Annotated in this window: 113 protein-coding genes, 2 tRNA genes and 2 other annotated features (2 of these 117 cut by a window edge); of the genes, 21 read left to right on the top strand and 94 right to left on the bottom strand. The window is 37.2% G+C overall.

What is annotated here, in order from left to right; translation table 11 throughout:
• The 17 genes from IGK81_RS03770 to map form a co-directional block, all read right to left on the bottom strand.
• Positions 1-99 carry the 5' portion of a sugar transferase gene (locus tag IGK81_RS03770; protein ID WP_010738174.1) on the bottom strand. It extends 1293 nt beyond the left edge of the window, so only the first 99 of its 1392 coding nucleotides appear in the window; it begins with the start codon at positions 97-99; the stop codon falls past the left edge of the window.
• Between the two features lie 205 nt (positions 100-304).
• Positions 305-2443 carry a glycosyltransferase family 2 protein gene (locus IGK81_RS03765; RefSeq protein ID WP_034698862.1) on the bottom strand — a complete coding sequence of 713 codons (2139 nt, stop codon included), beginning with the start codon at positions 2441-2443 and terminating at the stop codon, positions 305-307.
• Positions 2444-2480: 37 nt separating this feature from the next.
• Positions 2481-4067, bottom strand: a complete 1587-nt coding sequence (locus IGK81_RS03760; RefSeq protein ID WP_034698860.1) for a class I SAM-dependent methyltransferase — start codon at positions 4065-4067, stop codon at positions 2481-2483.
• Entirely contained in the window at positions 4057-5277 is a 1221-nt protein-coding gene (locus IGK81_RS03755; RefSeq protein WP_010719738.1) for an ABC transporter ATP-binding protein, read from the bottom strand. The genes IGK81_RS03760 and IGK81_RS03755 overlap by 11 nt, the downstream gene beginning before the upstream one ends.
• Positions 5278-5288: 11 nt before the next feature.
• Positions 5289-6095, bottom strand: a complete 807-nt coding sequence (locus IGK81_RS03750; RefSeq protein ID WP_010719739.1) for an ABC transporter permease — start codon at positions 6093-6095, stop codon at positions 5289-5291.
• Between the two features lie 213 nt (positions 6096-6308).
• Positions 6309-7562, bottom strand: coding sequence for an EpaQ family protein (locus IGK81_RS03745; protein WP_034698855.1), 1254 nt, complete (start codon positions 7560-7562; stop codon positions 6309-6311).
• A 222-nt stretch (positions 7563-7784) separates the two neighbouring features.
• Positions 7785-9836, bottom strand: coding sequence for a DUF7657 domain-containing protein (locus IGK81_RS03740; protein WP_034698853.1), 2052 nt, complete (start codon positions 9834-9836; stop codon positions 7785-7787).
• Positions 9837-9887: 51 nt separating this feature from the next.
• Entirely contained in the window at positions 9888-10736 is an 849-nt protein-coding gene (gene rfbD, locus IGK81_RS03735; protein ID WP_014834184.1) for a dTDP-4-dehydrorhamnose reductase, read from the bottom strand.
• 181 nt (positions 10737-10917) lie between these two features.
• Positions 10918-11946 carry a dTDP-glucose 4,6-dehydratase gene (gene rfbB / locus IGK81_RS03730; protein ID WP_010719743.1) on the bottom strand — a complete coding sequence of 343 codons (1029 nt, stop codon included), beginning with the start codon at positions 11944-11946 and terminating at the stop codon, positions 10918-10920.
• A 21-nt stretch (positions 11947-11967) separates the two neighbouring features.
• Positions 11968-12540 (bottom strand): dTDP-4-dehydrorhamnose 3,5-epimerase, encoded by a 573-nt coding sequence (gene rfbC, locus IGK81_RS03725; protein ID WP_010719744.1) that lies wholly within the window; start codon positions 12538-12540, stop codon positions 11968-11970.
• A 14-nt stretch (positions 12541-12554) separates the two neighbouring features.
• Positions 12555-13421 (bottom strand): glucose-1-phosphate thymidylyltransferase RfbA, encoded by an 867-nt coding sequence (gene rfbA / locus IGK81_RS03720; RefSeq protein WP_010738180.1) that lies wholly within the window; start codon positions 13419-13421, stop codon positions 12555-12557.
• Positions 13422-13509: 88 nt separating this feature from the next.
• Entirely contained in the window at positions 13510-14226 is a 717-nt protein-coding gene (locus IGK81_RS03715; protein ID WP_034698851.1) for a glycosyltransferase family 2 protein, read from the bottom strand.
• Positions 14227-14239: 13 nt separating this feature from the next.
• Positions 14240-15064 carry a glycosyltransferase gene (locus tag IGK81_RS03710; protein ID WP_034698849.1) on the bottom strand — a complete coding sequence of 275 codons (825 nt, stop codon included), beginning with the start codon at positions 15062-15064 and terminating at the stop codon, positions 14240-14242.
• Positions 15061-15861 carry a glycosyltransferase gene (locus IGK81_RS03705; protein WP_010719748.1) on the bottom strand — a complete coding sequence of 267 codons (801 nt, stop codon included), beginning with the start codon at positions 15859-15861 and terminating at the stop codon, positions 15061-15063. Before IGK81_RS03705 ends, IGK81_RS03710 begins: the two co-directional genes overlap by 4 nt.
• Complete coding sequence (locus IGK81_RS03700; RefSeq protein ID WP_010719749.1) at positions 15861-16991, bottom strand: glycosyltransferase family 4 protein; 1131 nt, start codon at positions 16989-16991, stop codon at positions 15861-15863. Before IGK81_RS03700 ends, IGK81_RS03705 begins: the two co-directional genes overlap by 1 nt.
• Positions 16992-17059: 68 nt before the next feature.
• Entirely contained in the window at positions 17060-17983 is a 924-nt protein-coding gene (locus IGK81_RS03695) for a YihY/virulence factor BrkB family protein (RefSeq protein ID WP_010719750.1), read from the bottom strand.
• 26 nt (positions 17984-18009) lie between these two features.
• Positions 18010-18774, bottom strand: coding sequence for a type I methionyl aminopeptidase (gene map, locus IGK81_RS03690; RefSeq protein WP_010719751.1), 765 nt, complete (start codon positions 18772-18774; stop codon positions 18010-18012).
• A gap of 158 nt (positions 18775-18932) precedes the next feature.
• Between map and IGK81_RS03685 the strand changes: the two genes are divergently transcribed.
• Entirely contained in the window at positions 18933-19373 is a 441-nt protein-coding gene (locus IGK81_RS03685; protein ID WP_010719752.1) for a flavodoxin, read from the top strand.
• Between the two features lie 189 nt (positions 19374-19562).
• Here IGK81_RS03685 and IGK81_RS03680 read toward each other — a convergent pair whose 3' ends face one another.
• Positions 19563-20132, bottom strand: a complete 570-nt coding sequence (locus IGK81_RS03680; protein WP_010738183.1) for a TetR/AcrR family transcriptional regulator — start codon at positions 20130-20132, stop codon at positions 19563-19565.
• A gap of 258 nt (positions 20133-20390) precedes the next feature.
• On the opposite strand from IGK81_RS03680, the gene IGK81_RS03675 reads away from it, so the two are divergent.
• Both IGK81_RS03675 and IGK81_RS03670 read left to right on the top strand, forming a co-directional pair.
• Positions 20391-21623, top strand: a complete 1233-nt coding sequence (locus IGK81_RS03675) for an aminopeptidase (RefSeq protein ID WP_010719754.1) — start codon at positions 20391-20393, stop codon at positions 21621-21623.
• 317 nt (positions 21624-21940) lie between these two features.
• Positions 21941-22336, top strand: coding sequence for a hypothetical protein (locus IGK81_RS03670; protein ID WP_081128588.1), 396 nt, complete (start codon positions 21941-21943; stop codon positions 22334-22336).
• Positions 22337-22397: 61 nt separating this feature from the next.
• Here IGK81_RS03670 and IGK81_RS03665 read toward each other — a convergent pair.
• Positions 22398-22471: transfer RNA gene (locus IGK81_RS03665), tRNA-Arg, on the bottom strand.
• A gap of 152 nt (positions 22472-22623) precedes the next feature.
• On the opposite strand from IGK81_RS03665, the gene IGK81_RS03660 reads away from it, so the two are divergent.
• Positions 22624-22788, top strand: coding sequence for a hypothetical protein (locus tag IGK81_RS03660; protein WP_010719756.1), 165 nt, complete (start codon positions 22624-22626; stop codon positions 22786-22788).
• 155 nt (positions 22789-22943) lie between these two features.
• On the opposite strand, the gene IGK81_RS03655 is transcribed toward IGK81_RS03660, so the two are convergent.
• From IGK81_RS03655 to sfsA, 11 genes are all read right to left on the bottom strand, one after another.
• The gene (locus tag IGK81_RS03655) at positions 22944-24125 is read right to left on the bottom strand and encodes a GNAT family N-acetyltransferase (protein ID WP_034698844.1); all 1182 of its coding nucleotides are present in this window, start codon (positions 24123-24125) and stop codon (positions 22944-22946) included.
• Positions 24126-24270: 145 nt separating this feature from the next.
• On the bottom strand, positions 24271-24684 hold the full coding sequence (locus IGK81_RS03650; protein ID WP_034698841.1) for a DUF3284 domain-containing protein: 414 nt from the start codon (positions 24682-24684) through the stop codon (positions 24271-24273).
• Positions 24684-24866, bottom strand: coding sequence for a DUF3188 domain-containing protein (locus IGK81_RS03645; protein WP_010719759.1), 183 nt, complete (start codon positions 24864-24866; stop codon positions 24684-24686). Before IGK81_RS03645 ends, IGK81_RS03650 begins: the two co-directional genes overlap by 1 nt.
• Before the next feature lie 27 nt (positions 24867-24893).
• On the bottom strand, positions 24894-25115 hold the full coding sequence (locus tag IGK81_RS03640; RefSeq protein WP_010719760.1) for a hypothetical protein: 222 nt from the start codon (positions 25113-25115) through the stop codon (positions 24894-24896).
• 63 nt (positions 25116-25178) lie between these two features.
• A complete protein-coding gene (locus tag IGK81_RS03635) occupies positions 25179-26636 on the bottom strand; it encodes a PTS sugar transporter subunit IIC (RefSeq protein WP_034698839.1) in 1458 nt (485 codons plus the stop codon).
• A gap of 124 nt (positions 26637-26760) precedes the next feature.
• Entirely contained in the window at positions 26761-27081 is a 321-nt protein-coding gene (locus IGK81_RS03630) for a PTS lactose/cellobiose transporter subunit IIA (protein ID WP_010719762.1), read from the bottom strand.
• Positions 27082-27106: 25 nt separating this feature from the next.
• Positions 27107-27424: a PTS sugar transporter subunit IIB gene (locus IGK81_RS03625; protein WP_010719763.1), complete on the bottom strand. Its 318-nt coding sequence runs from the start codon at positions 27422-27424 to the stop codon at positions 27107-27109.
• A 154-nt stretch (positions 27425-27578) separates the two neighbouring features.
• The gene (locus IGK81_RS03620; protein WP_063626774.1) at positions 27579-30281 is read right to left on the bottom strand and encodes a sigma 54-interacting transcriptional regulator; all 2703 of its coding nucleotides are present in this window, start codon (positions 30279-30281) and stop codon (positions 27579-27581) included.
• Positions 30282-30345: 64 nt separating this feature from the next.
• Positions 30346-31635 carry a DEAD/DEAH box helicase gene (locus IGK81_RS03615; protein WP_034698833.1) on the bottom strand — a complete coding sequence of 430 codons (1290 nt, stop codon included), beginning with the start codon at positions 31633-31635 and terminating at the stop codon, positions 30346-30348.
• Between the two features lies 1 nt (position 31636).
• Positions 31637-32650: a Gfo/Idh/MocA family protein gene (locus tag IGK81_RS03610; protein WP_034698830.1), complete on the bottom strand. Its 1014-nt coding sequence runs from the start codon at positions 32648-32650 to the stop codon at positions 31637-31639.
• Positions 32651-32666: 16 nt separating this feature from the next.
• Positions 32667-33395, bottom strand: a complete 729-nt coding sequence (gene sfsA, locus IGK81_RS03605) for a DNA/RNA nuclease SfsA (RefSeq protein WP_034698818.1) — start codon at positions 33393-33395, stop codon at positions 32667-32669.
• Positions 33396-33556: 161 nt separating this feature from the next.
• Between sfsA and IGK81_RS03600 the strand changes: the two genes are divergently transcribed.
• From IGK81_RS03600 to zwf, 3 genes are all read left to right on the top strand, one after another.
• The gene (locus IGK81_RS03600) at positions 33557-33949 is read left to right on the top strand and encodes a DUF4828 domain-containing protein (RefSeq protein ID WP_034698816.1); all 393 of its coding nucleotides are present in this window, start codon (positions 33557-33559) and stop codon (positions 33947-33949) included.
• A gap of 247 nt (positions 33950-34196) precedes the next feature.
• A complete protein-coding gene (locus IGK81_RS03595; RefSeq protein ID WP_010719768.1) occupies positions 34197-34844 on the top strand; it encodes a metal-dependent transcriptional regulator in 648 nt (215 codons plus the stop codon).
• Positions 34845-34858: 14 nt separating this feature from the next.
• Entirely contained in the window at positions 34859-36388 is a 1530-nt protein-coding gene (zwf, locus tag IGK81_RS03590) for a glucose-6-phosphate dehydrogenase (protein WP_010719769.1), read from the top strand.
• 219 nt (positions 36389-36607) lie between these two features.
• Here zwf and ileS read toward each other — a convergent pair whose 3' ends face one another.
• From ileS to IGK81_RS03505, 17 genes are all read right to left on the bottom strand, one after another.
• The gene (gene ileS, locus IGK81_RS03585; protein WP_034698813.1) at positions 36608-39400 is read right to left on the bottom strand and encodes an isoleucine--tRNA ligase; all 2793 of its coding nucleotides are present in this window, start codon (positions 39398-39400) and stop codon (positions 36608-36610) included.
• 57 nt (positions 39401-39457) lie between these two features.
• Positions 39458-39675, bottom strand: a binding site (T-box leader).
• Positions 39659-40363, bottom strand: a complete 705-nt coding sequence (locus tag IGK81_RS03580; protein ID WP_010719771.1) for a DivIVA domain-containing protein — start codon at positions 40361-40363, stop codon at positions 39659-39661. (Overlaps the previous feature by 17 nt.)
• Before the next feature lie 20 nt (positions 40364-40383).
• A complete protein-coding gene (locus IGK81_RS03575; protein ID WP_010738197.1) occupies positions 40384-41166 on the bottom strand; it encodes an RNA-binding protein in 783 nt (260 codons plus the stop codon).
• Positions 41167-41201: 35 nt separating this feature from the next.
• The gene (locus IGK81_RS03570; protein WP_034686156.1) at positions 41202-41471 is read right to left on the bottom strand and encodes a YggT family protein; all 270 of its coding nucleotides are present in this window, start codon (positions 41469-41471) and stop codon (positions 41202-41204) included.
• 29 nt (positions 41472-41500) lie between these two features.
• On the bottom strand, positions 41501-42097 hold the full coding sequence (locus IGK81_RS03565) for a cell division protein SepF (protein WP_010719773.1): 597 nt from the start codon (positions 42095-42097) through the stop codon (positions 41501-41503).
• Positions 42097-42783, bottom strand: coding sequence for a YggS family pyridoxal phosphate-dependent enzyme (locus IGK81_RS03560; RefSeq protein WP_010719774.1), 687 nt, complete (start codon positions 42781-42783; stop codon positions 42097-42099). The genes IGK81_RS03565 and IGK81_RS03560 overlap by 1 nt, the downstream gene beginning before the upstream one ends.
• Positions 42784-42797: 14 nt before the next feature.
• Complete coding sequence (ftsZ, locus tag IGK81_RS03555; protein ID WP_010719775.1) at positions 42798-44042, bottom strand: cell division protein FtsZ; 1245 nt, start codon at positions 44040-44042, stop codon at positions 42798-42800.
• A 22-nt stretch (positions 44043-44064) separates the two neighbouring features.
• The gene (gene ftsA / locus IGK81_RS03550) at positions 44065-45393 is read right to left on the bottom strand and encodes a cell division protein FtsA (RefSeq protein WP_010719776.1); all 1329 of its coding nucleotides are present in this window, start codon (positions 45391-45393) and stop codon (positions 44065-44067) included.
• Positions 45394-45546: 153 nt separating this feature from the next.
• Positions 45547-46794, bottom strand: a complete 1248-nt coding sequence (locus tag IGK81_RS03545; RefSeq protein WP_010719777.1) for a cell division protein FtsQ/DivIB — start codon at positions 46792-46794, stop codon at positions 45547-45549.
• A gap of 16 nt (positions 46795-46810) precedes the next feature.
• On the bottom strand, positions 46811-47893 hold the full coding sequence (murG, locus tag IGK81_RS03540) for an undecaprenyldiphospho-muramoylpentapeptide beta-N-acetylglucosaminyltransferase (RefSeq protein WP_010738199.1): 1083 nt from the start codon (positions 47891-47893) through the stop codon (positions 46811-46813).
• Positions 47894-47909: 16 nt separating this feature from the next.
• Positions 47910-49280 carry a UDP-N-acetylmuramoyl-L-alanine--D-glutamate ligase gene (gene murD / locus IGK81_RS03535; RefSeq protein ID WP_034698808.1) on the bottom strand — a complete coding sequence of 457 codons (1371 nt, stop codon included), beginning with the start codon at positions 49278-49280 and terminating at the stop codon, positions 47910-47912.
• A gap of 13 nt (positions 49281-49293) precedes the next feature.
• Positions 49294-50256 carry a phospho-N-acetylmuramoyl-pentapeptide-transferase gene (gene mraY, locus IGK81_RS03530; RefSeq protein WP_010719780.1) on the bottom strand — a complete coding sequence of 321 codons (963 nt, stop codon included), beginning with the start codon at positions 50254-50256 and terminating at the stop codon, positions 49294-49296.
• Between the two features lie 26 nt (positions 50257-50282).
• Positions 50283-52475, bottom strand: coding sequence for a penicillin-binding transpeptidase domain-containing protein (locus IGK81_RS03525; RefSeq protein WP_010719781.1), 2193 nt, complete (start codon positions 52473-52475; stop codon positions 50283-50285).
• Positions 52476-52871 carry a cell division protein FtsL gene (ftsL, locus tag IGK81_RS03520; protein WP_010719782.1) on the bottom strand — a complete coding sequence of 132 codons (396 nt, stop codon included), beginning with the start codon at positions 52869-52871 and terminating at the stop codon, positions 52476-52478. It lies immediately after the preceding gene.
• 4 nt (positions 52872-52875) lie between these two features.
• Entirely contained in the window at positions 52876-53835 is a 960-nt protein-coding gene (gene rsmH / locus IGK81_RS03515) for a 16S rRNA (cytosine(1402)-N(4))-methyltransferase RsmH (RefSeq protein ID WP_034698806.1), read from the bottom strand.
• A gap of 20 nt (positions 53836-53855) precedes the next feature.
• Entirely contained in the window at positions 53856-54287 is a 432-nt protein-coding gene (gene mraZ, locus IGK81_RS03510) for a division/cell wall cluster transcriptional repressor MraZ (protein ID WP_014834189.1), read from the bottom strand.
• Positions 54288-54458: 171 nt separating this feature from the next.
• Positions 54459-54827, bottom strand: a complete 369-nt coding sequence (locus IGK81_RS03505) for a DUF3397 domain-containing protein (protein WP_010719785.1) — start codon at positions 54825-54827, stop codon at positions 54459-54461.
• A 255-nt stretch (positions 54828-55082) separates the two neighbouring features.
• Between IGK81_RS03505 and IGK81_RS03500 the strand changes: the two genes are divergently transcribed.
• Together IGK81_RS03500 and IGK81_RS03495 are read left to right on the top strand one after the other, a co-directional pair.
• Complete coding sequence (locus tag IGK81_RS03500; RefSeq protein ID WP_010719786.1) at positions 55083-56039, top strand: magnesium transporter CorA family protein; 957 nt, start codon at positions 55083-55085, stop codon at positions 56037-56039.
• 69 nt (positions 56040-56108) lie between these two features.
• Entirely contained in the window at positions 56109-56225 is a 117-nt protein-coding gene (locus tag IGK81_RS03495; protein WP_010719787.1) for a DUF4044 domain-containing protein, read from the top strand.
• Between the two features lie 222 nt (positions 56226-56447).
• On the opposite strand, the gene recN is transcribed toward IGK81_RS03495, so the two are convergent.
• From recN to rplU, 21 genes are all read right to left on the bottom strand, one after another.
• Positions 56448-58127 (bottom strand): DNA repair protein RecN, encoded by a 1680-nt coding sequence (recN, locus tag IGK81_RS03490; RefSeq protein ID WP_010719788.1) that lies wholly within the window; start codon positions 58125-58127, stop codon positions 56448-56450.
• Positions 58128-58144: 17 nt separating this feature from the next.
• Complete coding sequence (argR, locus tag IGK81_RS03485; RefSeq protein WP_010719789.1) at positions 58145-58594, bottom strand: arginine repressor; 450 nt, start codon at positions 58592-58594, stop codon at positions 58145-58147.
• A gap of 99 nt (positions 58595-58693) precedes the next feature.
• Complete coding sequence (locus IGK81_RS03480; protein WP_010738204.1) at positions 58694-59512, bottom strand: TlyA family RNA methyltransferase; 819 nt, start codon at positions 59510-59512, stop codon at positions 58694-58696.
• A 14-nt stretch (positions 59513-59526) separates the two neighbouring features.
• Positions 59527-60411 (bottom strand): polyprenyl synthetase family protein, encoded by an 885-nt coding sequence (locus tag IGK81_RS03475; protein ID WP_010719791.1) that lies wholly within the window; start codon positions 60409-60411, stop codon positions 59527-59529.
• A complete protein-coding gene (locus IGK81_RS03470) occupies positions 60411-60635 on the bottom strand; it encodes an exodeoxyribonuclease VII small subunit (RefSeq protein WP_010719792.1) in 225 nt (74 codons plus the stop codon). The genes IGK81_RS03475 and IGK81_RS03470 overlap by 1 nt, the downstream gene beginning before the upstream one ends.
• Positions 60636-60640: 5 nt before the next feature.
• Positions 60641-61981 carry an exodeoxyribonuclease VII large subunit gene (gene xseA / locus IGK81_RS03465; RefSeq protein ID WP_034698802.1) on the bottom strand — a complete coding sequence of 447 codons (1341 nt, stop codon included), beginning with the start codon at positions 61979-61981 and terminating at the stop codon, positions 60641-60643.
• Positions 61982-62827, bottom strand: coding sequence for a bifunctional methylenetetrahydrofolate dehydrogenase/methenyltetrahydrofolate cyclohydrolase (locus IGK81_RS03460; protein WP_010738206.1), 846 nt, complete (start codon positions 62825-62827; stop codon positions 61982-61984).
• A gap of 94 nt (positions 62828-62921) precedes the next feature.
• Positions 62922-63371, bottom strand: coding sequence for a transcription antitermination factor NusB (gene nusB / locus IGK81_RS03455; protein WP_010719795.1), 450 nt, complete (start codon positions 63369-63371; stop codon positions 62922-62924).
• A complete protein-coding gene (locus IGK81_RS03450; RefSeq protein WP_010719796.1) occupies positions 63364-63789 on the bottom strand; it encodes an Asp23/Gls24 family envelope stress response protein in 426 nt (141 codons plus the stop codon). The genes nusB and IGK81_RS03450 overlap by 8 nt, the downstream gene beginning before the upstream one ends.
• 235 nt (positions 63790-64024) lie before the next feature.
• Entirely contained in the window at positions 64025-65089 is a 1065-nt protein-coding gene (locus IGK81_RS03445; protein ID WP_010719797.1) for a M24 family metallopeptidase, read from the bottom strand.
• 189 nt (positions 65090-65278) lie between these two features.
• Positions 65279-65524 carry a GlsB/YeaQ/YmgE family stress response membrane protein gene (locus IGK81_RS03440; RefSeq protein WP_010719798.1) on the bottom strand — a complete coding sequence of 82 codons (246 nt, stop codon included), beginning with the start codon at positions 65522-65524 and terminating at the stop codon, positions 65279-65281.
• Between the two features lie 172 nt (positions 65525-65696).
• On the bottom strand, positions 65697-66071 hold the full coding sequence (locus IGK81_RS03435; protein WP_010719799.1) for a DUF956 family protein: 375 nt from the start codon (positions 66069-66071) through the stop codon (positions 65697-65699).
• Positions 66072-66187: 116 nt separating this feature from the next.
• A complete protein-coding gene (locus tag IGK81_RS03430; RefSeq protein WP_010738207.1) occupies positions 66188-67102 on the bottom strand; it encodes a PTS system mannose/fructose/sorbose family transporter subunit IID in 915 nt (304 codons plus the stop codon).
• 21 nt (positions 67103-67123) lie between these two features.
• The gene (locus IGK81_RS03425) at positions 67124-67927 is read right to left on the bottom strand and encodes a PTS mannose/fructose/sorbose transporter subunit IIC (protein ID WP_010719801.1); all 804 of its coding nucleotides are present in this window, start codon (positions 67925-67927) and stop codon (positions 67124-67126) included.
• Between the two features lie 32 nt (positions 67928-67959).
• Positions 67960-68949, bottom strand: coding sequence for a mannose/fructose/sorbose PTS transporter subunit IIA (locus tag IGK81_RS03420; protein ID WP_010719802.1), 990 nt, complete (start codon positions 68947-68949; stop codon positions 67960-67962).
• A gap of 98 nt (positions 68950-69047) precedes the next feature.
• Complete coding sequence (locus tag IGK81_RS03415) at positions 69048-69539, bottom strand: mannose/fructose/sorbose PTS transporter subunit IIB (protein WP_010719803.1); 492 nt, start codon at positions 69537-69539, stop codon at positions 69048-69050.
• Between the two features lie 195 nt (positions 69540-69734).
• Entirely contained in the window at positions 69735-72560 is a 2826-nt protein-coding gene (locus IGK81_RS03410; RefSeq protein WP_034698796.1) for a sigma 54-interacting transcriptional regulator, read from the bottom strand.
• Positions 72561-73002: 442 nt separating this feature from the next.
• Entirely contained in the window at positions 73003-74112 is a 1110-nt protein-coding gene (locus IGK81_RS03405) for an acyltransferase family protein (protein ID WP_034698793.1), read from the bottom strand.
• Positions 74113-74418: 306 nt separating this feature from the next.
• Complete coding sequence (rpmA, locus tag IGK81_RS03400) at positions 74419-74712, bottom strand: 50S ribosomal protein L27 (protein WP_010719806.1); 294 nt, start codon at positions 74710-74712, stop codon at positions 74419-74421.
• Between the two features lie 12 nt (positions 74713-74724).
• A complete protein-coding gene (locus IGK81_RS03395) occupies positions 74725-75069 on the bottom strand; it encodes a ribosomal-processing cysteine protease Prp (RefSeq protein WP_010719807.1) in 345 nt (114 codons plus the stop codon).
• Positions 75070-75097: 28 nt separating this feature from the next.
• Positions 75098-75406 carry a 50S ribosomal protein L21 gene (rplU, locus tag IGK81_RS03390; protein ID WP_010719808.1) on the bottom strand — a complete coding sequence of 103 codons (309 nt, stop codon included), beginning with the start codon at positions 75404-75406 and terminating at the stop codon, positions 75098-75100.
• A 19-nt stretch (positions 75407-75425) separates the two neighbouring features.
• Positions 75426-75501: a sequence feature (ribosomal protein L21 leader region), on the bottom strand.
• Positions 75502-75642: 141 nt separating this feature from the next.
• Between rplU and IGK81_RS03385 the strand changes: the two genes are divergently transcribed.
• A complete protein-coding gene (locus IGK81_RS03385) occupies positions 75643-76296 on the top strand; it encodes a uracil-DNA glycosylase (RefSeq protein WP_010719809.1) in 654 nt (217 codons plus the stop codon).
• 145 nt (positions 76297-76441) lie between these two features.
• Here IGK81_RS03385 and IGK81_RS03380 read toward each other — a convergent pair whose 3' ends face one another.
• The 5 genes from IGK81_RS03380 to IGK81_RS03360 form a co-directional block, all read right to left on the bottom strand.
• Positions 76442-78061: a SulP family inorganic anion transporter gene (locus IGK81_RS03380; protein WP_034698791.1), complete on the bottom strand. Its 1620-nt coding sequence runs from the start codon at positions 78059-78061 to the stop codon at positions 76442-76444.
• A 132-nt stretch (positions 78062-78193) separates the two neighbouring features.
• The gene (locus IGK81_RS03375; RefSeq protein ID WP_034698788.1) at positions 78194-78553 is read right to left on the bottom strand and encodes a DUF1304 domain-containing protein; all 360 of its coding nucleotides are present in this window, start codon (positions 78551-78553) and stop codon (positions 78194-78196) included.
• Between the two features lie 383 nt (positions 78554-78936).
• Positions 78937-79010 (bottom strand) — tRNA-Arg (locus IGK81_RS03370).
• A 159-nt stretch (positions 79011-79169) separates the two neighbouring features.
• Positions 79170-79856, bottom strand: a complete 687-nt coding sequence (locus IGK81_RS03365) for an O-methyltransferase (protein ID WP_034698785.1) — start codon at positions 79854-79856, stop codon at positions 79170-79172.
• A gap of 70 nt (positions 79857-79926) precedes the next feature.
• Positions 79927-80466: a signal peptidase I gene (locus IGK81_RS03360; RefSeq protein ID WP_010719813.1), complete on the bottom strand. Its 540-nt coding sequence runs from the start codon at positions 80464-80466 to the stop codon at positions 79927-79929.
• A gap of 218 nt (positions 80467-80684) precedes the next feature.
• Here IGK81_RS03360 and IGK81_RS03355 point away from each other — a divergent pair, with 218 nt between their 5' ends.
• Entirely contained in the window at positions 80685-82535 is a 1851-nt protein-coding gene (locus IGK81_RS03355) for a GHKL domain-containing protein (protein WP_034698783.1), read from the top strand.
• A gap of 145 nt (positions 82536-82680) precedes the next feature.
• Here the strand turns inward: IGK81_RS03355 and IGK81_RS03350 are convergent, their stop codons facing one another.
• The 11 genes from IGK81_RS03350 to IGK81_RS03300 all read right to left on the bottom strand — a co-directional run bounded on the left by IGK81_RS03350 (position 82681) and on the right by IGK81_RS03300 (position 94186).
• On the bottom strand, positions 82681-83685 hold the full coding sequence (locus tag IGK81_RS03350; protein ID WP_010719815.1) for a lipoate--protein ligase: 1005 nt from the start codon (positions 83683-83685) through the stop codon (positions 82681-82683).
• Positions 83686-83695: 10 nt separating this feature from the next.
• Positions 83696-84436, bottom strand: a complete 741-nt coding sequence (locus IGK81_RS03345) for an MBL fold metallo-hydrolase (RefSeq protein WP_010719816.1) — start codon at positions 84434-84436, stop codon at positions 83696-83698.
• 65 nt (positions 84437-84501) lie between these two features.
• Positions 84502-85299 carry a DUF975 family protein gene (locus IGK81_RS03340; protein ID WP_010719817.1) on the bottom strand — a complete coding sequence of 266 codons (798 nt, stop codon included), beginning with the start codon at positions 85297-85299 and terminating at the stop codon, positions 84502-84504.
• Entirely contained in the window at positions 85299-86381 is a 1083-nt protein-coding gene (locus IGK81_RS03335) for a M42 family metallopeptidase (protein WP_034698780.1), read from the bottom strand. The genes IGK81_RS03340 and IGK81_RS03335 overlap by 1 nt, the downstream gene beginning before the upstream one ends.
• A gap of 238 nt (positions 86382-86619) precedes the next feature.
• Positions 86620-87891, bottom strand: a complete 1272-nt coding sequence (gene dltD / locus IGK81_RS03330) for a D-alanyl-lipoteichoic acid biosynthesis protein DltD (protein WP_010738272.1) — start codon at positions 87889-87891, stop codon at positions 86620-86622.
• A gap of 2 nt (positions 87892-87893) precedes the next feature.
• Entirely contained in the window at positions 87894-88127 is a 234-nt protein-coding gene (dltC, locus tag IGK81_RS03325) for a D-alanine--poly(phosphoribitol) ligase subunit DltC (protein ID WP_010719820.1), read from the bottom strand.
• Between the two features lie 69 nt (positions 88128-88196).
• Entirely contained in the window at positions 88197-89402 is a 1206-nt protein-coding gene (dltB, locus tag IGK81_RS03320; protein WP_010738273.1) for a D-alanyl-lipoteichoic acid biosynthesis protein DltB, read from the bottom strand.
• A complete protein-coding gene (gene dltA, locus IGK81_RS03315; RefSeq protein WP_034698777.1) occupies positions 89399-90916 on the bottom strand; it encodes a D-alanine--poly(phosphoribitol) ligase subunit DltA in 1518 nt (505 codons plus the stop codon). The genes dltB and dltA overlap by 4 nt, the downstream gene beginning before the upstream one ends.
• Positions 90917-90926: 10 nt before the next feature.
• The gene (locus IGK81_RS03310) at positions 90927-91076 is read right to left on the bottom strand and encodes a teichoic acid D-Ala incorporation-associated protein DltX (protein ID WP_014834217.1); all 150 of its coding nucleotides are present in this window, start codon (positions 91074-91076) and stop codon (positions 90927-90929) included.
• Positions 91077-91365: 289 nt separating this feature from the next.
• Positions 91366-93429, bottom strand: a complete 2064-nt coding sequence (locus IGK81_RS03305) for an ABC transporter permease (protein ID WP_034698774.1) — start codon at positions 93427-93429, stop codon at positions 91366-91368.
• Positions 93419-94186 (bottom strand): ABC transporter ATP-binding protein, encoded by a 768-nt coding sequence (locus tag IGK81_RS03300; protein WP_034698771.1) that lies wholly within the window; start codon positions 94184-94186, stop codon positions 93419-93421. Before IGK81_RS03300 ends, IGK81_RS03305 begins: the two co-directional genes overlap by 11 nt.
• A 371-nt stretch (positions 94187-94557) precedes the next feature.
• Here IGK81_RS03300 and nrdD point away from each other — a divergent pair, with 371 nt between their 5' ends.
• Both nrdD and nrdG read left to right on the top strand, forming a co-directional pair.
• On the top strand, positions 94558-96747 hold the full coding sequence (gene nrdD, locus IGK81_RS03295; protein WP_034698768.1) for an anaerobic ribonucleoside-triphosphate reductase: 2190 nt from the start codon (positions 94558-94560) through the stop codon (positions 96745-96747).
• A gap of 245 nt (positions 96748-96992) precedes the next feature.
• Positions 96993-97595, top strand: a complete 603-nt coding sequence (gene nrdG, locus IGK81_RS03290; protein ID WP_438757530.1) for an anaerobic ribonucleoside-triphosphate reductase activating protein — start codon at positions 96993-96995, stop codon at positions 97593-97595.
• A 73-nt stretch (positions 97596-97668) separates the two neighbouring features.
• Here nrdG and dinB read toward each other — a convergent pair whose 3' ends face one another.
• Both dinB and IGK81_RS03280 read right to left on the bottom strand, forming a co-directional pair.
• The gene (dinB, locus tag IGK81_RS03285) at positions 97669-98775 is read right to left on the bottom strand and encodes a DNA polymerase IV (RefSeq protein ID WP_010719827.1); all 1107 of its coding nucleotides are present in this window, start codon (positions 98773-98775) and stop codon (positions 97669-97671) included.
• A gap of 194 nt (positions 98776-98969) precedes the next feature.
• Positions 98970-99626, bottom strand: coding sequence for a redox-sensing transcriptional repressor Rex (locus IGK81_RS03280; RefSeq protein ID WP_010719828.1), 657 nt, complete (start codon positions 99624-99626; stop codon positions 98970-98972).
• A gap of 222 nt (positions 99627-99848) precedes the next feature.
• Here IGK81_RS03280 and IGK81_RS03275 point away from each other — a divergent pair, with 222 nt between their 5' ends.
• A complete protein-coding gene (locus tag IGK81_RS03275; RefSeq protein ID WP_034698765.1) occupies positions 99849-101786 on the top strand; it encodes an ABC-F family ATP-binding cassette domain-containing protein in 1938 nt (645 codons plus the stop codon).
• Between the two features lie 125 nt (positions 101787-101911).
• Here the strand turns inward: IGK81_RS03275 and IGK81_RS03270 are convergent, their stop codons facing one another.
• Positions 101912-102616 (bottom strand): hypothetical protein, encoded by a 705-nt coding sequence (locus tag IGK81_RS03270; RefSeq protein ID WP_034698762.1) that lies wholly within the window; start codon positions 102614-102616, stop codon positions 101912-101914.
• A gap of 188 nt (positions 102617-102804) precedes the next feature.
• On the opposite strand from IGK81_RS03270, the gene IGK81_RS03265 reads away from it, so the two are divergent.
• Together IGK81_RS03265 and IGK81_RS03260 are read left to right on the top strand one after the other, a co-directional pair.
• Positions 102805-103488, top strand: coding sequence for a helix-turn-helix domain-containing protein (locus IGK81_RS03265; protein WP_034700759.1), 684 nt, complete (start codon positions 102805-102807; stop codon positions 103486-103488).
• On the top strand, positions 103479-104387 hold the full coding sequence (locus IGK81_RS03260; RefSeq protein WP_197538272.1) for an IS3 family transposase: 909 nt from the start codon (positions 103479-103481) through the stop codon (positions 104385-104387). The genes IGK81_RS03265 and IGK81_RS03260 overlap by 10 nt, the downstream gene beginning before the upstream one ends.
• A 246-nt stretch (positions 104388-104633) precedes the next feature.
• On the opposite strand, the gene IGK81_RS03255 is transcribed toward IGK81_RS03260, so the two are convergent.
• Both IGK81_RS03255 and IGK81_RS03250 read right to left on the bottom strand, forming a co-directional pair.
• Positions 104634-105293 carry an ABC transporter ATP-binding protein gene (locus IGK81_RS03255; protein ID WP_034699809.1) on the bottom strand — a complete coding sequence of 220 codons (660 nt, stop codon included), beginning with the start codon at positions 105291-105293 and terminating at the stop codon, positions 104634-104636.
• Positions 105294-105311: 18 nt separating this feature from the next.
• A complete protein-coding gene (locus IGK81_RS03250) occupies positions 105312-106814 on the bottom strand; it encodes an ABC transporter permease (RefSeq protein WP_034699808.1) in 1503 nt (500 codons plus the stop codon).
• 141 nt (positions 106815-106955) lie between these two features.
• On the opposite strand from IGK81_RS03250, the gene IGK81_RS03245 reads away from it, so the two are divergent.
• Together IGK81_RS03245 and IGK81_RS03240 are read left to right on the top strand one after the other, a co-directional pair.
• Positions 106956-107630, top strand: coding sequence for a response regulator transcription factor (locus IGK81_RS03245; protein WP_034699806.1), 675 nt, complete (start codon positions 106956-106958; stop codon positions 107628-107630).
• 4 nt (positions 107631-107634) lie between these two features.
• Positions 107635-108951 carry a sensor histidine kinase gene (locus IGK81_RS03240; protein ID WP_034699804.1) on the top strand — a complete coding sequence of 439 codons (1317 nt, stop codon included), beginning with the start codon at positions 107635-107637 and terminating at the stop codon, positions 108949-108951.
• 376 nt (positions 108952-109327) lie between these two features.
• Here IGK81_RS03240 and IGK81_RS03235 read toward each other — a convergent pair whose 3' ends face one another.
• Together IGK81_RS03235 and IGK81_RS03230 are read right to left on the bottom strand one after the other, a co-directional pair.
• Positions 109328-111124, bottom strand: a complete 1797-nt coding sequence (locus IGK81_RS03235) for an ABC transporter ATP-binding protein (RefSeq protein ID WP_034699803.1) — start codon at positions 111122-111124, stop codon at positions 109328-109330.
• Positions 111124-111756 (bottom strand): MarR family winged helix-turn-helix transcriptional regulator, encoded by a 633-nt coding sequence (locus tag IGK81_RS03230; protein WP_010719836.1) that lies wholly within the window; start codon positions 111754-111756, stop codon positions 111124-111126. The genes IGK81_RS03235 and IGK81_RS03230 overlap by 1 nt, the downstream gene beginning before the upstream one ends.
• Before the next feature lie 371 nt (positions 111757-112127).
• On the opposite strand from IGK81_RS03230, the gene IGK81_RS03225 reads away from it, so the two are divergent.
• From IGK81_RS03225 to IGK81_RS03215, 3 genes are all read left to right on the top strand, one after another.
• A complete protein-coding gene (locus tag IGK81_RS03225; RefSeq protein WP_014834224.1) occupies positions 112128-112232 on the top strand; it encodes a putative holin-like toxin in 105 nt (34 codons plus the stop codon).
• Between the two features lie 306 nt (positions 112233-112538).
• Complete coding sequence (locus IGK81_RS03220) at positions 112539-112643, top strand: putative holin-like toxin (RefSeq protein ID WP_080704611.1); 105 nt, start codon at positions 112539-112541, stop codon at positions 112641-112643.
• 436 nt (positions 112644-113079) lie between these two features.
• Complete coding sequence (locus IGK81_RS03215; RefSeq protein WP_034699801.1) at positions 113080-113337, top strand: hypothetical protein; 258 nt, start codon at positions 113080-113082, stop codon at positions 113335-113337.
• 78 nt (positions 113338-113415) lie between these two features.
• Here the strand turns inward: IGK81_RS03215 and IGK81_RS03210 are convergent, their stop codons facing one another.
• The 3 genes from IGK81_RS03210 to IGK81_RS03200 form a co-directional block, all read right to left on the bottom strand.
• Complete coding sequence (locus tag IGK81_RS03210) at positions 113416-113691, bottom strand: hypothetical protein (RefSeq protein WP_034699800.1); 276 nt, start codon at positions 113689-113691, stop codon at positions 113416-113418.
• Positions 113688-114038 (bottom strand): type II toxin-antitoxin system RelE family toxin, encoded by a 351-nt coding sequence (locus IGK81_RS03205; RefSeq protein WP_034699799.1) that lies wholly within the window; start codon positions 114036-114038, stop codon positions 113688-113690. The genes IGK81_RS03210 and IGK81_RS03205 overlap by 4 nt, the downstream gene beginning before the upstream one ends.
• A gap of 412 nt (positions 114039-114450) precedes the next feature.
• Positions 114451-115343, bottom strand: the 3' portion of a protein-coding gene (locus IGK81_RS03200; RefSeq protein WP_010719840.1) for an ABC transporter substrate-binding protein. 187 nt of this gene lie beyond the right edge of the window; the window shows 893 of its 1080 coding nt (coding positions 188-1080); the start codon falls outside the window, past its right edge — the gene reads right to left on this strand; the stop codon is at positions 114451-114453.

The raw sequence follows: 115343 nt of genomic DNA, 5'->3' as shown, positions 1-115343 counted from the left end.
CAGTAAGAAACTGCTATATATGGCTACATTGTACATCAAAACATCCATTAAAATAATGAATATTCGTCTTGCAGCACTCCATTCCCCATTTTTATTCATATATACACTCCTAATCACAAAATAATGCACCTATTATCTTACCATAGCAGGGTTTAAAAGCCTAGTGAATAAACAAATTGTAACAGAATTACAAAAAACTACTGCTCTACAATTATAACGCTTGCTTTTAATATCTCATTTTACGAAAAAAAACTACCATGCTTTCTTAACTGATTGCATGATAGTTTCTATTTTCATTTCTTAATTAATCTGGTCTTAATGAAAAATCTCCAATTCCTTCTTTTGTCAGATTATCGTTATAAAAAGGATCATGGTTGATATATCCTGGCCATTTCACTTGCATTTTCTTTATCTCACCTGCAAAACGTTTTTGCTTCTCAGGCGTATCTTCATAGCCTCTTGATTTTGATTCAAAATGATAAAGTTCAACTTGATGGGCATAAACGTTATATCGACCTAGCTCATAAATTTTCAGGCATAAATCCACATCATTGAAAGCGACTGCTAATGTTTCATCAAAGCCATGGACCGCATGAAAATCACTGGCTTTGACCATCATACAGGCAGCTGTTACCGCTAAGTAATTGACATCGATGACTAACCGACCAAAGTAACCACAGTGTGTTTGGTCATAGTTGTTCAACGCATGACCAGCAACGCCACCAATACCAACTAACACACCAGCATGTTGTGTCGTATCATCTGGGTAGTAAAGTTTGGCACCGACACAGCCAATTCGATCAAATTGCGCATAGGCAACCATATTGGTCATCCACTCAGGCTCAATAACTTCCGTGTCATTGTTTAAGAACAATAAATATTTGCCACTTGCTTTTTCTGCCGCTAGATTGTTGATCCTAGAATAATTGAAAGGTATATCGATCAATTCCACTATAAAACGTTCGTTTAGTCGTTGCTGGTATTCCTTAAATAGTTCCTGCATCTTAGGATCGGTACTACCGTTATCAGCAACAATGATCTCATAGTTGGAATAGGTTGTTTTGTCAATAATTGAGTCGATACATAGTTTTAAGTCATCATATCCGTTTTTAGTGGGAATAATGACACTAACTAAGTCTTCTTGCAGCACTTCATAATTGACCTCGTAGAAACCAGAGATTCGTCCAGGACGAACTTTTCCTTTAATTCCTCTACGATCGAGTGCATCAGTCAATGCCTTGACTCCAGAATCATAAATATAGCTCTTCGCTTCACCATTGCTGGCAGTAGATCCCGGAATCGTGCGCCAGTGATACAGTACTTTATCAATGTGATAAATGTGATCAGCTGGGATCTGCTCAGTGATTCGTAGTACCAAGTCATAATCTTGAGAACCTTCATATCCTTTTCTAAATCCACCGATTTCTTTAACTAAGCTGGTACGATAAACCCCTAAATGTGAAATATAATTATTGCCCATTAAAGTATCTGGTGACCAATCCGCTTTAAAATGAGGATCAAAACGCTGACCTTCTGCATCGATCTTATCTTCATCGCTATAAATGACATCAAGTTCAGGACGCTGATTCAAGACGCTTGCGACTTCAAACAACGCATAAGGCGGTAGTTCATCATCATTATCTAACAACGCTATGAACTCTCCTGTTGCCATTTCCAAAGCAGAATTGGTCGCTAGACTGATATGCCCATTTTTTTCTCTAAAAACGACTTTGATTCGTTGATCTTTAGCTTGATACTTTTCTAAACATTTTCTGATTTTAGGATCAGTTGATGCATCATCACTGATACATAGTTCCCAGTGATCATACGTTTGTTTTAAAACAGAATCAATACATTTTTCCAGCCATTTGATTTCGACATTGTAGACTGGCATAAGTACTGAGATTAATGGACGATATTCAAATCCTTTAGCATCTTGACGTTGCTTTTGGAGATCAAACTGTTCATGACGTTTGATCCATTCAGTATAATCAACAGAAGCTGGTTTCATTTCAAACTTGACACGTCGGATCGCTTTTTTCACTCCGTGTGTCCGTGCATAATTGAATCCTTTTTGAAGCAATCTTTTTTTCTTTTCCCAGTTTGTTTCAAGGCCATCGTCATACGGATAACGACCATTCAATTTCACCGCAATCCCATTTTGATGGGATTTTGTTTGGAAATCTAAAATCGCTTTACCTTTCATTCTTCCAGATAATCGGATGTTGAAACCACTCGGTGTTTTCACATCCAGATTGTATAAATGATTGATATCCAAACGAACAACATTGGTGACTTCGGCAGATACTTTGTCCTTATCGACTTTAATGATCGGAATTTCTTTCGTCACCTCATCAACCGCCCAGCCAACAATCAATAAATCCCCAGTTGCTCTTTCACGAGTAATTCGGTCTATAAATACAGCAATCTCTTTTTTTTGCACGAGCTTTTGTTCTCCTTTATTAAAAATAAGTTCGTTCTTATATCTCGATAAACCAGGATTCGCCATTTTCAGCAACAGCTTCAATTAAAAAAGATTTTTCTCGTTCACATCTTATTTGCAATTCAAAACCAGCTTTTGTTCCCGCTGGCAATTGTTCCGCCTCATTTACTTCTGGCCGTTCAAACTGCAAGGCTTGAAAAAATGGTGCTTGGTTCACAGATAACTTATAGGATAACGGCTGACGTTGTGCGTTAGAAATTCCCCAACCATTGATTGTCAAAATTTTCGTTTCTGGATCCCAATGCTTGCTATCCACGCATAGAGAAATCGCCTTTGCTTGAATTTTCTTTGCTGTTTCTTTCGATCGAAGCTTGCGGTTTCTTGGTTTAATTGCGAATTCTTCCTCAGTTATCAGTTTACAATAACGGTCAGTCGTCATCTGTAATTCGTTATCTAATTTTTCATTTGTCAATCGCACTTGTTCATTTTCTTTTTTCAGCGAAGTGATTTGTGCCATTAGACGTTGCTCGATCTGCGCTAAAGGTTTGACTGCCTCAAGTAGTTCTTTCATGGTTTGTGTCAATTCCCCGATAAACCGATAATGACAATGGATCGTCAATTCTTGACCTGCGACATCAAATAGAGTAAATTGTGGCGTTACTTCACCATCAAATAAATAGCAATCATTTTGTGTTTTGATTACTGCATTAGATTGGATGAAAGCAATTTTGTTCCCCGCCAACTCCCCGCTAAATTCGATAAAACTTGGTTGATCAGCAAATTTAAAAATGACCGATTCGACATCCCCGGCAATTGGAAAAGTCAATGTTTGGTTTTCTCCCGTATAATTGTTGAAAGGATATTTTTGGGAGACTTCTTTGTTTGCAGTCTTTTGGATCACTTCCACCATTCGAACATAATTCGAATTTTGTGGTTGTGAGATGTGACTATTCTCAGTGTGTTTTTTCAAAGAAAAGAAGTATTGATAAACTTCTCCGAAAGGTCGCATTTTGAACTCATAGCGAACTGCTTCGGGTAATTCTTCATAAGTTGAATTTAATTCTGTGTCTCCGACAGCTAAGTAAAGGTAATCCTCAATATTAATAGATAAACCAGCTTTTTCAAACACTTTTTTAAAACCTTCGTGTGTGTAAAAAGAATTATGTGTTTCATCTAATAAGCCATAAGAAGCCCATGGTAACTCATTGTTGAATAAATGGATCAGCACAGAATTATGGACTAAATTCGGAAATGTGATTAAAATTTCTCCATCTTCATTGAGAAATTCTCTCACTTTTTTTAATGTTTCAGCTGGGTTCACTAAATGTTCTAAAACATCGGCAAAAAGGATATAATCAAAGGTTTGCCCTGCATAATAGTTTGCCCACTCAAAACTTTCAATATCTCCATAAAAACCATCTTGTGAAAATTCACTGACAAAATCGAATAATTCTTTATCTAATTCGACGATACTTACTTGACAATTTTTGGCTCCGATTAAATGTTTGGTCAATCGGCCGTTTCCCGGTCCAAATTCCAAGACTTTGCTGCCTGGTTTAATTTGGGCAGCAATTTTCCCTACACTACTTTGTTCATCTAAGTCCATTTCAAAATCATACTTCATCGGCTAGATAACCTTCTTCCCATTTATGGTCTAAGACCACGATTCCTTCCCCAATATATGAACCATTAACAAATAAGTTCATATATTTTGTTTTGTAAACTAAAGGTACGGTGGCATTTTCTTCAAAAATTGCCACATCAAAATAATATTCACCAGCTAGCAGGCCTAGTTTTTCATATTCTAAATAGAAAACATTTTTGCCTTTTTTCCAAGGGATTTTGATGCCGTCCAACAGTGTATTTAAACCACAAACGTAAAAATTATCGACGGTCCGTAAGGCAATCCCTAAAACAGGATTCTTGATCGAATCATCTTTTACTTCATAGGTTACTTTGACATACAGTGTTTCGCCTTGATCAAGCACGTCAACAGGATTTTTTTCTTTATCCAATAATTCCGCACTCAGTACATCAACGATGTCAGGCGCTGCAAAACGTTCCATTTGATTTTTATTTCGATCAACTGTTTTGACTGATTTTTTCTTTAAAAAGTTTTCATAGTTTGTTGTGACATCCATGGTATCCCCATATTCAACTACTTCACCATTTTTTAGCCAATAGGATCGATCACAAAAACGGCGGATCGAACTGATGTCATGGGAAACGAATAAGATCGTTTTACCTGAGTTCTTGATTTCAGTAAATTTCTCCATACATTTCAACTGGAACTCAAGGTCCCCTACAGCTAGAGCCTCATCGACAATCAAGATATCTGGATTGACATTGATAGCTACCGCAAAGGCTAAACGAACAAACATCCCACTGGAATATGTTTTTACTGGTTGGTAAATATGTTCGCCGATATCAGCAAATTCAATGATGTCTCCGACCATTCCATCGATTTCTTCACGAGAAAAACCTAACACCATGCCATTCAAATAAATATTGTCATAGCCAGAATATTCGGGGTTGAACCCAGAACCTAGTTCTAATAGTGCAGATATTTTCCCTTCAATCTCCATTGTTCCAGATGTGGGCGTCAAAACGCCAGTAATGATTTTGAGCATGGTGGATTTTCCTGAACCATTTTCTCCGACAAAACCGATCATTTCCCCTTTTTTAATTTCCACATTGATATTTTTCAACGCATAAAAAACGTCATGATAAGATTTTTTAAAGGGATTCAATGCTTCACGAAAACGGTCAGATGGTTTTGCGTACATATTATAAGATTTTGTAATGTTTTTTAATTTAATCGCATATTCAGTCATATTCATACTCCTTACAGCACATCTGAAAAATGTGGTTTCAATCTACGGAACACAGCAGATCCAATAACGAAGATAGCTAGCGTAAATACCCAGAAATAGAGAGTATACATTCCGTGTTCCCAGAACCAAGCTTGTCCTAAGAAAGACTCACGATATCCTTGCACGACATAATAAAGTGGGTTTAGTTTTAAGATTTGAACGATCACTGGATTGAACTGACTTGGACTCCAAAGGATTGGCAATGTCCACATAACCAACTGTAGGACAATCGTGATCAATTGCATGATGTCTGGTAGAAATGGTTGAATTGATGCTGTCAACCATGTTAAGCCGGTTAAAAAAGCACACATACAGAATAAATAATAAATCAGTTGGAGCGTCATCCAGGTTGGATAGATTCCATGTCCAATAACCACCACTAAACCAACGAAAATAAAGAAAAGATGTGCATATAGATTCGATAAAATTTTCGTAGTTGGTAAAATGCGGATATTAAATACAACTTTTTTTACTAAATAAGTGTATTCTCTGAAAACTAACGTCGTTGATGTAAACGCGTCAGAAAAAAAGAACCATGGGATCATTCCCGTAATCAAATAAACAATAAAAGGATATTTTCCATCTGTCATCGCTGCCTTTAATCCAAAACCAAAGACCAACCAATAAATCAATACGGTAAAGACAGGATTAATGAATGCCCATAAAATTCCCAAAAAAGAGCCCGCATAGCGAGACTTAAAGTCATTCACTGAAAACTGAAGCAAGAGCTTTCTATTCTGGTAGATATCCTTCATAAATAAAAACAGATCTTTAAACATTTGTGTTCCTCCAAGCAAATTCTGTTAATTACAGTCATGTGCCATTTTACCACACTTTTACTCACGGACTGTGATATTCTTAGTTTCTTAATTTTCTATTAAGCAACTTTACGCTAACATTTTTATTTTACATAAGAAATAATTTAATTGCAATGAAGCAAAAAGCTAGCTGACCCAAGAATCACTTGTTTCAACTAGCTCTTATCTAAATATTTAATGTCGGCGTGCCACTCTTGATAGAGAGCCGTCTGTCGTTTCCCTCGTTTGTTGATTCGCTATTTTCCGCTTGTTTGCAACGTTTTTTAAATCATCATACCGGTGACTTGCCATTCCCAATAACAGATAGATGATAGGTACCCACGGAAAAGAAGTTAAAGTATCTTCCATAAAGGATTGGATCATCACTGCAAAGAATGCCCATAAAAAGGTTACTTGTCCATTCGATAAATCTGCTTTTAAGGTCAATCGGCCTACATAGATTAAGACTAGTACCCCTGCGATGATGACACCCAGCAATCCATATAGATTTAAAAATGAATTATAACTATTGTGATTTCCTAAAAATTGATTTCCACGTTGAAAAATGAACGGTTTCATTCCAACCCAGACTTGTTCGCTTTTTTCTGAAATAGTCTCATAGAATTTCAACCAAATTTCTTCACGACCAGTAAAGAGATTTAGATGCTCGGAATGAGCTGCTAAGTAAGAAACTGGCAACGCAAAAATCGTGACAATCATGTAGGCTAAAAATGGCGCTCGTATTACTTTGTACAATTGTTTTGGCCAAATATCCAGTAAAACAAATACGATCATCGCAACTAAAGCACCTTTTGATTGACAGACCCAGATACCAATAATCCCAGCAATCACACTCGGAAATCCAACGAATACCCGAACATACCAGCGCTCAAATGAACTGGCAAACCCACTGATCAGTAAGGAGAGGGTCATTAAAGTACTACCAATCGTATTCGTGTTGATCCAAATATCGGAAACTTTATTATCAGGCAACCAAATACTTTCACCATCAGGAATTTTTATTTCAGTAAAAATGCGGTATAACGTAATGCCAAGAAAGACATAACATACTAAAATAAAAATCGAACGATCTAACTTATCAAACTGAATCCATTTAACCGTCAAACAAAAGACTATGATTAGCGGGATCAAAAGATCTACATTCATAGAACTTGCTCTTACTTCACGGAAATGATCAAACAGAAAATAAATAAGCATTGCCGCTGCTAAAAAAATAAAGTCAGCTCTTCGTCCTTTATATACGTTTAAAATAAATAAAATGACAATGCCAAACGTAACAAATTGCGCACTGTTGTCATATAAAAAAAGCGCTTGAGCATTGCCTAGGCCTGCTGTCCATACAAAATAAATAGCAGAAAGAAATAGAATCAGTAATCCAACACTCATTTTATTTATTAATTTTCCAATAACCGTCTGAATAATCTCCATCCTCCTTTCATACTGTTTTATTATACTGTTTTTTAAAAACAAACGGCAATGCTATTTTTAGATTAATTGATAAAAAACTCACTTTTAGTGCTTCATCCAGTCTTTTTAAAAGAAAAAACATGGAACCTAAAAATAGGTACTGAGCAATTTCAGAAGAAGCAGTAAAGAAATTTACTTCCTTACACTCCCATATCAATTACTCAATACCTAATAATTACTTGCTCAACCGCCTGTATACGACCATTCATCTACTTGGTTATCCGTATTATTCACAGCATTATTGGCTGTAGATGGATCGTTTTCAGGATAGGTTACTTCAAAAATCATATAACCATCTTTATCAGGACCGTATAGTTGAGTGAATTGTGCTTGGTACAATTGATTATAATCAGTTAACGGGCGTTTGCTGACCACGTATTTGATTCCAAGCTTTTCAGCATCTTTAAAGTTGAGGGTCACAGAAAACATATCTGGACGATCTAAAACAAATGAAGTTTTTTCTTTAGCAATAAAGGCACGTGTGTGGGCATATCGATTATAATATTTTTCATATTTTTTATCTGGATCAATTTTAGCCCATGCCTTCATGTCTGGATAAAAGCGTACCGAATTAAAAGCTTTTACGCCTAATGTTGGTGTAAAGTTATACAGCTCATCTTCTGTTAACCATACTTGTTGTGGATCTGCCTGATCAATTGTTTTTATCTCTTTTGCCAGAGTCTTTTCAAAGATCGCACCAGTTCCTTCTACAACTGGGTTCACAAAGAAACCTGAAGCTACAATCAAAGCGATAAACGAAAGATAGAACAATCGACAACGTCGGAACAGAATAAATGCCAGGATTAACGTACCAACAATCACGATCATGGTGATCTCAAATTCGGTAAAGTATTTTGTCATTTTGGAATTGACCAAAGCATACGTAAAGATTCCCGCGTTCGCCAACAATAGGAAAAATTTATACCATGTTGGGATCACATCTTCTTGCCAAATATAGGCAATAAACCATATGGTTAAGAGGCAAGCTGCAAAACTAAAGGTTAAGATTGCTCTAAAAGGTGGCACGTAAGATAATAAAGTGAGTTCAGCGAGCCATTTTGGTAATCCTAAAGTAATCCAATAAATTGAAAACAGACAAAAGAGCATTAAAATCCGTCCAAACAGTTTTTGTTCACTATTTTTTTTACCAAATAAAACAAATGGGCTTGCTAAAAAGACGGTCGGGAAGAAATGATAAAACAGAGCAACTTCAGAATTATTAGAAAAATTGATATCTTTAAACGAAATTTTCCAGTTTGTCAGAAAATAAAAGAACTCTCCTAAATGCCATTTTCCTCCTGTACTTACTCGTTTTCCTGGATATAAGGTATTTAAAGAAGCCAGTAACGCATCTTTAGAGGTTAACCAAAAGTGGATCAGTACGCCACCTATAAATAATATTGCCCCAATGATCAGTACTGCATCAAACCAATCCCAAGTGATTCGCTTCCCATAATAGAGCAATAACCCAACAAAATAAAAGACAAGTAAATAAGCAAGCATAACTTGATGGGCTGGATAAATCACCAGGATAAAACCTAGACCAAATATGACGATCAAACTCATCATCATTGCTCGTACCCATTTTTTTTGATGTTGGTAAAAATAATGATAAAAAGCAACCATTAGTCCTAATGTGAAGAAAATCAGATCTCCCACGTGTTGCATGAACCACCACTGGACTGCTGGTGAGAAAGTTAAGGCAAAGGCGCCTACGAGTGATAAAGCTTTTTTTCTTTTTGTCAAAATCATTAAAACTTCATACCCCAATAAAACCATGACCACTAATTTCATTGCCCAATAAAACGAAAGCCCACGATCTCTTCCCAAGAAAAAGAATCCCCAATTGAATGGTTTACCAATAACTGTGATATCTTTAACAGGAGAATTATAAGCAATGATCATATTTTGTCCATTTAAGGAATAATCGGGATTTACTAAAGGATAGTCATTTTCAGCTTGTGAAAGATAAAAAGGTGTTTGCACGAGCCATTCATCTGAACGAACTTCCCTATTTTGCCCGAAGATGACATCAGTTTTCTTTCCGTCATCTCGTTGCGATACATATTTATCCCATACACCCAATGAACTACCATTCAAATTAAACGTTACAATAACTACAATGACTAGCAATCCGATGAGGTAACGAAGTTTTAGAAAGACATCAAGAACAGAATGATCTGTGCGCTCAGGCTTCACGGCTGTTCGTTGCGCGCGTCTTGTTTGTTTTTCCATGCGATTCTCCAATTTCTAGTTTGTTCTTTTTTTTACGGAAAAACAAGTTTGCTATTTCAAACTTTCAGCTGCTTCCAACATTTTTGCTAATGCTTCTTGCCATGTTGGAATGACAAAGCCTAGATCTTCTGCTTTCTTTAGACTCATCACAGAATATTGTGGGCGAACTGCTTTTTGTGGATACTCTGCTGAAGTGACTGGTGCTACTTCGACATCCGTATCTTTTAAGATTTCTTTGGCAAATTCATACCATGAACAGCTATTTTCATTGGATAACTGATATACGCCGTAAGGTGCTTGTTTTTCAATCACATATACCATAAATTCAGCAAGTGTTCGAGTCCAAGTTGGGCGACCATATTGATCATTGACAATAGTTAAACGATCATGCGTTTCGGCTAAACGTTGCATTGTAAAGACAAAATTATGTCCATAAACACCAAATACCCATGAAGTACGGATAATATAATAGTCTTCTAAGATTTCTTGAACCGCTTGTTCCCCTAATAATTTTGTGCGACCATACTCATTCAATGGGTTAGTTGGATCGTCTTCGCGGTATTCTTGGTCTTTCTTTTTGCCATCAAAGACATAATCCGTACTGATATATACTAATTTAGCATTCACTGCTTTTGCAGCCAATGCCACATTTTTAGTTCCATCAACGTTAATCTTCTCATCTAATTCTTTGCCTTCTTCTTCTGCTTTATCAACGGCTGTATACGCTGCACAATGAAAAATAATTTCTGGCTTTAAGTTTGTAATATACTCCATTGTTTTTTCTGCATCAGTAATATCCAGCTCAGCAGCATCAGTTGACACATAAGCCATTCCTTTTTCATCTAATAAATGGCGTAATTCCGTTCCAAGTTGACCATTTCCTCCGGTTAATAAGAACATTCTGATCTCTCCTCTTTTTTGTTTTAAAAAGGGGTCTGCAACATCTGTCACAGCTCCCCTTACAATTGCCAATAAACAATTCCTATTTTTATACTAATTTTTTTCTGCACGTTTTACAACTTCATGCGTGTCTTTTTTACCCGAATTTTTTGAGAGTTCATTAAATCCGGCTTATCCTCATTTATTGACCATTTTTGGCATAGGCTGCTTCCACAGCTTCTTTTTCTTTCTTCCACCAATCTTGGTGTTCTTCATACCATTTGATTGTATCAGCTAAACCATCACGGAAGTTGGTAAATTCAGGTTGCCAACCTAGCTCCTCACGTAACCTTGTCGAATCAATTGCATAACGTAAATCATGTCCTGCACGATCGTTGACATGGTCGTAAGCATCTTTGGGTTGTCCCATAAGTTCCAAAATCAATTCCATGACTGTTTTGTTATCTTCTTCCCCATCGGCACCGATCAAATAAGTTTCACCGATTTTTCCTTTAGTCAAAATCAACCAAACCGCAGATGAATGATCATTCGTATGGATCCAATCGCGAACGTTTTTTCCTTCACCATATAGTTTTGGACGTATACCACTTAAGATATTAGTAACTTGACGAGGAATAAATTTTTCAATATGTTGATATGGTCCATAGTTGTTTGAACAATTTGAGATCGTTGCTTGCAACCCAAATGAACGAACCCAAGCTTTCACTAATAGATCAGAGCCCGCTTTAGTTGAAGAATATGGACTTGATGGGTTATAAGGTGTTTCAGCTGTAAATTTTTCCCCTTCGCCTTCTCCATGACCTGGTAAATCTTCACGTAAAGGTAAATCCCCATACACTTCATCGGTGGATACATGATGGTAACGAACATTGTATTTACGACAAGCTTCTAACAGGGTGTACGTACCAATAATATTGGTTTGGACAAAAGGAAATGGATCTTTTAGCGAATTATCGTTATGCGATTCTGCTGCATAGTGGACTACGGCGTCTGCTTCTTTGACTAAACGATCCACTAATTCTGCATCCGCAACATCACCAACGACTAATTCTACACGGTCACTAGGTAGCCCTGCTAAGTTCTCTTTATTCCCAGCATAAGTCAATTTATCTAACACCGTAACATGAACCTCTGGATGATGATTGACCACATAGTGGACGAAATTTGAGCCGATAAATCCGGCACCACCAGTAACAATGATATTTTTCATATAAAAATTCTCCTTGCAATCCTAAATTTCACCATAAACAAATGGATTTTCTGCTTCAAACTCTTTTAAAGTTGGATGATGCTGATCCTTTTCAGACATAATCGCTTTGGAAAGATCGATAGGCCAATCAATCGCTAAGTCTGGATCATCAAAGGCAATCCCACCATCAGCTTGTGCATTGTAGTAATTATCACATTTGTAAAGAAAATTGACATTTGGTGTCAATGTCACAAATCCATGAGCATAACCTTTAGGCACCAAAAGTTGTCGATGGTTGTGTTCAGATAAGATAAAGCCTTCCCATTTACCATAGGTTGGACTTCCTTTACGAATATCGACAATTACATCTAAAACAGCACCAGAAGTTACCCGAATCAATTTCGTTTGTGCTGCTTCTCCTTTTTGGAAATGCAGTCCGCGGATAACACCAGCTTCTGCCGATAATGAATGATTATCTTGAACAAAATCAAAATCTAAACCATGTTCAACAAATTTTGCTTTGGAATAACTTTCGGTAAAAAAGCCACGATGATCACCAAAAACATCCATTTCAATGATCTTCACATCTGTTAAATTAGTATCAGTTACTTTCATTACTTCAGACTCCCTTAATTGTTGGCCAACTGTAAAAGATATTGACCATATTGATTTTTTTTCAACGGTTGAGCTAATGTAAGTAATTGCTCTTTAGTGATATATCCCATTCGGTAGGCGATTTCTTCTAAGCAAGCTACCTTGAGATTTTGACGTTTTTCAATCGTTTCAATAAATGTGGATGCCTCTAGAAGAGATTCATGCGTGCCAGTGTCTAACCAAGCAAAACCTCTACCCATCAATTCAACAGATAGTTTTCCTTTTTCTAGATAGACTTTGTTTACATCAGTGATCTCTAATTCACCACGTTCAGAAGGTTTGATGTTTTTCGCAATCGAAATAACATCATTATCATAAAAATATAACCCTGTTACTGCATAATTTGATTTTGGTAGCGCAGGTTTTTCTTCGATTGACAGAGCCTGCATCTTTTCATCAAATTCTACAACACCAAAACGTTCTGGATCATTAACGTGGTAACCAAACACTGTTGCTCCAGTATCTTTAGAAGCAGCGCGTTGAAGCATTTTAGATAAGCCACCACCGTAATAGATGTTATCTCCTAAAACTAAGCACACACTATCATCACCGATAAATTCTTCACCGATAATAAAAGCCTGTGCTAGCCCATCTGGACTTTCTTGCACTGCATACTCAATTTGTAATCCTAACTCTGCCCCATTACCAAACAGTTCTTTAAATCTTGGTGTATCTTGAGGAGTAGAGATGATCAGGATTTCTTTGATACCCGCTAGCATTAGTGTAGACATTGGATAGTAGATCATTGGTTTATCGTAGACTGGCATCAACTGTTTTGAAGTTGCCTTAGTTAGAGGGTATAAGCGTGTACCACTTCCCCCAGCAAGAATGATTCCCTTCATGAGTATAAATTCTCCTTTTCAATTTAAAATTCACCTTGTTATTATCTCATCAAACTTGTTATTTGTCATGGAATTATTAACGATTTAACTATCTTTTATTAATTCCAAACCATTTTCTCTTCACAAGCGCCTTGATCAGATTCAACCGCCAGGTAATTTTTTGGGTTAGTTTAGTGTTTGTTTTGATTTCACTCACATTAAAATCATGTCTACGATAAAGTGTCAATGTTTCTCTAATAAACCCAACACGAGTTCCACCTAACATTCCAATCCACATATCATGCATTGGTACTTCAGAAGGAATTGGTACTATTTCTTTCTTTAATGAAGATCGAAAAGCCATGCCGGCACCGATATAATTACTCCGAATCAAATTATTGAGCCAGCCTGTTCGGGAATGCCGATAGGAAAAATACGACGCGTGTATCTCATTGAGTTGACCATCCACAATCACTAGATCACTCACTACTACTAATTGTTGCGGATTTTCTTCAAAATATGCGGTGATCTTAGCCACCTTATCAGGTAGCCAAACATCATCTTGGTCTGCTAAAAAAATGATGTCACCTTTAGATTGTTGAATGGCATGGTTGAAGTTGGCAATGACACCTTGCCTTGGTCCTTCAACAAATTTGATTCGATTGTCTAGTTGCGTGTATTCCTTTATAATTTGACAAGTTTCATCTGTCGATCCATCATCTGAAATAATCAATTCATCCTCAAGTGTCAGTTGGTTTAAAATACTATCCAATTGTTCTCTTAAATATCTGCCACCATTAAAGGTAGCCATACAAACTGATCGCACAAATTCACACCCTTCAGTTTTCAGTAAATGATTGTAATGTCAAACGCCATATTTTACGATTTCTGACTGTTAAAAATTGTTTTACTGTACGTAACAATAATTGTTTTCGATGACGCGGTAACATTTCTTTATCATAATTTTGATAAAAAGTTTTTTCAGCTTTCAGTATCGACTGATACCTTGTAACAGAAACTTTCTGATAATCAAGAACTGAAAGATCATGTTCCATTTTTTCAGGTAAGATAAAAACCGTCTTTTTGAACTGATAGATCGTCCAAAAAAGCCAATGATCCAAGAAATCAAGGGGAAAATCTAAATTAAAACCGCCAATTTCCTTTAAAAATTTGATAGAAAAAACAGCGCCCGAATTAATCGCCATGATTCGTCTTTGACTGAGCTGTGATCGCTCAACCTTTTCAACTTGACGATTGATATAGCGATCCGCAAAAACAGGCGATATTTGGTTGCTTCCAGCATAAACCAACGGAACTGCTGCAACCAATTCATCTGTCCAATCAATCGTTAATAGCGTATCAAAATACGTTGCAGTCAATTGACTATCATGATCGAGTGTAACGAAATAGCGAATATTCTGCTGTGCATGATTCAACGCATAATTATAAGCCGTAGCCAGACCAGGATTTGATGGATCATGATAGTAGCTTATATCTTCGTTTTGTTCTAATAATGGTTCCAATTGCTTAACGGGACTATTATCATAAACAACCAGTTGAATCTTCTTCTCTTTGACAGCTTTCATGAGCAGATCAAAAGAAGGCGATTGACTAAAACGCTGCTGGTATAATACGATAACGACTACTATTTTGGGTATGGTCAAAAGAAAGTCCACCCCCACTTATTGAAAAATTTCACCATTGACTGTAAAAAGATACGAAAAAGTTTAAAATTGCGATGAGCGCCTTTTCCATATAAATGAACAATCGTATATAACGGCGTATAAAGGAGTTTTTCTCCTGCTTTTTCAAAAGTTAAGCAAAGATCATTATCTTCAAAATACATAAAATAGCGATTATCAAACCCGTTGACTTTTTTAAATTTATTGACATCAACGACCATAAAACTACCAGAGATCATACGCACGTAGCTATTGGTTGTTTCTGACAAATCATGGCATTCGAATTTTGCTAAACGTTGAGCAAACAACTGCTTGACAAAACGAGCCGGAATAAACCGCAATACATAATCGAATACATCTAATTTTTGGCGAATCAAATGTTGTGTCGTACCATCTTCATTCAATATTTTAGGTGCTAACATGGCACATTCTGGATGTTCCTGCAAAAGTTTGACCAAATCAACGACTGTCTGCTGATCCACCAGAATATCTGGGTTAAAGATTACAGCATAAGAAAAGTCACTCGTTAATAAATTATGGTTATGTCCATAACCAAATCCTTTATTTTCCTGATTAAAATAGATTTTGACAAACGGATACTTTAGATATTCTTTCAATCGTTCTTGGTAGTCAATCGACGAAGCATTATCGAAAATCAAGATCTCAACCATGGCTTGGTCATTTATGCTGGCTAGAAGCGTATCTAACGTTTGAAAAATCTTTTGACTATTAGCCGTTACGATGCTAATTAAAATCGGTTGTTTTTGATTTATTTTCATTAGTGTCTAGTCCATTTCCTTTTATATTTCTGTATGACTTGTGTTCGATATTCTTTATTGCCTAAAAAACGTAAAGTTTTAAGAATGTACTGATGCTTCTCGTTGATCAATCCAATCAACTCAAACAATAAAATAGCCGCAAATAGCATCGAAACGATCAAAACAATCGAACCGAGACGCCCAGTATAGTTCATGATCATGGCAGTAAATGAAAACATCAATGCCATAGCATAAATGGTCAAAACTGCTCCTTTATGCGTAAAACCTAGACTCAATAATCGATGATGTAGGTGTTTTTTATCTGCTGTAGAAAAAGAGACACGGTTCGCTTTTCTGCGAATAATCGCAAAAAATGTATCTGTTACTGGAACGCCCATCACAATCAATAATGAGATAGAAGAAACAAATGTTACATTCTTCAGACCTTGTAGAGAAAGAACAGCCATCATAAATCCTAAGAACAATGCCCCAGTGTCTCCTAAGTAAATTTTGGCAGGATAAAAATTATAAGGAAAAAAGCCAATAATGCTTGCCACTAAACAGAATATGACGATTGGTATGTATACTGTAGAAGCATGTAGGAAAAAATATCCGATAATACCAATTGTAATCAACCCGATCAACGAGATTCCGGTTGCCAAGCCGTCTAATCCATCAATCAAATTAATTGCATTAGTGATACCGAAAATCCAAAAAATGGTCACAGGAAAACTCAGCCAACCCAATTCGATATAACCAAAAAAGGGCAATGTTACTGAATCAATGTGAATATCTGCCACAAAATAGACGATCAACGCTGCTAATAAGATCCCGACGGACTTTTGTTTAGGCGTCAACTCGTATTTATCATCCAGTACTCCCGTTAGAATGATCACTAAGGAAGCTAGTAAAATAGGAATGATATAAAATTTGGGAATGATGTCACGAAAAAACAATAAGGTGGATACGACAAATGAAATAAAAATGGGTAGTCCCCCAGCTGAAGGCATAGGTATTTCATTAATACGTCGCGCATTCGGTTTATCCACCATTCCGGTTTGGACAGAAATAATTTTAAATATGGGCGTTAGTACTAAAGATAACAAGATTGTTAAAAAAAATTTGACAACCATACTAAATGAAACAAGCATATTGGCACCTACTTTAATTAAGAGTCTAGAATTATTATAAAACACTCAAGCAATAAAAACTCGCAGTTCTATTTTTTTTTATGAGAAAATTTATTTTTGAAACGAATCCACCATTTATTTGTAGAAACTCGTCTTTTCTTGATTTCGTTACCTGTTATGTATTCTTGCACAACAGCATTGATGATTCCGCCAAATATAATGATTGTAGCAGCAAAATTGAGCCATAGCATCAAGACGATGAAACTCCCGATGATTTGGTATCCACTGACTCTTGTTGCAAAGTATTTTGCGTAGATTCCAAACACCTGAGATAGCAACATCCAGCCGACAGTAGCAAAAATCGTTCCCGGAATCACTGCTTTTAGTTTTAATTGCGCATTCGGTACTATCACATAAATCAAAAACATAATGATAAATAAGACAACTAAGGTAATCGGCCATTTCAAAGTTTGGAACTGGATGATCACATTGCCAGAAAAATTAAAAATCGGTTGGAGCGCTTCAAGTATCATTTGACCCAGTCCTAAAAAAATCGTTACTCCACTAATCGCAATCATGAAAAGCAAAATCACTACTAATGAAAAGAAACGGACGATCAAAAAATTCTTTCTATTTTCTACACCATAAGCCTTATTCATGGCAATTTGTAAAGCGTTGATACTTTGACTGGCAGACCACAAAGCAGCTAAAGCAGATAACGACAACAAGCCACCGGAACTTTGCGTTAACAAATTTCGAATTGCAGGACCGATAAACTGATAGACCGTCTCAGGGATGATTTGCCGCACATAAGTCAATACTGTCTCTTGATCGATTTTTAGAAATGGCAAAATATTACCAAACGCAATAATTAGGGGAAATAAAGACAATAATAAATAATACGCCACAACAACTGACGTGGTACCCATTTCTGAATCAGTGATCCGTTTTTTTGTTGTTGCAATAAAACGCATTAAATTTTCGTTTTGCTTTATTTTCCCTAATAATTTCATCAAATTCTCCTTATTGATCTAGCTTCTCAATACGTACCTTCTTCACCTTGAGAAGTTAAGATTCTTGGTCCATCTTTCGTAATTGCCAGTGTATGTTCATATTGGCAAGACAAGCCACCATCTCTTGTATAAGCAGTCCAGCCATTTGGATCCATTTTCATTTTCCAAGTTCCAGTATTAACCATTGGCTCAATGGTAATAACCATCCCTTCTTTTAACCGTAGACCTTTTCCTGCTTCACCATAATGAGGGACAGCAGGTTCTTCATGGATCGTTGGACCCACACCATGCCCAATAAAGTCACGGACAACCGCTAAGTTTTCACTTTCAACATAAGTTTGGATAGCATGACCAATGTCGCCAATTCGGTTCCCAACTTGCGCTTGTTCGATTCCCAGATACAAAGCTTTTTTTGTCACTTCCATCAAGCGGTCAATTTCCGGTGTTGACTCTCCCACTACATAAGCCCAACAAGAATCAGAAATGCCGCCTTTTAAATCGATACACATATCCACTTTCACTAAATCGCCATTTTTCAGCGGTTTTTTACGTGGAAATCCATGACAAATTTCGTCATTGATGCTAATACAAGTCGCATACTCATAGCCTTCAAATCCAATTTGAGCCGCAATCCCACCATGGCTTTCAATATAGTTACGAACAAAAACTTCAATATCCCAACTCGTCACGCCTGGTTTGATAAAATCTCGCAGATTTTTATGTACATCCGCTAACAACGCGCCAGACTCAGCCATTGTTTCAATTTCTCGTGCTGATTTCAATGTAATCATATTTTCGTCTCCTTTTTACAAATCTTCCTCATTTTACCATAGTGTCCGGTCGTTCGCCAAATCAGATTCTCTTCACATGACTTGTTTTCTTTTAGTAAAGGTTTTGGTATAATCTGTAAATGTTAGAGGATCATATATCAATAAGTAGGAGGCAACCCATGGCTTTAGCAAAAATCGTTTACGCAAGTATGACTGGCAATACAGAAGAAATTGCTGATATCGTAGCAGAAGCTTTTGAAAATTTAGATATTGATGTTGAAATCAATGAGTGTACTCAAGTGGATGCAGATGAATTTGAGGATGCAGATATTTGTGTCGTCGCAACTTATACATACGATGATGGTGACTTACCAGATGAGATCGTAGACTTATATGAAGATTTACAAGAACTTGACTTGTCTGGAAAAATCTATGGCGTTTGTGGTTCTGGGGACACTTTTTATGATGAATTTTGTAAGTCCGTAGATGACTTCGATGCTGCCTTTGCGAAAACAGGAGCAGTCAAAGGAACAGAAAATGTTAAAGTTGATTTAAACGCTGAAGAAGAAGACATCGAAAAACTCGAAGCATTTGCTAAGGCGCTTGTTTCAAAATTATAGGTCAAAGCAGTCAGCTCACAGCTGAGAACTTTTGGCAAAACTTCAATTATTTGATAAAAAGAACGTGTGATGCTGGAGAGAGTTAGCGTCACACGTTCTTTTTATCATGTTTTTAGAAGCTTTTTTAATTTCAAAAAATCAATGTGTATGTTTGAGAAAGACTTTCGAGAAATACTTCAAGTAGTTTGTTTAATTCACTTGGATCGTTTCTTTCGTATTTAGCGTCGCATTGATGCTATCTTGGATCATTTTTTCAATTTGTTCCTTGGTCGGATGAATGATACTTGAAGACATCAGTGCTGCTAATCCTGTAGCGATGATCCAAATTGTGTTATGCAAAGACTCAATTTGTTCCGCAGATAGATCAGCATACTCTGGATCTTTCTTGACCGTCTCGACAAAATAATTATAAGAGAAGTTTTGCATCTCCCTTCCCCCACCATATTCTTCTAAGTACAGAGAACTGTATAATTTTTTCTCTCGATTGGCAAAATCAATATAGTTTACAGCTAAATCGATAATGGTATTTCCTGTATGTACAACTGGGAACACTTCATGCTTCAAGTACTCGTAAATCTGAGCAAATAAGGCTTGCTTCAGATCATCCATGTTTTTGAACTCAAGATAAATCGGTTGAGTCGAACAATTCATTTTATTTGCAATATTCCTTGCCGTAAATTTTGAAAATCCTTCTGTGGTAGCCACTTCAAAAGCGGCTGCCAAAATCTGATCTTTTGTGATCGTCTTTTTTCTTGCCATAATTTTTTAATCTCCTTGAAATTATTTATAACGCTTCCACCATTGATTAATTTAATTGTAACATGATTATTTTGTTATGCACAACTTGTTTTTTTATTTTTAAAAAATTACTTTAAAAACAATCAATTTTATAAATTTTAGACATCATTTAGAAGAACGCCCATTTTTTTATTTTACGATTCTGGCAGATTGTCTCTAAAAGAATTAAATGTTATCATACAAATAGCTATTGGATGAAACATTAGGAGGAAATGGATTATGTTAGAAAATTTTAATGAGAACCTCGAAAAATATGCACGATTAATTGTTGAAACCGGCGTAAACGTCGAAAAAGACCATACAGTTGTTTTACAAATCAACGTCGATCAAGCCCCATTAGCTCGCTTGATCACCAAAGAAGCCTATCGTTTAGGTGCAGCTGAAGTGATCGTACAATGGACGGACGACGTGATCCAAAAAGAATTTCTTTCTTACGCTGCACAAGACCGTCTTGAAACTGTTCCACAATATAAAATTGATCAGACTGATGATTGGATCGCTAAAGGTGCTAGCCGAATCAGTGTTGTATCTGCCGATCCAGATGCTTTTGGTGGCGTAGATGGAAAACGAATCGCTACGTATCAAACTGCCGCTGGCAAAGCAATGATGAATCTAAGAAAAGCGACCCAAGCAAATAAAGTAAGCTGGACTGTAGTCGCTGCGGCTGGTAAACAATGGGCAGCTAAAGTTTTCCCAGATTTACCAGAAGAAGAACAACTGGATGCGTTATGGGATCAAATTTTTAAAACAACTCGTATTTACGAAGAAGATCCTGTACAGGCTTGGAAAGAACATGATGAAAAATTAGCAAAAAAAGCCGATGAATTAAATCAAGAACAGTTTACTGCCCTGCACTATACTGCCCCTGGCACAGATATCGTCATTGGCCTACCAAAAAATCATCTTTGGGAAGGCGCAGGAAGTTACAACTCCCGTGGAGAAAAATTCATGGCAAATATGCCTACTGAAGAAGTGTTTACTGCACCTGATTACCGACGGATCGATGGTTATATCTCTAGTACAAAACCATTGAGCTATGCAGGTACGATCATCTCAGGGATGAAGTTTACTTTTGAAGCTGGAAAAGTCATTGATTTTTCTGCTGAACAAGGTCAAGAAGTATTGGAAACCTTGCTCAACACTGATGAAGGCGCACGCTCATTAGGAGAAGTAGCACTCGTTCCCGATCCTTCGCCAATTTCTCAATCGGGTATTATCTTTTACAATACGTTATTTGACGAAAACGCGTCGAATCACTTAGCTCTAGGATCTGCGTATGCCTTTAGTGTCGAAGGTGGTACTGAAATGACCGATGAAGAACTTGCGCAAGCTGGTCTTAACCGCAGCCAAACCCATGTTGATTTTATGGTTGGTTCTGACCAAATGAATATTGACGGTATCCGTGAAGACGGTTCTACTGTTCCAGTATTTAGAAATGGTGACTGGGCTTAATCTGATAAAACGATACAAAAAAAGAGGAGAAATCTTAAACGACCTCCAAAAGTTAGATTTTTGGTCTAACTTTTTGGGGTACTACAGACTTCTTCTCTTTTTTGTGATGATTATTTCTATTACAGACAACACTTTTCCCCGCTACTCACTGAAAGATGGTCGAATAAGCGATTTTTTGATCCTGTTGTTCAAGTTTTTTATAAAAATTGTTTATACTATCTATCACGAAATTCTATTAATACATTTTCTGTTTTTTGATAAGATTGACAAAAACAACATTTATTATTAAAAATTAGAAAAAATGATGGAGAGATAGTATGCCTTTTATTGTTTATTTTTTTGTCTTACTATTAACACTTTATATCCCTCTGCCGACTGTATTATTATTTTTTCATCGTTTAGCTAACCAACATGATATGCTCACGACTATTCACAAATTCATTTTGCTATTTTTGGTTTGTTTAGATTATCGGTTCAGTTTCTACTGTATTTATCAATGTAAAATAAAGAAACAATACTACTTGTACCTTATCTTGATTAATATTATCGAATTAGGCATCCATTTTTATTTACTGGTCAAATACCAAACAGTTTGCTTAACTATCATCACTTTGAGCCAGTTATTATTGCTTATTTGTATGTTTACCTTTCCTTTATCAAAAAAATTTAGAAAAGCTGTCTTTCACTCACCAGAAAAATCGAATGTAGCGTAGAAAACTATCTTGGTCCCACATAAACAAAAAAACCTGAACCACAACGGTTACAGGTTTTTAACGTTCCTGACTGGAATTGAACCAGCGACCTATCGCTTAGGAGGCGATTGCTCTATCCTACTGAGCTACAGGAACAAGTTCTCAATAGTATTATTTTAGCTTGTTTAGGAATCACATGCAAGCTTCTCTTAGAAAAATCATTTTTCTTCCTAAGCAAAACGTTTCCACTAGCTTTTGACGAGTGATAAAATAGAGTTATCTAACAAGTGATGAGGGAGGTTTTATTTATGAAAGACAAACCAAAAGAAGAAGTATATGCTGAACGCTTTGATGCTTCTAAACAAGAACGAGAACAACTATCAAAAGAAGCCATAAAACAGCATGAAGATGAAAAACCTCAGAAAAAAGAAAGTCGCAAATTCAAGTTTACCAAAAAAGAAGATTTGCTGTAGAGAAATGAGATAAATCAATGGCAAAAAGGCTAGCAGTTTTTCAGCATGACACCGAAAAATTCAAAATAGCATTTTATACGGTAACGCCCTCCAAGAGTTCGATGAACTTTTGGAGGGCGTTATATGTGTTCAGCAACAAACATTTTACGTTCATTTTAAAAATAATCATTTAGAATAGGTTGCTGACTTGGAAAGCATGGCGCCATTTCTAATAGAGCTTCAGTTGACAATTGGATGTGATTGTAAAAAACAAGTTCTTCCATCTGACGATACCCCATTAATAATTGAGTCATGCGTTGAATGGTTCCACTGATGGTTGGTAATTTTGTTTCTGTTACTTTTTCAATTTTCACCTCTGCATTTGATACAGTGATCTCAAAGATCCCTTCATTCCACTGTGCATAAGGATCATCTGTTACTTCTAAAGCAAAAGTGAGCGCTTGTTTTTTGAAAGGATAGTCTTTCAAAAACAACTCAAGATCAACAATTCTGCCCATCATATATGGCGTGATCGTCATTTGTGCAAAAGGATTTTTAAGCAAATAATTTTGATCACTACCTGAATAACCACAAGCATAGTCAAAAGAAGCAAACGCCCCACTATGGGAACTAACAAACCTCACTAATCCTTGAAAGGCTTCATGACTCAAATAGCCCCATTCCACTACTACAAATGTTGGTGCCGTTAACTGGTAAACCACATATCCCGCTGCTTGACCAGATTCATCGTAATACAGCGCATAATGATTATCTGTCTTTTGCTTAAACTTATAAGTATACCACCAGTCTTCTCTACTTAATCCACCACGCTGATTTGCTGGCATTTGTTTATAAATCATTTCTATGACTTCTTTTGCTTGTTCAAAAGTCACTCGTTTCATTTTGCCAGTTGTTTTTTTCACGTTTGGTACATCTCGACTATCCAATTGATAATTGATTTTATCAAACAATTGCTCATAACCGTAGCGACGATAAAATGGGTAAGAAAATGGAGCAAGATAAGAAAGACTTACTTTTCTTTCACGGCAATCTTTTAAGATTTTTTCCATGATTTGATTGATCCCGCCTTGTCCCCTAGCTTCAGGATAAGATGCTACATAACCGATTCCTGCCATTAAATACTGCTGCCCATAAAATTCAACAGAAAAAGGCGTCGCCATTACTTGGCTAGTGAGTTGCTCTTCCTCGTCAAAAAAACCATAATTCCATGAATTTTCAACGATCAGTTTGAATCGTTCACGTCTTGCAGGTGTATCCTGCGCATTAAATGCATAGGTTGCTAGTTCAAACATCGCTTCTTGATAAGCAACACCAAGTTCTTTTACTTCATTTGCCATTTTTGTTACCCCTTCCATCAAAAACAATAAAAAATTGTGTCAAGTTCAGTGATCCAACCATAGTCACTTTATCAAAATAAAAATGTTATTTCAATAAATCACTATTTAGCTGAATCAACTGCTTCTTGCCACAATTAGTTTTTTACTAGTAAGTTTCTTCGATCATTACTAACATTTTTTTGAAGCGACGTTTTTTAAAATACATCAACATCGTTCCTAAAATCATATCATTTAATTTTTGTAGCATCCCATATGATTGCATTTGTTCCGTATAACGTACTTCACAGGTTTTATCGTCTAACGGTTTAATTTGATAATGGACGACATAATCATTTTTTGTGGTAGATGTTCGAAATTTATACGACTGATTTTCAATAACTTCCTCGATCTTGATGCGAGCGCGGCTATTTTGTGAGAATTGTTTGACGTATTCAAGGTTTTTAAGTTGTTTACGAGTAACCGATTTTCCAGTCGCTTTACGTACATCAAAAAGGACAGAGTCCATCACTTTATCATAGAAAAAGGATGCTGGAATATTTAAAGTTTTAACGATTTCCATTAGCTATTTTTCCCCTTTGCTTCTTCTCTTTTTTTCCCTTTTAAAAAGAAATGTATACCTAAACCTGCCAGAAATAGTCCTGTAGCCATACTATACAAATCATAGTTTTGCGAACTAGGATTTAAACAATACAATACGATCAGTGAACCAATACTACATAAAAATAAGCCGTTTTTCATCATTTTGAACCCTTCCTATCTTACAACCAGTTAAACTGCTGTTGCTTGAAAATATAAAACAGTGCCCCATGGTTGTGCTTTGATTAATGCTTTTGCTTTTTGTGCTGCTGCTTCTTTATCTTGTGCGCTCGTCTCAAAAAACAATTTGATCCCTTGTTTTTCTTTAAATGTATATGAAAAGCCATCTTCATTGTAACCTTCTAATAACTCTTTGATAGCATCTTGTTGCATGGCACTTGCGATTGAAATCATTTTAGTTCCTCCTAGATTATTGTTTAGAGAGCAGAAGCAAAAAATGCTTCTGCTCATTGATTTTTATTGTTCGCCTGCTGCTGGATCCATCTTATTCGCTGAGATAACGAACGGTGCCCAGATCAAGAAAGTCACGATCATACATACTAATGTCACGATTGGCGCACGCCAGTCTGCTCCGGTAGCTAGGAACGAGAGTAAGAATGGTGGAACAACCCACACGACTGACTGCGATACTGGGGCGACCAAACCAAAGTAAGTTGCTCCCCAACCTATAGCTGTTGCAACAACAGGTGCTAATAAGAATGGGATGAACATGATAGCGTTCAATACAATCGGTAAACCAAACATAACTGGTTCATTGATATTGAAAATACCAGGTCCGATCGACAATTTGGCAACTGTCAAATAATCGGCACGTTTAGAAAGGAGTAAAATAGCAATCAATAGAACGATCGTACCACCAGAACCCCCGAACCAAGCGAAGGCATCAAAGGATCCACGAACCCACATATAAGCCTTACCATCTTCAATTGCATCTAAGACTGCAGGTGTTCCTGTTTTGCCATTGTAACCTTTTTGGAAAATATCGATATTGATCAATTGTGCTTGACCCCAAATTCCTTCTAAAACTGGAGCTAACACGTTTGGTCCATGAATACCAAAGAACCAGAAGATCTGAACAAAGACCGTAACGATCAAAACAGCACCGATCCCTTGAGATAATCCCAAGAAAGGTTCAGCGATATATTTTTGAACTAAATCAATGATTAATTGTCCGTCAGCGATACGACCAACGATATAATTAATAATAGCAATGACATATAAAGCGATCGTTGCTGGCAGAATTGCGGCAAAAGCCTTCGATACTGCTGGTGGTACAGAATCTGGCATTTTGATCGTAATGTTGGCTAACATTAATTTACAGAAAATAATGACAGAAATAGCACCCATAATCATGACTGTGAAATAAGAGTTCCCATTTAAATGATCAAGTTTTAGCCAACCCCAAAGACCAACAGATAAATTTCCATCCGCGATCGTTGCCCCTAATTCTGTTCCATTGATGGCATCAACGATATTTTGCGGAACATTCACGTTCAAAGCGGCTGACAATGAAGGACCAAAAGAAATTCCTTGGATCAAAGTTGCCAGACCAACGATCCCTCCGGCTAGGTCATTGACCCCATAAGCTCTCGCAAGATTGTATCCCCAAGAAAAGGCAAAAATCAAGCCGGCAATTGCTAAAGTTCCATTCCATACAAATCCATTAATTCCAATAATAACATTTAATACTGCAAAAATTCCTTTGTCCGCTGCTAAACTATCTGCATACGTACTATTAAATTGCTGTGGTAAATCTCGAATAATTGCATTGATCATTACAGCGACTGATCCCGCCATTGTTGCAGGTAAAGTACCGATAAAAGCGTCACGCAAAGCAACTAAATGTTTCTGCGCGCCAATTTTTGCGGCAACCGGAAGGATGTATTTCTCCATCCAACTTGTTAATCCGTTCATTTTAATATCCTCCTATAAGTTGTTTATATAAAGAATTGCTTCCTCATACCAAATTAAAAAAATCCGTTCAAAATTTTTTCTTCTTCCGTTCAAAAAAGAAGGTTCTATTTTCGTTCATCTGTCTTTATTCGACATTGATTCTTCGGTAAAGTTCAATAAGTTCTTCTGCTAAATCAGTAAAAGCAATCGACGTCATTAAATGGTCTTGACTGTGTACGGTCAATAACGTGACCTGAACATGGTTTCCTTGTGCTTCTTGTGTCAACATTTGCGTCTGTGAATGATGGGCTTGGACTAATGATTCCTTTGCATCCATTATTTTTTGATCCGCTAACTCGAAATTACCTTTTTTAGCCGCAGAAATCGCTTCCATTGCATCGCTCTTGGCATTACCACCAAACATGATGAGTCCCATGATGGCTTCGAGATTTTGTTGATCTTCCACATTTTTTCCTCCATTTCCTATAGATTTATTGCATCAAATTTTCGGCTTGTTCTAGTACTTTTGCACCATTCATCATGCCGTAATCTTGCATATTGATTACATCTAGCGGAATCCCTTTCGGTGCTAATTTTTGCTCAAATTGAGCTTTCATAAACCGGACTTGAGGTCCTAAAAGTAAGACATCGACATTTTTTGCTTCAAGATTATTATCAGCATCTGAAGCTGAAACAGCAAAAATATCTGCCTCCATTCCCTTTTCTTCTGCAGCTTTTTGCATTTTCGTAACTAGCAAACTTGTACTCATTCCCGCAGAGCATACTAACATAATCGTTTTTTTCGCCATTTTCTCCACTCCTTTTAATTTGTTTTACACATTTTTATAATGCAAGAAGCATGCCAAACAAAAAAAGAACCAAAATAGCGTTTTCATAGCCTTTGGTCCTTCTTTTCTGTGCGCACACTGGTGATATCTGTGTAAAAAAATAGATTAGTGTGTTTTATTTTTTAATTTTATTTTCAATAAACATTTGTGTTAAGAAGGCAATCTCATTTTCTGGGATATTCACCTGATATTTCCGTTCCAATCCAATAAGATTCGTTCGAACGATGTCCATTTCTAAACGATAAATTTTTGAGAAAGTAGACAGATTCTCAAATTCTCGGGTCTTCTCATGCTTGATCAGTCCATCCAGTAAAAAGGCTAAATGAATCACGATCCCAATATCTACTCCTGGCTCTACTATAATTGAGAGATCCGTTTGGATTTGCTGGATGTTTTTTTGTAAAGAATGGATCAAAAGCTCTACCGAAGAAATCGAATTTAAAGAATCTTTTAATGAATCAACGATTTTGGCAGTTGGAACTTCATCATCAGCGATCCGCTTGAGCATATTCAATTTCTCATCGTTGAAGACATCATACGCTGAGAAAAACGGAATATTTTGGTAATCCACATCTACCGTGCCCGCAATGGCTTTGATCTCATATTCTTCTAATAATGCATCAATGTGTCGCTTAAATGATTCTCGTTCTAAAAACTGCATTTGGATCACTTCGACCTTTTTCTGGTCGATTACAGGAACAATCCGTTGGTATAATTTAGCTGCTACACCTTCCCCAGTAAAACAAGTAACGATCACCGCTTTTTTACGTTCATAGGTCTCAGTTTGTTCTTCTTTGAATTGGTCCTTGACGATCGTTTCAAAGGAAATCTGGATACTTTGATAGATATCTTCCAAGCTCCGCCCAACATTCGCCATCCGTAATGCCTCAATCACGATCATCGTACTACTCATTGTAATTGCTTTCGTTTTGATTCCAGTCTCTTCAAAAATCAAGTCACCAAAGGTATTTAAAGAACCCATATCCGTCAGTAAGATCAATCCATTCGTCAGACTTGCCTGACGATTTTGAACATAAGCCAGCACTTCTTCATACATCGTTTGGACTTCCATGGCTAACGGCATATTAAATGCTGTACCTAATTTCGTTCCTAATAATTCTTGCGCCATTTCCAACATACTTGAGGCGGTTTGTCTGCCGTGCATCAAAACTAGGACCTCAACTTTATTTTCTTTTACTGGTTCACTTTCGCCAAGATTAATGGAAAGAAACATACTGATAAAACCAATTTCGTCAAACGGAATTTCAATTTGTTGTTCTTCTTCAATGATCGTAGATAAATCAATGGCTACTTGAAATTCCTTTTTAAAATTTTTGCGTACGTTGTTGAGATCAGGATGAACAATCATGTGTCCTTCTTTGACCCGATCCAATGTACTTTGCAAATGAAGGGCAAAGGCAAATCGAGCTTTTTCATTGTAGATTCGATCCAATCTAGCTTCTGCAACATCGTATAACTCGTTGGTTAACCGCCAAATATCATCTGGCAACAGATCTTTTGGAATCGTACTCTTTGTCAACTCTTTGACATAAGTTTGGAAATAAGCATCCACATCTTTCGAGATCAAAGTTTCTAAATCAATACTTTCGACACCCGTTTCTGATAAAGAAAGCATTTTTTCTTCGATATCATTATAGACCTGCATGTTTCGTTCTGGATCTTGTGACCAAACAACATCAGCAAAACCAGGCTCAAAAGTCAGGTATTGACTCTTACTATCCATAAAGCGATCCAAACGTTCAGGTACTTCTTTGATTTTCAACAACCCTTTTTGTACTTGGAGAGACAGTTCTTCTTTACGAATGATCAGTTTTTCTTCATTATGTGTCCGATAATGTAAAAATGACTTCGCACACACTAATTTCAAATCACGCTTGACTTGTCCGATATTTCCTTCTGCATCATAAAGCATAAATGCCAAAATGGCTTCTTTTTCGATATCAATACGTTGATTCAAACGATTGGCTTCTTGTTTGATAAATAAAGAAATGATTTCATAACGTTCATCTAATGAACGAGAAGCCAGATTTGGTAATGTGATTGCCATAGGAATTCGGCGATTAAAGGTTGTCAAAAAACTTTCGGATGACTCGGTGGTTGCTCCAATGATCTGAACAGATGCTTCATGGACGTGGGCGCTTTCTCCCAACGGACGATAGACCCCTTTATCAATAAAAGTAAACAACATTTCTTGTCCTTCTGGTGGTAAACGATGAATTTCATCAAGAAACAAGATCCCACCATTCGCTTTCGCAATCAACCCTTGACTATCTTGCGATGCCCCAGTATAAGCTCCTTTTTTGATTCCAAAAATATGTCCAAACAGTAACTGTGGATTCTGCGCATAATCCGCACAATTAAAGGAAACAAAAGGTGCATCTTCTGAGAGCATTTCAGAATCAATCGCAAAATGATACATACATTCTGCAAACATCGATTTACCCGTTCCTGTCTCACCAAAAATGATTGTATGCAATCCTCGAGGAGGATATAATATGGCTGCCTTAGCTTGCTGGATGCTTACTTTCAAAGAATCATTTTCACCAACTAGTGTATCAAACGTCACTTGGGTCGATGCATCAACGTGAACTTTGTCAGAGGCTGTTTTTTGCGGAGGCAATGAATAGACGACTGGTCTGCCGGAACTTTTGATAATATAGCGGTCTTTATAGAGATCGCTGAGATATCGACTTGCATTACTTCGATCGATTTTTAGATGTTTTGCCACATCACTTGCCGTCAATCCTTGCTGGTTCTCATGCAATAGATCCAATATTTCTTCTTGTCTTTCGTTCATACAATCCCCCACTATCCTCAAATAACGCTGATTGCGTTTTCAATATAATAACACAAAAAGGCGCTTATTTGCGCCTTGCTCCTTTATTTTTCTGCTTTTTTTGTTTGTTTTTAAGCTTTTTCTTTGGCGTACTATTTTTTTCAACTTGTTCTTTTTTCGAAGGACCAAATGGAGCAGTTTTTTTTGTGTTTTTGTCATTGGCTTCTTCTTTTTGTGAGAGTTCTTTTTGTGGCAATTCTTTGACTAATTGTCCACCATGAAGAAAAATCTCTTCCATATCAATCGCCATATGACGTGTTAATTTTTTCAACTCTTTAACTGTATGATCTTGCACAAACGTGATCACGGTTCCGTCTTTCCCCATCCGTCCGGTTCGCCCTGAACGATGCAGATAAGCTTCTTCCGTTAAGGGAATTTCGGCATTCACAACATAAGGTAATTGTTCGATATCTAATCCTCTGGCTGCTACGTCAGTCGTGAACAACATCGTGATTTTTTTATTCTTGAATTGATCAAGTGCTGCTTTACGTAACAATTTATTTTGATCGGAAGCTAAGCTGCCAACTGAAACACCACGAAATTGTAATTTTTCTTCCATTGTCCCTAATTCATTGAGTTGGTTGAAAAAGACTAGTCCATGAAAATCTGTGACATAAGCAAGCCGTCTCAAATACTCTTCTTTTTTACGAGGTGGTATCCTTAAATAGTAATGTTGCTGACCTTTTCTAGAGTCATCGTCTTTTGTGACATCAACAACTGGGATGGAAGCCTTTGTGATTTCTTCAATTTTACTGATTGAGCGATCAGCTGTTGCTGAGAAGAATACTAATTGATAGTCCACAGGGGCTTGTCGCAAAATTTGTTCCACTAATGAACGATTCCCCTCATCAAACAATTGATCTGCTTCATCAAAAACAATCGTTTGCAACTGATGAGCTTTTAATTTTTTGGTCTTCATCAATTCCAGCACCCGTCCAGGAGTTCCTACTAGCACTTCTGGTCGTTTTTTCAAACCTTCGATCTGCCTTTTGACGTTAGCTCCGCCCACAAGTGATTGGACTTTTAATGCCAATCCTTTTGACCACTCACGAGCCACTTCTGCGACTTGAATTGCTAATTCTTGCGAAGAAACAAGGATTAGTAAAGTACTTCCCCCCTCTTTAGGGACATTCAGCAGCAAAGGTAAAAGATAAGCTAATGTTTTGCCTGAGCCGGTTGGTGAAATACCAATAATTGATTCTTTTTCTTTAAGCGGTTGAAAAACAGCCTGTTGGATCAGAGAGGGTGTTTGAAATCCCATTTCCTGCCATTTTTCTTGCCAAGCTTGTGGAAAGTTTTTTACAAATTCATTCATTTTAAAAATCGTCCTCATTATCGGCATCAAATTTGATGCCACCATTTATTCTAAGATCGTAAACTACTTGGTTCACATTGCGAGCAAGTTCGATCCATTCTTCATATCGTAATCCCCAAGCTGGATCGTTTGGATGATTGATCACATTGGCAAAATCAGCTGCCTCTTCTGCCATGGGATTTTCAGCTGCGGTAATTGCTAATGCATCAATTTCCTGATGTTCTCGATCATGGAACTCTGCTTTTTCAATCGCATTGACCCCATTCATGACTAATGTTCCTGAATTAAAGTAGATTTCTGAAGGTAAGTAAGAATCACCGATTTTACCAGGTTGAATCGTGACATCAAAGGTCTCATAACGCAAGATCCCCCAACCTAATCCATCAACACCAGTTGAGATCTTTCGTGGGAAATAGTGAACTTCTGAAGGCATCCCAAACCATCCTATCGTAGCATAAACGAGATAAACGCCCAGATCCATCAGCGCACCACCAGAAAAACGGGTAGAGAAAATATTTGGTACTTCTCCTGCTAGTACTTGATCGTAACGAGAAGAATATTTCATATAACTAAAGTTGGCACCGAGGATCTCATCTTTCAATGGAAGATAGTCAGCAATTTTTTTGAATCCTGCTTCATGGATGTTTCGTGCAGCTTCAAAAAAATAAACATTTTTCTCATTCGCTAGATGAATGATCTCATCCATTTCTTTAGGCGTACTAAATGCCGGTTTTTCAACAATGACATTTTTCCCTGCTAAAATGCCTTGTTTTGCTTGTTGAAAATGTAGGCTGTTAGGCGAAGCAATGTATACCGTATCAAGATGTTCCAGACCAAAAAAAGTTTCTAAATCTGTCGCATAGGCAATATCTCCCTCATACTTGTCGCCAAATTCTTGTGCTTTTTCTAAATGTCTCGAATAAACTGCTGTTAATTCATATTGTTTCGTGCTTAATGCTGCTTGCACAAATTGATGGGTGATCCAGTTGGTACCAATAATTCCTAAATTGATCATTTCATTTACCTTCTTTCTATTTATTCGGGTCTTCAAACGATGCCTCTACATCAAATGGTATGACTTGTTTCAAATTGACACAATCCGCTGTTACCTGACAATTATAGGCTAAAACATTCACGCCGTTTAACTGTCCGTAGCGTATGATATTGGCTAACTCCGGTTGCATTGCTTCGTTGATTGTTGCCAGATGAAGGTGTTCAAACTGTGCGATAAACAACACGTAAGTTTCATAGCCTTCCTGTCGCGCTTCCACTAATTCTTTCACATGTTTTAAACCTCGTAACGTTGGCGCATCAGGAAACGCCCCAATTCCTTTATTTTCTAAAGTCATTCCCTTTACTTCGACGAACACTTTTTGTCCTGAATCTGTTTCTAAATAAATATCAAATATGGACTGTCGATAGCGGACTTCACGCTTGAACTTAACGATTTTTCCGATCAACGATGGCAACTGGATTGTTCCAGATAAAATTCCTTCTAATGCCAAACGGTTGGGAAGTTGACTATCGATATTGAACCAGTTATCCCCTTTTTTCACAGCAATTAAATCATAATCTGTTTTCCGTTTTAAACTAGGTGTATATGCAACCGCTACTTTCGCTCTTGGTAGAAGGACTTCTTTACCTCTTCCAGTGTTTTTCACATGGGCTACGATCACTTCTCCTTGTTGGTTCAAGCAATGAGCGATGAAACGATTCGGTCGTTCAATAAAAAAAGCGATTTCTACTTGCTGGTACTTCAAAAACGGTCACCTTTCTTCCTACTATGTATCCTACCATAATTTCACAAAAAACTCTTGAAAAACCAGTCGAAAGTCCTAGAGAAATCTTTATTTTTTTTAGGTACAATGAAACTGACAGAAAATGATCGTTGGAATTAAAAGAGGTTAGGAGTGACAGTCGTATGATACGTAAAAAAACACTTTATGGAATCCTTGCATTTTTTGCTATTTTATTTGGAAAATTCTTTCTGAAAAAGAAACAGCCAACCACCAAAGACTTTGATCCAACGCAATATCATGGAACCTGGACCTTTATAGATAAAAATCAACAAAAACAACAACTACTGGTCACAGAAACGTTTGATTTATCTATCAATGGTCGCTCCTTAGTAACGGAATTGGTCGAACTCACCCCTCAGCAACTCGTCTTGCGAGATCAATATGGTTTTTATTTGATCCTATCATACAGTGATACGACCTTTTATGATGAATCATCCGATACTTCTTATACGTTGACAAAACAAAATAGTTCCTCAAAAGAGGGTGTGACAAGAGCGGCTAACTCTGAGAAATAAGTCGAAGAATTTCCAAAAATCTCCTCCTGTTTTTGGAATTCTTCGGCTTATTTTTGATAGAGCCACTTCTTGAACGACTTTTAGAGCAAGTCCTATATCCCAAACTCTTTTCATTCCCTTCATCATTGATTTACCTTTCTGTATTTCTTCGTTTATTTTACGTTTTTTGTCTAGAAAAATAGTCATTTGATGTTTTTTTTGATAAACTTACTAATGATGGTTTCATACCATGAAAGGATGATTAAACATGACACCAAATCGAGAAGATTACTTGAAAATCATTTTGGAATTAGGCGGAGACACGACAAAAGTAAATAATAAACAAATCGTTTCCAGTCTTGCTGTGTCCCCAGCTTCTGTTAGCGAAATGATTTCCAAACTTGTGAAAGAACAACTCGTTGAGCATTCTCCTTATCAAGGAGTTCAACTTACGGAGACTGGCTTACAAAAGGCAAGTAGTTTGATTCGCAAACATCGTTTATGGGAAGTTTTTTTAGTCGAACATTTAGATTATAGCTGGAACGAAGTCCATGATGATGCTGAGGTGTTGGAACATGTGACTTCAGAACAACTTGCTGACCATTTAGAAGACTATTTGAATCATCCTATGCACTGTCCACATGGTGGAATTATTCCTAAAAAAGAACAAGTGGTTCATGAAGAACGTAGACAAACATTAGAGTCTTATCCAGTTGGTTCTAAAGTTCGCATCGCTCGAGTGTTGGATGAAAAAGAACTATTGGACTATCTTGTGACGATTGACTTAAACATTGATGAAGAATATGAGATTGTAGATGTTGCCGCATATGAAGGACCGATCACAATCCAAAATCAACAAAAGAAAATCCCTGTCAGCTTTAAAGCAGCCAGTACGATTTTTGTCGACAAATTATAAAGGAGTACACCCATATGGCTAATGAAAAAAATGTCTTATTTACAATCTTTGGTGGTACAGGTGATTTAGCACAACGCAAATTGTATCCTTCCTTGTTCCGCCTTTATAAAAAAGGAAATCTAGGAAAACATTTTGCAGTAATCGGTACTGCTCGTAGACCTTGGAGCGATGAACATTATCGTGAAGTGGTCGCTTCGACGATCCAGTCCTTAAATCCGACTGAAGAAGAAGCAAAAGAATTTGCTAGTCATTTCTACTATCAATCACATGATGTAAATGATTCTACCCACTACAATACTTTAAAAGACCTAGCTGACCGCTTAGATGAAACCTACCAATTAGCTGGCAATCGCATCTATTATTTAGCCATGTCTCCAGAATTTTTCGGTACGATCGTTTCTCATCTTAAATCGCAACATATCGTTACTGAAAATGGTTATAATCGCTTGATCATCGAAAAACCATTTGGTTCAGATTATCAATCTGCATTCGAGCTGAATGAAAAGATCCGTCAAGTCTTCCCTGAACAAGATATTTTTAGGATTGATCATTATTTAGGTAAAGAAATGATCCAAAATATCTCAGCAATTCGTTTTGCTAATAACATTTTTGAATCACAATGGAACAATCGCTATATCGATAATATTCAGATTACATTCGGTGAAGCTTTAGGTGTTGAAGATCGTGGTGGCTACTATGATCACAGTGGTGCTTTAAAAGATATGGTCCAAAACCACATTCTACAAGTACTAGCACTTTTAGCGATGGAACCTCCTGTCGCCTTTTCTGAAAAAGAAATTCGTGCTGAAAAAATCAAGGCACTGAAAGCTGTGCGAATCTATGAAAAATCTGAAGCATTAAAAAACTTTATCCGTGGGCAATATGCACCTGGTGAGTTAGATGGTAATACATTTAAAGGCTATCGTGAAGAAGATAAAGTAGATCCTGAATCTACTACCGAAACTTTTGTAGCTGGGAAGTTTGTCATTGACAATTTCCGCTGGTCAGGTGTTCCCTTTTATGTGCGCACTGGGAAACGTTTGACAGAAAAAGGAACTCGGATCAATATCGTCTTTAAACAAGTCCCAGTCAATGTTTTTAAAACTTCGGTCGAAGATGAACCTTGTGAAGATAGGACATTACCACCAAATGTTTTAACGATTTATATCCAACCAACGGAAGGTTTCTCTTTAACATTAAATGGAAAAGAGGTTGGACAAGGGTTTAACACTGAATTTAGAAGATTAGAGTACCGCAATAGCGCTGAAATGGTTGAAAACAGTCCTGAAGCTTATGAGAAGCTGCTTTTAGATGCTTTAAAAGGTGATGGTACAAACTTTTCACATTGGGAAGAAGTTGCTCAATCTTGGCATATCGTCGATGTCATACGTAAAGCTTGGGATCAAGTGGAACCTGACTTCCCTAATTATAAAGCTGGAACAATGGGACCAGAAGCTGCATTTGAATTGCTGGAAAAAGATGGGTTTGAATGGATCTGGCAACCAGATGGCTGGTACCGTGATCGTGGAAAGCTAGAAGACTAGCTGTGTGTAACGTTTAAAAGTAAAAATTTACTAACATTAAGAGTCTGGGATATTAATCAGTTATGTTCTGATTAATATCCCAGACTTTTTGGCTCCTCTCGGCTCTATATGGATAATAAAATCACCCTATTAAAACGAAAAACATCAAAGCTAGTAATTCTTACTAACTTTGATGTTTTTTAGATAACTTTCCTTTAGTCACCAAACATGACCAAATTTTTATTCAAATCCTTCTGCCACTGCTTCTGGATAGTTTTCTTCAACGATGTGCGCACAGCGTCCACATAAGTGTGGTAATTTTTCATCAACGCCTACGTCTTTGCGGATTTGACGACAACGATCGCATGTTTGTCCGTCAGCTTTTTCTACTAAAATGGCTACGTCATCAAATTTCACCGCAGCTTCTGGTACTTCTGCGTTAGCTGACATCACTTCATAGTAATCTGGTGACACGATCAACAATTGTGGAATATCCGCATCCACAGCTGTCAGCAATCCACGAACTTGTTCATTTGGATAGATCGTCAACTTCGCTTCCAAAGATTTACCGATCAATTTATTGTTTCGTGCTTCTTCTAAAGCTTTTAACACTTTATCACGGAAGTCCATAAATGCTGCCCAAGTATCCATCAATTCTTCTTGATTTGGATACTCTTGGTAACCTGGAAGTTCACTTAATTGAACAAACTCTTCTTCTTCTTTTAAGAAAGACCAAATTTCTTCTGCAGTATGTGGAATAATCGGCGTTAATAATTTTGTTAAAGCTACTGCTGTTTGATAAAACACAGTTTGCATGCAACGGCGTTGGTAATCATTTTCTGATTCGATATAAACAACATCTTTAGCAAAATCCAGATAGAACGCAGATAGATCTACTGTTAAAAAGTTCATTACGGTACGATAGATGTGCATGAAGTTATATTTCTCATATCCTTCTTCACGAATTTCTTTAATCACTTCGTTCAATCGGATAGTCATATATTTATCTACAGAACGTAATTCTTCAAATGAAATCGTATCTTTTTGTGGATCGAAGTCTTCAGTATTTGCAATCAAGAAGCGCATCGTATTTCTGATTTTGCGGTAAACTTCTGCTACTTGGCTTAAAATGTCCATGGATACACGTACATCTGCTTCATAATCCACACTAGCTACCCACAAACGTAAGATATCCGCACCAAATTGTTTGATCACTTTATCTGGCAAGATCGTGTTACCTAATGACTTACTCATCTTACGCCCTTCGCCATCCAGAGTGAACCCTTGAGAAAGGACAGATTTATACGGTGCAACCCCATTGATTGCCACACTTGTAGTAATACTTGAATTGAACCAACCACGGTATTGATCAGAACCTTCTAGATACATATCAGCTGGGAATGATAGTTCTGGACGTTGACGCAAGACTGCTTCGTGAGAAGAACCTGAATCAAACCAAACATCCATGATATCTGTCTCTTTCGTAAACTGTCCATTCGGTGATCCTGGATGCGTAAAGCCTTCTGGAAGAAGATCTTTCGCTTCTTTCTCAAACCAAATGATTGAACCATGTTCAGCAAACAATTGCGCTACGTGTTCAATCGTTTCCGGCGTAATGATTGCTTCCCCATTTTCAGCGTAAAAGATTGGCAATGGCACACCCCATGCACGTTGACGTGAAATAACCCAGTCGCCACGATCACGGATCATATTATAAAGACGTGTTTTCCCCCAAGGAATAATCCAATCTACTTTCTCTACTTCCTCTAAAATATTTTGTCGGAAATCGTCGATTGATGCAAACCATTGTGGTGTAGCACGATAAATCACAGGTTTTTTCGTACGCCAGTCATGAGGATAACTATGCGTAAAGAAGTCAAGTTTTAATAAAGCACCTTTTTCTTGTAACAAATCAGTAATCATTGGATTCGCTTTGTCGTAAAAGACCCCTTCAAATCCTGGTGCTTCTTCTGTATAAACCCCTTTTGAATCCACTGGAGAAACTACTGGCAATTTATATCTGTTTCCTGCAATATAGTCATCTTCCCCGTGACCTGGTGCTGTATGGACTAATCCAGTACCAGCGTCTAAAGTTACATGGTCACCCAAGATGACTAATGATTCCCGCTCATAAAACGGATGCCAAGCAGTCATGTATTCCATTTCCTGACCAGCAATCTCTTTCAACACCTGAACATCAGACCAACCGATTTCAGTTTGAACTTTTTCTAATAAATCTTTTGCAACGACAAATTTACGTCCATCTGCTTCGATTAAAACGTACGTATAAGTTGGATTTACTGCAATCCCTTGGTTCGCTGGTAATGTCCATGGCGTAGTTGTCCAAATAACGAAAGCTGTATCTTCATCTAACAACCCTTTGCCATCTTTCACATTGAAAGCCACAAAGATAGAAGGAGACTTCACATCTTTATATTCGATTTCTGCTTCAGCAAGTGAAGATTCACTTGACGGAGACCAATAGATTGGTTTCAATCCTTTATAGATATAGCCTTTTTCAGCCATTTTACCGAAAACACGGATTTGTGCCGCTTCGTAAGAAGGATCCAACGTGACGTATGGATGCTCCCAATCGCCTGCCACTCCTAGTCGTTTGAAATCTTCTCGTTGTTTGTCGACTTGTGAAAGGGCATATTCACGACATTTTTCTAAGTACTCTGACATTGTCATTTCTTTTCGTTTGATCCCTTTATTGGCTAATACTTGTTCAATCGGTAAACCGTGAGTATCCCAACCTGGAACATAAGGTGCACGAAATCCTGACATTGATTTTGAACGGATAATGATATCTTTACTGATTTTATTTAATGAATGTCCTAAATGGATATTTCCATTTGCATAAGGAGGTCCATCATGTAAGATGAAACTTGGCTTTCCTTCATTTAATTCTTGTCTTTTTTGATAAATTTTATTTTCTTTCCATTCTTTTTGCCAATCCGCTTCACGATTAGGCAAATTACCACGCATTGGGAATTTTGTTTTACCTAGTTGTAAGGTTTCTTTCATTTTCATAAACCAGTTACGCTCCTTCTTTCATCATTTTTAAGAACACAAAAAAGCATGTTCATCCAAAGGGACGAACATGCCGTGGTACCACCCAAATTCAGTTACATGATCATGTAACTCTTAAAAACCAATAACGAGGTCAACCGTTGTTTCTTACTCCTATTTCAGAAACAATTTTCGTAGAGGATCTTTCACTTTGCAGGGTCTTGCCGAACTTCCACTATCATCGGCTCGCTGAAAAGAATGACAAAATGCTTTTCTGTTCTACTCTTCGTCATCACCAGGAATGATCGAAATATCGATCGCCTGTGTATCAAATGCAGTCATTGGTGCTTCCATGATGCCTGTGTCTGAGTTTACATCAGTTTGATTTTCATTGTCAAGTTGTTTTGCTAAAACTTCTTTGATCACTTCATGACTATCTGACACATAGCTTGAGAAAGGTTGTAAAATTTCATCCCATTCTGGACTTTTTACTTGTTCTAATTGAGATTCTAACATCAAGCTGATTCGTTGGTGGAAAACTCGTGTTTTTTTCTTTAAGTCTTCTGTTTCAACTGCTAGCTGTTTTGCTTTTTCAGTTGCATCTGTTAGGATTTGTCTTGCTTTTTCTTCCGCATCTGTCGTTAATTGGTGCGCACGTTTTTCAGCCGTAGCCACTAATTCATCCGCTTTGTTTTGAGCAGATGTCACGATTACTTCGGACTCTTTACTTGCACTTGTTTTAACTTTATCCGCTGTGTCTTGAGCAACGATGATTGACTGATTCAATGCATCTTTTAGTTCATTGAAATATTCTAATTTTTCTTCTGAATGTTTCACTGCTTTTTCAAGTTCACGGTTTCGTTGCGTGATTTCTTCATAGTCACGAACAACTAAATCTAAGAAATCATCTACTTCGTCTTGATTGTATCCCCGCATTTTTGTGGGGAATGTTTTGTTTTGGATATCTAATGGAGTTAAAGCCATGTGTAAACCACCTTTTTGTTTTATTTACGTAATACACCAAATAATACCCTGTATTTTTCTTTTTTAGTTTTTCCTTCAAGTTCTTGAATTTGGATTCGACCAAATCCTCTGATCGAAACGATATCTAATAACTCAAGTAAAAAATCAGGGCGTGTATTTTCTGTCCAATTTACTTTTACTTTTCCAGACTCAATCAGCTGCTTCGAACGCTGTCTGGAAATATTATAAATCTCCGAGATCACGCTGTCTAGTCTCAATGAAGTCACTGTACCTCTTTCTTGTGTCCAACCATCTTTTGGCACAAGTAATTCCGTATACTTGATTGGCTCCATTCGAACAGAGACTTTGCCGATTTTTGTTACTTGCGTTGCTACAAACTGTTCAACTTCTCTTGCAATGAACACTTGCCAGCGATCACCATCAGAAATGATATCACCAAAGTAAGCTCGTTTGATACCTGTACCAACCAATGTACCTAATACTTTTCCATGAGTCAAACTAGCAAACTTACTCGGATAATGGATTTCATAAAGTGACACCTCAAAATCTTCGTCAGTAGGCTCATAATAGTCAGGAAAAATCAAACATCGCTTCCGTTCTGCTTGCTCATAACCGCCATAAAATGAAAAGTGTAATTCACTATCTTGACGGATCAGCGTCTCTAGTATATAGGATTGTCTTGGATCAAGAAAGTCAGTAAGATAAGGTGCATATTGCCCTTGTACCTGTTCGATCCAATCACCTACTGAATCGATGAAAGAACGTTCATCTGCACGGAAATGCTGATAAACATTAGCATCCATATTTTCCCCTCCTATCAGCTACTCCTTTGATCGTTTTAATAAATTGCCATGACTATCCATAAAACGATATGTTGAAGACCTTGTACTGCTAAGTTTAAAATCAAGATCGCAGCTAAAATCGTAAAATCAATTCCACCAAATCGAAGTGGAAGCCGATCAAATAACTGGATATACGGTTCACAGATTTTTGCTAAAAAGCGACCAATCCCTGATTGATATCCTCCTGGAAACCAGGATAAAAGTGCATAAACCATTAACAAAAGACTGTAAAAGTAGGCTGCTCGTCCCAGCAGATTAAGTAATATAAAAATAATATAAATTGTCGTTCCTCCTCTTATAGGTCAAATAGGTTCACGTCTGCAAAAGATTGTGCTGTTGAACTATCGATTTCCATTCCAGTTGGCGTGCATAGAAAAATCTCGTCACCTACTCGCTTAATGTCACCATCTAATGCATAGACAGTGCCAGTTAAAAAATCAACGATTCTTCTCGCTTGTTTTTCTTCTACTAAATGGAAATTTACTAATGTTGCTTCACCAGCAATGATTCGTTTGGCAATAGCCATTGCTTCAGAATAAGCTCGTGGTTCCATGACCGTAATTTTTCCAGCTAAATTTGTTTTAGGTGTAAAAGAAGTTTTTGCTGTTTCTTCTTTACGTGTTTTTTTAGCTGGTGTTTGATGTAATTCAATCACTTTTTTTGTTTCATTTGCCGCTACACTTTCACGAGCAACAGGACGTGTTGTTTGTTGCGCACGTGGCTTTGAGACAGCTCTTGGCTGGCTCATTTGAGATTGTGTTGGCTGTATTGGTTTCTTTTTTGTTGTAGGCTGTGCTACAGCCGGCTTAGATGTTTCAGGATACTCCTCGTACTCTTCCTCATCAGCTAATCCGAAAAAATTAGCAATCGCACCTCTATTTAAAAGTGGCATTATTGTTCCTCCTCGTCTTTGAATAGCGCTGTTCCTACACGGATGAATGTGGCACCTTCTTCGATTGCCAGTTGAAAGTCCTGACTCATTCCCATGCTTAATTCCGTACATGGTGCATGCGAAAAACCTTTCGAATGAACAAGATCACGCAATTCTTTCAGCGTTCCAAATACTTTGCGAATTTGTTTAGCAGAAGCCTCTTTAGGTGCCATCGTCATTAAACCAACAACCTTTATTTTAGACAAAGCAACTAAAGATTCGATAAAAGGAACCAGCTCTTCTGGCGAAAAACCATGTTTGGATGCTTCACCAGATACATTTACTTCCACAAAACAATCGAGGGGTTTTGTTGCCCTTTTTTGTATTTCTTCTGCTAATTTCAAACTGTCTAATGCGTGAAAGCAATCAATTTCATTTATAATCAATTTTACCTTTCTACGCTGCAAATTACCAATTAAATGCCACTTTACATCAGGATAATTAACTAAATCTTGTTTTTTTTGTAACAATTTATCTACGCGGTTTTCTGCGCAGTTTTTTACACCCTGTTCAATCAATTTTTCTGCCGTAGCAGAATCCACTGATTTGGTGACAGCGACTAGTGTGACTTCTTTCGGATCACGATGAACAAGAGCACACGAGTCCTGAATCTCTTGCTCGATTTTTAGCAAGTTGTCAGCAATCATGTGCTCTTCCTCCTTTATTTTTTACGACGGAAAAATGGTGGTGTACTTAATTCATCGTCACCTTTTGCTTTTGTTTCTTCACGATTGAATGTATCAAATTCTTTTTTTTCGATAGGTTCAAAATTCGTTTCTTCAACTCTAGGACGGACATTTTGTTCACGTCTGATGTCCCAGTCACCAAAACTGCTATTTTCTTCTTCAGCAGAGATTGGTTTTGCTTGATCCATATCTAAAACTGTTTTTTGAGTAGATGATTGCATTTGTGTTTGTCTAGCCGGACGACTAGACTTGCGTTCCTTTTTTGATTCGTCGATACCCGTTGCAATAACCGTTACACGGATTTCATCGCCCATTTCTTCATTGATTGATGTACCTAGAATGATGTTAACATCGCCTGTAGCAGCATTTGCTACGATATCTGAAGCATCTTGAGCTTCAAATAAAGTCATGTCTAATCCACCAGTGATGTTAAGCAAGACTTGCTCAGCTCCATCGATTGATGTTTCAAGAAGTGGAGAAGAAATAGCTTTCTTCGTCGCTTCGATCACACGTTCTTCACCGCTTGCTACACCGATACCCATTAACGCTGTTCCTTGGTTTTCCATAACAGTTTTCACATCAGCAAAGTCAAGGTTAACGTAACCTGGGGCTGTAATCAAATCTGAGATCCCTTGAACCCCTTGACGTAATACATTATCAGCTTCACGGAAAGCTTCTAACATTGGTGTTTTCTTGTCAACTACTTCAAGAAGACGGTTGTTTGAGATAATCAATAATGTATCGACGTTTTCTTTCAAACGTGCGATACCTTCAGCAGCAAATCTGCCACGTTTTGGTCCTTCAAAAGTGAATGGTCGAGTTACGACACCGACAGTTAAAGCACCAAGTTCTTTAGCAATTCCTGCTACGATTGGAGCAGCACCTGTACCAGTTCCGCCTCCCATACCTGCAGTAATGAAAATCATGTCAGCGCCATCTAAGGCTTCGCGTAAAGCTTGTTCACTTTCTTCGGCAGCTTTTTGACCAACTTCTGGTTGAGAGCCTGCACCTAGTCCGCGTGTATATTTAGGTCCTAATTGGATAACTGTTTCAGCTTTTGAATTTTTCAATGCTTGGACATCTGTGTTGGCAGTGATGAACTCAACACCTTTTACATTTTCTTCAATCATACGGTTAACAGCATTTCCACCGCCGCCACCGACACCGATGACTTTGATTACTGCGCCGTCATTGATATTATTATCAATTGAGAATTCCATATTTTATTCCTCCCAGGATGAATTAATCAAAAATTTTTGAAAAGAAACCTTTAATTTTAGTTGTTACATCTTCGTCTGATTTCTTTTGTTCAGGTTCGTCGTAGACCGTTTCTTCTGGAACATCATAGCTATCATTATCATATGATGTCACTTCTTGTTCTACAGTTGTGTGATGCGCGACCACTGTTTCACCTGTCACAGCAATTTTAGCCAATTGATAGACTTCACTCAAGTTAGCTGAGTAATCCACGATGCTGATCACATTAGTAAAGACTGGATTACGAAGTCCCATTTGGTTAGGTACATATAGCTTAACATTCACACCAAAAATCTCTTGTGCCAGATCAACAACACCTGGAAGGCTTGCAGCACCACCAGTTAGTACGATACCACCAGGTAACTCTAATGCTTCGATTTGGTCTAACGCTTCTTTGGCTTTATTGAAAATCTGTTCCATACGGGCTGAAATCACTTCTGATAAATAGCGTTCATCCACTTTGACAGGTTCAGATTGACCGATCACATCTACTGGAAACTCTTCATTTGCAGAAGTACGTTCTGGATAAGCATCCCCATAATTGATTTTTAACGCTTCAGCATTATTGAATGACGTATTCAACACAATCGAGATATCTTTTGTGACGAACTCGCCACCTTCTTGATCTAGACTAGTGAACTTCAATTGTTTGTCATGCATAACAGCTGTTGTTGTTTGTCCACCGCCCATATCAATCACGATCGTTCCAAAATCTTTTTCTCCATCTGAAAGGATTGTTTCTGTTAAAGCTAATGGTGTAATGACTAATTCATTGACAACCAATCCTGCATTTTCTACACATTTACGGATATTATGAACAATCGTCTTTGGCCCAGTAAATAACAAGCCATACATTTCTAATCTGACACCGATCATTCCACGAGGATCTTTGATTCCTTCGAATCCATCAACGGTAAAGTCTTGTGGCAAAATTGATACGATTTGACGTTCAGGAGGAATTGAACGAACAAGGGCAGCTGAAGCCACGTTTCTGACATCTTCATCGGTGATTTCTTTCGAATCCCCGTTTACTGCAATCATTCCTTGGCAATTTTCCACTTCAAGCAAGTTTGCTGGTAGACCAACACTAACCCCTTTGATCTGTATCCCTGCTTTTTCTTCTGCTTGTCTTACTGCTCGTTGTATCGCTTGGACCGTTTTATCGATATCAACGATAATGCCGCGGTTAATCCCTTCTGATTTTGCGTTTCCTACTCCAATAATATTCATTTGGCTGTCGATATATTCAGCCACGACAACTTTGACAGATGTCGTTCCAATATCAAGGCCTACATACATTCCTGTTTTTGCCATGAACGGGATTCCCTCCTACTTACTATTCCATATACAAGCGAACAACTAACGTCCGTTTTTAAATATACTTTAATAGATATATTCACTGCCTTCAATTCTACCATAAATTACCGGTTTTTAGAAAGTAGATTATCACTTTTTAAAGCTGTTTTATTAATTTTCGGTTAAATCTGAAGACGATGAACTTGAATTGTCATCGATTTGGCTAGATTCACTTGTATTCTCTGACTGACCTGCTTGATTTGACTCAACTGATTCCGAAGATTGGTCTGACTGATCACTTGATGCTCCCGATTGTCCTGTGAGATTTTCGGTAGAACTTGTCTGCACAGATGGATCTGTTGCTCCGCCATTCTCCTTCTTGCTTTCACTGTAAGGATAAGAGAAAATCCCTACCTCCATATCAATGACGCCCTTTTCCTTCATCTCTTTAGCGACTTGTGGATAATATTTCATTTGACTGGCTAGATTTTGAATATTGACGATCACTTGGTTCCCATCATTCATATTTAGTTGGATCAAATTTTTATTGCTCTCTTTTGGTGTATATTTGATTTCTGAAATTGCTTTTTGTAATTCTGAAGTTAATTGATTATATTCTTTAACCAATTGACTAATTTTGGCGTTATCTGTGAAATTCTCTAGAATTGGTAAATTCTTAGTCGGATTTGCTACTTTTTCCTTTAAGACTTTCCCATTTTCGATTACAGGAAAATATTCGCCGTCCTTCATCACTAAAGCAATCTCTTTGTATTCTTTGATAGCCAACTCAAAAGTATTGATTGACTTAAAATGCAATTGTGCGCTCTCTACTCTTGGTTGTTCTTTTTTCAATGTATCAAGATATTGGTTTTTATGGAAATACTGACTCCAAACATTTCCATCAATTGCCAAATGAGAGTCGGCAATGGCTGTTTGACTCGTAATCATTTGGTTCCCTGAAACTGTTATCCCTTGCAGTCGACTATAAGGGGAAACATAATAAATCAAAAAAATCAGTGGGATCGTTAGGATTGAAATAATAAAAGTCAGTCTTCGATAAAGAACTTTATTTCGTTGATTTTTCAGATTCGGTAGCCGATTTAAAAAAGAGCCATTATAAGGACTACCAATTTTTGGTTGTTCAATTTTTTCAAATGGCTCAGAGTCTCCTTTTTTCATTGGATCAGAAGCGGTTGCTTCTTGCTTCTCACCTTCCGCTGAGTCTGCTTCTTTAGTAGCGGAAGTGGATGCTGCCGGCTCATTTGTATTTTCATTTTTTTCTTCTTTTTGCTCTTCTTTTTGTTCTTCCTTTTTTTCGTGTTCTGCCAAATATTTCCGGTTGGCCTTTTGCCAAGGAGTTAGATTTTGTTCACCCTCAGATTCATTTGGCAGCTTGTCTGGCTTTTTTTTCTTACTCACTAAGACCACACCACCTTTATTTTTGAATTAATGATTTTACTAGCTCGTACATTCTTTCTGATGCGTCTGGGATTCCTTGCTGTTTAGAAGCTAAAGACATTTGTTTTTGTAATTGATCATTGGTCATGATCTCTTCAATCGCTTGTTTTAGGGAACGTCCATCTAATTCGTCATCTTTGATCATCTTCGCTGCATTGTTTTTGACTAAGCTCATTGCATTTTTTGTCTGATGGTCATTCGTCACATAAGGACTTGGAATTAGAATAGCTGGCAAACCTAAAGCTGTTAATTCAGCAATCGAAGTCGCACCTGCTCTACCAACCAATAGATCGCTTGATGCCATTACTTCTGCCATTTTATTGATATAAGGCTGTATGCTGACATTGGCACAAGCAGGAACTTTCGTTTGGATATCTTTATAATAGCGTTCGCCTGAGGCATACAGAACCTGGTATTCCTGATCGAACGACATTAAAAATTCTGTCACTGCCTGATTGATTTTTAAAGCCCCTTGACTACCACCAAAAATCAAGACTGTTTTTTTCTCTGGATCAAGTCCATAAGTGGCTAAAATTTTCGATTTATCCATATCCGCAACTTCTTGCGCCCGAGGATTACCGATCAAAGACGATTTTTCTGCAGGAAAAAATGGAGCAGCATCTTCAAAAGAAAGTGCGATTCGATCCACATAGCGACTTAAAAATTTATTGGTGATGCCAGGCACACTATTTTGTTCATGGATGATCGTAGGAATCGCTAACTTAGATGCCGCATAGACTACTGCACCCGACACGTAGCCCCCAGTCCCAATCACCACATCTGGTTTAAATTCTTTTAAAATTTTTTTTGCTTCTCGAATACTTTTTAAAAAAAGTTGGATAGTCTTCAGATTATGTAGCGAAAGTTTTCGCTGAAATCCTTGTATTTCTAGCGTACGAAAAGGCATCCCGGTCTCAGGAACAATCTTATTTTCTAAGCCTCTTTGCGCTCCAACGTACATAAACTCAGTATTCGGCTCTTTTGTTTTTACATAATTGACGAAGGCTAGTGCTGGATAAATATGCCCGCCAGTTCCGCCACCAGTAACCAAAATTTTCATTCATTCTCGCTCGTTTCTACTTTTGTATAGTTAGTTTATTGACAGCTTCCATAAACCGTTCGCCTCTAATTTCAAAATTAGGGTATTGATCCCAACTTGCATTTGCTGGTGACAATAAGATCGAATCACCCTCTTCACTCAATTCAAGGGCGATCGGTACAGCGGCTTCTGCGTTTTCAGCTGTCTTGATCACAGGAATACCTGCTTTCTTGCCCGCATCCGCTAATCTATTTTGAGTTTCCCCAAAAGTAATCAACGCTTTGATGCCTTTTAAAGCTGGTATCAACTCATCAAATGAATTTCCCCGATCCAGACCTCCAGCGATTAATACTAATTGATTTAACTGAAAACCACTTAATGCCATTTTAGTAGCTAAAATATTAGTTGCTTTTGAATCGTTATAAAACTTCCTTCCTTGGAATTCCCCCACATACTGTGTACGATGCGGTACTCCATGGAAATGGTGTAAAGCATTTTTGATCGCTTCATTTGAGATACCATATAATTTAGCAACTGAGATGGCAGCTAGTGCGTTCTCAACATTGTGTGAACCAGGAACACCCAATTCTGTAATATCCATGATTTTTTCTTGGTTATAGTAGATACTACCATCTAAAGAATAGGCACCTTTAGGTAGTTTTTGTTCCGTCGCAAAAGGCAACACCGTTGCTTTAGTCTTTTTACTGAGTTCTCTTAGCTCTTCTTGATTCCAATTCAAGATCAAATAATCTTTCTCTGTCATATTCTGTTGTAAATGCCATTTTGCTTTTACATATTCTTTTCTCGTTTTGTGGTAATCGATATGAGCCTCATAAATATTGGTTACTACTGCTACATGGGGACGAAAATCAGTGATTCCCATCAATTGGAAACTAGATAGTTCCATAACGATTTTATCGTCAGCTGTTGCTTCTTGCGCCACACTACTAGCTGGATAACCGATATTCCCGGCTAGGCGAGCTGTTCCTGGCAAATCACCAGCGTTCAATAACAAGCCTGTCATAGTTGTTGTTGTTGTTTTACCATTTGTTCCTGTAATCCCAATAATCGGACATTCCGCTACCTCGTAAGCTAATTCCACTTCCGTAATTACCGGAATACCCAGTTCTTGTGCTTTTTGAACAAATGGATGACTATACGGAATCCCCGGATTTTTCACCATCAAAGAAAATTCTTCATCCAATAATTCAATCGGATGGCTTCCAGCAATCACTTTGACTCCCAGTGATAGCAACTCTTGTGCTTCTGGATTTTCATCAAACGGCTTTCCGTCATTAACAGTGACAAGTGCGCCCAACTCATGTAACAGTTTGGCCGCACTAAATCCACTTTTCGCTAATCCAAGAACAAGGACTTTTTTGTTTTCATATGTTGAAATTTTTTTCATTTCCTGTCATCTCCTACCAAATGAACCATAGTGTTATTAAAGAAGTTACAATACTTACTAACCAAAAAATGATGTCGATCTTCCATTCCGACCAACCACACATTTCAAAATGATGATGGATAGGAGACATTTTGAAGATACGTTTTCCTGTTAATTTGAAAGAAGTAACTTGAAGCATCACACTTGCTGTCTCCATAACATAAATCAAACCAACTAATAACAATGTCCATTCTTGGTTTAACATAATAGAAATTGCTGCCAATAATCCACCTAATGCCAGAGAACCAACATCGCCCATGAATATTTTGGCTGGTTTACGATTATAAGCAAAAAAGCCAAGTAACCCACCAAGCACACTTAAACAAATAACTAAGACATCATATTGTTGTTGATGCCAAGCAATGATCCCGTACGTTGCAAAAGAGATCGTTCCTAGTCCAGCAACTAATCCGTCAATCCCATCTGTCAGATTAACCGCGTTTGAAAAACCAACAAGCCAGAAAATAGCAAATACCCCATAGAATAGTCCAAGTGGCAACTCTATTCCAAAGAAATTTAACGTACCAGGATAGCCTTCTGAACGATAGACAAGATAAAAAATGATCCCGCCAATGATCTGCCCTAGCAGTTTTTGTTTAGAATTTAGCCCCATGTTTCGTTTTTTAAAGATTTTAATGAAATCATCTAAAAATCCGATCACACCATATAAAGCTAAAACAAATAGTAGGATGAAAAGAGTAGGCGTCAACTGATTTTGCCAAGCGCCAACCCAAATTCCGGTTAATATTGCTGCAACTAAAAACACCAATCCACCCATCGTTGGAGTTCCGGCTTTTACATTATGCCATTTTGGTCCTTCTTCACGAATCGCCTGCCCTTGTTTTTTCATTTGAAAATACCCAATAAATAGTGGCATTGCTGCAATAGTCATTGCACAACTACTAACGATAGGAATCAATGCTTGTGTCCACTCCATACTCTTTTTCTCTCCCAATTCTATTCTTATTCTTCTAATGTAAAACTTAATTTTTTATCAGTGATTTTTTCATAGGGTGCTAAACTTTGCTCCTTACAGTAACCATCGCCATGGAAGGTGACTTCAACCCCTAAGATTTTCCCTAACTTCATAATATCTGCTTTGGACCAATCGGTGACATCAGGCATTAACTTTTCTCCGCCTGTATACAAGATCAGTTTTTCGCCAGAAATCAATTGATCTCCATTTGCAGTAGATTGTTTCTTCACTTTTTTCCCATCACCTACAACGATAGGTTGCAATCCACTTTTCTGTGCATCTGCTGCGGCAACATCAGCACTTAGATTACGGTAATCTGCTACAGTGATTTTTTCTGTTTTTGCTTCTGGTGAATTTTCTTCTTCACTTTCTTGGAAGTCCATCGCACGTTTCATCAATGGATTAGCGATTTTAGCTAAAGCCATTCGATCGTAAGTCTTAGGATGTTTCATCGTAATGTATAAAACATACTCTGGATCTTCAGATGGAACCATTTCTACGATGGAATATAAGTATGCTGTATCACCAGTTTGGTACCCACCTTTATCAGAAGCAATCTGTGCCGTACCAGTTTTAGCTGAAACATTATAACCCGGCACACTATATACCCCATATGCACTACCATAATTTTCGCTTTCAACTACGTCACGCATATATTCTCGTACTTTTTCGGTCGTTTCTTTTGAAAATGGTTGCCCTAAAACTTCCGTTTGCGTTGTACGCTCTTCATTCGTTGCAGGATCTACAACTTTACTGATGTAGCGTGGTTGGATCATCGTCCCATTATTTGCGACGGAAGTGAAAGCTTTCATCATTTGGAAATTTGTAACACCAATCGCTTGCCCATAAGAACTCATTGCGCGGTCAACGATATTTTCCGTTGGCAAAGCACCATTTACTTCATCATCTAGACCTGAATGAGTACTTTGACCAAAACCTAATTTTTGTAGGTAGTTGTACCAAGTACCGCCCATTCGTTGCTCCAGCATTACCATCCCAACATTACTTGACCAAGATAACGCTTGTCGCATCGTAAGAACTCCTTTTGCTCCAAAATCGTGGTCGTTGATCGTCGCGTCAGCAACTTTTATTTTCCCAGATTGGTACGTTTCATTCTCATTGAATTTCCCTTCTTGGATCGCTGCTGCAGTCGTGAAGACTTTCATAGTTGAACCAGGCTCATAGCTATCTTGCACTAAGAAATTACGCCAAACAGCATCCTTGCCGGTTAAGCCTTCCATTGTTTCAGGATTAAAAGTAGGTCGTTGACCCATTGCTAGAATTTCTCCAGTTTTCGCTTTCATCAACATGGCTGTTAATTCTTCTGGCTGGTATTCTTCATTCACTTGATCCATAAGCGTTTCAAGATAACTTTGTAAACGACTATCCAACGTCGTATAGATATCTTGTCCGTCAACTGCTTTCACTTCTTCTGCCACTGTTCCTGGTAGAGGATTTTGGTAGTTGTCTTTTTGGTAAACGATCTTCCCATTTTTACCACTTAAAATATCATTATAAGCAGCTTCTAGTCCGAGCTTTCCAACTAAGCCATTTTCATTTTTATCTGGAACAGCATAGCCGATAAAGTGGGAAGCAAATTCGCCGTTAGGATACATCCGTGCGGGATGATCTTCAAAATACAGACCGACTACTCCTGCTTTCTTCATATCGTCTTCTATATTCTGTTTGGTCTCTTGACTGATATTTTTTCCATAAGAACCAAATTCAACTTGATATAGATTATTTTTGGCGCCATCTTTTAAGATTTGTAAGGCATCGTTCTTTTCTATAGAGAGATTTTTATTTAGTATTTCGGCGATTTTGTCAAAGTTCTTTTCTTCGGCATACAATTTTTTGTCACCAGAAGTATAAGTTTTTGAAAGGATTGCTTTGATTGAGTAAGAAGTGGCATCTTCTGCCAAAGCGACCCCATTCCGATCATAGATCGTTCCACGTTTTGCTTTTACGACCTCGCTCCCTTTGTAAAGTTGTTCGGTCTTTTCTGCCAAAGAGGTTCCTGCCACGTGACCACCGATCACGATATAAGAAAAACGAACGGCAAATAAAAAGAACAATCCAATACTCGTAGCAAATAAAATGATACCTACTTTTTTGCGATTGTTCGTCGGATTTAGATTTTTCTTTTCCATAAACCGCCGGAATTTATTTTTAAGACTCATTTACTTCACTTTCCTTAAATTGTCGTCATTGATTGACAACCCTTTTTCTTCTGCGATTTTTTTGATTCGTTCAGTACGTGATAATTCATTTTTTTCCTGTACTAAACTAGTTTTTTCTTGGTTTTTTTGAGTGATCTCTGTTTGAATCGTTGTGATTGCTTTTTCGACACCACTAATATTTGTTCGTAACATGACTGTTAAGACACATAGTGCGATCACTGAAAAAATAATACTTACTACTGCTAATTTTTCTAAAACAGAAATATGTTTTAGGCGTTTAGCCGGTGATTGAGGGCGTACGATTTCTTGATTTGAATCTGGCAATTGTTGTTCTGGTTGATCAACCACTTCTGGTAAATCATATGGATATTCTTGGACTTTTTTTAATTCTGCCATTACGCTACTCCTCTTTCACTCGTATTTTTTCAGCAATCCGTAATTTTGCACTACGTGATCGATTATTTTCACTTAGTTCTTCTTCTGATGGAAGAATCGGTTTTCGATTAACCAACTTCAGCTCTGGCTGAAATTCTTCAGGAACAACCGGTAATCCGGGTGGTAAATCTTGAACGGTACTGTATTCTTTGAACATACTTTTGACAATCCGATCTTCTAATGAATGGAAGGTGATTACACTGATTCTTCCATTGATTTTTAATAGCCGAATCGCCTGTTCTAATGAAGCTTCTTCTGCACCTAATTCATCATTTACTGCAATTCTTATTGCTTGGAAAATTCGTTTAGCTGGGTGTCCACCTTTTCTTCTTGCTGGTGCAGGAATCACATCTTTAATGATTTCTACTAATTCACCAGTTGTTTGGATCGGATGGATTTTTCTTACTCGTTCAATTTCTCGAGCAATTTGTTTAGAAAATTTTTCTTCGCCATAACGAAAGAAGATTTTTACTAATTCATTATAGGAATACTCATTAACAACGTCATACGCTGACAGAGGTGCTGATTGATCCATACGCATATCCAAAGGAGCATCCTGATGATAACTAAAACCTCTTTCAGCTTCATCTAATTGTGGAGAAGATACGCCTAAATCATACAAAATACCATCGACTTGAGGAACATGCTCTTTTATCTTTGCTTCTAATTCACGAAAATTCGCTTTGATAAAAGTAACCATACCTTTTTCAATGTATGGGGCTAACCGTACTTTTGCATGATCAATGGCTTTTTGATCCTGATCGAATGCATAAAGGTGCCCGTTTGTATTTAATTGGCTCAAAAGATATTCACTATGTCCGGCACCGCCTAGTGTACAGTCTACATAAATGCCATCTGGTTTGATGTTCAAGCCATCTACCGTTTCTTTCAACATGACTGTATAGTGTTGAAATGTCTCAGTCATTAGTCAGCCTCTTCCTATTCTTATAGTCCAAAATCAATCATATTTTCAGCAATTTCATCAAAGTTTTCTGCTGCCACTTCAGAAAATTCTTGCCATCGTGCCTCATCCCAAATCTCGATTCGATTGGATACACCAATGACAACACATTCTTTCGTTAAAGCAGCGTAGTTTCTTAATGTACTGGGAATGTTGATCCGTCCTTGTTTATCTAATTCACATTCAGTGGCCGCCGAGTAAAAAAAACGCACAAAAGTTCGAGCATCTTTTTTCGCTAAAGGCATGTCGTTCAGTTTTGTTTCTAAATTCGCCCACTCTTTCATTGGATAGCCAAAAAGACAGCCATCTAATCCACGCGTGAGAACGAATTGTTCACCTAACTCTTCACGAAGTTTTGAAGGTACGATCATACGACCTTTTGTATCAATATTATGCCGAAATTCGCCCATGAACATTGAAACTACCCCCATCTCTCCACTAACTAAAATTAGTCTACCACAATCCCCCACTTTCTACCACCTTTTATAGGAAATCAGAGAATAACTTTTTTATTAGTAAAAAAAATTTTAAGAATCAAGCTGTAAAAAGTCTTTTTAAAGACTTTTTACAGCTTGATTGGCTTTTTATCAAAGATACGAGAGAAGATTTAAGACGATTAAAACGACATAAAAACCACTTGTTAACAAGAAAGCTAAACGCCAAGTCATTTTAAGATAACGTGAATAGATAATTTCATCATAGTAATACGCCTGGAATACAGCGATACAAATCGCCATCAACAAAAGTGAAATCATAAAGAAAGGCAGGAAGGAAACTGTCGCAGAATTGCGTGACAATGCATGCATCCCTCCCCATAAAAAAGGAACGGCAAGATCAGGCGCTTTGATTTTAAAACGACGATCTAATGAAAAAATTTTCACTAAAAAATTACAGCCAAACAACACGATGGCTGGAAAGATATACCAAAATAAAACAAGTGGCGTAAAAGTGCCCATCTAACAAAACTCCCTTTCATAGTTGGTTCAAGTATACCTGATGTATTTTACACAACTATTTCATTTATTTTAAATTTATAAAGTTTTCTACTATTTTTACTTCTTAGATAAAGATCTAATCCAAATTGTATGAGTCCACTCCTTTAATACTACCTTTTTCCTGTTCCTAGCCAATCCCATTTTCCAAGCTCTTTCACTGTGTTCTATTCTGATATTCGTTATAATAGATGAAAGAGCGTATTAGGAGGTTCAAAAATGATCAAGTATTTTTCTATCGAGGATCGACAATTGGTCAATACTCAAAAAGAAACAGCAGATACGATTTGGTATTGCGTCGAACGTCCAAGTGAAGATGAAATCCAGCAAATCACACACCAATTTCAAATTCCGTCTGATTACATTACTTCTATTTTAGACGATGCTGAAAATTCACGAGAAGAAGAATTTAATCAGACTAAATTAACAAAACCAGCGTTATTATTATTGCAATACCCGTTTCCAAAAACAAGCCCAAGCGGCTATTTTCAAGTAGATACTTACCCTTTTTCTATTATTGTGACACCTAAAAAAAAGCTTATCACAATTACGAATCATGAACCACTCTTTTTGAAAAAAGTATTTAGTCAAGCTTTTACTGAAAATGATTTACCAGCCAACTTAAATATCTTCATGCAATTATTGTGGCAAATTACTTTTTCCTACAATACTTATCTCAGCACCTTACAATCACAATGCGATGTCTTGGAAAAACAATTGCGTGTCTCAACAGAAAATAGTCAACTGTATCAAATCATGGATATCCAAAAAAGCTTGGTTTATTTCAAAGAAGCAACAACGGCTAACCTGACCACTTTAAAAACCTTAGTAAAAAACAAAACGATTCAAGAAAACCACGCTTTAAAAAATCATCTCCATGATGTGATTATTGAAACAGAACAATCACGCACTACCGCTCGAATTCAATTAAAACTAGTTGAACAAATGAATCAAACCTTTTCAGCAATTGTTTCTAATAATCTAAACAATATTATGAAAATTTTAACTTCTCTAACGATCATCTTAACGATCCCGACCATCATTGGTAGTCTATATGGAATGAATATCAAGCTTCCTATTGCAGGAAGGGACGATGCGTTTTTATGGATTATTCTACTGATGATTTTTATCAGTATTGCTACTGCTTATTATTTAAAAAAGGGAAAGTTTTTGTAACCGTCCCCTTGTGAAGAAAAGTAAAAGGAGTTAAACTAAAGACAACTAAAAAATTTCGAGGTAAAAATTATGCGCGAGAATAAACAAACAAGTACTTTTTCAAAAATCACTAAATTCGTTGTTTGGACCATGTTGATCTTAACGATTGGTTCAGTTGTCTTGACTGCAGTTATGAGTGTCATGTAAGAATGGCTTAAAAACCAACAAGTCCCGCACTTCCCAAAAAGAAGTGCGGGACTTGTTTTTTACCTTGCTAGGAAAGAATGTTCGCTTGCTAATGGTTCGTTTTTTATAAGAAAGCCAAGTGTCGTTTTAGTTGCTGCCATACAAGTAGCATCTCTGAGTCAAATAACTGTTCATTCTAAGATATCCTCTTCTCTTAGACTGCTCAGGCTTCTACCTATTTTTCTATTTACTTGCTAAGCGTAATAATTCTTTGGCATGCTCGACTGTTAGTGGGGTAATTTCACTTCCTGCTAACATTCGGGCAATTTCGGTCTCTCGTTGTGTGGGTTGTAGTTCGGTAACCGATGTTTGGGTACGCCCATCAATGACTTCTTTTTGAATATAGTATTGAAAATCGGCAACTGCAGCGACTTGCGGTAGATGGGTGATACACAAAACTTGTGAGTGACATGAGATCTGTGAGATCTTATCTGCAATCGCTTGGGCAACTCGACCGCTTACTCCTGTATCCACTTCATCAAAAATGATACTAGTCACACCTTGTTCTGAAGAAAAAATAGTTTTTAACGCCAACAACATACGTGATAGTTCCCCACCTGAGGCAACTTTTACTAATGGCTTCAATGGTTCTCCAGGATTTGTGGTTATGTAAAATTCCACTTGGTCCAATCCATTAGCATCTAATTGTCCATTTTTTTCAGATGAAAAACGGACTTCAAACTCCGTGTTTTCCATATATAGACTTTTTAATTCCGTTAAGATTGATTTTTCTAGTTCTTTAGCGATTTTTTTTCTTGTTTTATGCAGTGCTAATGCTTGTTCTTGCAAGAACGTTTCTTTTTTAGTTAATTCCAGTTGCATTTTTTCTAGTTGACCTTCTGAGAAATCAGAAGAATCCAGTTCTTTAGTGATTTCTTCGTAATAATCAAGGATTGCTTCCACTGACTCCCCATATTTGCGTTTCAACTGACGAATCAATTCAAGCCGTTGATTGACTTCTTCTAATCGGTTTTCATCCAATTCCAGCAGATCGATTTGGCGACTCATGTCACCAATGGCATCTTGAAGTAAATAATAAGCACTTTGAACATTCTCAACGATTGCTTCATATTCATTATCTAGATGAGCAATGCTTTGTAGTTCAGAAACAGCTAAACCAACGTTATCCACACTACTGGGTTCTCCCGCACTCAATGCACTATAACCACTAGCAAAACTATCCACGATCTTTTGATAATTGCTTAATTTTTCTCTTTCCTCGCTTAACTGTTCCTCTTCGCCAACTTGTAAATCAGCTGCTGCGATTTCTTCTTGTTGAAAATGAAGCATGTCGATCCGTTGAACAAATGATTTTTCATTTTGTTGGACTTTCCGCATTTTTCGTTCGAGCTCACGATAGATAGCATACTCTTTTTGATATTTTTTCTTTTGTTGTTGAAAAGTACGATCACCAAAACGATCCAATAAATTTAAATGGGCTTCTGGTTGTAATAGCTCCTGGTGTTCATTTTGTCCTTGAATATCAACTAGATAACTTCCGATCCTTCTAAGGTTTGCCAGCGTAACAATATGTCCATTGACTCGGCAGACATTTTTACCCGTTAATGCCATATCACGACGAACAATCAAGTTATCACCATCTGATTCGATGCCAAGTTCTTCCATCAATTCAGTAAATCCTTCTTGACTTGGCCATTCAAACAACCCTTCTAAGATACACTTATCGGCTCCTTGGCGAATATAATCACTGGAGCCTCTACCACCAGCCAGTAATCCAAGGGCATCAATGATAATCGATTTACCTGCCCCGGTCTCTCCAGTTAGAGCTGTCATTCCTTTATGGAAAGACAAATGCAATTCCGGAATAATCGCAAAATTAGTAATACTGATCTCTTGTAACAAGGCAATCACTCCTCAACTCAAAGGTAATGTAAAAAATCCATTTTCAATGCAACTGCATCTTCTTCTGTTCGTGTGATCATCAACACATTATCGTCATCATTAATGATGGAAAACAATTCTTTTTTATATCGTTTATCAATTAAATTAGCCGCAGCAGAAGCGTTGCCTGGTAAAGTTTTTAAAATGACGAATTTTTCCATTTGATCAACAGCCACAAATGCATCTTTCAATAACTTTTCTAATTTCGTACTAACGTCTTCAGTAGTTTCTGCAGGAAGACTATAGCGATAACCTCCATCAGCTGCAGGAACTTTGATGAGTTTGAGTTCTTTGATATCTCTGGAAATCGTTGCCTGCGTCACTGAAATCCCTTTGTTTTTCAGGATCTCCACAAATTCTTCTTGTTTTCTGATATCATTTTCATTTAGTAGCCGGGTAATCAAACGATGCCGATCTTTTTTTCGCATACGTTCTTCGCTCCTTTACGTATTCTTCCTTACTATGATAGCTTATTTCAAACGCTTAATAAAGAAGAATCCGCTGTCTTCTTTATTGCTTGCCCGTCATTATTTGTGGTTAAACTGGTTGTGGGCTTCTTGGACGATCTTTTCAGGTGCCACATCTGGAGATAACGTTCCTTGATCAGAAACTTTTTTCAAATGGGCTAAAAATTCAATGTTCCCCTCTCCACCGGTTATTGGTGAATAACTTAAATCTAATACATCATACCCATGCATCGCAGCAAAGTGTAAAATATCCTCAATCACTTGTACATGCGTTTGAGGGTCACGAACGATCCCATTCTTGCCAACTGCTTCTTTCCCCGCTTCAAATTGTGGTTTGATCAAAGCAATCACTTCGCCACCGTCAACTAAAATTTCGTGTAATGGCACTAACATCAAACGTAAAGAAATGAATGATACATCGATGACGGCAATCTCTGGGGTTCCTTCTTGAAAATCTTCTGGTTTGGCATAACGAAAATTCGCTCTTTCCATTACTACAACTCGTTCATCTTGTCTGATTTTCCAAGCTAATTGATTATACCCAACATCCAGAGCATAACTCATTTTTGCACCATTTTGTAAAGCCGCATCGGTAAAACCACCCGTTGATGCTCCAATATCCAATAATATTTTACCTTCTACAGATAAATCAAAGACCTTTAGCGCCTTTTCTAATTTCAATCCTCCACGAGAAACATAAGGTAATTTTTTGCCTTTGATCTGTAATTCACTACTTACAGGGATTTTTTCCCCTGGCTTATCGAAACGTTCATTTTTTTCGTTATAGATCAAACCAGCCATAACTGAACGTTTGGCTTGCTCTCTCGTTTCAAACAAGCCTTGCTTGACTGCTAAAACGTCTACGCGTTCTTTTTCCATTTTTTTCTCCATTTCTATACACTGAATTGCTGAACTAATTGACGTAAAAGTTGTCCATCGAATGAACATACCGTTTGTTCTAACTGATCAATCATTCGATTCGCCGCATCAATCTCATTTTCAAGTGCGCTTTTTGTTTCTTCGATACCTAATAAACCTGGATAAGTCGTTTTTTCCATTTTAGCATCTTTACCAGCTGTTTTACCTAATACTTCAGTCGTGCTAACCACATCGAGCAGATCATCACGAATTTGAAAAGCAAGGCCTAGATGACTGGCTAATTTTTGTAGGCTAGCTAAAACTTCCTCCGGTTGGTTTGCTAATACTCCTCCCGCTAATAAAGCGTAGTGCATCAAGCGACCAGTTTTTCTTTCGTGGATAAACATTAATTCCTCTAATGTTAATTGTTTTGTTTCTCCCTCGATATCCGCTGCTTGACCAGCAACCATCCCTTGGGTACCAGCATTGATTGCTAATTGTTGCAGCAGTAAAAGTTTTGGTGAGTTCGCTAAATGAGCCATACTGATGAGTTGAAAGGCACCTGTCAATAACCCATCTCCTGCTAAAATAGCCAGTGCTTCCCCGTAGACTTTATGGTTTGTTGGTTTTCCGCGGCGTAGATCATCATTGTCCATTGCCGGAAGATCATCGTGAATCAACGAATACGTGTGGATCATTTCCAAAGCAGCTGCTACTTGATAAGTTGTTGTATTGATCGATTCGCCAAACGCAGCTACTGTACTAAGTAAAAGCAAAGGACGAATCCGTTTGCCTCCAGCGCGAACGGAATAAAGCATACTTTCTTTCAACTGTTCATCAGAAGTGTAGTCATTTAGAAAAGAAACAATTTCTTCTTCTACAGAAGATAGATGGATCGTTGAAAAATCAGCCAACTTCATTATGCTTCCTCATTTCCTTCAAAAGTAACTTCTTCATTTGCCTCTGACATCATTTTCGTCAAGGTTTTTTCAGCTTTAGTTAAAGTATCTTGGCAATGCTTACTTAATTCCATTCCTCGTTTAAAAGCATCTAAAGCAGATTCTAAAGGTACATCACCTTGTTCTAATTCCATGACAATTTTTTCTAATTCTTGTAATGATTCCTCAAATGTCGGATTTTCCATATTGATCATTCTCCTTCTTCTACTTCTTGTACCGTAGCATTCACTTGTCCGTCTTGGTAATGGATCGTGATCGTATCCTCAGGCTTCATTTCTGTCACACTTTTCACGACACGACCTTCGATTGTTGTGTAATTGTATCCTCGCCCCATGATTTTTAACGGACTAAGCAAATCTAATGATTGAATCGCTTGTTGGAAACGTTGCTGCTGGCTCTGCATATATTGTTCCATTTTTTCAGCTAACCGCTTCTCTAAGTAGTCTGTTTCTTGCTTGGCAGATTTCACTCGATAAGTCGGTGCAACTTGTGCCAACTGATGGTTCAAACGAACCGTTTGTTTTTCTTTCAAATGATAAATTTGTTGTGTCGCTTGGAACAAGCGCTGTTTGAACTGATCAAGCTTAATTGTTTGTCCTTCATACAGACGTTCCGGTTGACGGAAAACATATGATTGTTTTGCTCGTTCAAAACGTTCTTGTTTGCGTTGAATTTGACGCAAAAAGGCCTGTTCAAGCCTTGCTTGCCGTTCTTTCAGCTTCAATAATACTTCAGATAAAACAGGAACAGCTAATTCAGCTGCCGCCGTCGGTGTGGCTGCTCGTACATCTGCTGCTAAATCAGCAATAGTAGTATCCGTCTCATGTCCAACTGAAGAAATCACAGGTGTTCGTGCCTCAAAAATGGCACGTGCTACTCTTTCTTCATTAAATGGCCACAAGTCTTCAATCGATCCGCCGCCACGTCCAATGATCATCGTGTCGAAATCTCCCAGTTCTTCAACACGACGGATATTTTCAACGATATTGTCAGCTGCTTGATTTCCTTGCACCACCGTTGGGAATAGGACGAGTTGGGCGATGGGGTAACGTCTTTTGACAGTTGTGATGATATCTCGGATAACTGCACCGCTTGGACTGGTCAAAACTGCAATTCTTTTTGGAAAACGTGGAAGAGCTTGCTTATGTTCCGGCTTAAAAAGACCTTCTTTTCGCAATTTTTCTTTTCGTTCTTCTAATTCTTGATATAGCGCTCCTACACCATCAGGTTCCATGTGTTCAACGTAAATCTGATAAGAACCAGAAGCTTCATAAAGAGAAATCCGTCCGACAACTAATACTTTCATCCCTTCTTTAGGTTGAAAACGTAATTTTTGAAATGCACCTTTGAACATGATTGCTGAGATTTTCGCATGGTCATCTTTTAAACTAAAATATTGATGTGCATTTGCTCTCAAACGAAAATTCGAGATTTCACCTGTTAAATAGACCCTTTCAAGATAAGGGTCTACATCAAATTTCCTTTTTAAATACTTGGTTAATGTGGTTACTGTTAAATATTCTTGTGTCATCTACTCACCTGCTTCAGCAGCCAGCACGGTTTGATACATCAGCATCGTAATCGTCATAGGTCCTACTCCTTTAGGCACTGGAGTGATATAGCTTGCTAAAGGTTCTACTTCATCAAATTTTACATCACCGATCAATTTCCCATGCTCATCACGATTCATACCAACATCGATCACCACTGCGCCTGGTTTGATAAATTCCTTAGTAACAAAATGGCCTCGCCCAATCGCTACGACTAAAATATCAGCTTCTTTTGCAAGTTCAGCAAGGTTAGCCGTTTTTGAATGAGCAATCGTTACTGTAGCATCTGCCATCAATAATAATTGTGCCATTGGTTTCCCTACAATATTGCTACGTCCGATCACCAGCGCCCGCTTCCCTGCCAAATTGATATCATAAGCTGCGAACATTTTCATGATGCCATATGGCGTACAAGGAATCTTATCGGGGTTACCAGCTAATAATCGTCCTAAATTCATTGGATGAAAACCATCTACATCTTTTTTAGGATCAATTGCTAATAAGACTTTTTCTTCATCAATGTGTTTTGGCAATGGCAACTGAACAAGAATCCCGTGAAAATTTGGGTCTTGATTATATTTTTCGATTTCAGCTAACAACGTTTCTTCAGAGATCGTGCTTGGGTAACGTTCAACTTTTGAATGGATCCCGATTGATTTTGCGGAACGTTCTTTATTACGTACATAAACCTGACTGGCTGGATTTTCTCCTACTAATAAAACGACCAATCCGGGGGAGATCGATTTTGTTTTTAATTCGCTCACTTTTATCGCAATCTCTGCTTGCATTTTTTCAGCTAGTTCTTTTCCATTAATCAATTCTGCCATACGATCACTCCCAGATTTTTTTGTGCTTTCATTCTACCATAGATAAACAAGCTTTTAGAACCCGTTTCCTTGTTTTCATAGAAAAAAGCTGGGACTATGCCCCAGCTTCAATCTCTTTTAAAACATTAGATAATACACCGTTGACAAACTTACGTGATTGATCATCACTAAAAGTTTTGGCTAATTCAATGGCTTCATTCAATGCGACTGCGGATGGTACATCTTCAATGTACTTCATTTCAAAGATGGCGATACGCAAGATGATCAAATCCATCTTAGAGATACGATTGATGCGCCAGTTTCCTTTGAGGTGCTTCTCAATGGTTTGGTCTAATTCGCCTTTTTTCGCACACACACCGCCAACCAATGTATCTAAATAAACAGGAACAAACTCTGACTCCTCTTCATTGATCATTTCTTTGTGATCCAACTCAATTGCATGGAAAATTGCGTCTTCTTTGGTCAAATCAGCATTAAAATCTAATGGAAATAATGCTTGTAAAGCCATTTCACGAATTTCGTGTCTTGATAATTCTTTATTCATTTTCTTCCTCTTCGTCTTCAAAAAGTTCTTCAATTGCTGGTTGTTCTAGTTTTTCCGGTACGACTGCTACCACATGAACATTGACTTCTGCTAAAGCAATGTCTGTCATGAAAAGAACTTGCTGATTCACGCGTTCTTGCATTTCCATCGCTACTCTGGGAACAGAAACCCCATATTCTAAATAGCAATAAAGATCTACTTTTAACCCATCTTCATCATTTACTAAATAGACACCTTTACCATGCGCTGCACGCCCTAATAATTCCGTTACGTTGCTGGCAAATGTTCCACGCATCCCATAAACGCCTTCTACTTTTGAAGCAGCGATACCAATAATCACTTCAATGACTTCTGGCGCAATGACAATTTCACCAAGCTCTTGAGTCGCATTCAAAACTAAATTTTTGTCCTCTGCCATTTTATCTATTCCTCCTTTTGCCTCTACACAGATTGTTGCCTACGAATGAACCGTTCTTTCACTTATTCTTCATTCGAAACGTATAAAGGTAAACTGTTCACTTGCCTATTTGAGAGTCTTTTTCTCAAACAAATTACGCTTTGTTTTCAAAGCTTGCTGTCTTCTATAGTGTATCATTAAATCAAGTGATTTTCTATAACAAAGTCTGAGTGAATGATGCTTTAGGCTACGCTCATCATAAAATAATCAACTCTTTTGGTGAATGCGTCAACACGCGATTTCCATCAGAAGTAATCAATAAATCATCTTCGATTCTAACGCCACCGATACCTGGTAAGTAAATGCCTGGTTCGTCGGTAATAATATTTCCTGGAACAAATTGTTTCTCAGCTCGAACTGAAACATTGGGTCCTTCATGGATCTCTAAGCCAATTCCATGTCCTGTTGAGTGTCCAAAAGCTTCGCCATAACCATGTTTCGTAATGTAATCTCTAGCTACAGCATCTAGTTGCTTACCGGTAACTCCTGGTTTAGCTACTTCCAGAACTGCTAGTTGGGCTTCAAGAACGATTTGATAAATTTCTTTTAATTGTTCTCCTGGGTCACCAATCGCAAATGTTCGTGTCATATCAGAAACATAACCTTCATAGTAGCATCCAAAATCTATTGTGATCAAATCGCCTTGTTCAATGATTTTTTTGCTAGCAACTCCATGCGGCATAGCTGAGCGTAAACCACTAGCAACGATTGTTTCAAAAGAAACACCTGACGCTCCAAGTGAACGCATATAAAAATCTAATTGGTTGGCAACTTCGATCTCTGTCATTCCCGGTTGAATCATCTTGAGAATATGGTCATATGCCAAATCTGCAATACTACAAGCTTTTTCAATAATCGCAATTTCTTCTTCGTCTTTGATTTCTCGAAGTTCTTCAATCATGCCCGAAATAGGAATCAGTTGCGCATCAATGATCTCTTCTAATACCGAATATTCTAAGAAGGAAACAGTTGTTTCTTCAAAACCAAGTTCACGTAGTCCTTCTTTTTGAACTAAGTCAGCTACTTCTTCAAAAATCGGTCCTACATTTTTGATGATCTCAAATCCTTGAGCTTGAGCTGCTGCTTGCTCGGTATAACGAAAGTCAGTAATAAAAAAGGCTTTTTCTAATGTGATGACCGCTAAGCCTGTCGTACCAGTAAAATTAGTCAAATAACGAAGATTATATGGACTAGTGATCAAAAATGAATCTAAATTTTCTTCTTGCATTTTTTTACGCAATTTTTCTACTCGTAGCATCATAAATGAAATTCCTTCTTTCTTTGCTCTCTTTTTTCTATTATAGCAAATTTTCTTTCTGACACAGCAGATAAAACAAATTTTCTTAATAAACTTAGTAAAACAAAAATAGTTAAGACAAATCAGTTTCAGATTTGCCTTAACTATTTACTTCTATCTGCAAAACTATTGGCTAAGCGTTAATCTATTTGATTATGATCGTTTCCCAAAAAAGAATGAAACAACTGCCACTAAAATAACTGCGCCTAAAATTGATGGAATAAGTGCCATACCAGCTGCATGTGGTCCCCAGTTACCAAAAATTGCTTGACCGATACTTGAACCAATCAATCCAGCAATGATATTTGTGATACAACCCATAGAATTTCCTTTACTGGTAATTGCTCCAGCAATGGCTCCGATGACTGCACCAACGATTAAAGTCCATATCCAACCCATACTAATAACCTCCTTCTTTACAGTTTCATTCTAGCATAGGAAAATTATTAGGAGCAAATGATTGAACCAGTGTTGAAGCTGACCTAGATAATGACACCGCACGCAAAAGAAAAAGCGAAACACAAAACAAAACACGAATGACATGCTGCGAAGAGCATCCATTCGTGTTTTTCTACTTGCGTTTGAAGATACTTTTGACACCACGTTTCACTACATCAAAAAAGCTCAAGGATTGAACCATACGACTAGGATCTACGTATTTTCTGATAGCGCGAAGTACTTTTTTGGGTTCTTTAGAAGAAAATGTATATGTACCATTTTTCTTTGTTTGAATGGCATAGCGCGGAATCCATTTTCCTTTGAACATAACGGATGCGATGACGTAATCAATCTCTTCCCAAGGGATTTGAACAAATTTCCGAGTGTCTCTTGCATGATAAAATTCGAATCCTCGGTCTCCAATCATGATTTTCCCATAATCAGTCAAACCAGTAAACGCAGTGGCATCAATTACCAAATCAACTTTTGTATTGATTGATTGAACCATTTAATCACTCCTATTATTTTATCTATCTAGTATACTATCGTTTCAATGTTGAAATCTCAAGCAGCATCCACTTTTTGATAAAAAAAGCTCGGGGCTACGCCCGAGCTAGATTCTTATTATAAAAGACCAACAACATGGCCAACTACACCGACAACGAATAGACCTAAGATAATGACAATTGGAGAAACTTTTTTCTTCAATAACCACATGCATAGTAATGTCAATGCTAAAGCAGCTAACCCTGGGATCAATTGATCTAAGTTATCTTGTAAAGTTGTTACTTTTTCAGGACTAAGTGCTAGACCACTGTTTACTTGTTCAAAAGCACTCTTGATTCCTTCGCCACCAGCAGGTAATTTATCCCACTCAATGTAAGCACCTTTATCTAACTTAACAGTTGATACAACTGGCAAGAATTTAATCGATACCCACCGCTGTACTAAGGCGGCTAATACGAACATCCCTAAGATAGATGCACCTTTTGTTACGTCTTGCAATAATCCACCAGATAAATCATCTGTGATTTTAGAACCAGCTTTGTAACCAAATTCTTGTGTATACCACATGAATGACCAACGAATAATGTTCCAACCTAAGAAGAAGATGATTGGTCCAAGAATATTACCACCCATTGCTAGAGAAGCACCAAGAGCTCCTAACATCGGACGAACAGTAAACCAGAATACTGGGTCACCAACACCAGCAAGAGGTCCCATCATACCAACTTTAACCCCTTGGATCGCTACATCGTCAACAGGAGCGCCATTTGCGCGTTCTTCTTCTAATGCTAGCGTAACACCCAAGATAGGTGAAGCAATATATGGATGTGTGTTGAAAAATTCTAAGTGACGTTTAAGAGCTGCTGTGCGCTCTTCTTTCGTTTTGTATAATTTTTTGATTGCTGGGATCATTGAGAAAGCCCAACCACCATTTTGCATACGTTCATAGTTCCATGAACCTTGAATGAAGGTAGAACGCCATGCAACAGCTAAACGGTCTCTTTTAGATAAAGTAATTTTTTCTTCTGCCATTTTTATTTTCCTCCTTCAAGATTAATAGTCATTCAAAATGTCGCCTAGAGGGTCACCTGAGTTGCTTCCTCCGCCACCATTTGAAGAGCCTCCCATTTTAGAAAGGTTCAAGTAGATAAGAGCTAAAGCAACACCTAAAGCACCTAGGGCAATCAATGTTAATTGAGTAATTGCAGCTACAACAAAACCGATAACGAAGAATGGCCATACTTCTTTAGTTGCCATCATGTTGATTACTAATGCGTAACCTACAGCAACAACCATTCCCCCACCAATAGCCATACCGTCTGTTAACCATGCAGGCATTGATTCTAAGAAAGATTGAACAGTTTGAGCTGGGATGAATAATAATGCTCCAGCAGGAATTGCAATACGGATACCTTGTAAACATACTGCAATGATGTGCCACATTTCAACTTTGCGGATGTTACCTTCTTCAGCAGCAGCATCCATCAAGTGAACGATAGGAACAGCGATTGTACGTACGATCATTGTTAAGAACAAACCAGCAACAGCAAGTGGTACTGCGATAGCAATAGCTGATGGAACGCCTCGAACACCTTGACCACCTAATACTAAAATAATTGCAGATGCAACTGATGCCAATGCAGCATCTGGTGCTACAGCAGCTCCGATATTTGCCCAGCCAAGAGCGATCATTTGAAGAGTACCACCTAATACGATACCTGCTTCAAGGTTACCTGTTACTAAACCTATTAATGTACATGCCACTAGAGGTTGATGAAATTGGAATTCATCCAGAATCCCTTCCATCCCTGCTAGAAAGGCAACGAATACGACTAAAATCATTGAAATAATAGACATGATAAGCCTCCTATAAATATTAGTTTTTTGAATTATGCTTTAGATAATTCAGACTTAGCTTTTTTAAGAATTTCGTCCATATTGTCGCGAGAGTCATTTGGTACTTTACGTACATCAAATTTAACTCCTTTGCTTTCTAGTTTTTCAAATGCCTCTACGTCTTCAGGGCCCATTGATAAAACTTTACTTACGACAACTTTCCCAACTGAGTGGGCCATTGAACCTACGTTTAATTCTTGGATGTCAACGCCGCCTTCAACAGCTGTCAACACGTCTTCAGGATTTTCAAACAATAGCAAAGCTTTTGTATTCCCAAATCTTGGATCTTTAGCAACTTCGATCATTTTAGAAATTGGGATAACGTTTGCTTTAACCCCTGGAGGAGCAGCTTGTTCGATCAATTTCTTACGTAAATCATCTTTTGATACAGCATCTGAAACAACGATGATCCGATTTGGTTGAACAGCTTTTGTCCATGCAGTAGCAACTTGACCATGTAATAAACGTGAGTCAACACGTGCTAAAACATATTTAATCTTACCGTCGCCAACTACTGTTCCTTCAGGTAATGCACCTTTAGGTTGTCCATCAGAAACTTCTGCTTTTGGTGCTTCTTGTGGTTCAAGCTCTTCTGGCTTCACTTTCACACCATCTTTTGCTGTTTCAATGATATGTGCTGCAATTTCTTGAGCAGATTCCATTGAAAAACGTGACGCATAAGCTTCGATCAACATAGGCAAGTTCAAACCACTAACAATTGCCCATTTGTCTTTGTGTTCTTCAAACAATGTGTTTGATTGATTGAACGGTGTTCCGCCCCATAAATCAACTAAGAACAATACTTCGTCTTGATTATCAAAAGAAGCAACAGCCTCTTCTAATTTGGCTCTCAAGTCATCTGGACCTTCGCTTGGTTTTAAAATGACTGCTTTGACGTTTTCTTGTTCGCCAAAAATCATTGAACCTGATTGCAAGATACCTTCAGCAAATTGTCCATGACTTGCAAGGATAATCCCTACCATATTTATACCTCCTACTTCTTTTTGTTGTAACAAATCAAATATTAAAATAATTGCTAACCATTACAACAGATGAATTTGACCATTTTCCAACAACAATATTATGCCTTTTTGGCTTTTGCTAGTAATTCCATCAAAAGGATCTTTCTATCTGCGGGTACTTTGCGAATTTCTAATTCTACACCTTGCTGATTCAAGAATTGGAACGATGCAATATCTTTATGGTCGACTGACACAAAATTTGTGATCATCGTCTTCCCCTCAGAAAAACTCATCCCACCGATATTCAATGAATCCAGCTGTACACCACTTAAGACAATTTTCTCAACGTCTTGAGGATTAGTGAATAAAAGCATCACTTTCGTCGTTGCTAGTAAACCGCTTTGATAAACTTGAATCATTTTTTTCACCGTGATCACATTTGCGATGATTCCCGGTGGAGCAGCTTCTTTTAAAAGAAACTTTCTCAATTTATCTTGGGCTACTAAATCACTAATAACAATGATGCGTTCCACGCCGGTCAATTTTGACCAGACCGTTGCAACTTGTCCATGGATCAAACGATCATCTATACGCGCTAACCGAATATCCATCAGCAAATCTCCTTTTGTTAAACTACTTCACAGAAACCCCTCTCATTTTCTGTGTGTATAACCATCTATTGGCACATTTATATAAAAGCAAGAACCGTGCCAACTTTTTATCAATACACTAAAGGGTTTTAAGGCGTTTCGAAGCAATACACAAAAAAGATACACTAATAACAGTGTATCTTTTTTGTGTATTTTTCATTTAGTGTATTCATTTTTTGCCAATTCATTACGAATCAGCTTTAATGAATAATAAACTTCAGATGAAGGTGTTTCAAATCTGATGGTCTTTTCCAACAGGGATAACAATTGTTGGATAGACGAAAACAATGGATCTTCCATCGCTTTTTCCAGTTCGTCTGATTCAACATTCAATGGCTCGTTTAATAAAATCCGTTCAATCATCCCCACTGTGTGTAAAACTAAATTGATTTTAAAACTATATCCATGATTCTCAATCGATAGCTTCTCAGACACTTGATCACTAAAATTCCATAAAGGATCAATCAATTTGGTTCCATTGATAAATGTAAAATTTTGTTCAATAAATTTCACACAAGTCTGTTTTGCAGTTTCTTCACTCAATGGCACTTCTTCTGTTTCATCTAATTCTGCCTCAAGTAATAATTGATCTAAAATCAACTCGATATTTTGATCGATAAACCGCTCCAATGGAATAAACGGCGCAGCAATCTGCGGATCTGTAATTCCAGTAGTCGCAATGACTTGGTAATTTTCGATTAATTTAGGCAATTCTTTTTCCAATTCTAAAACAGAGAGTGCCAAAACAGTCAACTCGACATCTTGCCGTTTACTTACAGAACGTTCGATCAATTCTTTGATTCGTTGTGCGGTTCCTTCACCAGATGCACAAATAGCTAAGATGGCTTTTTTTCTGAGTGCGGTCGGTTCAGGTGTTTTTTCCATCGAAATTTCTGCATAACCACGGAAATTTTTCAAGGAATCGTATAACATATCTAAATCCGTACCTAACACAGAAACTTTGCGAACCGTCTCTAATACCAAAGAGGTCGTCACCATGTCAACTGTCCGCACAGGAATTCCTGTATCTCGCTGAATCTGAGAATTAAATGAAGCAAGCGAACCCATATCCACTAATAAGATCGTTCCACTGCCTTCATCTACCTCTTGCACCATTCGTTCGATCCGACTAAGCGCCGTTTTAGGATCCATATCCAATGGCATATCGACCGCTCGTACATTGTCTGCATCTAATAATTGTTGGACCACTTGAACCATGCTGCTTGCTGTACTATTCCCATGAGCTGCCACGACTACCCCAATACGACCGCTTGCTTGATTTGCCCTTAGCGACACAAGCAAGACAGTGAGATAGTAATCTTCGCTATCTGGAATCGTTACTTGGAAATACTCCTCAATATACTTTCTAACTTCTTTCGCTACTTCATATTCCACTGGAAAATCAATTGCCATTTCACGTATATTATCATTCGTATGGCGCTCTTCACCGATATTGATTCTTTTTAAAAAAGAACTGATATGCAGACTCATTGCGTAGATAAAATTTTGCTGAAACTCATATGGCAAGGCATTTTTTACCATTATATATATTTGATTGGTGACTTCGATGATTTTAGGATCAACAAACTCAGCTAGTTTATTATCGGCATTGAATGAGAATCCATGATCCTTGTAAAAAGATTTCAAATGGATGTTGATATCCGTTGAAATAAAATGATTGATGGCTTCTTGATCTAATCCGTCAGACTTTAATAGCGCTGCTTTGTCCCCAATAATGTCATAAAGATTATAGGGTAGTTCATAAGAATCAGATTGAATCTTCATGATTGTGTCGTTAGGGTACACCGTAATTTTGGGCTCCAATAGCTTCGATAGTTCGGACATCGCTACTCGATTACTTGCTAATTGGATCAATCCACTTCTAATCCCTTCCGTCAAATCATCGATCGTAATCGAAATTTCTGGAGAATTGATATGATTTAAAAAACCACGAGCGCAAATCAATTGGATATTCGATTTCAACTGACCGATGTTCCCATAGGTTACACTACCGATCAACGCTTTAACAACATCTTCAGTTAGCGAAATTTGCCGCTGGATACGGTTGGCTTCATGGGCGATCATAATTTTAACCAGGTCGATTTTTTCATTTGCAGGGCGTTTTTCAAAAGATGGCAACTTGATATTGATCGGTATTCTTCGAACAAAGGTCTCTAATAGAGAAGAACCAGGATCCTCAGTTGTTGCACCCACGATCCGAACATTTGCTTCATGAGATTTTGTTGTTTCTCCTAATCGACTATAGGTACCATGATCCATGAAGTAAAAGATCATTTCTTGCCCTTCAGGTGGTAACCGGTGAATTTCATCTAGGAACAACATTCCTCCATCTGCTTGGTCAATGATTCCGGTTTTTTCCTCTTCTGCTCCAGTAAAAGCACCTTTGACATACCCAAACAAGTGACTCATCAATAATTCCGGGTTATTAGCGTAGTCGGCACAGTTAAAGACGATCAACTCGTTGTCTTCACTAATGACGTGATTGGCTTTGGCAAAATGAAACATCGCATGTGCAAAGTAGGTTTTCCCCGATCCAGTTGGTCCAGTGATCAAACAATTCAGACCTCTCGGCGGATATAAAATGGCGGCTTTCGCTTGCTCAACCGAGTTTTTCATACTCCCATTTGCGCCAATGATCTTAGCAAAAATATCTTTCGTATCAATCTGAATCCTTGCTTTTTCTACTGGTACTCTTTCTTCTTTATAGCTTATGACATGTTTGGCGGTCGGTTGTTCATAGGCAACATTTTTTTGATATATGTAACGTACAGGTCGTCCATCGGTTTTCAACAATTTTCCTTCACGTACCAACTGATTCAAATCTTTACTACTATTGGTCCGTTGGATTCCTAAAACCTCAGCTATCTCTTTCGTTGTGACCCCTTGATCATATTCAATCGGTTTTAGATGAGCCGTTTTTTCTTTGACATACGTATAAATTCGATCAATGCGCTTCGCCATTTGGTTTCGCCCCTTTTTCATTAACTGGCTTCAAAACATAATACTATAAATTTAATTCCATTTCGTCAACTATTTACAGTAAATATCTCTTATTAAAAGAAGTATTGACTGGATCAGCTACTCTTTGTCTCATTAGAATTATCCAAAAACGTCCCCTTCAACTTAAAGCTTTTCTTTAAAATGATCGGATCGAAGTGCTTGCGCCGATAAACCATTTTATCTATTGTAATGAAACACAGACAAAAAAAGCTCTCCTCTTAATCAACAAGAGAGAACTTTTTTCATTGAGTTTAGTTCATTGTTTATTCAATTTATTCTGTTTATTGAGTGCTCGGATAAACAATCACTTCCAATTCAATATTTTCTAGTGAACTTTTATTAACTCCGATCGTATAACCGAAACACTTGTCTTCTATAATAATACGCTCATCATACCATCTAATTATTCTTCATTTTTACTATCAAGTATGGTCAAAGTACGGTCATAAAAAAAGCTTTTAAAATACCCATTTCCTTTTACCAAATTATCTGTTTTTTCAGGAACATTAAAATAGAGAATTTTGTTTAACGGCTTATGAACCCACTCCATTCTGCACAAAAAGAAAATACATATAGTTACTATTAGAATCGTAATACTCTGCGGTACACCAAAACTTTTAATAAACAAATCCAAATGAAGTTTATCATTCACTATTCTGACGATAGGTATATGCAACATATATATGATCAAGGATAATTCTCCAAAACTCGTAATAAACAGTCGTTTATTACTTATCAAAGCAACCAAACTACTGATTATAAGGAAGACTGCAATATAGTAAATAAATCGGAAAAAACCACCATAAAGATCTACTAATTCGCTTACATTCGCATAAGCATTTCTACCGGTCAAAAATCCCATCGTCAGTGAGGTGCCATATAACTTAAAATAAACGACAAAAAAACTTCCTGACAAAAGGAACAACGCGCACAACTTGATCTTAAAATTGTTTAGATAATTTGACATTTTTTGATAATCAATTAAGTATCCAGCATAAAAAAATGGAAAGAAAGTTAAGATTCTTGAAGAACATAGAAAATCTCCCAAATTTGCATCATATCCTGCCAAACAACCAATTACAACAGCTATGCCTAGCACCCAGTATTTGTCATATCCATCAATAACCATGCTGATTAATTGAAAAGCAAAAATAGCAAAACAGTACCATGGCAGTCCGCTTTCTGTTAAAAAGGAAAAGCTTAAAGAACCTGAAGAGAGAAAAGTGCTAATCAAAAATATAATTTTTAAAATGAAAAACCATTTGAGATATCTAAAACTTTTTCGGAAATCTTTGTTGCGAATTGTATTCTTGCTGAATAGACCAGAAACAAAGATGAATGCTGGCATATGAAACATATATATCCAATAGTTAATTTTCATTAACAAGTCGCTCTTTTGATTCGCCCGATCAATTAAATGACCTACTACAACCAGGAAAATTAATAAAGCCTTTAAATTGTCCCATTTGTACAAACGCTTTGAAACGTTATTTAAATTCATTTTTTCATTCATCACTCCTTCTTAAATCCCAGTATACAATACAACATTCACAAATAGTAGTGATTTTTTCTAATCATATGTTGTTATACTTCAAATGAGAAACGTTTTTTATTTTTTTCAAACCGATCATTTAGAATGACGTTCGTTTTTTAATATGTAATTTCCATTTTAACTAATGATAAGCACAGGATTTTGAATAAAAAAATAAAGAATGGTATTGATTCTTATGTTTAAGCACCTTTTTTGTCAACCGTTTTCATTAAAAGTCATAAAAAAAGCTCTATCCTTTACGTAATAAGGGATAGAGCAAACTGTTCATTAAGCTTCTTGAGCTACTGGATAAACAGACACTTGTTTTTTGTCGCGGCCTTTACGTTCAAAACGTACTACTCCGTCAACTTTAGCAAATAAAGTGTCGTCTCCACCAATACCCACGTTCACACCTGGATAAATTTTTGTACCGCGTTGACGGTAAAGAATTGATCCACCTGTAACTGTTTGTCCGTCAGCGCGTTTAGCACCTAGACGTTTTGATTCTGAGTCGCGTCCGTTAGATGTAGAACCGCCACCTTTTTTGTGGGCAAAGAATTGTAGATTCATTGATAACAACATGGTCTGCACCTCCTATTTATCATTAATTGTTTTAATTTGGATATATTCTGAATTTTCAGCTTCTATCGATTGTAATCCCAACAAGAGATTTTCTAATAGAATCTCGGCAATATTGTTTTGCTCTTGTGTCAATCCTGAAGTGACTTCGGTATATAAATAACCGCCCTCTTCTTCATTCATTTCGACAATTGGTTCAAAACCAGCTAATGAGGCAATCCCATTGACAGTACTGATCGCTAATGCAGAAACTCCTGCACAGACGATATCACTCCCATAAGGACCAGCATCAGCATGCCCTGTCAAAGTAAATGAAACGATTTGACCAGCGTCATTACGTTTAAATGTTCCTTTGATCATTATTCAGGCCTTCTTTCTCAAGCGCTAATTAAGCGTTGATCGCGTCGATAACCACTTTTGTGTATGGTTGACGGTGACCTTGTTTACGGTGTGAATGTTTTTTAGGTTTGTATTTGAAAGTAACGACTTTCTTTTGTTTGCCGTGTTTTTCAACAGTACCTTCAACAGTTGCACCAGAAATAATTGGAGCGCCTACTTTTGTAGTTTCGCCACCTACTAAGATAACTTCGTCAAAAACAACTTTTTCACCTGCTTCAACGTCAAGTTTTTCAACGTAGATTGCTTGTCCAACTTCAACTTTTACTTGTTTACCACCAGTTTTAATAATTGCGTACATGCTATAAAGCACCTCCTTATAATAGACTTAGACTCGCCATCCAGAGTGACAGTTACCTGTACTTACAAACTCGTTCTGTGCGGTTGTAGCTGTGGAGTCCACAATTACAACAGTACTAGATTACCAGAAACTAGCGCATTCGTCAACTCTAGATTCTAGAACTTTTCTTAAGTCAATCAATCGCAATTTTCACTTTTGCTCATTATAATGTTAGTGAAGACGAAGGAGGTAAACGAATGATCTATCCTGATGAATTGGTTCAAGAAGCAACGATTCGTATGCAAGGTCGTGCGGTAGAAGGTTTCGTTGCTGGTCAAGGCCCACTCCACCCAAAACTCATGCTGGTAGGTGAAGCTCCTGGCAAAACAGAAATCGATAATCATATTCCTTTTAGCGGACAAGCAGGCAAAGAACTAATGCAAACTCTTGCTCTAGCTGGTTTGACAAGAGAAGATGTTTATATTACTAGTGCAGTCAGAAGTCGACCTTATCGGACAGTCCAACGACTCAATAAACGAACTCAGCAAGCAGAAACTGTTTATCCGAATCGGACACCAACAAAAGCGGAAGTATTCGCTCATGCGCCGATCCTAGATTATGAAATCGAACATGTCGAGCCCCATTTGATTGCTACATTAGGCAATATCGGTTTGCAACGGTTATTAGGTTCTGCTTATACGATCTCTAAAAATCATGGTCAGCTTTATACTGGGCCTATTTTAAAACTGAATCAACAAAAAGATGCTTACGAGTGGAGTGATAAAAGCTACCAGATCCTCCCGCTTTTCCATCCTGCAGCTATTTTTTACAATCGAACATTAGCTGACGTGATCCGCAAAGACTGGCTTACCTTAGCAAACTATCTCGAGAAAGATCCTAGCAATCAATAGCCACAGCTTCCATAGGTAAAAAATCCCGAAACAGAAAAAAGCTGTTTCGGGATTTTTGAATTTTTATAGCTTATTTTAATTAAACACTGCAAAAAACACTTTGTTTGCCCTGCTTCTCAAAAACATTTCTCCTGCTCATGACTGATTACGTATATTGTTCATGCAGCGCTGAGAGTGCATGCGCTACTGTTTGGTGTTGCTCAAAGCCAGCTTTTTGCCATAAATGCTGTAGTTGTTTTTCTACTTCTGGTTGTAGCGAGGTGTAAATAATTGTTTGTTCTCGCATTTCAGCTTTTTCTTGAAACTCATCAAAAACAGCTCGGGCAGTTAAATCAATACTTGGAACACCACGCATAGAAAAAATGATCCCCTCTTTTTGATTTAGATCAGCTAATGTATTTTTTAATTTTTCAGCAGACATAAAAAAGAGTGGTCCGCTAATATAGACAACTGTCCAATTATCTAATTTTTTCGTTTCTGGCAAATCCATTCGTTCCCAATCGATTGTTTCAACCGAGATCGTGATTGCCGCACTTTTGATCACAAAGAAAATACAGCCACCGATAATACCGATGACGATCGCAATACTTAAGTCAAAAATCACAGTACATCCCATAGTAATCAAAAATAATAAGATGCCAGACCAATATCTCTTAGTGAACAAGACGTTGATCGTTTCCCATTCATTCATGCGCCAAGCAGTAACAATCAACACTCCTGCCAAAGCTGGCATAGGAATGTTTGACATAATTGGTGCAAAAATAATCATAGATAAAAACAAAACCAAAGCATGAATGATACCAGCTAAACGAGTCTGTGCCCCTGATTTAATTGCCACACTTGTTCGGGCAATCGCAGCTGTCGCTGGAATGCCTCCAAAAAATGGTAAAACTAGATTTCCGATTCCTTGCGCAACAAGTTCTTGGTTGCTGTCCAATGGTTTGTTTGCCATTCGTCCCGCAGAAGCACCACAGAGCAAACTTTCCACCATGCCAAGCAAGGCAATGCTAATCGCTGGCACCATCACTTCTTTTAAAGAATCAAGATGAAAGGCTGCAAACGTTAAGCGATCGCTACTGATCAACGTCTGTGGGATTTTTCCCACGGTTGCTATCGGCAAGTGAAACAAGAACATCGCAACCGTTGCAAGAATAATTGCCATCAAAGAACTTGGTATAGTTTGAGCCCATTTTTTGGGGTAGATAATCATTCCGATGATCACTAATAATCCCATAATAAAGGAGGAAAAATTTATCGAAAAGCCAAAGGTCTGATAGCTGAGAAACTTCTCAATCACATTTGCACCTTCTGAATGGACACCAAACAAGTTATCCACTTGACCCAAGGCAATGATAATAGCAATTCCCGAAGTAAATCCAGTAATCACTGGAGCTGGAATAAAAGAGGTCAATGTTCCTAATCTAAAAATGCCTGCCACTAGCAATAATAGTCCTGCTAAAAATGTCGCCAGTAACACCCCAGACATCCCTTGAGTAGCTGCAATCGACATCAAGATCGCAGCCATTGCGCCTGTTGGTCCTGAAATTTGATAAAAACCACCTGACAAGCCACCAATAATAAGTCCAGCAATAACCGCTGTAATTAATCCTGCCGCAGCATTTGCACCACTGGACACGCCAAACGCCAACGCTAAAGGTAAAGCTACTGCAGCTACAGTAATACCAGCTAATAAATCTTTTTGGAATTTTTGACGATCATATCCGTCAAATTCTTCATTTAGTAAAAAAATATACTTTTTGAACAACCTAGAGACTCCTTTTTTATAAAAATTTTATGAAACACGCAACTACTAGAATAGCATATTTTTCTAACTCATGTCAGCTTTTTCACAAAGTTATAGGCGTTTTCATGAAAATTTTTATAAAATAAGATTAACTCAAATCAAAAGAGTCAGTAATCCAATGATTGCCAGACCACCTTGTTTCAAAATAATTAGTTTGTCACTAGTGATACTACCGTAAGCTGCGACCAGTACAATATAAATCAATAACAAACTTGCCATTTCTTTTGGTGCAGACGAAATATAAATGGCATAAAATAAACCAATACCTAACAATCCATTATAAACACCTTGATTTTTAAATAACGTTTGTACCGACGAATTACTTAATTCTTTTTGACTCATTTTAAATACTCTGCCAGTTGCTTTAGAAGTTGTAGCAAAGGTTTCTAAATACATGATATAAAAAAATTCAATTGCAACTAATGTAATGATAATTTGTGAAATAATTGACATATTTTCTCCCCCTATTCATTTCTGCTTATCGGCTTAGAATAAGTATAGCCGAACCGTTCAAAAATAAAAAAACAAACACACTTGTAGCGATTAAAAAAGCCTTGGATCCCCTGATACCAAACATCATCCACCTATAGAGGATGGACTGATTTCTGCTTAAACGAAGTTAAAATACACGAATGTATGAATTTGTAGAGTAAAAATTTTACCTACTCCTTTTACTTAGAAAAACATCCAATATATTCTTTTTTAACACATACCTAGGTCCTACCTGATTAGACTGCGTATCATAAGAATACTTGCTACGTACCCATTTGGTCCAACTACCAGAACAAAGAAAAACCGGTAGAAACTTTCGTTTCTACCGGTTTTGGTTTTTTTTACGTCACAGGAGGGATTCGAACCCCCGACCGTCCGCTTAGAAGGCGGATGCTCTATCCAGCTGAGCTACTATGACAGCTTTTTCGGAACAAAAATAATTATATAGAATCATTTTGGTTCTGTCAATATGAAATAGTTATTTTATCAATAAAAAAGATTGCTCAATAGAAAGCGTTCCTCTTTTACCTAGTGTCCGACAAAAAGCAAGCTTTTTGTCGTAACAAGGTAAATACTCTTAAGGTAGATGAATTTGCTCTTTTTCTTTAGTTATCAAGATCACACCATCACCTAGCGGCACTAATGTGGAAGTCAAGTCTGGATGGGTCATGACGACCTGTAAAAATTCATTTAATTTACGATGAATGGCACGTTTGCCTCTAGGAATCTCTTCATCAGGCAATAAAATCGTTCCGCCTTGAAAAATATCATCAACCATCAATACGCCACCTTTTTTTAGCAGACGTAAACATTCTGGTAAAAACTCAATATATTTCGATTTGGCACTGTCCATAAAAATAAAATCATAAGGCCCAGTTAGTTCTGGTAAAATATCAGCCGCTTGCCCTTCTAGTAAAGTAACTTTTTCGGTTAAGCCAAGTCTTTCATAAGTTGCCTTGGCCTTTTTGATCATAACATCAAAACGATCGATCGTCGTGACGTGACCTTTTTCACTGATTAATTGAGCCATCAAACTAGAAGAAAAACCAATAGCTGCACCAATTTCTAAAACATTCTTTGGTTTTAATTGCCCTAATAAAAACTGCATGAATACGACTGTTTCATGGGGAATGATCGGTACTTCCGCTAAATGGGCTTCTTCTTCAATCAAACCAAGCTCTCCAGACAGTTTTTTCTGTTTTGTCCGCATAAAATCAACTAACTCTTCTTTTACTACCGGACGATGCATCATTTCATTACGCATAATCTGCCTCCTCTTCCAAATTATTATACGAAGAACCTGACAAATCCACAAGTTGCAAACAAATTTACACTCACTTTCCTTTTCGTTGGCTATGAGTAAAAAACCGATTGAAACTTTTCTTTTTTTCAAATTCATCTAACATGTTCCAAGCTGTAATACCGGTCAAACAAAAGGCGATGGTAAAAAATAGCCAGCGCATCCAAGTAAATGCTGACTTTGATAAAAGAATGCCAATATAGGGAATCTGAAAAATGGGCGTTCCAATGATGTATCTTCTCCCCACTACACCGGATTCGGTCTGCGTAGAACTATCTGCTTTAGTATAAAAGTCTTGATGGTCTTTTTCCACTGCGATCACTCGTCGGGTGGTTATTTGCTCTCCTGAGTTTTCATAGTACGTAATCACGTCACCAACCAACAATTCTTCTGGTTTCTTCGGACGTACATAGATCAAACTTCCTTGGCTATAGTAAGGACTCATACCACGATCTTCAATAATATGGGTTGATAGACCAGCTATTTTAGGAAGTAAAATAATGCTCAAAATGATCGCTAAAATAACAATCAGTGTAATTGAACTAATATAGGTTATTTTTTTATAAAATGGCACTAGTTTCCACTCCCTTTACTCATTTCTTATTTCCCATCATATAATAACGATTTAATTTTATCAATTTTAACTCTATTTCTTCTACAACGAATTGAAAGAATTTTAAAAAAAATCTAAAAAAATAACTCTGGTTATCTAACTTTATGCAGGTTTATGATTGACTAGAAAACAAAAAACGTTTACCCTAAAAAAAATGTTACTTTTAGAAAGGACACATTATGAACTTTTTTAATAACATTGAATATTTTAAAAAAGCGAACTCATTAAAGATAAAATGGTTTTTCACTATTCTATTATCAACGTTATTTTTAATGATAACAGTATATTTCTTTTATTATATTTTTACTCCTTCTGATAGTGGAAAGGTCAAAGAAATAAAAAATTCATGGGAATTTTACTTAAAAAATGAACCTGATTTTCGTTTTGATAGTCATTATATTAGTTACCTTCCAACAGTTGAAAGAAATGAAACTTTTGTGATGGAAACTATATTAAAAGAAGAGATGGATGATTCGAATTTAGTGATTCGGGGAAACAACCAATGGATAAAAGTTTATTTAAATGATCAACTTTTATATGATCGAACAAATGAACAAGACCAACTTCATCCTGGTTTATCTTTGGCAGTTATTGATCTGCCTACACATTATGCTGGTGAACACTTAAAAATCGAAGTTACTTCACCATATGAAAACTATTCGGGTATTCCACCAAAAGTTTATGTTGGAAATACGGGACCAATCATCAGCTTTATTTTTTCCCAATCTGTTCCTCAAGTAGTTACCATGATCATTGCCATCTTTTTAGGAATTGGGATATTGGTGTACGCCATTTTTAAGCTTTACAAAAAAAAGACACTAGATATTTCATTGATCATTCTCAGTTGTTTTGCGTTAGTCTTAGGGTTTGAATCAATCTCTGAAGATATATTAAGCGGCATCCTTTTTGAACCAATCGTCCATTCGATTTTATCTGATACATTTACTATTTTAACTTCAGTATTTCTGGTATTGTATTATTTATCCCGAATGAAACATTATCAAAAAATATATGGTCTCTTTTGTTTTCTGCAAGTCTCCATCCAAATAGGTGTCCTTATTTATTCATTGATGACAGTAGGAGAATTAACTGAACTAATGCCCATTGTTAATGCGGTTAGTGTAATCAGTACATTAGTTACTTCGCTTGTCTGTGTTGGGGAAGCCTATCGGAATAATCGTTTTTTCATTGCTTGTACACCGTGGATTGTGCTGATTGCCATTTTCCATTGTATGCTTTATATCCAACCATCATTAGGTATTTATAATGCAAATATTAATTGGTCTACTATTCTATTTATGATTATTCTGATTATTATCATTTGTTATAATATTATCGAGTACATCATCAGCTTTGATAAGCATCAGCGAACTGTTAATTTCTTGAAAACAAAATCGGATTTACTTGAACAGCACTATGATCAGCTACGTGATCACATTCAAGAAATCAGTACATTAAGAACTGAGTTTATCCAAACTATGGAAAACTTAGAACACTTGGTCAAGGAAGAAGAAACCGATGAAGTACAAAATTATGTGCAAACTATCTTAACTAATGCTCGAAATTTTGAATTTATTTTCTCTTACTCCTCTCACCAACTCACTAATCTTATTTTAGCTCGTTATCAAGAGATTGCATCAAAGCGAAATATCAAAGTGAAGTTTCAAGCCGAACTACCAGAAGTATTGACCGTCAATGATGATGACTTGACCCAAATACTGATTCATGTCTTAGAACATTCTTTTAGAGAAACACATGCCATTGAAGATCCAATGCATCGAAAAATTTATTTATCGATGCAGGAAAAAGAAAATCAACTATTGATTCGTTGTGAACATAGCGCAAACTATGAAACGAATCTCTTTTCACAAGGAATTACAGAAAACTTTGCTGAACAAGAACAGTTTGATTTAAAAATAATCCAAGATGTGGCGGAACGTTATGCAGGAACGTTGACTCAGGAAAAAGATAGTCAGGTAGATCGTTTAATCATCCAATTGACTAAAACAAATCCCAAGAAAAGCATATAATGTCTTTGGCAGATTGGAAAATTGATTCATTGAATGAAGGTTTGAGCGGACAAAATAATATTCGTTCTCTTTCTCAAAAAAAGATAAAAAACAGGGAACACCAATCATTGGTGTTCCCTGTTTTTGACTAATGACTAACATTCGATCAATATAAAAGAGCAAGAAAATCTTCAGCTTCGATCGCACCAAAATACTTTTTGATATCAATCGTTTTTACTACATCACTTAAAACTGATTTATCATATCTTTGTCCAATCAGTTTCTCTTCGACGTCCTTTATCTCTCCTAACCCAAAGAAGTCACCAAATATTTTCACATCATCAATCAAACCATGTGACACATTCAGATGGACTTCGATCGAACCAATCGGATACCGCTTTTGTCTCGAAAAGTTAAAATCAGGTGATTTCCCATAATTCCAATCCCAATTACGATAATAGCGATCAGAGATTTCGTTGATTTTGATCCAGTCTTTGTCTGTTAGCTGATACGTATTAACCTCTGCCAGCGTTGCTACTCCAAATATTTTTAATAGAATTTCATCACGAAATTCTTCTGTTAACATCTCTTGTTTTTCTTTAGGTAAAAATGGTTTGATATTGGTCACACGAGAACGAATCGATTTGATCCCTTTGGACTCGATTTTATCTTTTTTTACTTTTAACGCATTGACCACTTCATTGATGTCAGAATCAAACATGATAGTTCCATGGGCAAACATTCGACCATTCGTTGCATACATTGCATTACCAGAGAATTTCATACCATCAATCACTAAATCATTTCGGCCTTTTAACTCTGCTCCAGATACCCCTAATTCGTGAAGAGCTTGAATAATTGGCTTAGTAACTTTAGCAAAATCACGGAAAGAATCGCCATCATCAGGCATGATAAAACTAAAGTTTAAATTTCCAAAGTCGTGATAGACGGCTCCACCGCCACTTAAACGACGAACGACATGGATGCCCTGTTGTTCAACGTAATCTCGATTGATTTCTTCGATCGTGTTTTGATTACGCCCAATAATGATAGATGGTTCATTGATATAAAACAATAAAATCGGTTCATCAACAGGCATTTCTTGGAGTAAAAATTGTTCAATTGCTAGATTGATACGTGGATCATGCTTGTCATTCGGTACAAAAATCATTGTCTTCCTCCTAGATATCAAATACTTTATCGACTTTTGCTAGTGCTACTTCTACTGTATCACCCGCAGCTTGTTGCGCTTCGTTCTGTAATTGTGTAAGATCCCCAAATTGAGGTAAATGGGTCAATACTAGCTTTTTGACTTTTGCTGCTTTCGCAAGTTCCCCCGCTTCTTTTGACGTAAAGTGCGCTTTGTGTCGTTCATTACCAGCAAACAGATAAGTATCTGCTAGAAATAAGTCTGCATTTTCAGCAAATTCTACAAAACTTTCCAAATAGCCGGAATCACCTGTAAAAACAAAGACTTTGCCAGTCGCTTCTTCGACGATCCGCATGGCATAGCACACCACTGGATGGATGGTTTCCATAAACGTGATTAAAAAAGGACCTACTTTCAATTCTTCTGCCTCAAAATAGCCACGTCCTTCTGACACGTTCGGCATTGTTAACTCATCAAAATGAAAAGTGTCTTTAGTATGTCCATAGATTGGCAAGATAGCTCCTGGTTCTTTTTCAGGATGTAGTTGCCAATAATATTGCAATACACCTAGATCAGCGATGTGATCATGATGGTAATGGCTCAAGATAACCGCATCAAGTTCTAACGGTTCAAGATGCTCTTGTAATTTTATCAAGGTGGCGCTACCAGCATCGATCAGTAGGTTAAAGCCAGCTGACTGCAATAAATAGCTAGTCGTTCCTTGATTTTTATATGGATAGGCGCCTAAGCAACCTAATACAGTTAATTTCATGATCGTTCTCCTTTCAGAATCAATGTAATAGAATCCTGTTTTTTCTGTGAAACCTCTCTCATATTTTATGAAAAATAAGTAGCTGGGGGTTCTTTTTCAAGTCTTGCTTGCTCGTAAAAACCTGCAATGGTCACATTGACATAGGCGATAACCCACAATAAACCAAAGAACAAGGCTAGGGCTCCAACAAGGTACCACCCGATAAATGAAAGTTGTAATAGGATATAAGTACCTAAACGATCTTTTAATAAATACCACGCGTATTGCAAACACTGGATGATTGAAAGTTCTGGGTAATCAAATTTAGTCCAAGCCGCAAATTGAAACAATCCGCCCACAATACTCATCAACAAAAGAGAAACAAAGGTCATGAGCAGGGTGGTCAAAACGTAACTAATGTCCAAAGCATTCCCTGATAACACATCTGTTGAAATTGTGTTTGAATTAAATAGTAATTGTGTATAAGTATTGACACCACCAATCAAAAAACCTGGTAATAAAACAAGGGCATTAATGATCCAATTGATCACAACATTGATCAAATTAATCACTAAAATAGGTCCAAAATATTTTTTTTGAAAGACGGCAAACAATAAATTACTTTTTGCTCTGCCGCCACGAACGACTACTAGCGCAATGTAATATAAGGCATATGAAAAAGCAAATAAAAGGAAATTCTCTAGTAAAAAGCTAACTATTTGTTGTTGCGTGCTATCTACGAAAAAAAATCCCTCAAAAAACATTTGAATCAAACCCGCAACAAACATCGAAAGAAAGACTAGCCAAGCATTGATTCCCCATTGTTGCGCAAGGCTAGCTCGAGCTTTTTTGCGATAATCTGAAAGTGATAACTTTGTTTCCATTAATCATAACTCCTAATCTTTTCAACTGTTTTGTGGTCTAATCGCTTCACTAATTCCGTCACTAATTTCACAGTATTCAAATAATCATCTTCATGGATCACTGAAGTATGTGAATGCAAATACCGCACCGGAACAGTAATCGCCACAGACGGTACCCCATCTCTTGTCAAATGCATCTGTCCTGCGTCTGTCCCACCACCAGTAATGACGGTGTATTGGAATGGTATATCCATTTCTTCCGCCACATCAATCACAAAATTCAACAGTTTTTTATGTGGAATCATTGAAGCATCAAAAATCAAGATTTGTGGACCTTTACCCAAAATCGAATCCGCTTCTTTTGGCGTCATCCCCGGTGTATCTCCAGCTGTTCCTGTATCTAAAGCAAAGGCGATATCTGGATTCACTAAGTGTGTACTTGTGCGTGCCCCTCTAAGGCCAACTTCTTCTTGCACATCGCTCCCTGCGAATAAAACATTGGGATGTCCTTCTTTTGCTAAATTCTCAAGAACTCGTAATGAAACAGCTGTACCGATGCGATTGTCCCAAGCCTTAGCTAGTAAAAATTTACCGCCATTCAACCGTTTATACTCAATATATGGGGTTACCATATCGCCAGGGCGAATACCCCATTCTTTTGCTTCTTTATCGCTTGTCGCTCCAATATCAATAAACATATCCTTGATATCATACGGTTTATTTCTTACTTGTGGGGTTAAAACATGTGGCGGTTTCGAACCAATCACGCCATGGATCACTTTCCCATCTTGCGTTTTGATTTCCACTTGTTGGGCTAACATCACTTGTCCCCACCAACCACCTAATGTTTGAAATTCCAAAAAACCTTTATCAGTGATCTTAGTCACCATAAATCCCACTTCATCCATATGACCGGAAATAAAAATCTTAGGTCCACCACCAGAACCATGTTTGGCGATAATACTACCTAAGCCATCATAAAAAATATCTTCCGCAAAGTCTTTTGCATACTTTTTATAGACTTGTCTCACTTCTTCTTCATTGCCTGGTACTCCTTTGGCTGAAGTCAGATCAATCAGTAACTGTTCTTCTTTTTTATCCAAAACGTCTCCCTCATTTCTCGTATTGATAGCTAGATTATACCATTTATTAGGTGTGCTTTTCAGCAGAACGATTTTTTCAGTTAGAAAAAAGCCAGGATTCCTCGAAAGTTTACCGAATAACTTTCAATAATCCTGGCTTTTTTGCATAATGCATACGATAGCAATCGCTATTTTCTCTTAAATGGACTGACAGCAGTAAACGAACGTTTCTTTTATGCACTTCGTGTTCGAAACTCCATTACTGTTGGTTTTCTTTTAAATCATTTGGTGAATGTTTTTGCCAGTCTTTACTATAAAATGATGGATCCAATTGATAGTGACTTGGTTGTTGTTGGTTTTCTAAAAACGGTCTAATCCGTTGATCTGCTGCTAGCCACCCTTTCCAACCTAAATGAATGGTGTCTTCCATGAAATAAGGTTGATCAGCCATTTTTGTAAAATCTGCGATCCGATCAAAGCCTTGACTCTGCAATTGAAATTTGATTTTCTTTGCAAATCCTTGAAGCATTTCTTGAGATAACCCAGTATAATCACTCCATTTTTGATTCACAGGTGGAATGATGAATAATGCTTCTGCCTGTTCTTGGGCTAATTGCTGTAGGACTAATTGAAAATCTGAAAATTCAGGTGAAAAACGATAATCCCAATTTTTTTGAGAATTTTTCAGCTCTTTTAAGTGGTGACGAATGCGCTCTTTATAAAAATCATTTTTTAACTCAAAAGAATTGTCGCTTGTACTTTTTCTCCCAATATTTTCCGCTAGGTTTGCCAGAACTTTTTCTTGATAATTAGCAGGCAACGGCTTCATTGCCTGATCAATTTTGTCTTGTTTACTTTTCAGACCAATATTGCTGAACATTTCATCTTCTCTTTTTAAAATATTCCAGTTCAAGCGCAATTGATTTCGTTTTTCAACAGAAGGAAGTTGACCTTTTTTGATCATTTGTAACATTTCCGTCAATTTTTCATCTTTTTTAACGATAGAAAAATGTAAAAGTCTTCTAGCTAAATAACGGTCAGCAGGAGTGATTTTTTTCAATGAGAACAGCCAGTCAAGGGTTTGTAACTGTGAATAATACGTATCAAAATAATCTTTTTTTACGCCATCTTTGACAAACCATTGTGGAGAAATGATAAAAACGATTTTCTTATTTTTCAAATCATCTCCTGCAGAGCGCATCATCATATACTGACTTAATGATTGTGTCCCAGGTGCCCCTAATAAGAAGGGACGATAATCACGATGGTATTTCTCCGCCAAGACGGATGGGTGAAACGGACTGATCCGACTGAGTTCACTTGAACCAAAAAAAGGAACATATTTTTTTTCAGCTAAGGCTTCGTTTTTGATGGTATCTCCTTTTAACACATTTTCGGACATGGATGTAGAAGCTTTTTTTATGACTGTTGGGTCGGTTAGATCCACACGATACGAAGAAGTGAAAAAAACTGCTATCAATCCAAAAGCTAAAAGGATTGGACCGAAAATAGCAAATAATTTCTTTTTCATTCTCATCCCTTCAATTCTTGTACTTGTGCAATGATTTTATTCGGTGTGCCCCACTGTTCACGATCAAATTCAGAAACAGGGACTTGAACATCTAATTGTCCATCTAATTCGACTAATAATTGAACAGAAGCAAGTGAATCCAACAATCCTTCACCAAACAAATCAAGCTCTCGATTCTCTCTTATTTCATCTGTTCCTGTAATGTCTTCTAAAATAGTTAAAATTTGTTCTTCCATAATATAATCTCTCCTTAAATAATCATAATGTAAAATAAATCATTTTTAAGTCTTAGATAATCATCTGCTTTACTTAAACAAAAGTTGGTCTAAAAAGCCCGAAAATATCAATAAACTAAAACAAACTGCTTGGAAAGTCATAAAGACAGCAAAAGCGTGAGTAAACCAATTGGATGGTAGTTGTTTTTTATGTTTTTTCTTGAATCGTAGCCAAACGTCGGTTAAGCAAATCAAAGTAGCATGATACAACCCATACACGATGTAATACCAAGTTAGACCATGCCAGATTCCCATCAATAGGAATAATGCATAATAACCAATATTCGAGGTTACAATTTTACTTTTGAACCATTTTTTCTTCATCAAGAAAAACATCAAGCGCATATAAACATAATCTCGAAACCAAAATGATAACGTCATGTGCCAACGATTCCAAAATTCTTTGATATTCCAAGACAAGAATGGTTTGTTAAAGTTGATTGGTGTTTGGTACCCCATCAAGTAACTCGTTCCCACCGCAAACAAACTATAGCCTGCAAAGTCAAAAAACAGATATAAACTATACACATAGGTATATCCTACTAATGACCAAGAAAAACCACCATGTTGCAAGGCAGCTTTGGAAACGATTGGTAACAACACTTGGCCCAAATAATAGCCAATAATAAATTTGTATAAAAAACCTAGAAAAATATTTTGGATACCTTTTTCTAATAATGTCAGATATTTCTCAGTTGCAGGCGGCTGACATTGATCCTTTTCAAATCTTCTATAGCGATCGATTGGTCCAGATGAAATCGTTGGAAAAAAGAGTAAAAATTGAATATAACGAAAAGGCTGATAGTTCTTGATCAATCCATCCCTAATTTCCATGATCATCTGAACAGATTTAAAGGTTAGATAGGAGATCCCTAGAAAAGCTAGAAAAGATTCTTTCCCATGGGCAAAAAACGGTGTGACTTTTGTTAAAAATAATGGGAAAATCGCTAGGATCACCGCTAAGTAAAACCAAATACCTTGATTTTCCTTTTGACGGTAAACGAAGTAAGCCCAAACTAATAATGTCTGCCAAACAACATATGCAATCAAGGCTACACCTTGTTGCCAATAGACACCACCAAAACTGATGAATAAGAAAAGCAAGGTGATGAGTGTTTGATAAATTGGCAGTCTTTTCCCTCGAATCAACAATGATAGCACGATCGGTACTAAACCGATGATTAACAGCAGAAAATAATAAGGTTCTGCGTACGGGATCATATGTGGAAAGGTCATTGAGGATTCACCTCAGCTATTAATTTTTTCCGATCGATTTTCCCGTTCACCGTTTGTGGTAAAAGATCAATGTAATTGATTTTTTGAGGGACCATGTAATCCATGACCGAATGTGCCAATTTTTCCTTAATTGATTTAGAGAGTTTAAAACTTGGTTCTGGCGAATTTTCTTCTAATACAATAAAAGCAACTAGTTGTTGAACTTTGGTTCCTTGGTATTTTGGAACAACTATCGCTTGTTTAATCCGTTCATCTAACAAAAGCCCGTGTTCGATATCTCCTAATTCGATACGATACCCATGAAGTTTTATCTGTTGATCCATTCGTCCCTCATAGAACAAAAGACCTTCCTCATTAAGAAACCCAGCATCGCCAGTATGATAACTTTGTTGATCCTGTTTCTTGAAAAAAGCAGCTTTGGTTTTTTCTGGATTATTCAGATACCCCTTGGAGACACTAGGACCCAAGATAATAATTTCGCCTGTTTGATTGACTGGTTGCACTTTTTGATCATTCACAATCTGAACCTCGGTATCTTCTTTGATATAACCAATCGGTAAACGTTCATAGCGATCTAAAATACCTTGAGTGATTTGGATACTTGAAATAGCAACCGTGGCTTCCGTTGGTCCATACGTATTATAAATACGGGCTTCAGGAAATCGTTTCAATAATTCTTGCGCTGTTTTTTTGGTTAATTCTTCCCCACAGAACAAGAAAGTGGCTAGATCTGGTACATGTTCCGCATCAAAAGTGGGTTCCATCAAACAGATATCGATAAATGAAGGAGTTGATACCCAGACATCTAATTTCAACTTTGCTAAAGTAGAAAATAATTGTCTAAAGTCTTGAATAACCGCTTTTTCTAAGGGTTTTAACATTCCTCCTGTCACAAGTGCTGGATAAATCGAAAAAACAGATAAGTCAAACGAAAATGGTGCTTGTGCTAAGAAACGTAGACCCTGTTCAAGATGAAATTCCTGGATCGTCCAACGAACAAAGCTCAATAAGTTATCATGACTGATTTGCACACCCTTGGGCTCACCTGTAGTACCAGAGGTAAAAATAATATAATAATTTTCGTCGCCTTTAACTGGATGTGTTGCTTCGTATTGACTCTCTTTTTTCGTGATCGTTGCTAATTCTTCCCGAGAAATCACTGGGATACCATCTGTTTCCATCTGCCAGTCACCGACACTAATGATCAAAGCTGGTTTTGCTACTCGAAGAATTGATTCAATTCGCTCATTCGGCGTATGTTCTTCAATCGGAAGATAGGCATGGCCAGCTTTGGTGCCACCAAGAAAAGAAACGATCATTTCAAACTCTAGATTTCCAAAAACCACGATTGGTCCCTGTTTCTGTAGATTTCTGTCTAAATAAGCTGCTAAAGCATCGGACTTTCTTTTTAGCTCCCCATAGGTATGCTCTGTGATTTCTGTCTGATAAACGACCCGATCTGGTTCCGTTTGACCAAAAAAATCAATTGATTCAACGATTGTTTGAATATCCATCGTCTTCCTCCTAAAATTCATTATAGATAAAAGATCCGCCTTGGACATTTTTATAATGGTACAAATAAATCAACATAAAAATAATTGCACTATACAATAATGTTCGTACCACAAACGTGCCCCAGTACCTAAATTGAGGATTATTCCACCAATTTTTCAATTTATATTTCCCTCCTAATCGAATCTCAAAATAATTTTACCCATTCTTTTTAAAAAACAACATTTGTTTTCCTAACAGTAATCGCTTTTCTGCTAACAATTTTGTCACAATTTAGATTAACTACAAAAAGACGGTTATTATAATATAAGCATCACCTCAAATAAATAAAGATTTTTTTTTAAAAGCTAAAAAGACTTAAACAATCTATGTAACCAATCGTTTAAGTCTTTCTTCATTCAAATTAAAAAAACAGAGTACTAACCTTTTGCTCATTTAAATATAGCTTGATTTACTCCTCAATAATCCTGCAATATAAGACACTTGTGATGTAATAAAACAAGATATAGATCAAGACAAGTGAGCCACAAATCAGATATGCTAACCCATAATTTGCTGTATCGACATATTGAGTAAATACTTCAATGGCAAAAAAGGTATGCATACTCCCCAAAATAATTGGTGGGAAAAACATGATCGCATTTTGCCCAAAGATGACTCGCTTCACTTTTTTTCGAGAAATCCCTAATTTCGTTAATAATTGATAATTCTCTCGTTCTTCTTCTGCTTCTGCTAATTGACGAACCATCAGCATGCTTCCAGTCGTGACAATAACAATTATTCCAATAAAGATCGAAACATACGCCATTAAACCAATTCCTTGTTCAACTGTCCGTTTAAATGGGAAACGTGCAGAAAAATTAAGACGTGAATCTTCATTATTGTATTCATCAGAAGATTGATCTGAAGCTGCTTTTTCTTGGTGCGATTCATTTTTATGAATCGTTCCAGTTATAGACTCTCCTTTGATCTCATAATCATAATAAATGATGTTCTCATAACTTGTAGGAATCTCTTTAGAAATACGTTCAATGATTTTTTCCTGATCTCCCCCTTGCACATTCCAATTGACCACTTGATAGTTTAGTCCAGATGCCTTAGCAAAATAATCATCACTGACAACGAGTGTCGGACCGAAATACCTCAACGAACCATCTCCTAAAAAATTAGGTAAGGTTGCTTGAATATCTAAAGTTTGATCAGGCAAGTAGAATGTTGAATCATACATTGAAAAATTTCTAAAGATGTTTTTCATACTATCTAATACCACAGTGCTGTTATCCGATGTTAAATCAATTTTAGGCATTTTAGAATTGAATTGTCGAAAGGCATGATATTCTTTTTCTGGAATCAAATTTACCAATTGAAATACTTTTTCCTCAGAAATCCCGTCTAACTTATCATTATAGTAACTTCCAATTACTTTGTAATTGATCGTCATTTCTTTTGTGATCGTTTGCCCTTCACTTGCAAGAAGCGGTCGCAGCTTGTCGGCTGTTGCCTTATCCATTTGATAAGATACCGGTGAGACCATCTCCACATTTCGAGACATGATGACAGTCGCACTCATCATTGCGCCAATCATCGTTAAAGCTAGAGCCATGATCAGTGTGATCAACGAATTGATCCGCCAGCTTTTCAGCAGATGGATCTGCGTATTGCCGATCAGCAAGAAGTTGATCCCTCGATACTTAATTCGAGAACGACTCACCAAATCAATTAACACACGTAGGGAAAAACAAAAGAACAGATATGTCCCGATCACACAAAACAGCAGGATCAGAACAAATAATAAGAAAGGAAAGCGAAGATCTTGCGTAAAAATAAAAAGTTTAGCAGCAAATTCCCGATAGTGGACCGCAAAGAAATAACCACTAGAGATCAGCAATAAACCCAATGTTCCTAAAAAACGATGGCGTGTCCGAACTCTTAACTTGCTACTTTCCAAATGATCGTATTCGCCAAAATTTCGAATCGTCGGATAGCGCCAGATTTTCCATAATGAGTACAAAGAAACAACAGATAAAATCAAAAAAAACAACAGAAATGTTTCAAAAATCGATGGCACGGAAATGAAGAAAAGACTCGTGATTTGCAAGTTCATCATGCGAATCAAGATCATAGAAAATAATTTTGAGAAAATGATTCCTAAAATAATCCCTGCTGTACAGGCGAATAATCCAATAGCCATTGTTTCCAATACATAGATCAGTGAGATTTGGGTTTTCTTCACACCAAACAACTGATAGATCCCAATCTCTCTTTGTCTGCGGTTAAAGAAAAAACGATTTGCACTAATAACAAAAAAAAGTAATACGATTAAGATAATCCAACTACCCATACCAAAAAAAACATTGAATAAAGAATCTTGCTGTGTCCTTCGGTTCAATAATTGATCATAAGAAATCGTACTAAAAGAATAGTAGATCATCGTTGATAACGTTAGACTAAAAAAGTAAACGAGATACCCTCTTGACTGTCGCAGAAAACTTTTCGCAGCCAACTTATAAAGCATTGAGTTTTCCACCTCCCCCAATGGTCGCCTGCATATCAATCACCCGTTCAAAAAATTCGTTTCTTGAACCTCTGCGAACTACTTCAGAGAAAATCACCCCATCTTTGATAAATAAAATCCGATCACAATAACTGGCTGTATACGGATCATGTGTTACTAATAAGATAGTTGATTTTTCTACTCGATTCATCGTTGTTAAATAATTTAGTAACTCGGTGGCTGATTTCGAGTCCAGAGACCCGGTTGGCTCATCAGCAAAAATGACTTGTGGTTGAATAACTAATGCTCTAGCAGCCGCAATCCGTTGTCTCTGACCAACTGATAATTCATCTGGATAACGTTTTAAGATTTCTTCGATCCCTAATAATTGAGCAACATGCAACACACTTTTTTCCATCTCTTCTTTCGAGATTCGTTCCACCGCTAATGGTAGTAAGATATTGTCCTTCGCATTCAATGTATCGATCAAATTAAATTCTTGAAAAATAAATCCTAATTTTTTGCGACGGAAGTCACTCAATTCATTATTTTTCATTTTAGTGATCTCATTTCCTTGGATCAACACACTTCCCATCGTTGGTAGATTGATCGTCGAAAGAATATTCATCAAAGTCGTCTTTCCAGCACCACTCGGACCCATGATGCCAACAAATTCTCCTTTTTCTACTGTAAAAGAGATATTATCAAGTACTTTTACCGGCGAAAGCTTATTTCCATAGCTTTTACTTACATGTTTTACCTCGATCATTTTATCCATGGCTTTCCTCCTTGGGTTTTGCTTACTCGCCACACTGACACACTTACCAGCATATTAGCATATTCTTTGGTTTTTTTCTCTGATCTTTACAGCATTTGAGCATTTCTTTTTAGATTTTTATCATTTCGCAGACATAACCTTTTTTTAAAAAAATTTTTATTCATCTATTTTATTCACGAAAGCGGTATATTCAAAATAAAAATCCTATAAACTTACGTTTTCACTTTTTTTCACAAAGAAATATATACAACATATAGTATAGTTGTCCGTTTATACACCTGTTTGCATACTATATATAGCTAGTATTTAGTTGCTCCTTTGTGGATTTTGTTTTATGATAGACAAGAAGAATTTAGCAGGAGTTGAATAAAATGAGTGTACAAATTGAAGAAAAAGTAACAGATCCCCTTCATTCAGAAGTATCAAACATAACAATCATTAAACGAGATGGTCGACGTGTCGAATTTGATGAAACAAAAATCAATGAGGCTTTAGTCAAAGCTGAAAAGAAAATTCATGGCTCATTGTCTCCACTTACTTATGAAAAAATTCAAACGATCGTGGATTTAGTCGTTCAAGAAATCAAACGACGCTTTACCGACAACGTTAAAATATATGAGATCCAAAATATCGTTGAACACATTCTTTTAGAAAAAAACGAATATGAATTAGCAGAAGAATATATCAATTACCGCACAAAACGTGATTTTGCCAGAAGCAAAGCGACAGATATCAATTTTTCGATCAAAAAATTGATCAATAAAGACCAAACAGTTGTCAATGAGAATGCAAATAAAGATAGTAATGTCTTCAATACTCAAAGAGATTTAACCGCTGGTATCGTTGGAAAATCCATCGGTTTGAAAATGTTGCCCCCACATATCGCAAATGCGCATCAAAAAGGCGACATCCATTACCATGATTTAGATTATCATCCATACACACCAATGACAAACTGTTGTTTGATCGATTTCAAAGGAATGTTGAACAACGGATTCAAAATTGGAAATGCTGAAGTGGAATCACCAAAATCAATTCAAACTGCTACTGCTCAAATTTCACAGATCATTGCAAATGTAGCTTCCAGTCAATATGGTGGTTGTTCTGCTGACCGAACAGATGAATTACTTGCTCCTTTCGCTGAACTGAATTATCAAAAACATTTAGCGGATGCAGAAGAATGGATCGAAACACCTGAACGTCGAGTAGAGTATGCGAAATCAAAAACCAAAAAAGATATTTTTGATGCGATGCAAAGTCTAGAATATGAAATCAATACTCTTTTTACTTCAAATGGTCAAACACCATTTACTTCTCTTGGCTTTGGTTTAGGAAAAAACTGGTTTGAGCGAGAAATTCAAAAAGCAATCTTACAAAATCGGATCAATGGCTTAGGTAGCGAAAAGCGGACAGCTATCTTCCCTAAATTGATTTTCACATTAAAAGATGGCATAAACTTGAACCCAACTGATCCTAATTATGACATTAAACAATTAGCTTTGGAATGTGCAACTAAGCGGATGTATCCTGATATTTTAAACTACGACAAAATCGTTGAATTAACCGGTAGTTTCAAAGTACCTATGGGTTGTCGTTCATTTTTACAAGGTTGGAAAGATGAAAATGGCCAAGAAATGAACGTTGGTCGAATGAATCTTGGTGTGGTCACACTAAACTTACCTCGTATTGCCATCGAAGCGAAAGGCGATCAGGAAAAATTCTGGCAAATCCTCTCTGAGCGCTTAGCCATCATGAAAGATGCTTTAGTTTATCGTGTCGATCGTTGTAAAGAAGCAATCCCTGCTAACGCACCAATCTTATATATGTATGGTGCATTCGGTAAACGTCTCTCAAAAACAGATGCTGTCGATGAATTATTCAAAAATCGTCGTGCAACGGTTTCTTTAGGTTATATCGGTCTTTACGAAGTGGCTTCTGCTTTTTATGGTGGGGAATGGGAAAACAATCCCGAAGCAAAAGATTTTACCCTTGATATCGTGAAGGAATTAAAAGCCAAAGCAGATGCTTGGGGTGACGAATATGGATATCATTTCAGCGTTTACTCTACACCTAGTGAGAGCTTAACTGATCGTTTCTGCCGTTTAGATACAGAAAAATTTGGCGAAGTCGAAAACATCACTGATAAAGAATATTACACGAATAGTTTCCATTATGACGTTCGTAAAAACCCAACTCCGTTTGAAAAACTAGATTTTGAAAAAGATTATCCGAAGTATTGTTCTGGTGGTTTTATCCATTACTGTGAGTACCCAATGCTTCAACAAAACCCGAAAGCATTAGAAGCCGTTTGGGATTATGCTTACGATAAAGTTGGCTATTTAGGAACGAATACACCAATTGATCATTGCTACAAATGTGGCTTTGAAGGTGACTTCAAACCAACCGAACGTGGCTTTGAATGTCCCGAATGCGGCAACCATGATCCAAAAACTTGTGACGTCGTTAAAAGAACCTGTGGCTATTTAGGTAACCCACAAGCACGTCCAATGGTTCACGGTCGTCACAAGGAGATCTCTTCACGTGTCAAACATATGAAGTAATCTTTCTCTACTATTTCGTTCTAATTCACTCTAAAAAAAAGATAGAGCGATCAGTTATTCCTTAGAAAACAATCCCCTTTCACAGCGTGACTACGATAAATCGAACGGTGTGTGAACCGTGACCGTTCGATTTATTCGCATTTTTTTGAGGCTAGTCCATTATCTTTTCTGAGACTGCTTGCTGTGAAACTGGTTTGAGTTTTAAGTAAATTTTTCATACTTTGATGTTAGAAAGAAGTTTTTTTATGCGAAATCCTAAACCTAAAGAATGGCTGGCACAAGATTACAGCCAAAATTACATTGCTGATTACAAACCATTTAACTTTGTGGATGGCGAAGGTGTAAGAAATAGTCTTTATGTGAGTGGCTGCTTATTTGCTTGTGAAGGATGTTTCAATAAAGCAGCGCAAAACTTCCGCTATGGTAAACCTTTCACACCAGAGCTGGAAGAACAAATCATTACCGATCTCCGCCATGATTACGTTCAAGGACTGACCCTTTTAGGCGGGGAACCTTTTCTAAACACGGACGTCTGTCTCCAAGTCGTTGAGCGTATCCGACAAGAATTTGGTCAGACCAAAGATATCTGGTCGTGGACCGGTTATACTTTCGACGAACTACTTCAAGACTCCGAAGACAAGTTAGCTCTTTTAGCAAAAATCGATATCTTAGTTGATGGACGTTTTGAACTAAGTAAAAAGGATTTAAAACTACAGTTTCGCGGTAGTAGTAATCAACGCATCATCGATGTCAAAAAATCGCTAGCCGAAAATAGAGTAGTGATTTGGGAAAAATACAGCGATGCTACAGAATCGTATGAACAAATCAAAAAACAGGAGTTCATTTAGGTCCTCCCACTCCTTATTGAATAAAAAACAGTAGAAACGTATGTTGATTTCCAACACGTTTTCTACTGTTTGTTCATTCCCACAAAGGTAACACAATATTCTCATAAGTCATGGGATCTAAATTCGTTAACGTGATCCCCAAGAGACGTATGCCTTGTTCAATCCCTAAAATTTCTTCCCAAATCAAACTTGCTTGATAAAAGAGCGCTTCTTTCTTATAGATATACTCAGGTAAAGTGACTCTTTTCGTGACTGTCGTATAATCCGTATATCTCACTTTTAACACTACGGTTTTTCCATGTTTTTGGACTCTTTTCAACGACTCTTCGACTTTCTCAGCTAATTGTCGTAATTGTGCTAATACCGCTTCTTCCGTTTGTAGTGGCTGACCATAAGTATGCTCTTTTCCTACAGATTTTCTTTCTCTTGTCACATTGACTGGTGCATCATGGACACCTCTTACTTTTCGATAAAGCGAATAGCCCATCTTTCCAAATTGTTGGATCAACATCATCTCTGTACAATTATAAAGATCTTCTCCAGTGAAAATACCAAGTTCATGCATCTTAGGGACGGTTTTTTTTCCTACCCCATGAAATTTATCAATAGGTAGTGCCTTTAGGAACGTCAATGCGTCTTGAGGTGCAACGATAGTAATGCCTTTAGGTTTTTGAAAATCTGAGGCTAATTTCGCTAAAAACTTATTATAGCTCACACCTGCCGAGCAGGTCAGTTTTACCTCTTCCCAAATGTCTCTTTGGATCAAACGAGCAATTTTGATTGCTGATTTACAATTGCGTTTATTGTTCGTCACATCAAGATAGGCTTCATCAATACTGACAGGCTCAACGATATCCGTATATCGGTAAAAAATCTCACGAACAATTTGTGAGATCTCACTATATTTTTGATGATCGCCTGGTTTAAAAATGGCTTGCGGACATAATTCATATGCTTTTTGCGCACTCATCGCTGAATGGATGCCATACTTTCTTGCTTCATAATTCGCTGTAGTAACCACTCCTCGACCACCAGTGTCACTCGGATGTCTGGCAATAACTAAGGGTTTCCCTCTAAATTCTGGATGATCCCGTTCTTCGACAGAGGCAAAAAAAGCATCCATATCGATATGAATGATTTTTCTAGATGTATCATTATGTAAAGGAAACTGTAATTCCATCTCACTCACCCCTATCATGATTATATAGGAACTTTTGTTCGGTGACAAGAAGATGGTTACCACCGAACGGACCACAAAAAAGAGCCGAAATTTCACAAAAACTGAGACATCAATTTCGGAAATCACGACTTCTAAAATGATCATTCATCACTTGAGACTGTTTAGTAAACCAACCAGGTCATCTGAATCATTCGTTACTCAGTTTCTTCAGTCGCTTGCAAGGATGCATCGGAATGAAGAAAATAAATCAACGTTTGTAATTCATTCGTTAAGTCAACATTTTGAATCAACACATCTGCTGGCGCATTTAATCGAGCAGAAGTAAAATTCAAGATACCTTTAATGCCCGCTTCAGTCAACCGATTAACTACTTCTTGTGCTCGCTCAGCTGGTATCGTCAATATTGCTACTTCGATTTGTTGGATCTTGATTTGTTCAAACATATCTTCCATAGGGTAAACGGGAATCCCATCCACGATCCGTCCAACGATTGCTTCGTTGACATCAAATGCACAACTTACACGGATACTGTTACTTTGATGGAATTTATATTTTAAAAGGGCACTTCCCAAATTACCGACACCGATCAACGCCACATTAGTCAATTGATCATCATTCAATGTTTTTGCGAAAAAATGCATGAGGTCTTCAACATCGTAGCCATAGCCTCGTTTTCCTAATTCTCCAAAATATGAAAAATCACGGCGAATCGTTGCACTGTCAACTTGAACAGCCTCACTTAATTCAGTTGATGATACTTTTTTCTTACCAGCATTATTTAAGATTCGTAAATAACGGTAATACAAAGGTAGCCGTTTGGCTGTTGCCTTTGGAATAACATGATCTTTCACTTAATTACCTCCACTTTTACTTTAAGTTTACTTTGATTTATCCATCATATCAGTATATATAGGAAAAAATCAATTTGATTGCTTGGATATTGTGAAATTTTATTCTTTATTCATTTTTTTATCATTTCTTTGAACCTCGCAGTATCAAGGAATTTATGGTAGACTACTAGTTGAAAAAGAGATTTATTCTTAGAGAATTCACAAAGTAGAAAAGAGGATTCCATGATATTATTACAAGCCAATCAAATTGCTCGTCACTTCGGTGCAGAGATCTTATTTGAGAATATCCATTTAGAAATCAGCACAGGGGCTCGGATCGCATTAGTCGGCCGTAACGGAGCAGGAAAATCAACACTTTTGAAGATCCTTGCTGGAATCGAACGCCCCGATGAAGGAACAATTGCTAAAAATAAAGCTGCTACTTTAGGCTATCTGGCACAAGATACTGGGTTAGATTCAGCAGAAACAGTCTGGAATGAAATGCTTAAATCATTCGAAACAATCCGTCAAATGGAAAATCGAATGCGCGAACTTGAAATCTTGATCAGTGAAGGAACACCTGATACACCTTCCTATGAGTCACTTTTGAAAGAATACGATAAATTACAACACGATTTTTCAGATAGAAACGGTTATGGCTACGAAAATGAAATACGCTCTGTTTTGCATGGCTTTAAATTTGATCCGTCTTTTTATGATCAAAAAATCAATGAATTGTCTGGCGGACAACGCACTCGCTTAGCGTTAGCAAGAATGTTGCTCCAACATCCAGATATATTGATTTTAGACGAACCAACCAACCATTTAGATATTGAGACTCTCTCTTGGTTAGAAGGCTACCTGCAAAGTTATACTGGTGCCTTACTGATCGTCTCCCATGACCGATATTTCTTAGATAAAGTCGCAACAGAAGTTTACGAATTAAGTCGAAAAAAAATGCGCCACTATAAAGGGAATTATTCGAAGTACCTTGATATGAAAGCTGAACAATTAGCAACTGAATGGAAAGCTTATGAAAAACAACAAACTGAGATCCATAAATTGGAAGATTTTGTCGCACGCAACTTGGTACGCGCTTCTACGACGAAAAGAGCCCAAAGTCGCAGAAAAGTCCTTGAGAAAATGGATCGGATTGACCGTCCTCAAGGAGACGAAAAACAAGCTCACTTTCTTTTCAATGTAGCAAAGCCATCAGGAAATGTCGTATTACAAATCGAAGATGCTGCGATTGGTTATCATAATGAAGTTTTGTCTGAACCGATCAATCTTGATATTCGGCGTCAAGAAGCCATTGCACTGGTCGGTCCCAATGGTATTGGTAAATCCACGCTTTTAAAATCGATCATCCATCAGTTGCCTTTTATCCGTGGAAAAGAACATTTAGGAACCAATGTGACGATCGGCTATTACGATCAAGGTCAAGCGGACTTACACACCAACAAAACTATTTTAGCTGAATTATGGGATGAACATCCAACGACTCCCGAAAAAGAAATTCGTAGCGTTTTGGGTGCCTTTCTATTTTCTGGTGAAGATGTAGAAAAGACCATCCCCTTGCTAAGCGGTGGTGAAAAAGCCCGAGTCGCCCTTGCAAAACTCGCAATGAATCAAGAAAACTTTTTGATTTTAGACGAACCAACCAACCACCTGGACATTGATAATAAAGAAGTATTAGAAAATGCCTTGATTGATTATGATGGTACTTTGTTGTTTGTCTCTCATGACCGTTATTTCATCAATCGGATTGCCACAAAAGTCATCGAATTATCGGAAAACGGTAGTAAAGTTTATTTAGGTGACTATGATTATTATTTGGAAAAGAAACAAGAAGAAGCGGAGATAGCAGAGCTGTTAGCTGAAAAAACACCAGAAGAAGAGCATATTTCTACGAACAAGAAAACCTATTTCCAAAGTAAAGAGCAACAAAAGCTGATACGTAGTTTACAACGTAAAATCACTCAAATTGAAGAAGAATTAGCTATTTTAGATGAACAGATCGAGTCACTAGAACAGCAAATGGTGTCCCCAGAGAATTTGGATGACCATCTCAAATTAAATGAATTGAATCAAACACTTGAAGCAACTCGCCAATCTCAAGAAACGAAACTTTCTGAATGGGAAGATTTGAGTATTGAGCTTGAAGAATATGAAAATGAATAAAAACAGATAAATAAATAAATATTCATTTCTGCACTAGAAACGCTCTCAAAACAGTACCCGCTGTTTCGAGGGCGTTTCACTTATCACAACGCACACTATCAAAGCAATCTCAAAGTACTTGTTGATTACCTGACCGGATTATCTTGAATTTTTGTCTCACTAGATTGTGCCTTTGTTTCGATTAAACCGGGGCCCTTTATTTTATCGGTTATACTTTCCATCGTTTGGCATCCATTCGTTTGAGTTTTTTGGTTTGTCTGACTTTCCATCTGATCCCTCCCCTTATTCAATGAGAAATCAGTGATCTTCTTTGTTACTTGAAAATCAATTACCACTTTGTTTCTTTGACAGCCTTTAGGATTTATTCGCCCGAACATTTCTTGATAAGCTTGTTGATTTAACCGATAATTAGTAATTTCCCCTCCCAAACACCGCGATAAAATTTCACTTTTTATTTTTATATCCTTCGCTAGTTCTTCTTTGAATTCTTTTAAATTTCCTTTCTCGAACATTGTATCCAACTTATATTCCTGTAATTTTGCTTCATTTATTTGTAGCCAGATATTTAAATAATCTGTTAGATAAATCTTTTCTTGACTATGGACTTGTATTTCTTTATGAAAGGCTTCAGTATGAGATTCATAACTGGTTTCACCACTATTTACTTCTTCTGCTTTTTTTTCTAGTGCATACAAGCGGATTAATGCTGTAGTCGCTGGACAAAAGTCTTTCGGTTCATGAATTTTTTTATTTAGCTTAAGTAGCATTTCATTGACTTCTTTATCTTGATTATTTGAAAATTTTTTTCTAAGCCATTGAGTCAATCCCATTCTAAACACTCCTATCTATCGCTCTTTTACAAGAATTATATCTGTTATTCTTTTTATTAATAGGTCACTTTATTCCTTTCAACCTAAAAAAAACGACTATTACTAAAAGAGAGACTGAGACAAGTTTTGATATGCTCCCCCTATATAGGACACTGAAATATAAAAGTCCTGTATAGGGGGGATTTTGTATGCCGAAAAGAAAGATGAAACTCACTCCAGAAAAACGAGTAGAACTAGTAGAAAGCTATTTGAATGGTGAAGACAGTATGACCAGCCTAGCTCGCACTGCAGGCATTAGTTGGGCTGCTTTAAGTAACTGGGTTATGCTTTATGAGAATGAGGGGCCTACTGGCTTATTAGCAAGACGAAAGAATACACACTATACGATTGAAACAAAGATTCAGGCTGTAAATGATTACCTAAATGGTTTAGGGAGTCTGTCGGAAATTACTAAGAAATACGGACTAAGACAGTCTAAACAACTACGAAATTGGATAAAGATATATAATACTCATGGAAACTTCAAAACAGAAAGCGGTGGAAGTCAAATGAGTCAATCAAGAAAAACAACCTTCAAAGAACGGGTGGAAATTGTCCACTATTGTATTGTGCATGATCATAACTATGGCAAAACGGCTATCAAGTATCAGGTATCGTACCAACAAGTACGTAATTGGGTACTAAAATATAAGGAAATGGGCGAAGCCGGCTTAAAAGATCGTCGAGGACATCGAGCTGGAACAGAACCCAGTCGGACACCAGAAGAAGAAATGCGTGATCGACTGGCTGAACAAGAACGCAAAATTAAACTGTTAGAAATGGAAAATGACCTCTTAAAAAAAGTCAGGGAGTTAGAAAGGAAGTGGGACTAGACCTCATCCGTCATATCTTTGAATACCAAGCAATTAAGGAACTCCATGATCTCAAAAATTATTCGATAAAATTAATGTGTGATTTTTTACACGTCTCCAGATCAGCGTATTACCGTTGGTTAAAGCAACCAAAATCAGCTCAAACTATCTTTAACGAGCACCTGGCAGACCTAATAAGATACATCTATGAAGCAGATAACGACAAGGGGTATCGGAGAATCCGTGACGATTTGGTTCAAAACTTTGGTTTGCACGTCAATGACAAAAGAGTCTTGCGGATTTGTCGTAGTCTTCAAATTAAATCTACCGTCAAACACCAGCCAAGCGGAATTACTAAAGCGTCCAATAATCCTTATCATATTGCCAAGAACTATCTAAATAGAAATTTCCATGCAGATAAACCAAATGAAAAATGGCTAACTGATATCAGTGAATTCAAGTACACTCTAGGAAACCAAGTAAAAAAAATTTATCTTAGTGCCATTCTAGACTTAGCAGATCGGCGTATTGTTTCTTTCGTCATTAGCGATAGAAATGATAATAAGTTGGTTTTTGATACCTTTGACGAAGCAATTCGACTTGAACCTGTGGCTCATCCGCTATTCCATAGCGATCGAGGGTTTCAGTACACCAGTAAAAACATGAGAAATAAAATCAAAAATCAAGGGATGAAACAAAGCATGTCTCGTGTAGCCCATTGTATTGATAATGGGCCAATGGAAGGGTTCTGGGGAACATTGAAACGTGAAAAATACTATCGTCGTAAATTTACAAGACGCGAAGATCTCGTATCGATGATCGAAGATTACATCAACTACTATAACAATGGCCGTTATCAACGATGCTTGAAATCCAAAACGCCATTACAAGTTCACCAACAGCTTTTAATGGCAGCGTAATAATCGTATCTCTTAGATGGGTGAAATGTCCTTTGTTTCGCACATCTGAGGGATACGCCAACCAAGCGCAGCCGAGGTTTAAACAATGAAAAACAAAAGAACTGTTTGCCACAAAATTAGCAAACAGCTCTCTAAAAATTTTATTATATTTCCGTGTCCACTTGACGGGGAGCCAACCAAAATTTTCTCAGTCTCCTCTATTCATTTCCTACTCATTCATACTAGTTGCACCAAAATTCTGTTTGTTTAAGATACTTGATTGAATTCTTGATTTTTCAGTTCATACACTACATCGCAGCCTTTAGCGACATCCTGTTCGTGGGTGACTAAAATAATACATTTCTTTTGCTCATGTGCAATCTCTTGGAAAAGTTTAACGATCTCGCTGGAAGTTGTTTCATCCAAGTTTCCAGTCGGTTCATCCGCAACGATTAGATCGTGTTCACAGCATAGGGCTCTAGTGATTGCTACTCGTTGCTGCTGACCACCAGATAGCATCGTAACTTTTTTATCTGCTAAATCCTTAGTGATTCCGACTTTTTTCAAGTTCGCTAAGGCGTAGGCTTTTTTATCTGTCTGTTGGCTTTGAGCAATCTCCATCGCTGTTACCACATTGTCTACTGCCGATAAATACGGCAGTAGATTATAGGCTTGGAATACAATTGATACATCTTTACGACGATATTCCCGCAATCCAATTTTTTTCAACGATTTGTCGTCATAGAGAATTTCTCCGTTTTTTGGTGTATCTAGTCCTGCGATCAGGGATAAAAAAGTCGTTTTCCCTGAACCGCTCGTACCTAAAATTGCATACATTTTGCCTTTTTCAAAAGTTAAATTAACGTTTTCGAATAATCGTCGGTTGTCTTCATACCAGTAGCCTAAATCTTTTGTTGATAGTGTCATTAAAAATTCCTCCTTTAATTAGGAAATCAATATTTTCTTCGGATTCAGTCGTAGAATTCCTGCTGATGAAAGGACAATTGAGAATAAACTAATCCCCAGCCCAATTCCTGCAAGACTTAAAATCTCGGTTGGCTGCATTGAAATATTTAGTTCTTGAATTTCTTTTGATTGTGTAAATGGATTGCTTCCCATTTGACCACCACTAGGACCACCGTTTCCGCCACCAGGTGCTTGTCCTTGGTTACCTTGATTTGGACCGCCGTTTCCTGCCGTATTCGCTTCTTGTCCATCTGCATTTTGCGAAGTTGTTTGTTGACTTAACAACTGATTGCCGACTGCATTGCCAACAATATTTCCGCTAGCTGCAGCGATCCCTAAAGCGAAGATCATGCAGACAAAAATCTCAACGAAAAATTGTGAAATAACTTTGACCCGTGATTCACCTAATGAAAGTAATACACCGATCTCATATTTACGTTCACGAATCGACAGCATAATAATCAATGTCAAAATAATGACTCCGGCTACGGCTACTAAAATCACGATATTCTTCGCAAAGCTTGATACATTATTCAACGGCTGAAGCATTTGCTGATACATTTGATCATTGGTTTCTAAGCTGAATGTATCCGTATCGATCAATTTATTCGCTGCTTCTACAAAGCTGTCCATGTCTTTGGGATCATCTAAGTTATAAACTGCCGAATCGATCGTTTTTCCTTCCGATCCAGTTAAGGTGTTAACCAGTGTATAAGAAGAAAAAATCGTGTTCGCTGGATTCATAAAGTTGAAGCGAGCACTCATACTGTTGCCAGAATCACTTGTTTTGTAAATACCTTTAATAGTAACTTCAACATCTTTATCATCGGTATCTTTAATCTTAAATTTGTCCCCGACACTTAGATCGTTTGCTTCCGCTAAACTTTGCTCGATCAGTACATTATTCGTCCCTTCATCATCCGAAGTGATTGCCTTGCCTTCAACTAGGCTAGCTGTTTCTGATGAAAAATCACTGTAAGAATTACTTTCGGAAACACCTTTAATTTGGAAATCCCCTTGACTCATCCCACCAGGTGCTTTCTGTCCACCAAATCCAACAGCTTGTTCATCCGAAGATTCCTCTTCACTGTCACTATCACTCGAGATCGGTGTAATCCCTGTGCCTTTATCCGCTGAAGTACTTGCTTCAAATGAATACGATTTAACATTCGCTAATTCTGCGATTTTTTTTGCATCACTCAAGTTGACGGGTGTCTGTTCAAAGCTACCTGGATCTGGACGACTGCTTTCATCATCTGAATCTGAATTTGATTGCTGTTTGAACATTGCCTCTCGGTTCGTTGATAAGGTGACGGTCGCCCCGACACTTTTTTTCGCATTCGTGGTCGCCAGTTCAGCGCCGCTGCGGATCGTTAACCCCGCTAATACAAAAATTAATATGGCGGAAAAGACGGTGATCATAATGATGCTGCGTCCTTTTTTGGCCCAAAGGCTTTGAATCGCCCGTTTGATATAATTCATTTTGGTTCCTCCTTCATTTGTCTGTTTATAGAATAGGCAAATTGGCTTAACCGAAGCTTAAACGAGATAAAAAAGTTTTTAAGGTTGTTTTAGGAAAGCGTGGTAAACTGAGTAAGTAATAGATGAAAAAGGAGAAAATCAATGATAAACCTTTTAATAGTAGAAGATGAAGCGACACTTTCAGATAATATAAAAGAAATCTTGTCGGATTTAGGTGAGATCACACAGATCTATGATGGGGAAGAAGGCTTATTTGAAGCAGAAACTGGTGTTTATGATCTAATATTGCTAGACCTGATGCTGCCAGGGAAAAACGGCTACGAAATCTTAGCAGAATTACGGAAAAAAAATATCCAAACCCCTGTGCTGATTCTAACTGCCAAAGATGGCCTAGAAGACAAAATCAATGGATTTCAAAAAGGTGCAGACGATTATTTGACGAAACCTTTTTATCGCGAAGAACTGATTATGCGGGTCAAAGCATTATTGAAGCGTTCGTTAGGATTGTTTTCTGAGAATCAAATCGTCTATAAAAATATTACCTGCAACCTTGCGACGAAAGAAGTAACCATCGACGATGAGATCCTATCAATTCAAGGAAAAGAATTTGATCTCTTGGTTTATTTCATCCAAAATAAGGGCGTGATTTTAACAAAGGAGCAAATCTTCGATCGGATTTGGGGATTTGATTCCGATACGACCATTACAGTTGTAGAAGTATATATGAGTCACTTAAGAAAACATTTGAAGCCGTCAGGTGCAGATCAGTTCTTTAAAACACTGAGAAATGTCGGCTACATCTTACAAAAGGATTAATGCTATGAATACCGAAATATCAAGAAAACAACGATTAAAATTTTTCTTCTTAAATGTAGCCGCTTTTGCAGGTATCTTCCTATTATTAGGATTTATAACTCTACAACTGCTGCAAAGCTCGGCCTACCGCCAAACAGACCTGTCACTAACTCAAATGGCGGAAAATGAACATCTTATTCAGATGGAAATCAACCGGTACCAACAAAGCAATCCCTTTCTGGCACAAATGCCGGGCGATCAGCTGAGAGAGAATGGACCAGAAGGCAATAATCAGTTCAATACTCAGATCATTTTATGGTCAAAAGAAGGAACGATTCTCAACAAAGACACGATTGGTGGACGGTTCACTGAACTGGAAAATTTAACCTTAGATAAGAAAAATCTCGATTCTGTTCAAGCATTAAGTTTAAAAAATGCAGGCTATTCTAGCCAAAAACTTTCCTTTCATTCGTATACAATCAAAGCAGATAAAGGAGGAGACATCGCCTATATTCAATTTTTAGCCAATACCAATCAAATCGCAGACTCCATGAAAACCTTCAAGACAACACTGATTATCTGTATGGTCGTTTTTTGGCTGATTTCGATTGGAATAAGCTTTTACATTTCAAAAATGAATATGCAACCCATCATGCTCTCATGGCGCAAACAACAGGAATTTGTTGAAAATGCCTCTCACGAATTACGCACGCCACTAGCAATCATTCAAAACAGCCTGCAGCAATTGTTCACCCGACCCAATCACACCATCTTGGAAGAGTCTGAACCAATTGCCCAAGCCCTGAATGAAACACGGCGAATGAAAAGCCTGACTGAAGACCTGCTAACTTTGGCACGCAGTGATTCCAATCAGTTGCTTCTGCAGAAAGAATCAGTTAATCCCAAAGAATTTATTCGTCAATTAGCCCAGCCCTTCCAGGAAATCGCAGAAATAAACGATCAATATTTTGTCTTGGAAAACTTTGCCGATCAACCAGTGATAGTCGACGAAAAACGTATCCACCAAGTTCTAGTTATTCTGCTGGACAATGCGCTAAAATACACAGAAGCTAAAGAAAAAATTGTCCTGCAATCTGAAATCTCCAACGATAATTGGCTGATTGAAGTCAAAAACAACGGGCCATCTATCAGCGATGAAGACAAAAGACGAATTTTTGAACGCTTCTACCGCGAAGACCGCTCTCGTTCTAAAGAAACTGGTGGCTATGGTCTTGGTCTCGCAATTGCCAAACAAATCATCACTCAGCATAAAGGCAAACTGTCCGTAAGAGACTGGGAACCTAGAGGAGTCGTTTTTCAAATCCAATTACCAATGAAATAGATGACAAAACGACTAAAATTGCGATCAGATGATAGATTTTTTTATACCTGTATATAATTCCTTCTCTTTTGTTTCTATACTTTGTGTGACTGAGCCAAAACTTGTCTCAGTCTCTCCTAGTATCTCTAAAAACGAATAAACGGTGAAAAAAAGACACCTTGAATTCCTTTAGAATTAGTTTAACGAACCAATTCATAGGAGGATTCAAGATGTCTGATACTCAGTTTATCAAACATAACCTAAACATTCTAAACCTGATTATCTATTTCGCGGAAAATTGTTTAACCAATTAAAAAGAACAGAAAAAAGTATTTCTTCTTTCTCTTAGATTCTTCGCATTCTTTCAGTAAGATAAAAGGATTCAGCTTTTTAACACTTAGGCAATTTGCAATGTATCAACTTTAAATTGTTCATCTACGTATTTGGCATAGGTTTTGTGTTTTTGAACAAGCTCAGCGTGTTTTCCTGAACCGGTTACTTTTCCTTTTTCGATAAAGTAGATTTTATCAGCATCCACGATCGTTGATAGACGATGTGCGATCACTAATGTTGTCCGACCTTTCATCAGATTTGCCAAGGCTTGTTGGACTTTTGCTTCTGATTCAGAATCAAGACTTGCTGTTGCTTCATCCAACATCAAGACCTTTGGATCTCTTAAGAACGCTCGAGCGATTGCCAGTCGTTGCCGTTGGCCTCCAGAAATTTTCGTACCACGCTCGCCCACTTCTGTATCTAAACCATTGGGCATCTCTTCCACAAATTGACGTGCATAGGCTAATTCTAACACTTCCCAAAGCTGCTCATCTGTGTAAGTATCCGCTAATCCATAAGTTAAATTATAACGGATCGTTCCTGCCATAATAGCAGAATCTTGGGAAACATAGCCAATTTGACTACGATAATTGGACAACTTGATCTTTTGGATCTCTGTTGTGCCAAATTTGATCGTACCTGCTGTTGGCTCATAAAAACGTTCTAATAAACTGAATGTAGTCGATTTCCCTCCACCAGAAGGACCCGCAAAAGCAATGATCTCGTTAGGTTTAGCTTCAAAAGACACATTCGTTAAAATCGGTTCCTCAGGTGCATCACTATAAGCAAAGTCCACGTTAGAAACACACAATGTTTTGTTCGATAAATCCACTTCTTCACCAGATTCAAAGTCTTCAGGTACTTCATTCAATAATTCTTGTACACGGCGTGTCGAACCAGCAGCTTTTGCCATTTCAGAAAACAACGTGGCAATCGTTGGCATCGCACCGATCAGATTGAAGAGATACATGAGAAAACTCATTAATACCCCGATCGTCATCGCACCAATCGCAATACGATGCATTCCATAAGCTAACAAACCAAAGACCATACTCATAAAAACCATCATCATGATTGGTTGCATTGCAGCATCAAAGACTGCTTCTTTTTTACCAACGCGAAACAAACGATCGACTTCATTTGCTGCTCGTTCTTGTGCTTGTTGTTCGGCATTCGACGTTTTTACTAAACGAATTTCTGACAACGTTTCTGTTGCGATTCCATTGAAATGACTCATAGCATCTTGACGGATATGACTGATCTTTGAACCAAAGGTCATCACAGGAATCATCAATAGGATAACGACGGGAACAGCAATAACCATGGCTAGCGACATATGCCAGTCCATTCGGATCATCATATAAACAGTCCCGATTACGGTAATGATGCTCGCAATCGTTTGTGGAAATGTCACAGCCAACAGCTGTTTTACTTGGGACGTATCATTCGTTACTCGGCTGGACATCTCACCCGCCTTCACCGAATCAAAATAGGTGACTTTCAGTATCGTTAATTTATTCCATAAACGTTTTCGCATATTTTGAATGACGTTTTCGCCAAAAATTCCTAAAACCGTCCCACCAATCGCTGAAATTACAGCTGAAAAAACGAACATCCCCACGACTCTTCCTAATAAAGCATAATCGATCCCCTCTTGAAAATGATTAACTAAATTAGCCGCCAATTTAGGAACATAAACTTGCACAGCTGATGAACCTGCTAATAAGATCATCCCAATCGCCAGTAAGGGATAGCGCGGTTTTGTTTGTTTGATTAAACTAAGAAATTCTTTCAAAGAAAATCTTGTATTCGTTTGTTTCATCGAGATACTAACGGGTCTTCCGCCTCCACCTTGTGCCATTATTTTCTACGCCCTTTCTTCCATCCTTCAAAGCCACCGTAATGTCTATCAAATCGTCCATCGAAGGCATCTCGATCAAAGCCACCTCGACCAAAACCACCGAACCCACTGCGATCCATCATCTGTTCACGTGCTCTGCCAAAATGCGCACTCATCTTATTGAATCGTTCCCAGCGTTGATCATCGCCGAAAACTTCAGCTAATTTTTCTTGAAATTCAGGACGATTGATATTTTCATTCATTCGTTCAAGATAGGTATTCAATTGTGCTAACTCTTCTTCTGCAAAACCTTTAAATAAGACATCTTTTAATGTTGTACTGATTGAACCACGCTCTTGCAGACTTTCTCGACCTTTATCAGTAATCTTGACCAAAGTCACTCGGGAATCCGTTGCTGATTTTTCCCGCATGACCGTCCCAGCCTCTTCTAATTTTTTGATGATTTGTGTCACACTAGACGGTTTAATATCTAGCACTTCAGCTAATCTTCCTGCCGTCACATCGTCCTCAGCCACTAATATTTTTAATGTTTCAAAAGCATTGTCTGTCTTTTCTTCCACTTGATAGGCAAAAATCAAAAACGGTTGATGCGCAATCTCTAACAGATTTTCTAAGATTTCATGATTATTCATAAGATGACCTCCAAAATATTTACTTAGTTTATATCGATATCAACAAAATAAATGATAAACTATTTATTTTGTTTGTCAACAGCTAAACTAATTAAATAGTTAAAAAAATAGTTAACCAAAAAAAAATCTAAAATTGACTAACACTTGATAAGTGAGTTGGTTTGTTTTTTTCAATACGCATTATCCCTTCTATTTTTTTATTTTCAAACAAAAAAATAGACTCAGTTCTTTTTGGATTTTCAAGAAAATAACTAAGTCGATATGCTATAATCATTTGTGACAGTAAAGTTTAATGACGGTGGCTTTCCATTCTGAAAGCGAGGTGGTGCTTATGCACATAATCTCACACTTTAGAGAAAGGAGATGCCTTTTTGTCCGCATATGAGACAATTCAAACCATTCTTGGGTTTGGTATGTTTACCATTTCTTTGATTGGCTTGGTTGTATCTATGCTTAAACATGACAAAAAGAAATAGCCGTCACTTTAGCGAGCAGACTGGCTATTTCTTTTTGAAATACTATTAAATTCGCCACCGTCTTTAGCGGTGCTGTCAAAAGGGAACTGTTGACGCAGTTCCTTTTTTCATGTTTATTATAGCATACCTCTATTCTTCTATTCAATAAAAAACAAAAGAACGATTGTTTTTTTAAAGCAATGATCCCTGAGTCTATAGGCTACGATCCTTTGTGACAGTAAAGTTTAATAACGGTGGGTTTCTTTTCTGAAAGCGAGGTGGTGCTTATGCACATAATCTCACACTTTAGAGAAAGGAGATGCCTTTTTGTCCGCATACGAGACAATTCAAACCATTCTTGGGTTTGGTATGTTTACCATTTCTTTGATTGGCTTGGCTGTATCTATGCTTAAACATGACAAAAAGAAATAGCCGTCACTTTAGCGAGAAGACTTGCTATTTCTTTTTGAAATATTTAGTTTAATTGCCACCGTCTTTAGCGGTGCTGTCAAAAGGGAACTGTTGACGCAGTTCCTTTTGCACGATTATTATAGCATGCCTCTATTCTTCTATTCAATGTTAATTTCTAGCATCTTGATTAAAATTGACTTCTATCAATTCATATAAACACCAAAAATTCTGATATAAAGGCATTTTTGAGTAAATAGCTCACTAGCAAATCCTAACTGATCACAGTAGTACGATAGTCAAAGAGGATATTTTTAACTAATTTGATTTATCGTATAGTGTGATAGAGGGAACTAGTTCTACTTACTTATGCAATAAAACATATTTAAAGAGTTTTATTTGAAAAAAATATATTGACATTTTATACTTGAATTATCAAATAAAAAGGACGTGAAGATAAATGTCAAATTTAGAACATAAAGAAGAAAAAACTTTAGACAAAATTATTGCTACGGTTAATAAACTGGATAAAGAATTAGAGGAACTTGATACGTTATCTGAAAATCCAGAAAAAAAACATAACCTAAAAAAATGGTTAGTTGAACGAAAAGCGATTCATGAAATTAAAAAAATTCTTCATGAAGCTGGTAAATATGAGAAATATGATGAAAAAGAACTTGATAAAGAATTTAAAGAAATTAATGATTTATTACAATAATTGATTTATACGACTCATTTTGAGTCGTTTTTTATTTATAATAAAGCATTCCTTTCAAGAAGATAAAACAAATGAGAGTCATTGTTTAAGTTTAGTTTGTATATAAAGTCTATAGCTATTTTTAAATTCAATATCTGCTATTTTCATTACTTTTTTCATTGCTTCATCTGAAGAGCCAAAATGGTACCTATTCTTTTCGAATCCATCTTCAACTATCGTGTATCGTTCTTGGTCATAACAAATAAATACATAGCGATCTTTTTTGAATGTAAGAATTTTTAAAGCGAAACAGTTCTTTGACTTAAATGTTTTTTTCAAACATTGTTTTAATTGCTTTTTATAAATCATGTTCATTTTACAGCACTTCTACTTTCTTCATCGACTAGCCATTGATTTTTGTTGAATCGATTAACCAACTTATTTACTTCCTTATCAAATAAAAATTTTTTCAACGTTCGACTAATATAAAAAACTTGCACCTTTTTGCCATCTATTCTAAAAGCAATTCGAAAATCTTCCTTTCCTAAATGGATTTTCATTTCATAAATAGAGTATTTTGCAGATGAATGGACAGGTTTGATGCGATAAAAATTATGTGTCAAATACTCATTCACTTTATATACGATTATTTCTTGGTGTTTTTTTGATTGATTCTCAGAAAATACATCGGAAAATTCCTTGCTGAACTCTACAGAGTACATAACTATACCTTCTTTGTTAGATGATTTATGTAAAGGATAGAATACAAATACAATAGAATGTCTCATACATCACAATATAATTATAGTTGATGAAACAACCTATTTCTATTCATATTCATTATATCAACTATAAAAAATAGCCACCAAAAGGCGACTGAAAAATAGGCTTTTATTTGTAAGTTACCTTACAGGCATTAGACTAATCCAACCAATGCCTATCAAAAACATATCATACTTGTTGCATCACTATTTCGTCTATTTTCTCTGGTAGAAAATCGCTGGTAGAAAAGATAAAATAACACAAAAAAAGCGCCTAAAAAGACGCTTTTGGTAGAAAATTGGAAAACTGAGTATCAGAAAGTACGTGAAATAGGCTATTTTAAGCTTGATTTTCCCCCAATTTTATTGAGTCTTACCAGCTTTTCCGATACATCTTGAACTCTAAGAACAAGTCGTTATAGATTCCTAAAAATTTAGGTCCAAGGTCTTCATAAACTTCTAGATGAGAGATGGTTTCATCAGAGGGATAGAATTGTTCATCTTGGGAAATTTCTTTTGGTAAAAGAGCTTTCGCTTTTTTGTTAGGTGTTGAGTAGCCAATGTATTCAGCATTTTGGGCAGCATTTTCTGGTTTCAACATAAAGTTGATGAAATCATATGCGCCTTCTTTGTTTTTTGCTGTTTTCGGCATCACGATATTATCAAACCATAAATTCGAACCTTCTGAAGGGATCACATAATGAAGATGTTCATTTTCAGACATCATATCTGCTGCTTCTCCAGAAAAAGTTACTGCGACGGATGCTTCTTCATTGATCATATACATTTTGATTTCATCAGCTACGATCGCTTTGACATTAGGGGTTAGTTTGTTCAGTTTATCTGCAGCTGCATTCAATTGATCCATCTCTTTGCTGTTCAACGAATAGCCCAAACTGTTCAACGATAGCCCCATCACTTCTCTGGCACCATCGATCAACATCAAACTATCTCTTAATTTCGGTTTCCAAAGATCATTCCAGTGCTGGATTTCCTCTTTATTGAAAACTTTATCATTATATACGATCCCCAAGGTTCCCCAAAAGTATGGAATCGAATAGGTATTTTGGGGATCAAAGTCTAAATCCAAAAAGCGCTCATCAATGTTCGCTAATCCTTTGATCTTGGAATGGTCTAAAGGAAGCACTAATTTTTCTTTGATCATCTTTTGGATCATGTATTCACTAGGAATGGCTATATCATAATTTGTGCCACCTTGTTGGATCTTAGTAAACATGGCTTCATTGGAATCAAACGTTTCATAAT

Source organism: Enterococcus sp. DIV0703, assembly GCF_051711065.1.
In the GTDB taxonomy this organism is placed as follows: Bacteria; Bacillota; Bacilli; order Lactobacillales; family Enterococcaceae; genus Enterococcus_B; species Enterococcus_B hirae.
The sequence above is the reverse complement of the archived record's forward strand: the minus strand, read 5'-3'. Positions and strand labels throughout refer to the sequence as shown.

What these genes read in the sequence shown, in the direction of transcription:
- rfbD (WP_014834184.1), bottom strand. Translation starts at nt 10,736, where the DNA reads ATGTTCTTATTAACCGGAGGAAATGGTCAACTTGGAACGGAATTACGC.
- IGK81_RS03650 (WP_034698841.1), bottom strand. Translation starts at nt 24,684, where the DNA reads ATGGAAATCGTTAAAACTTTAAATATTCCAGCATCCTTTTTCTATGAT.
- IGK81_RS03355 (WP_034698783.1), top strand. Translation starts at nt 80,685, where the DNA reads ATGAACTTTTTTAATAACATTGAATATTTTAAAAAAGCGAACTCATTA.
- IGK81_RS03645 (WP_010719759.1), bottom strand. Translation starts at nt 24,866, where the DNA reads ATGATGAAAAACGGCTTATTTTTATGTAGTATTGGTTCACTGATCGTA.
- IGK81_RS03230 (WP_010719836.1), bottom strand. Translation starts at nt 111,756, where the DNA reads ATGAATAATCATGAAATCTTAGAAAATCTGTTAGAGATTGCGCATCAA.
- IGK81_RS03745 (WP_034698855.1), bottom strand. Translation starts at nt 7,562, where the DNA reads ATGGAGATTATTCAGACGGTTATTGGAAAATTAATAAATAAAATGAGT.
- IGK81_RS03600 (WP_034698816.1), top strand. Translation starts at nt 33,557, where the DNA reads ATGATACGTAAAAAAACACTTTATGGAATCCTTGCATTTTTTGCTATT.
- IGK81_RS03660 (WP_010719756.1), top strand. Translation starts at nt 22,624, where the DNA reads ATGAAAGACAAACCAAAAGAAGAAGTATATGCTGAACGCTTTGATGCT.
- IGK81_RS03610 (WP_034698830.1), bottom strand. Translation starts at nt 32,650, where the DNA reads ATGATCAATTTAGGAATTATTGGTACCAACTGGATCACCCATCAATTT.
- IGK81_RS03705 (WP_010719748.1), bottom strand. Translation starts at nt 15,861, where the DNA reads ATGAAAATAAATCAAAAACAACCGATTTTAATTAGCATCGTAACGGCT.
- nusB (WP_010719795.1), bottom strand. Translation starts at nt 63,371, where the DNA reads ATGAATAAAGAATTATCAAGACACGAAATTCGTGAAATGGCTTTACAA.
- dinB (WP_010719827.1), bottom strand. Translation starts at nt 98,775, where the DNA reads ATGGAATTACAGTTTCCTTTACATAATGATACATCTAGAAAAATCATT.
- IGK81_RS03505 (WP_010719785.1), bottom strand. Translation starts at nt 54,827, where the DNA reads ATGGGCACTTTTACGCCACTTGTTTTATTTTGGTATATCTTTCCAGCC.
- rfbC (WP_010719744.1), bottom strand. Translation starts at nt 12,540, where the DNA reads ATGAAAGTAACTGATACTAATTTAACAGATGTGAAGATCATTGAAATG.
- IGK81_RS03205 (WP_034699799.1), bottom strand. Translation starts at nt 114,038, where the DNA reads ATGTACTCTGTAGAGTTCAGCAAGGAATTTTCCGATGTATTTTCTGAG.
- IGK81_RS03215 (WP_034699801.1), top strand. Translation starts at nt 113,080, where the DNA reads ATGTCAAATTTAGAACATAAAGAAGAAAAAACTTTAGACAAAATTATT.
- dltC (WP_010719820.1), bottom strand. Translation starts at nt 88,127, where the DNA reads ATGGAAGAACAAATTTTAACTATTTTAGAAGACATTACAGGAACAGAT.
- IGK81_RS03430 (WP_010738207.1), bottom strand. Translation starts at nt 67,102, where the DNA reads ATGGCAGAAGAAAAAATTACTTTATCTAAAAGAGACCGTTTAGCTGTT.
- murG (WP_010738199.1), bottom strand. Translation starts at nt 47,893, where the DNA reads ATGAAAATTTTGGTTACTGGTGGCGGAACTGGCGGGCATATTTATCCA.
- IGK81_RS03695 (WP_010719750.1), bottom strand. Translation starts at nt 17,983, where the DNA reads ATGAAATTATTAGGGAAAATAAAGCAAAACGAAAATTTAATGCGTTTT.
- nrdG (WP_438757530.1), top strand. Translation starts at nt 96,993, where the DNA reads ATGCGAAATCCTAAACCTAAAGAATGGCTGGCACAAGATTACAGCCAA.
- rpmA (WP_010719806.1), bottom strand. Translation starts at nt 74,712, where the DNA reads ATGTTGTTATCAATGAATCTACAATTCTTTGCCCACAAAAAAGGTGGC.
- IGK81_RS03440 (WP_010719798.1), bottom strand. Translation starts at nt 65,524, where the DNA reads ATGGGTTGGATATGGACTTTAATCGTTGGTGCAGTCATCGGAGCCATT.
- IGK81_RS03375 (WP_034698788.1), bottom strand. Translation starts at nt 78,553, where the DNA reads ATGTCAATTATTTCACAAATTATCATTACATTAGTTGCAATTGAATTT.
- dltA (WP_034698777.1), bottom strand. Translation starts at nt 90,916, where the DNA reads ATGGATATTCAAACAATCGTTGAATCAATTGATTTTTTTGGTCAAACG.
- IGK81_RS03760 (WP_034698860.1), bottom strand. Translation starts at nt 4,067, where the DNA reads ATGAAGTATGATTTTGAAATGGACTTAGATGAACAAAGTAGTGTAGGG.
- IGK81_RS03365 (WP_034698785.1), bottom strand. Translation starts at nt 79,856, where the DNA reads ATGCGTAATGAAATGATGCATCGTCCGGTAGTAAAAGAAGAGTTAGTT.
- IGK81_RS03495 (WP_010719787.1), top strand. Translation starts at nt 56,109, where the DNA reads ATGCGCGAGAATAAACAAACAAGTACTTTTTCAAAAATCACTAAATTC.
- IGK81_RS03250 (WP_034699808.1), bottom strand. Translation starts at nt 106,814, where the DNA reads ATGAATTATATCAAACGGGCGATTCAAAGCCTTTGGGCCAAAAAAGGA.
- IGK81_RS03240 (WP_034699804.1), top strand. Translation starts at nt 107,635, where the DNA reads ATGAATACCGAAATATCAAGAAAACAACGATTAAAATTTTTCTTCTTA.
- IGK81_RS03675 (WP_010719754.1), top strand. Translation starts at nt 20,391, where the DNA reads ATGTTAGAAAATTTTAATGAGAACCTCGAAAAATATGCACGATTAATT.
- rplU (WP_010719808.1), bottom strand. Translation starts at nt 75,406, where the DNA reads ATGTACGCAATTATTAAAACTGGTGGTAAACAAGTAAAAGTTGAAGTT.
- rfbA (WP_010738180.1), bottom strand. Translation starts at nt 13,421, where the DNA reads ATGAAGGGAATCATTCTTGCTGGGGGAAGTGGTACACGCTTATACCCT.
- IGK81_RS03595 (WP_010719768.1), top strand. Translation starts at nt 34,197, where the DNA reads ATGACACCAAATCGAGAAGATTACTTGAAAATCATTTTGGAATTAGGC.
- IGK81_RS03210 (WP_034699800.1), bottom strand. Translation starts at nt 113,691, where the DNA reads ATGAACATGATTTATAAAAAGCAATTAAAACAATGTTTGAAAAAAACA.
- dltB (WP_010738273.1), bottom strand. Translation starts at nt 89,402, where the DNA reads ATGACCTTTCCACATATGATCCCGTACGCAGAACCTTATTATTTTCTG.
- mraZ (WP_014834189.1), bottom strand. Translation starts at nt 54,287, where the DNA reads ATGTTCATGGGCGAATTTCGGCATAATATTGATACAAAAGGTCGTATG.
- IGK81_RS03700 (WP_010719749.1), bottom strand. Translation starts at nt 16,991, where the DNA reads ATGCTTGTTTCATTTAGTATGGTTGTCAAATTTTTTTTAACAATCTTG.
- IGK81_RS03620 (WP_063626774.1), bottom strand. Translation starts at nt 30,281, where the DNA reads ATGAACGAAAGACAAGAAGAAATATTGGATCTATTGCATGAGAACCAG.
- dltD (WP_010738272.1), bottom strand. Translation starts at nt 87,891, where the DNA reads ATGAAAAAGAAATTATTTGCTATTTTCGGTCCAATCCTTTTAGCTTTT.
- IGK81_RS03425 (WP_010719801.1), bottom strand. Translation starts at nt 67,927, where the DNA reads ATGTCTATTATTTCAATGATTTTAGTCGTATTCGTTGCCTTTCTAGCA.
- ileS (WP_034698813.1), bottom strand. Translation starts at nt 39,400, where the DNA reads ATGAAAATGAAAGAAACCTTACAACTAGGTAAAACAAAATTCCCAATG.
- IGK81_RS03235 (WP_034699803.1), bottom strand. Translation starts at nt 111,124, where the DNA reads ATGGCACAAGGTGGAGGCGGAAGACCCGTTAGTATCTCGATGAAACAA.
- IGK81_RS03420 (WP_010719802.1), bottom strand. Translation starts at nt 68,949, where the DNA reads ATGGTAGGGATTATCCTTGCAAGTCATGGACAATTTGCTGAAGGTATC.
- ftsL (WP_010719782.1), bottom strand. Translation starts at nt 52,871, where the DNA reads ATGGCAGAATTAAAAAAAGTCCAAGAATATCCATATGATTTACCAGAA.
- IGK81_RS03470 (WP_010719792.1), bottom strand. Translation starts at nt 60,635, where the DNA reads ATGGAAAATCCGACATTTGAGGAATCATTACAAGAATTAGAAAAAATT.
- zwf (WP_010719769.1), top strand. Translation starts at nt 34,859, where the DNA reads ATGGCTAATGAAAAAAATGTCTTATTTACAATCTTTGGTGGTACAGGT.
- rfbB (WP_010719743.1), bottom strand. Translation starts at nt 11,946, where the DNA reads ATGAAAAATATCATTGTTACTGGTGGTGCCGGATTTATCGGCTCAAAT.
- IGK81_RS03270 (WP_034698762.1), bottom strand. Translation starts at nt 102,616, where the DNA reads ATGGGATTGACTCAATGGCTTAGAAAAAAATTTTCAAATAATCAAGAT.
- xseA (WP_034698802.1), bottom strand. Translation starts at nt 61,981, where the DNA reads ATGACACAAGAATATTTAACAGTAACCACATTAACCAAGTATTTAAAA.
- IGK81_RS03345 (WP_010719816.1), bottom strand. Translation starts at nt 84,436, where the DNA reads ATGAAATTAACTGTATTAGGTTGCTTAGGCGCCTATCCATATAAAAAT.
- IGK81_RS03305 (WP_034698774.1), bottom strand. Translation starts at nt 93,429, where the DNA reads ATGCTTTATAAGTTGGCTGCGAAAAGTTTTCTGCGACAGTCAAGAGGG.
- IGK81_RS03635 (WP_034698839.1), bottom strand. Translation starts at nt 26,636, where the DNA reads ATGAACGGATTAACAAGTTGGATGGAGAAATACATCCTTCCGGTTGCC.
- IGK81_RS03565 (WP_010719773.1), bottom strand. Translation starts at nt 42,097, where the DNA reads ATGCCACTTTTAAATAGAGGTGCGATTGCTAATTTTTTCGGATTAGCT.
- IGK81_RS03300 (WP_034698771.1), bottom strand. Translation starts at nt 94,186, where the DNA reads ATGGATAAAATGATCGAGGTAAAACATGTAAGTAAAAGCTATGGAAAT.
- IGK81_RS03655 (WP_034698844.1), bottom strand. Translation starts at nt 24,125, where the DNA reads ATGGCAAATGAAGTAAAAGAACTTGGTGTTGCTTATCAAGAAGCGATG.
- IGK81_RS03575 (WP_010738197.1), bottom strand. Translation starts at nt 41,166, where the DNA reads ATGGATGCTAATGTTTATCAGCATTTCCGTGCAGATGAACGTTCTTTC.
- IGK81_RS03580 (WP_010719771.1), bottom strand. Translation starts at nt 40,363, where the DNA reads ATGGCTTTAACTCCATTAGATATCCAAAACAAAACATTCCCCACAAAA.
- IGK81_RS03680 (WP_010738183.1), bottom strand. Translation starts at nt 20,132, where the DNA reads ATGGCAAGAAAAAAGACGATCACAAAAGATCAGATTTTGGCAGCCGCT.
- rsmH (WP_034698806.1), bottom strand. Translation starts at nt 53,835, where the DNA reads ATGACTGAGACATTTCAACACTATACAGTCATGTTGAAAGAAACGGTA.
- IGK81_RS03685 (WP_010719752.1), top strand. Translation starts at nt 18,933, where the DNA reads ATGGCTTTAGCAAAAATCGTTTACGCAAGTATGACTGGCAATACAGAA.
- IGK81_RS03480 (WP_010738204.1), bottom strand. Translation starts at nt 59,512, where the DNA reads ATGGAAAAAGAACGCGTAGACGTTTTAGCAGTCAAGCAAGGCTTGTTT.
- IGK81_RS03670 (WP_081128588.1), top strand. Translation starts at nt 21,941, where the DNA reads ATGCCTTTTATTGTTTATTTTTTTGTCTTACTATTAACACTTTATATC.
- IGK81_RS03625 (WP_010719763.1), bottom strand. Translation starts at nt 27,424, where the DNA reads ATGGCGAAAAAAACGATTATGTTAGTATGCTCTGCGGGAATGAGTACA.
- murD (WP_034698808.1), bottom strand. Translation starts at nt 49,280, where the DNA reads ATGAAAAAAATTTCAACATATGAAAACAAAAAAGTCCTTGTTCTTGGA.
- IGK81_RS03500 (WP_010719786.1), top strand. Translation starts at nt 55,083, where the DNA reads ATGATCAAGTATTTTTCTATCGAGGATCGACAATTGGTCAATACTCAA.
- IGK81_RS03385 (WP_010719809.1), top strand. Translation starts at nt 75,643, where the DNA reads ATGATCTATCCTGATGAATTGGTTCAAGAAGCAACGATTCGTATGCAA.
- IGK81_RS03350 (WP_010719815.1), bottom strand. Translation starts at nt 83,685, where the DNA reads ATGATTTTTGTACCGAATGACAAGCATGATCCACGTATCAATCTAGCA.
- IGK81_RS03265 (WP_034700759.1), top strand. Translation starts at nt 102,805, where the DNA reads ATGCCGAAAAGAAAGATGAAACTCACTCCAGAAAAACGAGTAGAACTA.
- IGK81_RS03740 (WP_034698853.1), bottom strand. Translation starts at nt 9,836, where the DNA reads ATGGAAAAACAAACAAGACGCGCGCAACGAACAGCCGTGAAGCCTGAG.
- IGK81_RS03410 (WP_034698796.1), bottom strand. Translation starts at nt 72,560, where the DNA reads ATGGCGAAGCGCATTGATCGAATTTATACGTATGTCAAAGAAAAAACG.
- nrdD (WP_034698768.1), top strand. Translation starts at nt 94,558, where the DNA reads ATGAGTGTACAAATTGAAGAAAAAGTAACAGATCCCCTTCATTCAGAA.
- IGK81_RS03275 (WP_034698765.1), top strand. Translation starts at nt 99,849, where the DNA reads ATGATATTATTACAAGCCAATCAAATTGCTCGTCACTTCGGTGCAGAG.
- IGK81_RS03435 (WP_010719799.1), bottom strand. Translation starts at nt 66,071, where the DNA reads ATGGTTCAATCAATCAATACAAAAGTTGATTTGGTAATTGATGCCACT.
- IGK81_RS03615 (WP_034698833.1), bottom strand. Translation starts at nt 31,635, where the DNA reads ATGAATGAATTTGTAAAAAACTTTCCACAAGCTTGGCAAGAAAAATGG.
- map (WP_010719751.1), bottom strand. Translation starts at nt 18,774, where the DNA reads ATGATTACATTGAAATCAGCACGAGAAATTGAAACAATGGCTGAGTCT.
- mraY (WP_010719780.1), bottom strand. Translation starts at nt 50,256, where the DNA reads ATGGAGTGGACACAAGCATTGATTCCTATCGTTAGTAGTTGTGCAATG.
- IGK81_RS03560 (WP_010719774.1), bottom strand. Translation starts at nt 42,783, where the DNA reads ATGATTGCTGACAACTTGCTAAAAATCGAGCAAGAGATTCAGGACTCG.
- IGK81_RS03750 (WP_010719739.1), bottom strand. Translation starts at nt 6,095, where the DNA reads ATGTTTAAAGATCTGTTTTTATTTATGAAGGATATCTACCAGAATAGA.
- IGK81_RS03460 (WP_010738206.1), bottom strand. Translation starts at nt 62,827, where the DNA reads ATGGCAGAATTGATTAATGGAAAAGAACTAGCTGAAAAAATGCAAGCA.
- IGK81_RS03405 (WP_034698793.1), bottom strand. Translation starts at nt 74,112, where the DNA reads ATGAATGAAAAAATGAATTTAAATAACGTTTCAAAGCGTTTGTACAAA.
- IGK81_RS03640 (WP_010719760.1), bottom strand. Translation starts at nt 25,115, where the DNA reads ATGATTTCAATCGCAAGTGCCATGCAACAAGATGCTATCAAAGAGTTA.
- IGK81_RS03255 (WP_034699809.1), bottom strand. Translation starts at nt 105,293, where the DNA reads ATGACACTATCAACAAAAGATTTAGGCTACTGGTATGAAGACAACCGA.
- IGK81_RS03525 (WP_010719781.1), bottom strand. Translation starts at nt 52,475, where the DNA reads ATGAGTCTTAAAAATAAATTCCGGCGGTTTATGGAAAAGAAAAATCTA.
- ftsA (WP_010719776.1), bottom strand. Translation starts at nt 45,393, where the DNA reads ATGGCAAAAACAGGAATGTATGTAGGCCTTGATATTGGAACGACATCT.
- IGK81_RS03340 (WP_010719817.1), bottom strand. Translation starts at nt 85,299, where the DNA reads ATGGAAACAAAGTTATCACTTTCAGATTATCGCAAAAAAGCTCGAGCT.
- ftsZ (WP_010719775.1), bottom strand. Translation starts at nt 44,042, where the DNA reads ATGGAATTCTCAATTGATAATAATATCAATGACGGCGCAGTAATCAAA.
- IGK81_RS03450 (WP_010719796.1), bottom strand. Translation starts at nt 63,789, where the DNA reads ATGGCAGAGGACAAAAATTTAGTTTTGAATGCGACTCAAGAGCTTGGT.
- IGK81_RS03475 (WP_010719791.1), bottom strand. Translation starts at nt 60,411, where the DNA reads ATGAAGTTGGCTGATTTTTCAACGATCCATCTATCTTCTGTAGAAGAA.
- argR (WP_010719789.1), bottom strand. Translation starts at nt 58,594, where the DNA reads ATGCGAAAAAAAGATCGGCATCGTTTGATTACCCGGCTACTAAATGAA.
- IGK81_RS03245 (WP_034699806.1), top strand. Translation starts at nt 106,956, where the DNA reads ATGATAAACCTTTTAATAGTAGAAGATGAAGCGACACTTTCAGATAAT.
- IGK81_RS03445 (WP_010719797.1), bottom strand. Translation starts at nt 65,089, where the DNA reads ATGATGCTACGAGTAGAAAAATTGCGTAAAAAAATGCAAGAAGAAAAT.
- IGK81_RS03755 (WP_010719738.1), bottom strand. Translation starts at nt 5,277, where the DNA reads ATGACTGAATATGCGATTAAATTAAAAAACATTACAAAATCTTATAAT.
- IGK81_RS03415 (WP_010719803.1), bottom strand. Translation starts at nt 69,539, where the DNA reads ATGGATATTCGGTTAGCGCGTATAGATGATCGTTTGATCCATGGACAA.
- IGK81_RS03395 (WP_010719807.1), bottom strand. Translation starts at nt 75,069, where the DNA reads ATGATCAAAGGAACATTTAAACGTAATGACGCTGGTCAAATCGTTTCA.